Below are 114496 nucleotides of genomic sequence, written 5' to 3'. Positions count from 1 at the left end.
ATGAGCCTGCGGGTCGAACAAAGCCTCAGCCAACTGTTGCATGAAGCGTTCGTCAGCCTGCGCACGCTGGGCAAGCGTTCGGTCCTGGCCTTGCTGGGCATCGTCATCGGCAGTTCGTCGGTGGTGGCGCTGATCAATATCGGCCACAACGCCGCCACCGACGCGGCGATGATCTTCAAGGACATGGGCACCGACACCCTGATCGCCCAGTTCCCGCCCAAGGACGGCAGCAGTATCCCCATGCCTGCCCGCCTCGACCTGGAGGCCGTGCGCCAAACCGTGCCGGGGATTGCCCATATCGGCGCCCTCACGCTGTTCAGCGGGCCCATCGTGTTCCACGGTCGCACCACCAACGCCAACTTCGTCGGCAGCACGCCGGACATCAAGGACGCGATGCGCCTGGTGATGCAGCAGGGGCGCTTCCTGTCGAACTTCGATGCCAATGAAACCTACGGCGTGATCGGCGACCAGTTGGCCCAGGCGCTCGGTGCGCCAGGTGACCCGCTGCAACTGGGCGACCGTGTGCGCATCAACGACTATCTGTTCCTGATCATCGGCATCCTGCGCAACCAGCCCCGGGCGATGCTGATGCCGGTGCAGGCCAACGAGTCGCTGTTCATCCCCGCCGAAGGCATGCGCCGCATCTATGCCACACCGCAGATCGGCAACGTGATCATCCGCGCCACGCCCGGCCAGGACATGGAACGCCTTGCCAAGGACGTGGCTGGCGCCCTGAGCTCGCAGCTCTCCGACCACGATGCAGACATCCAGGTGCCCCAGCAAATGATCGACGGAATGACCCGGCAAAGCCGCACCTTTGCGTATCTGCTGCTGGCCCTGGGGGCGATTTCCCTGGTGGGCGGTGGCGTCGGGGTGATGAACGTGATGCTGATGAACGTCTCGGAGCGCCGTCGCGAGATCGGCATTCGCATGGCCCTCGGCGCACGCCAGCGCGACATCCGCAACCTGTTCCTGCTCGAAGCCGTGACCCTCACCGCCGTCGGTGCCCTGTGTGGCGCCGTGCTGGGCATGACGGCGGCCTGGTTGTACGCCTGGCTGTCGGGCTGGGAATTTGCCCTGGCGGTCGCCGCCCTGCCGCTGGGGGTGGGCAGCACGTTGCTGGTGGGGTTGTTCTTCGGCATCTACCCGGCGGTCTCCGCCTCGCGGTTGCAGCCAGTGGAGGCCCTGCGCGATGAGTAAATGGCTATGGCTGCTCGCATTCGCCAGCCTGCCCGGCATGGCCGCCGACGTGGTCATCAGACCATCGGCACCCAGCACCACTCGCAGCGGCTACGAGCGCAGCGTTTCGTTGAATGCCCAGACCACCGCCATGACCCTCGGGGATGCGGTGTACCTGGGCCTGCGCAACAACCCGGCGATCCGCAGCGCGTACCTGCAACGGGTGGCACAGAAGTTCGACCTGCGCGTGGCCGAAGATGTGTTCAACCCCAAGCTCACCCTCAACAGTTACTACCGCAGCACCCGGGGCTCCGCCGACAATACGCGCAATGCCAACGTGGCGCCCGCCACCAGCCTGCTCGGCGAGTACGGCACACGCCTGAGCATGGCCTGGACCCAGCAACTGAGCAACGCCGACCGCGCCGGTCGCTACCGCAGCGACGGCCTTGACCTGGCAATCATCCAACCGCTGCTGCGCGGTGCCGGCTGGGACGCCACCACCGCGCCGCTGCGCCTGTCGCGCCTGTCGGAACAGGCCAACCGCCTGAACCTCAAGGCCACCGTCGCGCAAACCATCAGCCAGATCATTGCCACCTACCGCGAACTGCTGCGTGCCCAGGAACAACTGAGCATCGTGCAGGATGCGCTCAAGCGTTCCGGCACCTTGCTGGAAGTGAACAAGGCGCTGATCAGTGCCGGGCGCATGGCCGAATTCGAAATCGTGCAGACCGAAGCCGATATCGCCACCCAGCAACTGGGCGTGGAAGAAGCGCAAAACCAACTGGACACCAGCCGCCTGGCGCTACTGCGTCTGCTGGCCCTGGACCTGTCCACGCCGATTCGCGCCACCGAAGCCCTGGAGGCCAGGCCCATGCAGATCGATAAGCGCCAGGCCTTCAACCTGGCGCAGACCCAGCAACCCGAATACCTCGCCGCCCTGCTCGGCAGCCAGCAGGCCGACCTCAACCTGGTGATCGCCAAGGACTCGGGTCGCTGGCAAGTGGACCTGGTGGCCGGCGCCAACCAGGTGCGCGCCAACACTGACAACGATACCGGCCGTTCCAACAACCGTACCTGGGACAGCTACGCCGGGGTGCAAGTGCAGATTCCCATCGGCGATATCAGCACGCGCCAGGCCGAAGTGCGCGCGCGAGTGAATGTGGAGGACCAGGCCATCCGCATCACCGATGCACGCCAGGAACTGGAACGCAGCGTCAACGATGTGGTGCGTGACCTCGGCACCCGCTGGCGCCAGTATGAAATTTCCCAGCGCGCCGTGGAGTTGTCGCGGCGCAAGATCGAGATCGAGCGGGAAAAACTCAGCGCCGGACGCTCCACCAACTTCCAGGTGCTGAGTTTCGAGACCGACCTGCGCAACGCCGAAAACGCGCAACTGAATGCGCTGATCGCTTATTTGAACGCCCAGACCCAGCTCGACCTGACCCTGGGCATGACGCTGGAAAGTTGGGAAATCGCCCTCAATGACTACTAATCAGAAACGCCTGCTGGGTGCTGTGTTGATCGTCCTGCTGGGCAGTGCGGGCCTGGCCTTGCGCAGCCCGGCGTCCGATCCGGGCGGTGCCAGCGAACAGTGGCTGGCCGTCAAGCCCGAAGCGCTGGAGCACCGGATCGGCCTGGTAGGCAAGATCGAGCCTGATACCACGATCACCCTCACCGCGCCCTTCGATGGCAACGTGCAAGCCAACCTGGTGGAGCAAGGTCAGCGCGTCGAGGCCGGCCAGGTGCTGTTGCGCATGGACCCGGCCACCCTGGAGGTGCAATTGCGCGAAGCGCTTTCCGCCCAGCTCAAGGCCCGGCGCACCGTGCAAGAGATGCAGGACTGGGACAGCAGCCCCGCCGTCAGCCGCGCCCGCCGCAGCCTGCGCACCGCCGAAATGACCGCCGGCAACACCCAGCGCAAACTCACCGAAAGCGAAAACCTGTTCAAGCGCGGCATCATCCCGCGCAATGAACTGGACGACCTCAGGCAACAGACCCAGCAGCAGCAACTGGATCTCGCGTCCGCCCGCAGCGAACTGCAGCAGGCCATCGACCAGGGCAAGGGCGAGTACCGCCAGATCGCCGACATGGAGCTGACCAACGCCACGGTGAAATACGACGCCCTGCACAAGCTGCTCGACGGCCAGGAGGTCAAGGCGCCGTTCTCCGGCATCGTGGTGCCGCCACCGGGCAACACCTCATCCCAGGGCGGCGGCAACAACAATGCCCCGGTGCAGGCCGGCAGCAAGGTCAGCCAGGGCCAGGTGCTGTTTGGACTGGCGAACATTGAACGACTGAAAATCACCGCCAAGGTTTCGGAGCTGGACATCAACCAGTTGCATCAGGGCCAGGCGGTGGAAGTGCTGGGCGACGGGTTTGATGGCGAGCGGCTGACCGGCTCGGTAAGCGTGGTCAGCGGCTTGGCAATTGCCAACGACAGCCAGGGCAGCGCGCAGTTTCCGGTGACCCTGTCGATCCCCAAACTCACGCCGCAGCAGTTGCAACGGGTGCGCCTGGGGATGAGTGCGCGGCTGACCATCGTGACCTACAACAATGCCCAGGCGATGGTGATTCCCAGCCAGGCAATCCAGGCGGACAACACGGTGGAGTATCGGGAGACGATGGATAAGCCGGTGGAGCGGGTGAAGGTGACCACGGGGCAATCAACCGCGCAGGGCGTCGAAGTCTTCGGCCTGAAACCCGGCCTTGTGAAGACCTCAAGATAAATGGAAAACCCTATGTGGGAGGGGCATCAGCTTTGCGGCCAGTGCCTTGGCTTGCAGCGCTACATCAGTCACCGCCGTGCTTTCCCACCACATCCCACGCAACGGCGGGCCCATGGCGAACAAGCGCTGGCTGACCTGCCCCTGTGCGTCCACCACTGCCCCCGACGCATCCGCCGCAATCCCCAACGCGAGCGGCCCAGGCTGGATCAGCCCACGCTTGAGCAACTGCCGGGGCAGCGGCCGCGCCACGCGGCGCCAGTCGTATTCAATACCGCTGGAGTTGATCAGCGCTGCGCCCGAGACCTGGGTGATGCCTTGCTCGCCGCGATAACGCAAACGAATCGTCACCCCTTCACCCGAAGGTTCCAACCCCTTGAACGACGCCGCCCGGATCCGCAACCGCCCCTCTTCGTGCAAGCGCGCCACCAACTGCGCGCTCAACGGCGGCGAGCGGTGGTGATGGCTCTCCCACCAGGGCCGTACATGCCTCACGAACTGGCGCTTCTCGCGCTCGCTGGCCTGGCTCCACAGGCGCGCGATATGCACGCGCACGGTGTCCAGCGGCGCCTGCCAGTCGATGCCCTGCTCCCGTGCAAGCGCGCATTGCCGGCGCACCTCGCGCAGCAACTGCCGAGGGCTGCGCAGGCGGTGGTCCTCCCCAAGGAAATCCCCCCAGGCCGGCGGTTGCCGCCGCACATGGGGCAGCAGGCCGTGACGCGAGAACACCTCGATCGGCCCGCGATGCCCGGCCTGTTCCAGGGACACCACGGCGTCGACCATGGTCAGCCCGGAACCGATGATCAGCACCGGCGCCTGCGGGTCGATCCGGCGCATCGCGCTCACGTCCCACGGGTCCACCGCCGCCGCGTTCAGCCCGCTGGATTCAGTCTGCGGTGTACGCGCCGCCGGGAACATGCCGGTAGCCAGTACCGCAAACGCGCCACGCAGTTGCTGGCCGTTATCGAGGGTCAGCAGGGTTGGGCCTTCATCCACTTGCAGGTCGACTACCTCACTACGCACATGCTCCACGCTGGATGCGGACTGCGCCTTCGCCTCGGCCAAACGTTGCTGGGCATACAAGCCGAATATCCCGCGTGGCGGGAACAGTTCGCTGATCGGCACGTGTTGCTGGTCGGACTCAGGCCAGCCGCCGGCACCGATGTAGTCGGTGAGCCATTGGGTCAGGTCGTCAGGGTTGTCCGGGTCGACACTCATGCGCGCCGCGTTGCCGTTCAGGGTGTGGCCCAGTTCGACGGCGCTATAGGCCTCGCCCCGGCCCAGCTCGGCACGCGGTTCGATCACCAGCACCCGGCGCGCGCCCGGCAGGCGCAGCAGTTGCACGGCCAGCATCGTGCCGCTCAGGCCGCCGCCGATGATCAGGACATCAGCGTTGCGGATGGATTCAGTCATGCGAAGTCGCCCTTACTGTTTGCCCAGGTAAATGTCATGCAGATCGCCCCGCGCCAGCAGTTCAGCGGCGCTGCCACTCAAGGCCACGCGCCCAGTATCCAATACGTAGCCGTGGGACGCATAGTTCAGCGCGACGTTGATGTTCTGCTCGGCGATCAGGAAGCTCACCTGCTGCTCACGGTTGAGCTGCGCGATGATCGCGAAAATCTCCTGCACGATCATAGGCGCCAACCCCATGGACGGCTCGTCGAGCAGTACCAAAGTAGGACGGGTCATCAACGCCCGGCCGATGGCGACCATCTGCTGCTCGCCGCCGGAGGTGAGGCCGGCGCGGGTATGGCGCTTGGTCTTGAGCCGTGGGAACCAGGCGTAGACGCGTTCCAGGTCGTGCTCCAGGTCCCGGCGACTCAGGCGTCGCACAAAGCCGCCGCTGCGCAGGTTGTCTTCCACGCTCAGTTGGCCGAACACATGGCGGCCTTCCAACACGTGCACCATGCCCTGGCGCACGCGCTGGCTGGGGTCGATGCCGGCCAGGTCGGCACCGGCGTATTCGATCACGCCGCGGCTGACCTCGGCCCGCTCGGCACGTACCAGCCCGGAGATGGCCTTGAGCGTGGTGCTCTTGCCGGCGCCATTGGCACCGAGCAAGGCCACAATGGCGCCCTTGGGCACGCTCAGCGACACTCCGGCCACCGCGAGGATCGCGCCGTCGTAGATCACTTCGATATCGTTGACCGTCAGCAGCGACGACTGCGCGGCATCGGTGGCGGGCTGGCGCATGATTTATTCGTCCCCGGTACAGGTGCGTGGCGTCAGGCCTTTTTCCTTGGCGAACGCTGCCGACTTTTCATCGATCAACGGGCGCAACAACCCACGGTCGGCGGCGATCCACTCACTGATCAGCGTCCAGTTGGCGCCGTCCCACTGCTGCACCCGCGCCGAGCCGCCGCCTTCGTGATCGCGGCACGACAGCTTGAGGTTCTGCATCAGGCCCAGGTAGCCCATGTCCTTCAAGCGCGCATCGTCGATGTTCAGGTGTTCCAGGCCCCAGCGGCCTTCTTCGCCGTTGAGTGGGCGCTTGCCGAACTTGGCCTGGCCGGTGCGGATTGCCTCCACCGCCACGGCGGCGTTCACCAGGCCGGAGTTGTAGTAGACGCTGCCGAAGTTCTTCAGGTCCTTGAGGTCACTGTGGCCCTTGTCGAGGATGTATTGCTTGAGACGTTTGTGGATCTCGAAATCAGCGCCGGCCGGGTATGGCGTAAGGGCCAGGTAGCCCTTGGCGGCGGCGCCTGCGGGCAATACGTCTTCACTGGAGCTGGCCCAGATGTCGCCGATGATGTGGTCCACCGGAAAGCCGAAGCGCGCGGCGGTCTTCACCGCCACCGGCGTGGACACGCCCCAGGTGCGCAGGAACACCCAGTCCGGGTTGGCCTGGCGCACCTGGCGCCATTGCGCAGACTGCTCGTTGCCGGGGTCGGCGACCGGGATCTGGATGTTTTCGAAGCCGTATTTTTCCGCCAGCAACTTGAGCGGGCCGAGGGTTTCGCGACCGTAGGCCGAGTCGTGGTAGACCGTGGCGATCTTCTTGCCCTTGAGCTTGTCGAAACCGCCTTCACGCTGTGCGATGTAGTTCACCAGCGTCGACGCTTCGCTGTAGAACGTCAGCATCACCGGGAAGTTATACGGGAACACCGTGCCGTCGGTGGCTTCGGTGCGGCCGTAGCCGAGGGTGATCAGCGGGATCTTGTCCACCTCGGCCCGCTCGCTCAGCGCATACGCCGCCGGCGCGCCATTGGGCTGGTACACCGCGACAGGCGCGCCATCCAGGCCATGCTTGAAGCGCTCGTAGCACTCGATGCCCTTCTCTGCCGTCCACTCGGTCTCGCATTCCTGCCACACCAGCTTGACGCCGTTGATGCCACCTTCGACCTCGTTGATGTAACGCAGGTAATCGATCATCCCGGCCCACACCTGCACGCCGCTGGACGCATAGGCGCCCACACGATAGGTCGCCAGGGGAATGAATTGCTGGTCCGGCGAGGCCATTGCCTGGGGGACTGCACCGGCCAAGGTTGCCAGCGCAAAGGCAGCGCCGACCAGGGAACGTTTCAAGGATGCACGCATAGGGATTCTCTTAAGGGAATGTCAGAAACGCAGCGGCCACTGCCGCACGCGGTCACGCAGGTTGTGCAACAGGCGAATCAAGCCCTCGGGTTCCTTGATCAGGAACACGATGATCAACACGCCAAAGATGATTTTCTGCAGGTTCTGCAACTGCCCCGCATCCACCGAGCCGCCGAACAACGCCTGCCCGGCATGGCTGAGGAAGATCGGCAGCAAACTGATGAACGCCGCCCCGACAAAGTTGCCGGCGATGCTGCCCATGCCGCCGATAATGATGATGAACAGGATCTGGAAGGAGCGATTGATATCAAAGCTACTGGCGCTGGCGGTGCCCAGGTAGGCGAAGGCCCACAGCGCACCGGCTATGCCCAGGTAGAACGAACTGACCGCGAACGCCAGGCGCTTGTAGCGCACCACCGGAATGCCGACCACGGCGGCGGCGGTGTCCATGTCGCGGATCGCCATCCAGTTGCGGCCGACCTGGCTGCGCACCAGGTTGATCGCGGTCCAGGTCAGCAGCAGTACCGTGACCAGGGTCAGCAGGTAGCGGCCCAGCGGTGTGTTGAGGTCATGGCCGAACAGCGCCAGCCTGGGCGCAGAAATGGTCCCCGACGAACCGTAGTTGTAGAACCAGGGAAACTTGACGAACAGCCACTCCAGGAAAAACTGCGCGGCCAGGGTGGTGACCATCAGGTAGAAGCCCTTGATCCGCGAGCTGGGCAGGCCGAACAGCAGGCCGACCAACGCACTGATGACCCCGCCGCCGAGCAGCGCCACCGGCAACCCCAGCTCCGGCAGGCGCAGCAGAAAACCGTAGGTGGCAAACGCACCGACGGCCATGAAGCCGGCCGCGCCCACCGAGGTCTGCCCGGTATAGCCGGTGAGCAGGTTCAGGCCCAGCCCGGCCAATGACAGCACCAGAAACGGGATCAGGATCGCGTTCAGCCAATAGTCATTGCCCCACAGCGGCACCCCGATAAAGGCCAGTGCCAGCAGGCCAATCAAGGCCCAGGGGATGCGCCGCTGAATCAGCAGCAACGGCGCGGTGTGTTGTGCAAGAGGGATCGACATGTTTCAGACTCGCTCGATGGCGCGCTCGCCGAACAGGCCGGCGGGGCGGATATACAGGAAGGCCAGGGCCAGAACATAGGCGAACCATGGCGTGATACCGCCGCCGATCAACGGGCCGATGTACACCTCGGCAAGGTTCTCCGCCGCGCCGACAATCAGCCCGCCGACAATCGCCCCGCCAATCGAGGTAAAGCCGCCGATGATCAACACCGGCAATGCCTTGAGCACCACCAGCGACAACGAGAACTGCACCCCCTGGCGCGCGCCCCACAGCAGCCCGGCCACCAGCCCGACGATGCCGGCCACCGCCCAGACGATCTGCCAGATGCGGTTGAGGTTGATGCCGATGGACAGCGCCGCCGTGGTGTCATCCGCCACCGCGCGCAGCGACACGCCGATGCGGGTCTTGTTGAACAGCAGCGCCAGCACCGTCACCAGCACCACCGCAGCGGCGGCAGCGATCAGGTCGAACTGGCTGAGCATCAGCGGGCCGACGAACAGCGGTACGTCGTCGATGCCCAGGTCCAGCGCCCGCACCTGGGAGCCCATCAACCCCTGGGCCAGGCCTTCGATAATGAACGACAGGCCCAGCGTGGCCATGAACAAGGTGATCTGCGAACGGTTCACCAATGGCCGCAGCACCAGGCGCTCGATCAGCAAGGCGCCGACACTCATCACAATCACCGTGAGCAGCAACGCCAGGGCAAACGGCACGCCCTGGTCATGCAGGCTGACGAACGTCAGTGCAGCAAACAGCAGCATCGCGCCCTGGGCAAAATTGAACACGCCACTGGCCTTGTAGATCAGCACGAAGCCGATGGCGACCAACGAATACATGGTGCCGGCGAGCAGGCCGCCGAGCAGGGTTTCAAAGAAAAACGTCATCAGTGCACCACTCCCAGGTAAGCCGCGATCACCTCGGGGTTGGCCTGCACTTGCGCCGGCGTGCCGTCGCCGACCTTGCGCCCGTAGTCGAGCACCACCACATGGTCGGACAGGCCCATGACCACGCCCATGTCGTGTTCGATCAACACCACGGTGGTGCCGAGGTCGCGGTTGACGTCGGCAACGAAGCGCGCCATTTCCTGTTTTTCCTCGGCGTTCATGCCGGCCATGGGCTCGTCCAGCAGCAACAAGCTCGGCCCTGCGATCAACGCCCGGCCCAGTTCCACACGTTTTTGCAGGCCGTAGGACAGGTTGCCCACCAGCACATCGCGGTGGGCTTGCAGCTCCAGGAATTCGAGAATGCCTTGGGCGCGCAACCGGAACGCTTCGGCTTCCCGGCGTGCGCGAGGCAAGCCCAGGGCCTGTTCGATAAAGCTGCTGCGCATATGCCGCGACAGGCCGGTGAGGATGTTATCGAGCACGCTCATCTTCTTGAACAGCGCGTTGTTCTGGAACGTGCGCCCAATGCCGCGGCGCGCGGCGCCCAACGGATCGATACGGTGGAAGTGCTGGTCTTCGAAGACAATCTCGCCGGCATCGAAGCGATACACGCCATTGAGCACATTGAGCAGCGAACTCTTGCCGGCACCATTCGGCCCGATCAACGCGCAGATCTCGCCGCGCAACACCTCGAAGGACAAGGCATTGATCGCCTTGACCCCCTTGAACGACAGCGAGATATCCCGCACCTGCAAAATGGCCTGGCTCATGCGATGTCCCGTTTGAATTCCGCCAGCCACACCGGTGAAGGGGCGGCTTTGACGGGTTGCCAGATGTACGCCAGGCGCTGGAAACCCAGGAGCCGGCGCACGCGGTTTTTCAGCAGGCGCCGCAGGCCGCTTTGCGGGTGGGCGATGGCCCAGTCGCATAAGCGTCGGCGCCAGGTGCCGTGGGGCGCCAGGCGGCTTTCGATCTCGTCGGCCAGGTGCTGCAAGCGTGCGGGCGACAACAGCAGGCCGGTGGGTGCGACTTCGCTGCGGTCGCGCCGCGCCGAGGCCAGGCTTTCAGGGAAGGCCAGACCGTGACCGCTGTTCAGCCATTGCTCCAGCACCACCGCCAGACCGCCCTGCCAGTGGGTGCCCTCTTCGCTCCACAACAGGGTTTCACCCGTGGGCTGCCACCAGCGTGCCAAGTGTTGCGTCGGCGCCAACGGGCCGAGCAACTGCGCAAAATCCAACAAGTTGGCCGACTGCCAGTGCCGCGCAGTCTGGCGGCACTGCACATAGGAATGGGTCGGGCGAATGCGCCACAGGTGGTGTTGCAGCGCCTCGGGCTCCAGGTCATCGGCCAGGGTCAGCACCTGCGCGCCGATGGATTGCGCCGCCAGGGCCAGCAACAGCAGGTTCGGCTCGAACGCCCCGCTGAGGGCCAGCCGCGATTGCTCGCTGACCCCCTGCTGGCGCAAGCCATCGGCCAGGCGCTCCACATCGCGCAAGGCGTCGATCCAGCGCCATGCGTACCACTGCCCCTGGCGCTTGTGGCGCAGGGCGGTGTGCAGCGGCGTGATCTGCGCCCAGTGGCGCAGTTGTTCCAGAGCCTTGGGCAGGTGGCCGAGCCATTCGGCGGGCCACTCCACGGCCAGTGGGCGTTTGAGTTCGTGCACGCTCATAGGGGTAGTGCTCCTATTGGTGTGTGTGCGTGCGGTGGTCCGCTGGCTGGATTATTTGGATCAACACCGATTTACTGTGGGAGGGGGCTTGCCCCCGATGGCGGTGTGTCAGTCACAAGTGCTTTGACTGGACTGCCGCTATCGGGGGCAAGCCCCCTCCCACATTGGTTATGTGCGCGTCAGATAAATTGCGGTAGCCGGCACCAGGGTGGTTGGAGGCCAACCTTGCGCCGTCGCCAAACAACTTCTCGCGCAACGTGCCCTGGGCATACTCGGTCTTGTACACCCCGCGCTTCTGCAACTCCGGCACCAGCAGGTCCACGGCGTCGATGAAGGTCTCGTGGGTCAGGGCGTAGGCCAGGTTGAAGCCGTCCACATCGGTCTCTTCGACCCATTCCTGCAACAGGTCCGCGACGGTTTCCGGGCCGCCGACGAACAGCGGGCCAAAGCCGCCGATACCGACCCAGTCGGCCAGCTCATTCGGGGTCCAGACCTTGTTCGGATCGGCCGTAGAGAACGCCTCTACCGCCGATTGAATGGCGTTGGTATGCACGTGCCTGAGTGGCTCATCCGGTTTGAATTGGCTGAAGTCGATGCCGGTCCAGCCGGAAATCAGCGCCATGGCGCCTTCATAGCTGACATAGGATTTGTACTCCTCGAACTTGGCTTTGGCCTTGGCATCGGTTTCGCCGACGATCACCGTCTGCAAGTTGAAGATCAGGATTTTCTTCGGATCGCGCCCGGCTTCGGCCGCACGTCGGCGGATGTCGGCCACGGTCTTTTTCAGCAGCACCTTGGACGGCGCGGCAACGAAGACGCACTCGGCCTGTTCGGCGGCGAACTGCTTGCCACGGCTCGACGCGCCCGCCTGGTAGAGCACTGGCGTGCGCTGCGGCGACGGTTCGCAGAGGTGAATGCCGGGCACCTGGAAGTGTTTGCCGACGTGGCGGATCTCGTGGATCTTGCTCGGGTCGCTGAAAATCCGCCGTTCGCGGTCACGCAACACGGCGCCCTCCTCCCAACTGCCTTCCCAGAGTTTGTAGCAGACCTCCAGGTATTCCTCGGCGTAGTCGTAGCGCGCATCGTGCTCGGTCTGGGCCTTCTGGCCGAGATTCTTGGCGCCGCTTTCCAGGTAGGAGGTGACGATGTTCCAGCCGATGCGGCCCTTGGTCAGGTGGTCCAGGGTCGAGAGACGGCGGGCGAACGGGTACGGATGTTCGAACGACAACGAAGCGGTCAGGCCGAAGCCCAGGTGTTCGGTGACCAAGGCCATCGGTGCGATCAGCGACAGCGGGTCGTTGACCGGCACTTGGGTGGCCTGGCGAATCGCCGCGTCGCCGTTGCCGTTGTACACGTCATAGATGCCCAGCACGTCGGCGATAAACAGGCCGTCGAACTTGCCGCGTTCAAGGATCCTGGCGAGGTCGGTCCAATATTCCAGGTCCTTGTACTGCCACGAACGGTCACGCGGATGCGCCCACAGGCCCGGCGACTGGTGGCCGACACAATTCATGTCGAAGGCGTTCAAGCGGATTTCACGGGACATCAAAGCACTCCGTTGAGGTGGTAATTGCCGACGATCTGGTACTTCGTACGCAGCGGGTCATCAAGGCTCGACGGCAGTGCGGTGCGTTGGCCGGTGAGTTCGAACTCGGCGTTGCTCGCGGCGATCAGCGCCTCTGCGGCGGCGATTTGCGCTTCGGTCAACGCCACCGGGCCTGGATGGGTTTCGGCGCGTTCAAACAAGGCCGCGGCCACATCGACGCGAATCTGCAAGTCGCCGAAGCGGCTGATCACGTAGGGGTCAGTGCTGTTTTCAACGTGACGGCGGGTGCTGTCCAGCAGTTGGCGCGCAAGGGTCAGTGCAGTCATGGGTGAGGTTCCTCAGTTCCAGGCGTGGCGCGCAGGTTTTACGCCGTTGAGCACATAGTTGCCGATCAGGTGGTATTTCCAGCGCGCCGGGTCGTGCAGAGTGTGGGTGCGTGCATTGCGCCAGAAGCGGTCGAGGTTGTGCTTGCCGGTGACCGAGCGGGTGCCGGCCAGTTCGAACAGTTTGCTGCTGGCGAGCAAGGCGGTTTCGGCAGAAAGGACTTTGGCTTGGGCGACCACCAGTGAGGCGTGGGCGACGCTGTCTTCGCCGGGCTCGGCGAGGGCGCGGTCCACGGCTTCCCCCGCTTTGGCGAGGATGGCTTCGGTGCCGTGCACGCGCCATTCCAGGTCGCCGATGGCGGCGATGGTGAACGGGTCCTGCCAGCCGTGATCCTGTTGGCTGTCGATCCAGGGCCGCGCCTGGCGTGCGTAGATTTTCGCCTGCTCCAACGCGCCAACGGCAATACCGGTATCGACCGCCGCCTGAATGATCTGCGAGATCGGGCCGTTGGCAGTGGGCTGGTCGAAGGCCAGGTGGGCCGGGATTACCGCGCTCAAGGGCACGCTGACGCCATCGAGGGTCACGCCGCCGCTGGCGGTGGTGCGCTGGCCGAAGCCGTCCCAGCTGTCGATCACGTTCAGGCCGGGCGCGTCGCGTTCGACAAAGGCAATAAAGGCCTGGCCGTCTTCATTGTTGCCGACGGTGGGCACCAGATGGGCGAACAGCGCGCCGGTGCAGTAGAACTTCTCGCCGTTGATTTGCGCGGTGTCGCCATGGAAGCGAATCTGCGTGTCGAAGGTGCCGGCGTTCTTGCTCTTGGCTTCGGAGAAGGCGTTGCCGAAGCGATAGCCCTGGAGGACTTTGCCGAAGTAGTACCGTTTTTGTGCCTCGGTCGCGGTTTGCAGCAGGATGTCCACCACGCCCAGGTGGTTCTGCGGAATCTGCCCCAGGGACGGATCGGCGGCGGAGATCAGCTTGATTACCTCGGCCACGGTCACATAGGACACGCCTGCGCCGCCGTACGCTTTGGGAATAGTGATGCCCCACAGGCCGCTCGCGGAGAACTCGTCGAGCTCGGCCACCGGCAGGCGCCGCTCACGGTCGCGCGCACTGGCCTCGACGGCAAAGCGTTTGGCCAGGCGCGTGGCGACCTCGATGGCTTCCGCGTCCGAGCGGATGATATGGGCAGGGTGTTGAGGGTGGGCTGACATGGGCCGACTCCAGGCTCCGAGGGGATTACCTGGGTGATTGCAGGAGTCGTGCCTGAATGTGACAGTCCATGAAACCGGCTGATTGCCTTGTAGAAAACGGAGCAACACATCACTGAAATCAGCAAACTGCCTGACAAGTGTTGCTCCAGCAACAGTCTCCTGTTGATTAAAATGTGGGACTGACGCTTATTAAAATTTTAATCCTCGATCGTATACACAGCTTCTGCCGAGTGGTTAACATTGTTGACGATATAGCTGGCGGTAGCAGTCGTTGCGGGAGAAGCAAAGAGCGCATCAAAAAGTTTAAATTCAAGCATCTGGTCGATATCAGTGACCGTCGCTTGCGAGAAGAAAATCCATTGACCATCGGTAGAAACCTGAACATAAACCACGTCCCCAACTGCAATCCCTGGATACAGCGGTATGCAGAGCCGTGCTCTGTTACCTGCAATTGCTGCACGAGAAATAACATTGTTACTTGAGGGCACAATAGAGGGGGCAGAAAGCAGGTCAGAGCGAGATACTAGAATTCCGTTCATTAATAAATCCTCACTAATTAAAGTCAAAGGTGCGCCCTGCCGTATTTGGTACGAATATCGATTTTAAAACCACTGTACAAAAACAAGGCAAGTGAAACTAAAGCGCCCTTCAAATATAAACAGGGAACTCAAAAAAGTAAGCTGTGAACTTTGACAGTTGACAAACTAAATAACGACATTCCGTACAAACTTTACTGCGACGCCCCCATCATTGCGATAGGCATGAGGCTGATGGCTGGCAAACATGAAAAACTCGCCCGTACCAATTGTCTTGTCTTCACCTGCCAACACCAGAGTCAAGCAACCCTCAAAGACAAACAGCTGCTCGCTCCAGCCTTCAAGGTCTGGGTCCGGGCAGTAGCGATCGCCAGGTTCAAGGCGCCACTCCCAGAGTTCGACTTCACGCCGCGCCGTGGCCTTGGCCAGCAACACCGCCTTGCTGCCGGGAATTTCACCGGCCCAGGCCAGCTCATTGATACGGCTATGGTCACGCACATCCGGCGCCTGGATCAGGTCGCTGAAAGCCGCGTCCAACGCTTCGGCCACGCGGTCGAGGGTGGACAGGCTGACGTTCTTTTCCCCCGCCTCGATGGCCACCAGCATGCGCCGGCTGACCCCGGATTTTTCCGAGAGCGCGGTCTGGCTGAGGTCGGCGGCATGGCGCAGGCGACGGACGTTCTGGCTGACGTGCTGCAGGACCGAAGCCCGGTGGGGATTTTCTTTGTGCACTATATTGCTCAATGGGTGGGTGTGCGCAGTATACTGCCCAGCGTGCGGCGCATTGTGCGGTCCGTGCCTTTCCCTTGCAAGACCGAGCCGCCATGACCACCCCGACCGCCTCCCCACGTTTCAACCGTTTCAGCAAAGCCGAATGCATCCTGGTGGTGATCACCATGATCTGGGGCGGCACGTTTTTGCTGGTGCAACATGCGATGACGGTCAGTGGGCCGATGTTTTTTGTCGGTTTGCGCTTTGCGGCCGCAGCGATTGTGGTGGGGTTCTTTTCCTTGCGCACGTTGCGCGACCTGACGCTGTTCGAATTGAAGGCCGGGGTGTTTATCGGTGTGGCGATCATGTTTGGCTACGGGCTGCAAACCATTGGCTTGCAGACCATCTTGAGCAGTCAATCGGCGTTTATCACCGCGTTATATGTGCCGTTCGTACCGCTGTTGCAATGGCTGGTGCTGGGCCGGCGCCCGGGGTTGATGCCGAGCATCGGTATTATGCTGGCGTTTACCGGCTTGATGCTGCTGACCGGGCCGGCGGGGGCTTCGCTGAATTTCAGTCCCGGTGAAATCGCCACGTTGATCGGTGCAGTGGCAATCGCAGCGGAGATCATCCTGATCAGCGCCTTTGCCGGGCAGGTGGACGTGCGTCGGGTGACCGTGGTGCAACTGGCCACGGCGTCGTTGCTGTCGTTCCTGATGGTGGTGCCAATGGGCGAGGCGTTGCCGGGGTTTTCGTGGTTGCTGCTGTTCAGCGCGGTGGGGCTGGGCTTGACCAGTGCGGTGATCCAGGTGGCGATGAATTGGGCGCAGCAAAGTGTTTCGCCGACCCGCGCCACGTTGATTTATGCCGGTGAGCCGGTGTGGGCCGGCGTGGTCGGTCGGATCGCCGGGGAACGCTTCCCGCCGATCGCGATGGTGGGGGCGGCGTTGATTGTGTTGGCGGTGATTGTCAGCGAGATGAAGACCAAGGGGCAGAAGGCCCTGGAATTGCGCGATGAGAGGGAACAGGAACAGCAGGGATAAGGTCCGAATACTTGCAGTGGCTGTCAGATCGCCATCGCGGGCAAGCCCGGCTCCCACAGGGGGGGCGGTGTCGCTTGCCCGAATCGGGTTACCTGAAACAATGCCAAATGGGCGATTTCGGCTTAGCTTGTAGGATCCTGCCACATCTTGCCGTTTGGTGATCGTGAAAGCGGCACGTATGATGCATCCCAAACTCCCGCAGATTAGAAGCCTATGTCCCTGATAGTTCTACTGCTTCTGCCGTTCATTGGCAGCTGTCTGGCGGCCTTGCTGCCGCACAATGCACGTAACACCGAATCCCTGCTGGCCGGCCTGGTGGCCCTGGTCGGCACTATTCAAGTCGCCCTGCTCTACCCCCAGATCGCCCACGGTGGCGTGATCCGCGAAGAATTCATGTGGTTGCCCAGCCTCGGGCTGAACTTAGTGCTGCGCATGGATGGGTTTGCCTGGCTGTTCTCGATGCTGGTGCTGGGCATCGGCACGCTGGTGTCGCTGTATGCGCGCTATTACATGTCGCCGGACGATCCGGTGCCGCGCTTCTTCGCGTTTTTCCTGGCCTTCATGGGGGCCATGCTCGGGCTGGTGATCTCCGGCAACCTGATCCAGGTCGTGTTCTTCTGGGAACTGACCAGCCTGTTCTCGTTCCTGCTGATCGGCTACTGGCACCACCGCGCCGATGCGCGCCGTGGGGCGTACATGGCGCTGATGGTCACCGGCGCCGGCGGCCTGTGCCTGCTGGCGGGCGTAATGTTGCTGGGGCATATCGTCGGCAGCTATGACCTGGACCAGGTACTGGCGGCGGGCGAGCAGATCCGCGCGCATTCGCTGTACCCGGTCATGCTGGCCCTGGTGCTGATCGGCGCCTTGAGCAAAAGCGCGCAGTTCCCCTTCCACTTCTGGCTGCCCCACGCGATGGCGGCCCCTACGCCGGTGTCGGCGTACCTGCATTCGGCAACGATGGTGAAGGCCGGCGTGTTCCTGCTGGCCCGCCTGTGGCCGTCGCTGTCCGGCAGCGAAGAATGGTTCTGGATCGTCGGCGGTGCCGGCGCCCTTACCCTCCTCCTCGGCGCTTACTGCGCCATGTTCCAGAATGATCTCAAGGGCCTGCTGGCCTACTCCACCATCAGCCACCTCGGGCTGATCACCTTGCTGCTGGGTCTCAACAGCCCGCTGGCGGCCGTCGCAGCCGTGTTCCACATCCTCAACCACGCCACGTTCAAGGCTTCGCTGTTCATGGCCGCGGGCATCATCGACCATGAAAGTGGCACGCGGGACATCCGCAAGCTCAGCGGGCTGGTGCGGTTGATCCCGTTTACCGCGACCCTGGCGATGGTGGCCAGTGCGTCCATGGCCGGCGTGCCGTTGCTCAATGGTTTCCTGTCCAAAGAGATGTTCTTCGCCGAAACCGTGTTCATCACCTCGACGGCCTGGGTGGAGTTCGCCCTGCCGTTGATCGCGACCATCGCCGGTACCTTCAGCGTGGCCTACGCCCTGCGCTTCACCGTCGACGTGTTCTTCGGCCCGACCGCGACCAACCTGCCGCACACTCCCCACGAACCGCCACGCTGGATGCGCGCACCGGTCGAGTTGCTGGTGTTCACCTGCCTGCTGGTGGGGATCTTCCCGGCCCAGGTGGTCGGCTCGATCCTCGCCGCCGCCGCGCTGCCGGTAGTGGGTGGCGTGCTGCCGGAATACAGCCTGGCGATCTGGCACGGCTGGAACGCACCAATGATCATGAGCCTGGTGGCCATGTCCGGCGGCGTGGTGCTGTACCTGCTGCTGCGCAAGCAACTCAAGCGTGGCCGCTTCAAGTACCCGCCGGTGATCAGCTACTTCAACGGCAAGCGCGGCTTCGAGCGCAGCCTGGTGGTGATGATGCGCGGCGTGCGCAGGATCGAGAAACGCATCAGCACCAAGCGCCTGCAGACCCAATTGTTCCTGCTGGTGCTGGTGGCGGTGATCGGCGGCATGATCCCGATGCTCAACAGTGGCCTCAGTTGGGGCGACCGCCCGAAGATCCCGGGCTCCATCGTGTTCGTCACCCTGTGGCTGCTGGCGATTGCCTGTGCCCTCGGCGCCGCCTGGCAAGCCAAGTACCACCGGCTGGCGGCCCTGACCATGGTCAGCGTGTGCGGCCTGATGACCTGCGTGACCTTCGTATGGTTCTCGGCGCCGGACCTGGCGCTGACCCAGTTGGTGGTCGAAGTGGTGACCACCGTGCTGATCCTGCTCGGCCTGCGCTGGCTGCCACGGCGGATCGAAGAGGTGTCGCCACTGCCCAGCTCGCTGCGCAAGGCGCGCATCCGTCGCCTGCGTGACTTCCTGTTGTCGACCGTGGTGGGCGGTGGCATGGCGTTGCTGTCCTACGCGATGCTGACGCGCCAGACGCCCAACGATATTTCTTCGTTCTACCTCAGCCGCGCCCTGCCCGAAGGCGGCGGCAGCAATGTGGTGAACGTGATGCTGGTGGACTTCCGGGGCTTCGACACCCTGGGCGAAATCACCGTACTCGGCGCCGTGGCGCTGACGGTGTACGCCCTGCTGCGGCGCTTCCGCCCGTCAAAAGAGAGCATGGAGTTGCCGCCGCAACAGCGCCAGTTGGCGCCGGACGTGGCCACCGACCTGGTCAACCCGCGCCAGGCCAGCGACACCGCCCTGGGCTTCATGATGGTGCCGGCGGTGCTGGTGCGCCTGCTGCTGCCGATTGCGCTGGTGGTGTCGTTCTACCTGTTCATGCGCGGCCACAACCAACCGGGTGGCGGGTTTGTCGCCGGGCTGGTGATGTCGGTGGCGTTCATCCTGCAATACATGGTCGCCGGTACGCAGTGGGTCGAGGCGCAGATGAGCCTGCGGCCGATGCGCTGGATGGGCTTCGGGCTGCTGTCGGCAACCCTGACCGGGCTCGGCGCGCTGATTGCCGGCTACCCGTTCCTCACCACTCACACCTGGCATTTCAGCCTGCCGCTGCTCGGCGATATCCATATCGCCAGCGCGCTGTTCTTCGACGTCGGCGTGTACGCCATGGTCGTCGGCTCGACGCTGCTGATGCTCACCGCCCTCGGTCACCAGTCCGTGCGGGCCCATAAACCGAGCAACCAGGCCAAAGTGGTTGCCGCAACGGAAGGAGCCGCCTGATGGAAGAAGTCATCGCAATTGCCATTGGAGTCCTGGCGGCTTCCGGCGTCTGGTTGATCCTGCGGCCACGGACCTTCCAGGTGGTGATGGGCCTGTGCCTGCTTTCGTACGGCGTCAACCTGTTCATTTTCAGCATGGGCAGCCTGTTTATCGGCAAGGAGCCGATCATCAAGGACGGCGTGCCGCAGGACCTGCTCAACTACACCGATCCGCTGCCCCAGGCCCTGGTGCTTACGGCCATCGTGATCAGCTTCGCCATGACCGCGTTGTTCCTGGTGGTGCTGCTCGCCTCCCGGGGCCTGACCGGCACCGACCATGTGGACGGCCGGGAGCCCAAGGAATGAATTGGGTGAATCAACTGATCGTCGCACCGATCCTGCTGCCGTTGCTGACCGCCGCGCTGATGCTGATGCTTGGCGAAAAGCGCCGCCCGCTCAAGGCGAAAATCAATCTGTTCTCCAGCGTCATCGGCCTGGGCATCGCCATCCTGCTGCTGTACTGGACGCAAAAAGGCGGCCCAGGCTCGATTGGGGTTTACCTGCCGGGCAACTGGCAGGTGCCATTCGGCATTGTGCTGGTGGTGGACCAACTCTCGGCGCTGATGCTGGTACTCACCGGGATCATCGGCGTGAGTGCGCTGCTGTTCGCCATGGCCCGTTGGGATCGTGCGGGCACCAGCTTCCACGCACTGTTCCAGATCCAGATGATGGGGTTGTACGGCGCCTTCCTCACGGCGGACCTGTTCAACCTGTTCGTGTTCTTCGAAGTGCTGCTGGCGGCCTCCTATGGCCTGATGCTGCATGGCTCCGGGCGTGCGCGGGTGTCTTCGGGGTTGCATTACATTGCGATCAACCTGTTGGCGTCTTCGCTGTTCCTGATTGGCGCGGCGATGATCTACGGTGTCACCGGCACGCTGAACTTCGCTGACCTGGCGCTGAAAATCCCGCTGGTGCCGGAGGCCGATCGCGGCCTGTTGCATGCCGGTGCGGCGATCCTGGCGACGGCGTTCCTGGCCAAGGCCGGCATGTGGCCGCTGAACTTCTGGCTGGCGCCCGCCTACTCCTCGGCCAGTGCGCCAGTGGCGGCGATGTTTGCGATCATGACCAAGGTCGGCGTGTACACCGTGCTGCGCCTGTGGACGCTGCTGTTCTCCGGCCAGGCCGGTGCTTCGGCGCTGTTTGGCGGGGATTGGCTGGTGTATGGCGGCATGGCGACCATCATTTGCGCGGCGCTGGCGATGGTGGCGGCGCAGCGCCTGGAGCGCATGGCCAGCTTAAGCATCCTGGTGTCGGCGGGGATCTTGCTGTCCGCCGTCGGTTTCGCCCAACCAAGCCTGACGGCGGGCGCGCTGTTCTATCTGGTCAGTTCCACCTTGGCCTTGAGCGCGCTGTTCCTGCTGGCTGAATTGATCGAACGGTCACGCTCGGCCAACGACCTGCCGCTGGACGAAGAGATCGATGCGTTGCCCAAGGCCATGGAATCCCTGCACCCGCGCCCTGGCGTCAACCTCGATGATGAGCAGCAAGCCGTGGTCGGCCAGGTGATTCCCTGGACCATGGCGTTCCTGGGCTTGAGCTTTATCGCCTGCGCCCTGCTGATCATAGGTATGCCGCCGCTCTCCGGGTTTATCGGCAAGCTCAGTCTGTTGAGTGCGCTGGTCAATCCGCTGGGCCTGGGTGTGAGTATTGACGAACCGATCCGGCCAGCCGCCTGGGGCTTGGTGGCGTTGTTGATTCTCTCCGGCCTGGCCTCGTTGATTGCCTTCGCACGCTTGGGCATCCAGCGCTTCTGGACCCCGGAAGAACGCCCTTCGCCGCTACTGCGTCGCTATGAATGCGTGCCGATTTTCTTCCTGCTGGGCTTGAGCATCCTGCTGACCTTCAAGGCGGAACCACTGCTGCGCTACACCCAGGCCACTGCCGTGAGCCTGAACAACCCCGAGCACTATGTGATGGCGGTGATGGCCACGCGTCCGGTGCCGAGCCCCGAAGCCCAGGCCGCCGCCCTGGAGGTGCAACCATGAAGCGATTGTTCCCTGCTCCGTGGCTGTCCCTGGCGCTGTGGGTGCTGTGGCTGGTGCTGAACCTGTCGGTCAGCCCGGGCAACCTGCTGCTGGGTGCACTGCTGGGCTTTCTTGCGCCGCTGCTGATGGCACCGTTGCGACCACTGCCGATCCGCATCCGTCGCCCCGGCGTGATCATCCGCCTGTTTTTCCTGGTGGGCCGTGACGTGATCGTCTCCAACCTGCAAGTGGCCTGGGGCGTGCTGACCTGCGGCTCCCGCCCACCGCGTTCGCGCTTCATCAGGATTCCCCTGGACCTGCGCGACCCCAACGGCCTCGCCGCGCTGTCGATGATCACCACCGTGGTGCCCGGCACCATCTGGTCGGAACTGGCGCTGGACCGCAGCATCCTGCTCTTGCACGTATTCGACCTGGACGATGAGGCGCCCTTCATCGAGCACTTCAAGACCACCTACGAACGGCCCCTGATGGAGATCTTCGAATGAGCGCGCTGCTCTCCAATGCGATCCTGTTCAGCCTGTTCCTGTTCTCCCTGGCCATGGTGCTGACGCTTATCCGCCTGTTCAAAGGCCCGTCAGCCCAGGACCGGGTACTGGCGCTGGACTACCTGTACATCCTGGCGATGTTGATGATGCTGGTGCTGGGTATCCGGTATGCCAGTGACACCTACTTTGAAGCGGCGCTGCTGATCGCGCTGTTCGGCTTCGTCGGCTCGTTTGCCCTGGCGAAATTCCTGCTGCGTGGGGAGGTGATTGAATGATGCCGTTATGGATGGAAATCGTCGTGGCCGTGCTGCTGGTGCTCAGCAGTGTATTTGCATTGATTGGCGCGATCGGGTTGCTGCGCATGAAGGACTTCTTCCAGCGCATGCACCCGCCGGCACTCGCATCGACGCTGGGAGCGTGGTGTGTGGCGTTGGCGTCGATCATTTATTTTTCGGTGCTCAAGTCCGGGCCGGTGTTGCACGGGTGGTTGATTCCGATTCTGCTGTCGATCACCGTGCCGGTGACCACGTTGCTGTTGGCGCGCACGGCGTTGTTCCGCAAGCGCATGGCTGGGGATGATGTACCCGCCGAAGTCAGCAGCCGCCGCTGAGTCCTCAGAAACAAAAAGGTCCAAATGTGGGAGGGGGCTTGCCCCCGATAGCGGTGGGTCAGCTACGGATATACTGGCTGACACACTGCCATCGGGGGCAAGCCCCCTCCCACATTTTGAACTGTGTCAGGCGAAAGATCGGATTCTGGTCGCCAGTTCAGCCAATTCGGCATCATCCGCCCGCACATGGTCATGGGACGAGATATAGCCTTCATACGCCTCGAAGAACTTGTCCACCTTCGAACTCAACGGCTTGAAGGTACTGTCGCCGCCGGTTCCATGCATGGGAAACAGCTTCGCATGCAGGTGATCCACGCCATACCCTTCCAAGATCATCCCGGTGCGCGCCACATCGGGAAACGCACGGTCGATCTGAAGCGCGGTTTTCTTCGCTGCAACGGCAAGCCCGGCCAACACCTCATCCGACTGCGCAAACGCATAGCTGCCGTAGTGCTGCTTGGGGATCACCACACTGAACCCCGGGGTGTTGGGGAAGATCGACAGGAAGGCCATGTGCTGTTCGTCTTCCCACAGGATGTGCGCCGGGGAAGTCTTTTGGACGATGCTGCAGAAAATACACGTCATTCGAGTCTCCATCAGTGGTTCTTGGTGCCCTTCAAATAGCACAACTTCCATTACAAGATAGGCGAGCCAAACCTGCGAAACCGTGGCATCCAATCACCCAGAATCTGTGCCGACGCCAGCACATGATGCGCCCGCCCAATCAACAGCCGACGCGGCACAACGCCGATATACCGTGAGTCATCGCTGTTATCGCGATTGTCCCCCAGCATGAAGTAACTGCCGGCCGGCACCACCACCGGCCCGAAACTGCGCATCGCTCGCACCGTCGGCATGAACTGCACCGTGCGCTGCCGGTTGGCCGCCAACTCGTTCAGCTTGATTCCTGGCACCGTATGGCCGGGCAGGATGGGTTCGCTGATGTCCTGCGCGTCGCTGTAGGTGGCAGGCACGCCGTTGACCCACAACACCTCATCTTTCATTTCCAGGGTGTCACCGGGAATGCCGACGATGCGCTTGATCAGACGCATGCCGTCCTTGGGCGACGAGAACGTCACCACATCACCGCGCCGGGGGTTATCGAGCTTGACCAGGGAAATGTCCGTGAGCGGCAGCTTGAGGTCGTAGGCCACCCGGTTCACCAACACTACATCGCCCTCCAGCAAGGTCGGGCGCATGGAGCCGGAGGGAATGGGATTCCAGTCCGCCAGGGAGGTACGGAAAACGCCGAAGCACAACCAGAAAATGATTGCGTAACGGTAACGGATCAACCAACTTCGCATACATCCTCGCACGGCAGACAGGGGCATCAGGGTTGTTTCCCAGACGCCCGGTTGTTACACGCGAGGATTAAATCAACATTAGCGTCCAAGCGCACAAAAAGGAGTTTTCGCCATGGATATCAAATGCTCAGTGTTTATCGCCGCCAGCGTCGACGGCTTCATCGCCCGCCCGGACGGCGATATCGACTGGTTGCACCGGCCGGAGTATGAAACCGCCGAGTTGAACGGTGTGACTTATGAAGGCTTTGTCGCCACGGTGGATGCGCTGGTGATGGGACGCAAGACCCTGGAGAAGGTGTTGTCCTTTGCGGAGTGGCCCTATGAGGGTATCCCGGTGATTGCCCTGTCTCGCCAGCAGTTGCAGATTCCGACACATCTGGAGGGCAAGATCGAGGTCATGGCGGGAGACGTGACCACACTGGTGGCAACGTTAGCCGAGCGCGGTATGAAGCACCTTTATATCGACGGTGGCCAGACGATCCAGGCGTTTCTTGAAGCGGGCCTGATCGAGGAGTTGATCATCACACGCATACCAGTGTTGCTGGGCAAAGGCGTTTGTTTGTTCAGCCAGATGGGCAGCGAGCAAGAACTTCGTCATCTCGGCACGTATGTATCGGACAATGGATTTGTGCAGAGCCGCTATCAAGTATCGCTGTCGTAGCAATTGCAAAGCCAGCGTGCAATGGAGGTGGGCGAATCGATATATGGCAGACACTCTGTTATCGCGACATAGGTATCAGCACAACTTTCAATATCGCGCGTAACTGTAGCGAGCGGGCTTGCCACAGGGCGCTCATCACCCGCCCTGCCAGCTACCACAGTCGATCGAATAAGCCGTTAAACCGATGTGCAAAAAAACGCCCCGAACCAGTCGGGGCGTTTTTCATTCAGCGTTTACCAATCAAGCCTGATCAGCCAACCGCCACGTCGTCCCACCCTTCCCGTCTTCCAACACCACGCCCATGGCGGTGAGTTGGTCGCGGAGTCGGTCGGATTCCGCCCAGTCCTTGTTGGCACGTGCAGTCAAACGCGCCTGTATCAGCGCATCCACCTCAGCCGCATCCACGCGCCCTTCGGCACCGGCTTGCAGGAAATCCTCAGGCTTCATTTGCAGAACCCCCAGCACGCTGGCCAGTTCTTTCAAGCGCGCCGCCAGACCCGCCGCCGCATCAAGATCGCTCTCACGCAAACGGTTGATCTCGCGCACCATTTCGAACAGCACCGCGCAGGCTTCCGGAGTGCCGAAGTCGTCGTTCATCACTTCGGTGAAGCGTGCGACGAAGGCTTCGCCGCCGGCCGGCGCCACGGCCGGCAGGCCTTTCAACGCGTGGTAGAACCGCTCCAGGGCGCCCTTGGCGTCCTTGAGGTTGTCTTCCGAGTAGTTGATGGCGCTGCGGTAGTGGCTCGATACCAGCAGGTAACGCACAACCTCGGGGTGGTACTTTTCCAGTACGTCGCGGATGGTGAAGAAGTTGTTCAAGGACTTGGACATCTTCTCGCCATTGATGCGGATCATGCCGCAGTGCATCCAGGCGTTGGCGTAAGTCTTGCCGGTGGCGGCTTCGCTCTGGGCGATTTCGTTTTCATGGTGCGGGAACTCGAGGTCGCTGCCGCCGCCATGAATGTCGAAAGTCTCACCCAGGCAGCAGGTGGACATCACCGAGCATTCGATGTGCCAGCCCGGACGTCCGGCGCCCCATGGCGACTCCCAGCTCGGCTCGCCGGGCTTGGTGGCTTTCCACAGCACGAAATCCAGCGGGTCTTGCTTGGCTTCGTCGACTTCGATGCGGGCGCCGATGCGCAGGTCTTCGATTTTCTTGCGCGACAGCTTGCCGTAGCCCATGAACTTGGCGACGCGGTAGTACACGTCGCCATTGCCCGGCGCGTAGGCGTAACCCTTGTCGATCAGGGTCTGGATCATCGCGTGCATGCCCGGGATGTGATCCGTGGCACGCGGTTCCATGTCCGGCTTGAGGATGTTGAGGCGGGCCTCGTCCTCGTGCATCGCGGCGATCATGCGCTCGGTCAGCGCGTCGAACGACTCGCCATTTTCGTTGGCGCGGTTGATGATCTTGTCGTCGATGTCGGTGATGTTGCGCACATAGGTCAGGTCATAGCCGCTGAAACGCAACCAGCGGGTCACCAGGTCGAAGGCCACCATACTGCGGCCGTGGCCGATGTGGCAGTAGTCGTACACGGTCATGCCGCACACGTACATGCGCACCTTGTTGCCGTCCAGCGGCTTGAAGACTTCTTTGGTCTTGCTGAGTGTGTTGTAGATCGTTAACACGACAATTCCCTTAAGACAGAATCACTGACCCCACGAATCACGCAAGGTCACGGTGCGGTTGAATACCGGGCGACCTGGTTTCGAGTCCTTGATATCCGCGCAGAAGTAACCTTCGCGCTCGAACTGGAAACGGTCTTCCGGCTGTGCTTCACCCAACGAGGGTTCGGCACGACAACCCGTAAGTACTTGCAGGGAGTCAGGGTTGATGTTGTCGAGGAAACTGGCGCTGTCTTCAGCCTTTTCAGGGTTTGGCGAGCGGAACAGGCGATCGTACAGACGCACTTCGCACTCGATGCTGGCCGCCGCCGGGACCCAGTGGATCACGCCCTTGACCTTGCGGCCTTCGGGGTTCTTGCCCAGGGTTTCCGGGTCATACGAGCAACGCAGTTCGACGATGTTGCCATCGGCGTCCTTGATTGCTTCGTCGGCACGGATCACGTAGCTGCCGCGCAGGCGCACTTCGCCGTTTGGCTCCAGGCGCTTGTAGCCTTTTGGCGGTTCTTCCATGAAGTCATCGCGGTCGATGTAGATTTCACGGGCGAACGGCAGCTTGCGCACGCCGAGTTCTTCTTTTTGCGGATGACGCGGCAGTTCAAGGTGGTCGACCTTGTCTTCCGGGTAGTTGGTGATCACGACCTTCAACGGGCGCAGCACGCACATGGCACGTGGGGCGTTGGCGTCGAGGTCCTGGCGGATGCTGAACTCGAGCATGCCGTAGTCGACCACGCCGTCGGAACGGTTGGTGCCGACCATCTCGCAGAAGTTGCGGATCGACGCCGGCGTGTAGCCGCGACGGCGGAAGCCCGAGAGCGTCGACATGCGTGGGTCGTCCCAGCCGTGTACGTGCTTTTCATCGACCAGTTGCTTGAGCTTGCGCTTGCTGGTGATGGTGTAGTTCAGGTTCAGGCGGCTGAACTCGTACTGACGCGGGTGCGCCGGCACCGGCAGGCTGTCGAGGAACCATTCGTACAGCGGGCGATGGCTTTCGAACTCCAGGGTGCAGATCGAGTGGGTAATACCTTCGATGGCGTCCGACTGGCCGTGGGTGAAGTCGTAGTTCGGGTAGATGCACCACTTGTCGCCCGTCTGGTGGTGATGGGCGTGGCGGATGCGGTACATGATCGGGTCGCGCAGGTTCATGTTCGGCGAGGCCATGTCGATCTTGGCGCGCAGTACGCGGGCGCCGTCCGGGAACTCACCGGCGCGCATGCGGGCGAACCAGTCGAGGTTCTCTTCTACCGAACGGTCGCGGAACGGGCTGTTCTTGCCCGGCTCGGTCAGGGTGCCACGGTATTCCTTGGCCTGCTCCGGGGTCAGGTCGTCGACGTAGGCCTTGCCGGCCTTGATCAGCTCGACGGCCCAATCGTGCAGTTGGTCGAAGTACTGCGAGGCATAGCGCACTTCACCGGACCATTCGAAACCCAACCACTTCACGTCGCTTTCAATGGCGTCGATGTATTCCTGGTCTTCCTTGGCCGGGTTGGTGTCGTCGAAACGCAGGTGCGTGACGCCACCGAATTCCTGGGCCAGGCCGAAGTTCACACAGATCGACTTGGCGTGACCGATGTGCAGGTAGCCGTTGGGCTCTGGCGGGAAGCGGGTGACGATCTGCGTGTGCTTGCCCGAATCCAGGTCCGCCTGGATGATCGGGCGCAGGAAATTGACCGGGACGGCAGGTCCGGCCTTGGAATTCGAGGTAGGGTCGACAGTGGGCTTGCTCATAGGATCCTTGAACAGACAAGTACGTGGCCGGGCTAGGCCGACAAAACAAAGGGCTTATCATAGCTGATGCTGTCAAGCCGCTGACAGGGTTGCGGTGCATTTAACGCACCAGTGGTAAAAAACCACCTCGAAATTCCTGCAGGTCACGCTAAACTGCGCGCCTTGGCCGCAGTTTCGCCATACCGGTCGTGGTGCCCCGGGCACCCAAACCCACGAATTCCCTGAAAAGAGTAGCCAACATGACTCAAGTCAAACTGACCACCAACCACGGTGACATCGTCATCGAGCTCAACGCCGAGAAAGCGCCGATCACCGTCGCCAACTTCATCGAGTACGTGAACGCCGGCCACTACGAAAACACCGTTTTCCACCGTGTCATCGGCAACTTCATGATCCAGGGCGGCGGTTTCGAGCCTGGCATGAAAGAAAAGAAAGACAAGCGCCCAAGCATCCAGAACGAAGCGGACAACGGCCTTTCCAACGACAAGTACACCGTCGCCATGGCCCGTACCATGGAGCCGCATTCGGCCTCCGCGCAGTTCTTCATCAACGTGGCCGACAACGCCTTCCTGAACCACAGCGGCAAGAACGTGCAGGGCTGGGGCTACGCTGTATTCGGTAAAGTCACCGAAGGCCAGGACGTCGTCGACAAGATCAAAGGCGTGCAGACCACCGGTAAAGCCGGTCACCAGGACGTTCCGGTAGAAGACGTGATCGTCGAGAAAGCCGAGATCGTTGGGTGATATTGCTGATTTCAGATTTGCATCTGATCGATACGCGCCCGGACATCACCCGGGCGTTTCTGGATCTGCTCCACGGCCGCGCCCGTGGCGCCCAGGCGTTGTACATTCTGGGGGACTTCTTCGAAGCCTGGATTGGCGACGATGGGATGACACCGTTTCAGCGCTCCATTTGCGCAGCCCTGCGCGAACTGAGCGACAGCGGCACTCCGATTTTCATCATGCACGGCAATCGCGATTTCCTGATCGGCAAGGCGTTCTGCAAAGCGGCAGGCGCCAGCTTGCTCAAGGACCCGAGTGTCGTCCAGCTCCATGGCGAGCCCGTGCTGTTGATGCACGGCGACAGCCTCTGCACCCGCGACGTCGGCTATATGAAGCTGCGGCGCATCCTGCGTAACCCGATCGTGCTGTTTATCCTGCGCCACCTTCCTTTGAGCACCCGCCATAAGCTGGCGCGCAAGCTGCGCAGTGAAAGCCGGGCGCAGACGCGCATGAAAGCCAACGACATTGTGGATGTGACGCCCGAGGAAGTGCCGCGGGTGATGCAGCAGTTCGGCGTGCGCACCCTGGTCCACGGCCACACCCACCGCCCCGCCATTCACAAGTTGCAGATTGGCGACCAGGCCGCCAAGCGCATTGTGCTGGGGGATTGGGACAAGCAGGGCTGGGCGCTGCAGGTGGATGAGCAAGGGTTTCAGTTGGCGGCGTTTGACTTCGTCAATCCGCAATTGGCGTTGCCCGGCGCCTGAACCTCAGACACCACAAATCCAATGTGAACAAAGATCCAAATGTGGGAGGGGCGGTGCGACGATTCGACTTGCCCCCGATGGCGGCGGCACACTCAACATATTTGTTGGCTGAACCACTGCTATCGGGGGCAAGCCCCCTCCCACATTGAATTGTATTTCAACCTTTACTGATCAGTGGCCTGAGGCCTCCGGCCCTGCCTTGGCGCCAAACGGCGGCTTGGCCAGCCACACCAGCAGCATCAACCCCATGAACATCCACCCCAGCAACGTGAAGTAATCCACGGTGGACATCATGTATGCCTGGCTGGTGAGGATCTGGTCCAGCTGCGTATAGGCCTTCTGCCCTGCCCCACCGAGCGCCTGCAAGGCATCGCGGGTCGCCGAGTCGTAGGTGGTCATGTTCTCGCTCATGTAGGCATGGTGCTGGTCCGCCCGACGAATCCAGATCCAGGTGGTCAGCGAGGCCGCGAAGCTGCCGCCCAGGGTGCGCAGGAACGTGGCCAGGCCCGCGCCGTCGGCAATCTGGTGCGGCGGCAGGTCGGACATCAATATGCTCAAGGTTGGCATGAAGAACAGCGCCACGCCAATCCCCATGAACAGCTGCACCAGGGCGATGTGCTGGAAGTCCACTTCATTGGTGAAACCTGCGCGCATGAAGCAGCTCAAGCCAATCGCCAGGAAGGCCAGGCCCGCCAGCAGGCGCAGGTCGAACTTGTGCGCGTACTTGCCCACGAACGGCGACATCAGCACCGGCAAAATACCGATCGGCGCCACCGCCAGCCCGGCCCAGGTCGCGGTGTAGCCCATCTGGGTCTGCAACCATTGCGGCAGGATCAGGTTGATGCCGAAGAAGCCTGCGTACCCCAGGATCAACACGATGGTGCCGATGCGGAAGTTGCGGTAGGCAAACAGCTTCAGGTTGACCACCGGGTGTTTGTCGGTGAGTTCCCAGATGATGAACACCGCCAGGGCAATCACCGAAATCGCCGCGCCCACGATAATGAAGTTGGATTCGAACCAGTCCAGGTCATTGCCCTTGTCGAGAATGATCTGCAAGGCGCCCACGCCGACGATCAAGCTCAGCAACCCGACGTAGTCCATCGGCTGATAACTGGTCTGCACCGGACGTTTCTTCAACTGCGAACGCACCACCATCACCGCAAAGATACCGATGGGCACGTTGATGAAGAAGATCCACGGCCAGCTGTAGCTGTCGGTGATCCAGCCGCCGAGGATCGGCCCGGCAATCGGCGCCACCACCGTGACCATCGCCAGCAACGCCAGGGCCATGCCGCGCCTCGCCGGCGGGTAGACGGCGATCAGCAGCGTCTGGGTCATCGGGTACAACGGCCCGGCCACCAGGCCTTGTATGACGCGAAAAGCGATCAGCTCGGGCATCGACGTGGAAATACCACACAGGAACGACGCCAGCACGAACAGCATCGTCGCCCACAAGAACAGCTTGACCTCGCCAAACCGCCGGCTCAGCCAGCCGGTGAGCGGCAAGGCAATCGCGTTGCTCACCGCAAACGAGGTGATGACCCAGGTGCCCTGCTCCGAACTCACGCCCAGGTTGCCGGAAATGGTCGGCAACGCCACGTTGGCGATGGTGGTGTCGAGCACCTGCATGAAGGTCGCCAGCGACAGGCCAATGGTGGCCATCAACAGGCTGGGTGGCGTGAAGGAGGCGTTATTGCTCATCAGCGTTGCACAGCCTTGGGCGCGGCGAGGCTGTTGTCATGGATCAACTGGGTGATCATGGCGTCGGCCTCGGCGAGTTGGCGGTCATACACGTTGGTGCTGAACGAGGCCTTCTGCGGCGCCTGTTGCGCCAGTACCGGGCCGCTCTGGTCATGCAGGTCGACCTTGACCAGGGTGCTCAAGCCCACGCGCAGCGGGTGCTTGGCCAGTTCTTCGGCATTGATGTGGATACGCACCGGCACCCGTTGCACGATCTTGATCCAGTTACCCGTGGCGTTCTGCGCCGGCAGCAGGGCAAACGCGCTGCCGGTACCGGCGCCGAGGCTGTCGATGGTGCCGCTGAATTTCACGTCGCTGCCGTAGATGTCCGACTCGATGTCCACCGGCTGGCCGATGCGCATGTCACGCAGTTGGGTTTCCTTGAAGTTGGCGTCGATCCACAGCTGGTTCAGCGGGATCACCGCCATCAATGCGGTGCCCGGTTGTACGCGCTGACCCAGTTGTACGGTGCGCTTGGCCACATAGCCGGTGACCGGTGCGATCAAGGTGCTGCGCGCATTGGTCAGGTAGGCCTGGCGCAGTTGCGCGGCGGCGGCCTGCACATCCGGGTGAGAACTGATCACCGTGTCGTCCACCAACGCATTGGTGGTTTTCAGTTGTTGCTCAAGGTTGGTCAGGGCGTTTTTGGCCGCAGTGAGGCTGTCACGGGCATGGGACAGCTCCTCCTGGGAAATCGCCCCGCCCTGGGCCAGGGTTTTACGACGATTGAAGTTGTCCTGGGCGGTCTGCACGTCGGCTTTCTGCGCATTGACCTGGGCCTTCATGCCGTCGACGTTGCTGTACAGGCCGCGCACCTGGCGCACGGTGCGGGCCAGGTTGGCCTGGGCACTTTGCAGGCCGACGGCGGCGTCGTTCGGGTCGAAGTTGATCAGCACCTGGCCCTCGTGGACCAGGTCGCCATCGTCGGCGCCGATGCTGACCACGGTGCCGGTGACCAGCGGGGTGATTTCCACCACGTTGCCGTTCACGTAGGCGTCGTCGGTGCTTTCGCTGAAGCGGCCGTACAGCTCATACCAGCCCCATACGCCGACCACGGCGAGGATGACGATCAGCGCCAGGCCGATCAGCATCACCTTGCGTTTGCGTGGGTTGTTGTCTTTGGGTTGTTCGGTTGCATTGGTGTTTTCGGCAGTGGCCATGACAAATACCTCAAATTATTCCGTGCGTGTGGCGGGGGTGGTCGCTGCCACGTTGTCGGCGCTGTAGCCGCCGCCCAGGGCCTGCATCAGTTGAATCGACAGATCGATCTGCGCGGCATTCAGGGTTGCCAACTGACGCTGGGCCTGCAGCAGTTGCTGCTCGATGCTGAGCACATCCAGGTAGTTACCGATCCCGGAGCTGTAGCGCTGCACCCCGGTGTCGTAGGACTGCTGGGCAATGTCCGCGGCATGTTGCTGGGCCTGGATCTGCCGGCCGGTGTCGCGCAGTTGCGAAAGGGTGTTGCCGATATCGCCCAGGGCTTGCACCAGGGTTTTGTTGTACTGCGCCACCGCCAGGTCGTAGTCGGCGTCGCGGGCATCGAGGTCGGCACGCAGGCGGCCGCCGTCGAAGATCGGCAGCGAGATCGTCGGCGCAATGTTGAAGAAGCGGCTGGCCGACCCGAACATCGCATCCCCCAGCAACGACTCGGCCCCGGCGCTCGCGCTCAGGTTGAGGTTGGGGTAGAAGCGCGTCTTGCTGGCATCGATATTCCGGCCCGCCGATTCGACCCGCCAGCGCGCGGCGATCAGGTCCGGGCGCCGGCCCAGCAGCTCGGCCGGCAGCACCGAGGGCACGGCCACCGCGCTGGGTTTCAGCACGTTGGGCCGGGCCAGTTCACTGCCACGGTCCGGGCCTTTGCCAAGCAATACGGCCAGGGCGATCTTGGCGCTTTGCAGCTGTTTTTCCGCGTCGATCAGTTGCGACTGGGCGCTGGCTTCCAGGCTTTCGGTCTGCTGGTACTGGTACTGGCTGTCGATGCCCGAATTCAGCCGGCGCTTGCCCAGGTCGAGCATCTGCCGGGTGCGCTTGAGGTCGTCGTTGGCCAGGTCGCGCACGATATGGGCCTGGCCCAGGTCGCTGTAGGCCTTGGCGACGTTGGCCGCCAGGGTCAGGCGCGCGGCCTGCTGGTCGACCTGGGCAGCACGCGCCTCACCCAACGCGGCTTCCCAGGCCGCACGCTGGCCGCCCCAGAGGTCGAAGGTGTAATTGAAGCTGGCGCCGATATTGCGCACCGTCGAATAGGCATCGCCCTGCCCGCGTGGGTCCTGGTCCTTGGCCAGGCGCGAGCGGGTCACACCGGCGCTGGCATCCAGGGTCGGCATGCGCGCTGCGTCGGCAGCGTAGGCGGCGGCTTCGGCCTGGTGGGCACGGGCGCTGGCCACTTGCATGTCCGGGCTGTTTTGCAGGGCTTCCTGGATCAGGCCGTCGAGTTGCGGGTCACCGAGGCTTTTCCACCAGTCAGCGGTCGGCCAGGCAGCGCTCGACAAGGTCACGCCGCTCAAGGTTTTACCGGTTTGCAATGTGCCGGCGTCGAGGCGTTTGCCTTGGGTGTCGAGGCCGCTGTAGTTGGCGCAACCGGCCATGCTCATGGCCACCAGCACCAGGCTGAGTGCTCGTGTGTTCATTGATTACCTACCCGCTGGATGACGATGGCGTCACCGGCAGCTACCAGAATTTTCTTGAGGATCCGCTCCAGGGTCTGCAGCTCGCCGGGCTCCAGTGCGCCGGCCAATTCGTTCATCGACTGGGCACCGATGTGCGGCAGCATGTCCGCCAGGCGCTGGCCGTCCTCGGTCAGCACCAGCCGCACCTGGCGCCGGTCCTGCTCGGAACGCTGGCGTGCCAGTAGGCCTTTCTGCTCCAGGCGGTCGAGCATGCGGGTCATGGAACCGCTGTCCAGGGACAGGTTGCGGCACAGCTCCGCCGGGGTATCCACGTCGAACTGGGCGATGATGATCAACACCTTGAACTGCGCGGCGGTCACGCCGTACGGCTCCATATGGGTGTCGATAATGCGGTCCTTGAGCAGCGCCGCCCGGCCCAGGAGCAGGCCGAGGTGGCAGTTGCGAAAGCTGTCAGGGGTGAAGTGGGGCATCGGAAGTCACCTTATTACTGCCTAGGCAGTGAATGTATGACAAGATGTTACTGCTTAGGCAGCGAATGTCAAATGGAATTATTAGCTTGCTTGGTAATGGGCGGATGAATGGCGGGGTTCTAAGGATTGCCTGATGGGGTGTGACGCCTTCGCTGAGTACTCTGAGTAGCCTTTTGACCAGTCGACCCCCTCCTTCCCATGACTTCCTTAAAACAGTTTGCTTGCCTCGCGGTCGTCACACTGGCGGGCGCATCAGCCGCCTCTGCGGCTAATTGCACAGCCACCGTCAACACCAATGAAACCCTTAATTTCGGCGCAAGTCTGTCCAGCGGCAGCCTGACAGTTCCCGCTGATACTCCCGACGGCACCGTGATTTACCAAGACACGGTGCAATCGGGTCAGAACAGCTGGAAATGCACAGGTTCCTCCCAATACGGCATCGTGATAAACCCTGCGTTAGGCTCGGTCACCAGCGGCTCGACCTACCCTATCGGCAAGACAGGCCTTTCGTTCCGCGTCTGGATCGACAGCCTGGATTACTATATGGCTGCACCTGCTTCCCTTAAGCCGAGCAGTTACGGCATCCCCCCAGGCTCGGTACGCCTGGAAATCGTCAAGTCAGGCCCGCTGTCTCCACAGGTCAAGGTCGCTGCCGGCAACCTGGGCAACTTGCAATCTGACGATCTGATCATCAGCAAGTACAACCTCACCAACCCCTTGGTGCTGAACGCTGCCTCCTGCCAGACCCCTTCCGTGCCCGTCGCCATGGGCGACGACTATCAGCTCTGGGAGTTTCGCGACGCAGGCGCAACCCCTCGCACCATTCGCTTCGACATCGGCTTGAACCAGTGCCAGACCGGTATCAATAAAGTGACCTATTCGCTCAAGGCCACCACGCCCATCGTCGACGCGGCAAAAGGTGTCGTCGCGCTCAACGGCGGCTCCACCGCCAAAGGCATCGGCCTGCAATTGATGGATGATGCCGGGCAACCTATTGCGTTTGATACCACCTACTCCTTCAGCGGTTTCACCACCACAGGCACCAATTTCAAGATTCCCTTGTCGGCCTCGTATTACCGCTTGCCCACCGGCAACGTCGAAGCCGGCAGCGCCAACACCGAAGTCACCTTTATCGTGAACTACCTGTAGCAAACTAAGGATCGTCTGATTTTTCCTACATACGGCCATCCCTAGAGTGACGGGATGCGATTAAAGAACTATCTCCACCAGATCAGCCCCGTCCTGTCCACGCCCCACGCCGCCCGCCGACTGTTGCGCATTTTTGCGCTGGTGCTGCTGGTGGGCATGCTGGGCGGCGTGTACAGCTTCCTGCTATTTACGTTCAACAACGAGATCTCCCAGCGGCGCAGCTACATGAGCAGCGCCATCGCCGAGGCCCATACCTTTTTCACCACCCGTGAAGCCCTGCTGGAAAGCCTCAGCCTGTCGGCTACACGCAAGGCCAAATTGAACCTGCCGGTGAACGATGAGGAAATCCGCCTGTTGCTCGGCAAAATCCCGGGTAAGCAATGGAGCATCTGGCTGACCCAGCGCATGCGCGACTTCCTGAAGGCCAAGCAGCTCAACCTGCTGTACGTCGGCACCGATGCCCAGGTGCTGCGACTGTACGATGCGGGTCCCGTGGCTGCGGACTTTCCCGCGCCCATGCTGGTGCAACTCAATGCCCTCAAGCAGCAGAAAACCCTGCAGGAACTCTGGCTGACCCACACCGACGGCGGCAACTCGCAGCTATATATCTTTATCCGCCTGGATGAACGCGACCTGGACTCCGGCTGGCTCGGCCTGGAAATGGATGACCGTGAAGTCTCCAAGGCGTTGAGCGACCACAGTGCTGGCGAGTTCACCATGTTCAACGCCCAAGGTATGCCCCTCTTCAGCAATAGCCGTAACCCGCCGCCCGGGCAAAACCTGCCGCACCTGCGCCAGCAGGACTTCTTCGGCTTTGTCGGCGACGGTTGGCTGCCCGAGCAATTGGTGTTGCGCAAACAGCTGAAGTCGTCGGACTGGCAGCTCACCTACTCCATCGACCTGCACGCGGTGCTCTGGGCGCTATGGCCGCAGATGCTCGGCGCCCTGCTTTTCTGCCTGCTGACCATCAGCCTGGTGGCCCTGTTGACCCGCCGACTGGAACACCGCTTCATCATCCCCGCCATCCACCGCATCCAGGCGCTGGTGGAAAGCGAGCTGTTCAGCCGCGATGTGATCCAGACTGCGCCCGTGGCCCTGTGCGTGCTGCGGCGCACGGACGGCGAAGTGGTGCTGGAAAACACCCTCGCCCGACAATGGCTCGGCCAGGCCGGCGCGCAGCTGGGGCCGGGCTGGATCCGTAATGCCTTCGATACGGACGCCCCCTGCCTCACCGACTACTTCAAAGCCGCCGATGGCCGCCACCTGTACCTGAGCTGCGCGCCCACCCGCTACAAGGGGGAAGACGTGTTGCTCTGCGCCTTCAGCGACATCAGTGCGCGCACCCAGATCGAAGCGGCGCTGGAACAGGCACGCCAATCCGCCGATGCCGCCAACGAAGCCAAGACACTGTTCCTGGCGACCATGAGCCACGAAATCCGCACGCCGCTGTATGGCGTGCTCGGTACCCTGGAGCTTCTCGCTCGTACTCGCCTGGATGCCCAGCAGAAAAGCTACCTGCATGCCATCGAAGGTTCCTCGGCGACGCTGCTGCAACTGATCTGCGATGTGCTCGACGTGTCAAAGATCGAAGCCGGCCAATTGGCCCTGGAGCTGAGTGAGTTTTGTGTGCCCAGCCTGGTGCAGGAAGTGGTGCAGGGTTACGCCGCCGCCGCACAGAGCAAGGGTTTGCAGCTGTATGCGTGCCTCGACCCGCAACTGCCGCTGCGCCTGATCGGCGATGCCAGCCGCTTGCGCCAGATCCTCAACAACCTGCTGAGCAATGCGGTCAAGTTCACTGACTCCGGGCGCGTAGTACTGCGGGTCAAAAAGCTCAGCCGTGAAGGCGAACGGGCGTGTCTGCAATGGCAAGTCTCGGACACCGGCAAAGGCATCGCCCAGGAAGACCAGGCACTGATCTTCGAGCCGTTCTACCAGACCGAAGGCAACCCCCATGTGATCGCCGGCACCGGCCTCGGCCTGCCCATTTGCCTGCGCCTGACCCACTTGATGAACGGCACCCTGCGCATGGTCAGCGAGCCGGGGCTTGGCAGCAGCTTTTCCCTGGCCGTGCCACTGGAGCAACCCGCTAGCATCGTGCCGTCGCTGCGGCCGCCGTTGGCGCAGGAGGTGGTGTATGTGCTCTCGCCTGTACGCGAACTGGCCGACAGCCTCTGCGGCTGGCTGCGCCGCTGGGGTGCCCGTGCGCAGGTCGGCCCGCCGTCCAGCGCCGAGCTGGCCGCACCCGCGGTACTGCTCGAACTGGTAGAGCGCAGCCTGGACACCTCCTGGCACGGCCCAAGGGTATTCGCCAGCAGCGATGGTGCCCACGAACCGCAATTCACCGGCGATGGCTGGCAGGTCAACCTCAACGACCTGAACGCGATCCACCAGGCGGTTCGCCACGCCCAGAACGGCCAGGCCGCACCGTCCCAGGCGCGTTGCGAGCGGCGCGACCTGCACCCCTTGCACCTGCATATCCTGGTGGCCGAAGACAACGCCATCAACCAGTTGATCCTGCGTGACCAGCTTGAAGAACTCGGTTGTACCGTAGAGCTGGCCGGCGATGGCGAAGAGGCCTTGTCGCGCTGGTACGAAGGCGCCTTCGACATCGTTCTCACTGACGTCAACATGCCCAAGCTCAATGGCTACGAACTGGCCGAAGCCCTGCGATGCCTTGGCTGCAACACCCCGATCATCGGCGCAACCGCCAATGCCCTGCGCGGTGAAGATGCCTTGTGCCTGGCGGCCGGCATGAATCACTGCCTGGTCAAACCCTTCACACTGCGAGCCTTGTTCACTGCCCTGGCTCCCTACGCACGAGCTACCCATGAAACCCTGTAGCATTCTGATCGTTGAAGACCATCCCTTTCAGCACCTGTATCTGCAGAACCTGTTCAGCGAGCTGGGGGATTTTGATGTGGTGTGCGCCAGGGACGGTGAAGCAGCGCTGGCCTGCCTGAAACAACGCGATTTCGACCTGGTGCTCACCGACTTGCTGATGCCCGGCATGGACGGTGTGCAATTTATCCAGGGCCTGGCCGCACAACCCTCACGCCCCGCGCTGGCGATCATGAGCGCCGCGTCACGGCGCATGCTGATGGGCGCGAGTCTGGTAGCGAGCAACCTGCAAGTGAAGGTGATCGGGTTGATTTCCAAGCCGGTGAATGCCGCGGCCCTGCGTTGCCTGATCGACCAGTTGCAGGCGCTGCGCCAGGTTGCCCCGGCCCAGACCCAGCCCGGCATCGATTGCCAAAGCCTGATGAATGCCCTGGACAACGGTGAACTGCACGCCTGGTTCCAACCCAAGAAAGCCCTGAGCAATGGTCGCATCGTCGCGGCCGAAGCCCTGGTGCGCTGGGTGCACCCCGAGCATGGCCTGTTGCTGCCCGGTGTGTTCCTGCCGGCATTGATCGCCTGCGACCTGGAAGAACGCCTGCTGTGGTGCGTGCTGAAACAAGCGATGGCCGCCCAAGCCACGTGGCGCCAACACGGCTATGACATCCCAGTGTCGATCAACCTGCCCACGCACCTGCTCAACAGCCACGACCTGCCCGACCGCATCCTCGCGTTCGTGCTGGAACACCAGGGTTTGCCCGCACGCTTGTGTTTCGAGCTGATGGAGTGCTCGGTACCCGATGACATCAGCAATTTCTACGCCGGCGCCTGCCGCTTGCGCATCAAGGGGTTCGGCTTGTCCCAGGACGATTTTGGCAAAGGCTACAGCTCGTACATGAACCTGGTGTCGGCGCCGTTCACCGAGGTGAAGATCGACCGTGCCCTGGTAGAGGGCTGCAACGCCAACGAAGAATTGGCCCAGGCCCTCACCAGCATCGTCAGCCTGGGACGTCAATTGGGCTTGATCGTGGTTGCCGAAGGCGTAGAAACCGCGCAAGAACTTGCACTGTTGCGTAAGATCGACTGCACTCAGGTCCAAGGTTTCCTGATCTCCCACGCCGTTTCTGCGGATCAGTTCCAGCAATTGCTGACCCACGACGGGCCAGCGAGCGCCTATTGACCCGGCTGCCGGGTGTGGAACAACACCGTTAGCTTGCGAGGTCACCGCGTCATGCATCCCCCCAATGCCTTCCTGGAGAAACTCACCAGCAGTTCACTGCGCCTGAACAAAGGCTTGCTGGTACTGGGCGTATTGGCGGTGCTGCTGCTGGGTATCACCTACCTGGGAGTGCAGCGCATGGTCAAGGAGCAGCATGAAACCTTGCAATTCCACTTCGCCCGACTGATGGAGAATATCCACGAGCAGGAAGCCTTCCTGCGCGATGTTTCGCGGGGCAGTATCCAGGGCGAACTCAACCTTTCTGCCCTGCTCCCACCCTTTGTGCAAAAGCCGCTGCCCGAAGAAGGGCCGAATATCTATGAAGGTCGCGGGCTGCCGTTTGCCCTGCCCTACAGCTTGAAAATCAACCCCGACAAAATCGCCGCCGCACACTACCCCAAGGTATTTGCCCTCGGCACCTACTTGTCGGCTTACTACAGCGCCTTCTGGGCCGCCTCCCACTATCAGTCGCCCCAGGTGATGTTGGTCAACGGCCCGGACAACTTCGACATCAGCGTGCCCGCCACCGGTCGGCTGCGCGATGGCGGTCAAGTGCCGGTCGGCGCGCTGGTGGACGTGCTGACCCAGTTGAACGAGCGCCTGCACGCACAGAATTCATCGTTGCCGGATCATCAGGTGCACTGGGAACCCTACGACCCCACGCCCGATGACAACGCTGCGCCCGTGCTGCTGGGCTATGTCGACATCAACCTGGCCCCGACCGCACTGACCATCGACGGCGCTAACACCTGGGTAGTGCTGGCATCGCTGCTGGACCTGGCCAAGGTCAATAACATCGAGCGCCTGATGCAATGGTCGATCTACGACAACTTCACCTTGATCACCCCCGCCGGCGTGGTATTGACCGGGGCGCTGAAGCCCGGCCAGGTGCTGAACGAAGGTGTGAACGTCACCCGTGACGGCCTGGTGTTCAAACTGACCAGCCAGGGCGGGCAGCCGTGGACCGCGATCTACGTGATCAGCCTGCAACGTTTCCTCGACTACGCGCGGTGGCCACTGCTGTGCCTGCTGGCCGTGGTGCTGGCGATGCTGGGCTGTGGCCGCGCCTTCAACCGTTGGTACACGGCGCGAGTGGTGTTGCCCGCCCACCAGGCCCACGCGAGCATCGCCGAAAGCGAGGCGTTCAGCCGCGCGGTCATCGACACCGCGCCGACCGGCCTGTGCGTGATCCGCCGCAGCGATCATCACGTGCTCCTGCAAAACCAGCGTGCCCAGCAATGGCAGGACGCCCGCGCATTATTCGACTTGCTCAAGCAGCAGCCGCGCACCACGCCTGGCCAGGCCGACCTTGAAAGTGACGGCCGCCACCTGCACGTGGCCTTCGTGCCCACCCGTTACCAAGGCCAGGACGCGTGGTTGTGCGCGGTGCACGATGTTACCCGGCATATCGAAGATGCTGCCGCTCTGGAGGAAGCGCGTCAGGCGGCCGATTCGGCGAACCTGGCCAAGAGTCGCTTCCTCGCGACCATGAGCCATGAAATCCGCACACCACTGTACGGCGTACTAGGCACTTTGGAGCTGCTCGGCCTGACCTCGCTCGCACCACGCCAGCAGGACTACCTGCAGACCATCCAGCGCTCCTCCACCTCCCTGTTCCAACTGATCAGCGACGTGCTGGATGTGTCAAAGATCGAAGCCGGGCAAATGACCCTCGAACTTCAGGACTTCTGCCCCCTGGAACTGAGCGAGGACAGCGTGCGCACCTACAGCGCCTTCGCCCGCGCCAAGGGCTTGCAGCTGTATGCCTGCATCGACGCGAACCTGCCGGACCGACTGCGCGGTGACCCGCAGCGTATCCGCCAGATCCTCAACAACCTGCTGAGCAACGCGATCAAGTTCACCGATAACGGGCGCGTGGTGCTGCGCCTGCGTGTCCTGCAAACCAGCGACGACCAGGTGAGCCTGCAATGGCAGGTCAGCGATTCCGGCGTGGGCATTTCCCAGGCGCAGCAACACCAGCTTTTCGACCCCTTCTACCAGGCCGAAGATGCCGCCAGCCAGGCCGGTGCCGGGCTGGGCCTGGCAATCTGCAAATGGCTGTGCGAGCTGATGCACGGCCAGTTGAATGTGGTGAGTGAGCCCGGGCTGGGCAGCAGCTTTACCTTGCAGCTCGCATTACAGGTCGTTCCCGGCAGCCTGGCCGATTGCCCGCCGTTCAGCCCCGGCCTGCCGCCTGTCTACGTACGCGCACAGGAACCCGAACGGGCGCAGCACCTGATCAACTGGCTCAATCGCCTGGGGCTTCCCAGCCGTGCGCTGTCAGCCGAGATGCCGGCTAACGCGCTGTTGGTGGATTTCGCCCAGGACCTGGCATGGCCCCGCACGCGCATCATCGCCTCGGCGGGCGGGCCCGACCCGGCTCAACCGTGCGGTGCCGACTGGAGCGTCGACGCCGACAATGTGCGCGCCATTGCCTGGGCGATTTACCGGGCGCAGCATGGCGCCGAAGCAAGCCCACGCCGCGTACCGTCCGCCAAGGCACAGCCACTGAACCTGCAGGTGCTGGTGGCCGAAGACAATGTAATCAACGCGGCCATTATCAAAGAACAATTGGAAGCCCTGGGTTGCCAGGTGGTCGTGGCGGCCAACGGCGAACAGGCGCTGATGCAGTGGCTGCCGGGACGCTTCGACCTGGTGCTGACCGACGTGAATATGCCGGTGATGAACGGCTACCAACTGACCGAAGCCTTGCGCCGACAGGATGCCGTGCTGCCGATCATCGGGGTGACCGCCAATGCCCTGCGCGAAGAAGGCGAGCATTGCGCCGCTGTCGGCATGAACGCGTGGATGGTCAAGCCCCTGAGCCTCGCCGCTTTGCGTACGCAGCTGGAACAACACTGCAAGATCGAAATACCGGCGGTGGTCGACATGCCGCCGTTGTCGCCCAGGATGCGTGAGCTGTTTGTCACCACGCTGCGCCAGGACGTACAGACTACCTTGACCGCGATGGACAATCGGGACGCCAATGGCGCGGCGCAGCAACTGCACAGCATGGCCGGCGCTCTGGGCGCGGTGCAGTTGGACGATATGGCTAGCGCCTTTGTCGGTTTGGAGCTACGCCTGACCGGCATGGCGGTCACACCGGCCCTGGCCTTGGAAGTACGGCAGCACCTTGCCCGCCTCACGGCATTGCTCGACACCCTTGAATAACTTCACTCTGGATAAAAAACCCATGGAAACCCTCAACGTAGTCATCGCAGACGATCACCCCATCGTGCTGGTCGGGGTGCGGGAACTGGTCGAGCGTGATGAGCGCTTTCGCGTGGTGGGCGAAGCCGTGTGCTCCAACGAACTGGTGACGTTGCTGGAAAACACCGAGGTGGATCTAGTGATCACCGACTTCAACATGCCGGCAGACTCGCCCTACGGCGATGGCCTGAAGCTGTTGGAATACCTGGTAAGGCACTTTCCCAGGGTGCGCGTGCTGGTGCTGACCATGATCTCCAACCCACTGATCCTCACGCGATTGCAGGAACTGGGTGTCCTCGCCGTGATCCAGAAAAACCAGCTGCACGTGGAGATCCAGGCTGCGCTCAAGGCCGTCGCGCGCGGCAACCCGATTCGCAGCAAGGGGCCGCGGCCGACCTCGGTGCTGGAGTCGTTCGACCTCGACCAGCGCTTCACCCGGTTGTCACCCAAGGAGCATGAGATTCTGCGGCTGTTTGTCTCCGGGCAAAGCGTCAATGAGATTGCCCGTGGATTGAACCGCAGCGCCAAAACCATCAGCACGCAAAAAGTCGCGGCCATGCGCAAGTTGGAAGTCAGCAGCGACCAGGACTTATTGGCTTATTGCATAGAGCGCAACTTGTTTAACTAACGTTCACTTCTAGGGATCGTCTGATGTTCCACTCAGGGCCTGCGCCTTATTGTGTTGTTTTAACCCCAACCATGGAAAAACAACATGAAGCAGTTCTCTCGCGCACTCTTGGCTCTGTCGGTATTTGCCGCAGTTAATGCATTCGCCGCCGGCGAACCCACCGCGCCAACCAAAGCCGGCAGTGGCACCATCAGTTTCACCGGCAGCATCAACAATGATGCCTGTTCCGTTGAAGGCATTGGCCTGAACAAAACCATCTCGATCAACATGGGCGAAGTGTCCATCAAGGACATGGGCACCGCGACCGCGCCAAAAGGTAGCGGCACTCTGAGCGCCGAGAACTTCGACATGAAGATCAGCTGCAACGCCGGCACCAAGGTGGCGATGATCTTCGAACCGACCAAAGGCGCAGGTTCGGGCATCGTTGCCGGCACCAAAGTGTTGAAGCTGATCGACGGCCTGGGCTCAGCCAAGAACGTCGGTATCGCGCTGCTTGACGCCAACGGCGCGCTGATCGACCTGAGCTCGCCAACCACCGCGAAGATCGAAAACACCCTGCAGGACAGCAACACCACGCTGAAATTCTCGGCCGCCTATGTCACGACGGCCGACATTGCATCCGTCGTAGCGGGTCGCGGCGACGCCACCCTGCCATTCACCCTGCAATACGAATAACCCCCAGCGTCGCGGGGCCTTCGGGCCCCGCACACCTCTCGAACGTAGTGGTAGCCATCATGTTGTTTCGTCATTCTCTTTCCCTCTGCGCGGGCCTGCTGGGCCTGCTTGCGGTCAGCCAGGCCACGGCCGGCATTTCGTTGAGCAGCACACGGCTGGTGTTCGATGGCCAGCACAAAGAAGCCGGTATCACAGTGCGTAACAACGGTGAAGACGTGCTGATCCAATCCTGGGTCGACACCGACACCGCTGCTACCGGCACCGTGCCGTTTGCCGTTACCCCACCGCTGGCACGGGTCACGGCCAATGAGCAACAGCTGTTGCGGGTGATTTATGCCGGCGCGGGCCTGCCTACTGACCGGGAGTCGGTGGTGTGGCTCAACGTGCAGGAAATCCCCCAGGCGTCGAAAACCCAGAACACCTTGCAGCTTGCCGTGCGCCAGCGCATCAAGGTGTTCTTTCGCCCCGCCGGCTTGAAAAACAACGCCTACCTGGCACCGACCGAGCTGCTCTGGCAGTTGGCCGAGCACGACGGCAAGCACGTGCTGCGGGTCACCAACCCGGGGATTTATCACGTGTCGATTGCCGACATTACCCTGCAAGCCGGTGCTGTCAGTGAACACCCGTTCGATTCGCTAATGATTGGGCCGGGCGAACTAAAAGAGTTCAATCTTAAACAACTTAATTCAAGCCAGCCGTCACGCTTGATATTCGGCAGCATTAATGACTATGGCGCGCAAGATCGTTATTCCGCGCAACTGGTTAACGGCGCGCCTACATCAGCCAGTTTGAACACAGAATCACCATAACGCGCCTGCCGTTCGCGCAGCCGCACTTTCACTGTATTTCTCTTCGCTCCGTTAGTTCGTATCGGAGGTGATATAGGGTTCCTGCATGTTTTTATTCAAGCGCGATGGATTGGCGCCGTTATTGATTGCCCTGGGCTTCACTTCATTGTGCCAGGCCGATGGCGACGAACAATTCAATACTTCGTTTTTGCAAGGTGCGGCAGCTGACGTCGATTTGCACACGCTGCTCGCCAGCAGCAGCGTACTACCCGGCACTTACCGGGTTGACCTGTACGGCAATGAAACCCTGGTTGGTCGGCGCGATATCGACTTTCACCGCAACCCGCAAAACGGCAAGGTCGAGGCCTGCCTGACCCTGGAGATACTGCAGCAAGTGGGCGTCGATATCGGCGCATTACAGGCCAGCGGCAAGCTCGTCGATACCGACCCGAATGCCTGCCTGGACCTGCCTGCCTTGATCGAGCATGCCAGCGTGCGCTACGACGTACCGCGCCTGCGCCTGCTGGTCAGCGTGCCTCAACGCGCCATGGAGCGTGGGCGGCGCGGCTACGTCGACCCTGCGCTGTGGGACGAAGGCGTGCCTGCGGCGTTCATCAATTACCAATTGAGCAGCAACCGCAACAGCACTGACGCCGATACCACGCTCTCGAATAACCTGGGCTTGCGCAACGGCATCAACCTGGGCGCGTGGCGCCTGCGCAACGAATCGAACTTCAACAGCAGCACCGACCGCCCCAGTACGTTCAAGAGCAACCGCACCTACCTGCAACATGACGTGACTGCCTTGAAGGGCCAGTTCAGTGCCGGGGATATTTTCTCGGACACCGACCTGTTCGACAGCGTGCGCTATCGCGGTCTCAAGCTGGCCTCCGACGACGGCATGCGCGCCGACAGCGAGCGTGGCTACGCGCCGATCATCCGTGGCATTGCGCAATCGAGCGCCACGGTGGAAATCCGCCAGAACAATTACATCCTCTACACCGCCAACGTGCCGCCGGGCCCGTTCGAGATCAGCGACATTTACCCCAGCGGCTCCAACGGCGACCTGGAAGTGACGGTCATCGAGGCTGACGGCCGTCGCCGGGTCACGGTGCAGGCATTTTCCAGCCTGCCGATCATGGTGCGCGAAGGCCAGTTGAAATACAGCCTCTCCGCCGGCCAGTACAACAGCAATGACGACGGGCAAGAAAAACCGCAATTTGTCAGCAGCACCCTGGCCTATGGCATCAGCAGCAACCTGTCGGGGATTGTCGGCGTACAAGCCACGCAGGACTTCCAGGCGTTGTCCGTGGGGGCTGGACGCAACACGTCGATCGGCGCGGTATCGCTGGACATGACCCACTCCGTCAGCCGCACCTTCGGCCAGCAGGTCACGGGTAACAGCGTGCGCGCGTTGTACGCCAAGACCTTTACCGGCACCGACACCAACTTCACCCTGGCGGCCTATCGGTATTCGACCGAGGGCTATCGCACCCTCGCCGACCACGTCGAGGAACTCAGCAATGAGGGCCAAAAACGCAACGGCAACTCCAAGACCCGCACCGACCTGACCATCAACCAGAGCCTGGGCCGCAACCAGCAGTTCGGCAGTGTGTACGTAAATGCCAGCGACCAGCGCTACTGGGGACGCGGCGGTTCGCAAAGCCTTTCGGCGGGCTACAGCAACTACTGGGGCGACGTGAGCTACAACCTCAGCGCCACGCATACCAAGGACGTGGGCAACTACGGGGCGTCGAACAACGACACGCTGATCAACCTGTCCGTATCCTTTCCGCTGGGCTCAAAGCCCCGCGCGCCGAGGGCCTTTATGTCGGCCAGCACGCAGAAAGGCAGCGACACCACGCAACTGGGCGTCAACGGCTACCTGACCGAAAACAGCGACACCTATTACTCATTGCAAGGCGGTAACAGCAGCACAGGCGGCAGCACCGGCTCGGCCAACCTCAGTACCCGCACCTCGCTGATGGACATCAGCGGCGGCTACAGCCAGGGCCGTGGGTACAGCGCGCAGAACCTCAACGTGGCGGGGTCGGTGGTGGCCCACCCTGGCGGTATCAACCTGGGCCAGACCGTGGGCGAGACCTTTGCGCTGGCGCACGTCGACGGCGTGCAGGGCGTGAAGATCGGCAGCTTTTCCGGGGCAAAGACCGGCCGTAACGGCTATGCGGTGATCCCCAATGCGCAGCCTTACCGGGTGAACTGGATCAGCCTGGACACCCGTGACCTGGGCGCTGACATTGAAATCGATAACGCCACCCAGCAGGTCGTGCCTCGTCGTGGGGCCGTGGTGGTGGCCCGCTATACCAGCAAGAGCGGGCGGCGCGTGCAATTTGCGCTGTTCGACGCGCATCACCAGCCCATCCCGTTTGGTGCGTCGCTGGAGAGTGTTGCGGGCAAGCAGATCGCGATGTCCGATCCTAGCGGCAAGGCATTGGCATTGATCGAAGAGGATGCCGGTACGCTGGTGATCAAGTGGGGTGACCAGCACTGCCAGGCGCCGTATACGCTGGGCGAGCGCAATAAGGCGCTGAACTATGAGCAGGCGGCCCTGACCTGCTTGCCATAAATCCATCAACGCCACTGATCAAATGTGGGAGGGGCTTGCCCCTTTCCACATTTTTGTCCCTGTGTGGCTTAGAAGTCACGTTTGTAGAAGATATCCAAGGAGCTGGCCACGCCGCTCGCCACTTCCAGGTACACCTTCTTGCTCAACAGGTAGCGCAAGGCAATGGTGCTGGCCGGTTCGAACACGCCTACCCCATACCGCAGGCTGAGTTTCTCGGTGATCTTGCCGCTGGCCACCACGGCGGTGTTATTGCCGCTGCCCTGGGTGTCGAGTTCGAAGTCCTGGATGCCCAGGTTCTTCGCCAGGTCCGAGGTGACCCCGGCACTGCCCATCAAGCCCAGGCCCAGCGCAGCCTGGGCCAGCATGTTGTTGTCTTCACCGGTGGTGCTCAGCGGACGCCCCAGCACCAGGTAGGACAGCGCCTGCTCCTGGCTCATGGCCGGTTCGGAGAAGATTTGCGTGGTGGGTTGTTCCGCGCTGCCACTGAGGCGGATACCGGCGACCACATCGCCCGTCTTGCGAATCGCTTCGATATCCAGGAATGGCTGGTCCAGCGGCCCGGCAAACAACAGCCGCGCACGCCGCACATCGAGCTTCTGGCCGTAGGCGCGGTAGCGGCCATCGTTGAGCCATAGCTCGCCCCGGGTGTCGAGGTTGTCGCCGATGTGCACCTGGCCCTGGACCTTCGCGGTGAGGCCGAAGCCCGAGAAGTTGAGCTTGTCTTCGCCCACTACCACGTTGATATCCATCGCCATGGCCATCGGTGGTTTGCCCTCCTCGGTCTGGCTGCCGATGATCACCGTGTCATCGGAAACCTTGACTGTCGACGGCGGCAGCTCGCGCACAGTGATGTCGCCACGTGGGATGTGCACGTTGCCGGCGATGGCCAGCTTGTCGTTCTTCAGGCTGATTTTCAGGTCGGGCGCCACTTCCAGCACGGCGTAAGGTTCGACCGTGACAGGCAACTGCGAGCCTTGCAAACTGAGGTCCACCACCAGGGCCTTGCCCCAGTCGACCTGACCCTTGAGGCTGCCCTGCCCGGCCTTGCCACTGTGCCAGGCGCCGTTGAGCTGCACGCTTTCGCCGGCAATCAGCGCCTGCACATTCAAGCCTTCCAGGCTGATGGGCAGTTCCGGCCCGGAGATCTCGCCGCCCACCAGGTTGACGTTGCCGTTGACCTGGGGCGCCAGCAGGCCGCCGGAGAGACGGCCATTGCCGTTGAGCTTGCCGGTGAGTTTCTCCACCATCGGCACAAACGGCCGCGCCACCGCGAGGTCGAGGCCGACCAGGCTGAAGTTGCCGGTGATCGGTTTGTTTTTCGGCAACGGGTTGATCTGTGCCTGTAACAGCAGTTCGCCGAGTTTGCCGCCCTGAAAGTTGAGCTGCGTGTCGATGCGCTTGGGGTTGAGGGTGGTTTCCAGTTTCAGCGTGTCATAGGGGAAATCCAGCCACTGGTCCTTGTCCTTGACGCGCAGGGTGCCGCCACTGGCGTCCACCGAGACCACGCCTTTGGGGCCGCTGTCCGGGAGGTCCAGTTGCAGGTCGGCATTGAGCTTGCCCTGCCAGGCGAAATCCTTGGGCAGGAACGCCGCCAGGCTGTCGATGGGGAATTGCTTGAGGTGGTAACGCAGCTTCGGCTCGGGCACCAGGCGCTGGTCTTCGCCGCACAGGCTGGCGGGGCCGGACACCCAGCAGTGCGCGGCAAATGTCAGCCTGCCATCAGCCATGCGCTCGATCTTGGCCGGAGCTTGCAGCTTCCAGTCCTGGCCACCGGCTTGGACGTCGCCACTGGCCAGGCGCCCGCGCCAGTTGCCTTTGTCGAGGTTGCCGTCCAATGCCAGGGCCAGCTTGACCAGAGGGCCGGCCAGGTCCAGTTGGACTTTCTGGTTCTTGATATCGCCCTGGGCGCTGGCCGTCAGGGTGCCGACCTGGGTGTCGCCGGCCTGGATACCGCTGCCCTTGAGGTCGATCTTCGCGCGTTGGGCGTTATCCAGCGTGGCGTCGAGGGTCAGGCTTTGAAGGCGATTGTCGGCGAACGCCAGTTGCTGTCCATTGAGGCCGAGCTTGCCTTGGGGCGCCTTGAGGCTGCCGGCCACGTCGAGCCGGCCATTGACCTGCCCGCGCAACTGCGGCCACAACTGGGCCAGACGCGCCAGCTTGATATCGATCTGCCCGGCCAGGCGTTGTTGCAGGCTGCCGCTGCCGTTGATGCGGTTGTCGCCCAGGCGGATATCCAGGTTGGCCAGGGTCCACTGCTCGCCCGCGCCTTCGGCCTTGGCCGCCAGCACCGCGGTTTGCCCGCGGAGGCGGCCCTTGAGGTCGAGGTCGGCGTTCAGCTTGAGCTGCTCGTTCTTGAACTCGCCCTTGCTGCGCAGCGGCCCGGCCAGGGTGCCGGGCAGTTCGGCCACCCAATATGCCGGGTTCAGCGCCGACAGGTCGAGGGCCGTGTCCCAGGCAATGCCATCGGCGAATTGCAGGTTCAGGTGGCCTTCGGCCTTGCCTTGGCCGGCGGTGAGTTTCAGCTCGGGCAGGAAGATTTGCGTGAGGTCGCCACTGAACGGCGTGACCACATTGAACTTGCCCGCCGGGCCATCAAGGTCGGCCTTGAGATTGCCCAGGTAGTTGCCGTCTTTATAGGAAATCTCGCCATTGAACGTATGCAGGGTGACTTGCGGCTCGTCGATCACCGGATAGAGGCGATGCCAAGGGAAGTCCAGCCAGTCGACCTTGGCATCGGCGCTGAAGCCTTGTTGCCAGTCCAGATTGGCGCTGAGCTTGAGGCTTTGCTTGTCACCGGCATTCAGGTCCAGGCCGGCGATCTGCGCACCCTTGGCGTCGACCTTGCCTTGCAGCAGCAAGTCCACCGGGCCTTTTTCCGCCGGCAGCACGGCTTTGCCCACCAGTTGGTAGCCACGGCTCAAATCACCTTGGGCGGTGAGGTCGAGTTGATTGAGTTGCAGGGTGTCGGGCAGCTCGGCGCTAGGCTTGAAGCCGTCGGCGGTGATGTGTAATTGCGCTGGGAGGTGTTCCACCAGGGGTTGAAGTTCTCCCGTGAGCTTGGCTGGCAAATAGCCCGTGCTGTCGGCGTCAAGCTTGAGGGTCTTGAGCAGGTCGCCCTTAACCTTGAGCGCCACCTTCCAGGGTGCATCATCTGGCGCATAGGGCAGACTGAGATTACCGCTGGCGCTCAACGGCCAGTCGCCGGTGGGTTGCAGCAGGCCGGCCAGTTCCAGCACCAGGCCATCGCGTTGCAGGTGAACCGAGTCGATCTGCATACCGGCGGAGGTCCAATGCGCCGCCAGTTGCAGGCCCTTTAGCTCTTCGCTGCCGTTGAACAGCAGGCTGCCGACGCGAACGTCGCCCAACTGGATGGCCACGGGTAGCTTCAAGTCAGGCAGTGCGATGGGGCCGCTGCTTTCTTCGGCGCTCGGTGGAAATTGCAGGCTGACCTGTTCCACGTCCAAGCGGTCGATGCACAAGGTCATGCGCAACAGGCAGGCCGGCGACCAATCCAGCTTGGGCGCCTGGAGTTCGATGCGGCTGCTGTCCTGCTGCCACAGCAGATGGTCGGCGCTCCATTGGCCGCCCAGATGCCCCTGGAAATTGTCGACACTCAAGCCCGGCACGCGTGCCAACACCCAGCGGCTGCCCGCCTGGGTACCCAGCACCGCCCACACTGCCAGCAACAACACGGCAAGGCTCGCGACCACGGCCAACCCCGCTATTTTAAAACCACGCATCACAGCTCAGGCCCCATGGAAAAGTGCAATCGAATGCCGCCCGGGTCTTCCAGGGCATGGGCCAGGTCCAGGCGGATCGGGCCGACCGGCGACACCCAGCGGATACCGACGCCAACGCCGGTTTTAAGGCTTGGCATTTCCAGGGTATTGAACGAGTTGCCCTGGTCGACGAAGGTCGCGATCCGCCATTTCTCGGCGATGGAATATTGATACTCGGCGCTCAGGGCCACCATGTAGCGGCCACCGATGCGATCGCCCCGGTCATTCTCCGGCGACAGTGTCTGGTACTCATAGCCCCGTACGCTCTGGTCGCCACCGGCAAAGAAACGCAGCGATGGCGGCACCGATTTGTAGCCGTTGGTGGCACTGCCGCCCACCTGCGCACGGGCCAGGAAGCGATGGTTGTCCCACAGCGTGGTCAGGCCTTTGACCATGGCGGTGCCGTAAAGCAGGTTGGTATCGGAGCCCAGGCCTTCCTTGGCGACTTTGGTGTCGAATTGCAGGCGGTAGCCGTTGTGCGGGTCGATGCGGTTGTCGCTGCGCAGATAGGAATAGCTGACGCCCGGCATCACCAGGTTGCTCAGGCCGGAGTCATTGCCCAGGCGATATTCTTCACGCTGATACTTGAGCGAAATCACCCGGGTCCAGCCGCTGGGCAGCTTGCTGTGCCACTCGGGACCCACGGTGAGCAATTTACTCAGGGTGTCGGTATTGGCGATTTCTTCGTTCTGATAGCCACCGGCAAAGCGCAGTTTATCGGTGAGCGGTGGGTCCAGCGGTATGTCGTACCACAGGCCGACGTTCTGCCGCGGCGCCGACAGCTCGGCTTCCCAACCATAGCTGTGGCCCTGTGGGTTGACCCAGTGGCGGGTCCAGTTGGCTTTGCCACGCGGGCCGACGTCAGTGGAAAACCCCAGGCCCAGCCCCATGGTGCGCGGCTTGCGGGTCTCCAAGCGCACGGCCACCGGGATGATGTCATTGGTCGACGCGGCAGGGGCGGCGTCCACGCGCACGCCTTCAAAAAAGCCACTGGCTTGCAGGTTCTGGTTGAGTTCGGCGATCAGTTCGGAATCGTAGGGCGTGCCGCTTTTGAACGGCACCATGCGTTGCAGCAGCTCTTCGTCAAACGGCGTGTCGCCGGCGAAGCTGACTTTGCCGAATGTGTAGCGCGGGCCGCTGTCGTAGATGAGTTCGATATCGGCGACACCGGCCTTCGGGTCTACCGCGAGTTTCTGGCTTGTGAAGCGCCCGCTGAAAAAGCCGTAGCGCGAAGCCTGGTTCTGGATCAGGCGCTTGGCGTCTTCGTAATGGCCGTGGTTGAGCACGGCGCCAGCCTTGAGGTCGTTGCTGACGGGCACGCGAAAGGTCTTGAGGTCTGCGGCGGGGCCGTCGACCCGAATGGTCACGTTGCGCAAATGCACCGGTTCGCCGGGGTCGATGGTGAGGATCAGGCGCGGGTTCTTGCCGCCCTTCACTTCACTGTCGATCTGTGGCTGATAGAAGCCAAGGGCCTGGGCGGCTTTGCGCGCCTGCTCCTCGGCGCCACGGCTGAACCGCAGCAGGGCCTCTTCATCACGATCGCCCACCCCGCCGATATAGCCTTCGATGTTGGCTTTCAACGCGTCGTTCGAAGGCTTGATCCGCACGTCCAGTTCGCTTTGCGCCAACGCGCCGCAGCTTGTGAACAGCAGAATCAAGCCGCTGGTAAATCTTCCTGGAAACTTCATAGGCGCGGATGCTACACGAGCAAGGGAGACTCTTTGAACTCGGATTTATCTGAATAATTCTGTATTAAGCCGTTGCAGCATGTAACGACTGCGGATTGGGATGGAAAAACACATGTTCCAGGATCGGGCCTACCGCCACTTCACCGATTTCCTCGTAGCCCTGACGCTTATAGAACTCCAGGTAACGTGAATTCCCAGTGTCCAGCACCACACCGGATGAATGCGGGTCTTCGGCACACCAATTGTGCACGGCTTCCAGCAACTGCTCGCCGTAATGCTTACCCTGGAACTGCGGGTGAATGCCCAGCAACGGCAGTACATGTACCGACTCACTGGGCAGGCACGCCAGCACCGCGTGATGGTAGTCGAGGTAACGCCGTGTACCGCGCACGCCGGTGCTCAGCCACATGCGCAGTTGCCAGGCCCAGCTTTCGGTGATGCCCAGGCGCCGCTGCGGTGGCGCGATCAGGGCGATGCCGATCAGCCGGTCGTTGACGAACAGGCCGATGGCCGGCAGTTTCTGAAAGAAGTGCTGCTTGACCAACTCGCGCACGGTGGCGCGCACCCGTTGTTCATAACCGGGGCGCTCGGCTTCGAAGATGTAGGCGAAGGTCGGCTCATGCCGATAGGCCTGGTACAACAGGGACCGGGCCTCGCGGGAGTAACCGCTGTTGAGCAGGCGAATTTCAGCAATTGCAGTTGTAGTGTCCGGCATACCGTCAATCTCCCTGGGCGCGGCTCAAAAGGCAGCGTTCTTATGGGTACGAACCTACACAGCACGAGTCGTTCCCAGACATTAGCAGTGCATGTGCCCTACCGCCACGCTGGCCCCCGTCCGACTTGTCCGCTAGCATCGCCCTTTTGCCAGACTGGACTGCCGACCATGAAAATCGTCTCCTTCAATATCAACGGGCTGCGCGCCCGCCCTCATCAGTTGGCGGCGCTGATTGAAAAGCACCAGCCCGACGTGATCGGTTTGCAGGAAACCAAAGTCCACGATGACCAATTCCCGCTGGCCGAAGTGCAGGCCCTTGGCTATCACGTGTACTACCATGGGCAAAAAGGCCACTACGGGGTGGCGCTGCTCTCGCGCAAGGAAGCCCTGAGCGTGCACAAAGGCTTTGCCAGTGACGAAGAGGACGCCCAGCGTCGCTTTATCTGGGGCACCTTCGCCGACGCGAACGGCCACCCGGTCACCATCATGAACGGCTACTTCCCCCAGGGCGAAAGCCGCGACCACCCGACCAAGTTCCCGGCCAAGCAGCGCTTCTACGAAGACCTGCAGCAACTGCTGGAAAGCCAGTTCAGCAACGACCAGGCGCTGGTGGTGATGGGCGACGTAAACATTTCCCCGGAAGACTGCGACATCGGCATCGGTGCCGACAACGCCAAGCGTTGGCTCAAGACCGGCAAATGCAGCTTCCTGCCGGAAGAGCGCGCATGGATGGCTCGCCTGAAAAACTGGGGCCTGGTGGACAGCTTCCGCCACCTCAACCCGGACGTGGCCGACCGCTTCAGCTGGTTCGACTACCGCAGCCGGGGCTTTGAAGACGAGCCCAAGCGTGGGCTGCGCATTGACGTGATCCTGGCCTCCAATGGCCTGCTTTCGCGGGTCAAGGATGCCGGGGTGGATTACGAGCTGCGTGGGCTGGAGAAGCCTTCGGACCATGCGCCGATCTGGCTGGAACTGAGCTGATCGCAAAAAGTGGGAGTGGGCTTGCCCCTCCCACATTCAGCCTTGCGGCGCCCCCGTCACATTTATGCAACCTGCCTGTCTTATTCTCGCGGCACTCCCTTTGGCTTGAGAAGGTGCCGGCATGAGGCTGCGCGTTCTGTTACTGCTGACCGTTTTTCCCCTCTTCGCCGTATCCGCTCCCCTGCCCCTTCCCGATCAAGGCCCGGCACTGCGTATCCAGGGCTCCAATACCATTGGCGCGGCGTTGGGTCCGGCACTGGTCAAGGGGCTGATGGAGCATCAGGGCTTGCAGGCGGTGCACAGCGAACCGGGCGAAGGCGTCAATGAACAGCGTGTGATCGGCAAGACGCGCCAAGGCAAGACCGTGACCATCGAGGTCGCGGCCCACGGATCGAGCACCGGGTTCACGGCGCTGAAAAAAGCCAGCGCCGATCTCGCCGCCTCGTCTCGCCCGATCAAGGACAGTGAACTGGTCGACCTTGAACCCCTGGGCGACCTGAAAAGCCCTGAAGCCGAACAAGTGATTGCCATCGACGGCCTGGCGATCATCCTCCACCCGCAGAACCCGTTGAACACACTGAATACCGAGCAACTGGCGCAGATTTTCAATGGTGAGGTCAGTACCTGGGAGGCGCTGGGTGGAGTGGGCGGCCCCATTCATGTGTACGCACGGGATGATCAATCCGGCACCTACGACACGTTCAAGGAACTGGTATTGCGTCTGCGTGGCAAGCCGCTTGCCTCGGGTGCCAAGCGTTTCGAGTCCAGCGAGCAGCTGTCCGACGCGGTCAGCCACGACCCTCAGGGTATCGGCTTTATCGGCCTGCCCTACGTACGCCAGGCCAAAGCCGTGGCGATTGTGGATGGCGATTCACAGCCCATGCTGGCGCTCAACAGCCTGATTGCTACCGAGGATTACCCGCTGTCACGCCGGTTGTTTTTCTACCTGCCGCCGTCCGGGCATAACCCGTGGGCCAAGGCGCTGGTGGACTTTACCCAGAGCGCCAAGGGCCAGGCGATTGTGGCCGCAAACGGGTTTATTGCGCAGCAGGTGCAGGCGATCGCCGTGCAACCGCGCCCGTCGATGCCCGATGACTATCAGGGTATCGCCCGCGACGCCCAGCGCCTGACGGTGAATTTTCGCTTTGAAGAAGGCAGCGCCAGCCTGGACAACAAGGCGCGCCAGGATCTGCAAAGGGTGGTGGCGTATCTGAAGAGCCACGACAAGCTGGATAAGCAGGTGACGCTGGTGGGCTTTGGCGATGCCAAGGATGACCCGCAGCGCGCCGCGCTACTGTCAAAGTTGCGGGCGATGGCGGTGCGTCGGGAGTTGGTGAAGAACGCCGTGGTGCTGCGCGATATCCGTGGGTTGGGTGCGCAGATGCCGGTGGCGGCGAATACGGCGGATGAAGGCCGGATCAAGAATCGGCGGGTGGAGGTGTGGGTTTACTGAGGGCTGATGGGTCTTCATTGCCTGATCCGGCCTCATCGGGGTGCCCCCTCCCACATTTTGATCTGTGAACACATCCAAGTGTGGGAGGAAGCTTGCCCCCGATGCAGGCGACGCGGTGTTACTGCCCGCTGCGCATCAGCTCTTTAGGCACGTACTTGCCAATCTCGAACTTGCCGATGGCCGCCCGGTGCACTTCGTCCGGGCCGTCGGCCAGGCGCAGGGTGCGTTGCATGGCGTACATGTAGGCCAGCGGGAAGTCGTTGGAAACGCCGGCGCCGCCGTGAATCTGGATTGCGCGGTCGATCACCTTCAAGGCCACGTTCGGCGCCACTACCTTGATCTGGGCGATTTCACTCTTCGCCACTTTGTTGCCCACGGTATCCATCATGTACGCCGCTTTCAGGGTCAGCAGGCGCGCCATGTCGATCTCCATGCGTGAGTCGGCAATCTTGTCGATATTGCCACCCAACCGGGCCAGCGGCTTGCCGAACGCGGTCCGGCTGACGGAGCGTTTGCACATCAATTCCAACGCACGCTCAGCCATACCGATGGAGCGCATGCAGTGGTGGATACGGCCTGGACCGAGGCGGCCCTGGGCGATTTCGAAACCCCGGCCTTCGCCGAGCAGGACGTTTTCATAGGGTACGCGGACGTTGTCGAACAGCACCTCGGCGTGGCCGTGAGGCGCGTCGTCGTAGCCGAACACCGGCAGCGGGCGCACGATTTTCACACCCGGGGTGTCCACTGGCACCAGGATCATCGAGTGCTGCTGGTGGCGTGGCGCATCCGGGTTGCTCAGGCCCATGAAGATCAGGATCTTGCAGCGCGGATCGCAGGCCCCGGAGGTCCACCATTTCTTGCCGTTGATCACCCATTCGTCGCCCTGGCGCTCGGCGCGGGCGGCCATGTTGGTGGCGTCCGAGGAAGCGACGTCCGGCTCGGTCATGGCGAAGGCTGAGCGGATCTCACCGCGCAGCAAGGGCTCCAACCAACGTTGCTTCTGTTCTTCGTTGGCGTAGCGCACCAGCACTTCCATATTGCCGGTGTCGGGGGCGGAACAGTTGAACGGCTCCGGGCCCAGCAGGGAGCGTCCCATGATTTCGGCCAGTGGCGCGTATTCGAGGTTGGTGAGGCCGGCGCCCAGTTCGGATTCAGGCAGGAACAGGTTCCACAGGCCTTCGGCCTTCGCCTTGGCTTTCAACTCCTCCATGATTGCGGTGGGCTGCCAGCGGTCGCCTTCGCTGACCTGGCGTTCGAACACCGGCTCGGCCGGGTAAACGTAAGCGTCCATGAACGCAGTGACGCGTTCACGCAGTTCCTGAACCTTGGGCGAATAGGCGAAATCCATGAGCAGCTCCCTTCTCTGAGAGGTTGTTTAGGTCATGCAATCGATGCTAGAACAGCGTTGATAATTTACCTAGCCTATTCTCGGCGTGTATTAACATTCATCACCGATATATGATCGACGTATGGCCACCTAACAATAAGAGCGCTGCGAAATGAATCTGAGCAAGGTCGACCTCAACCTGTTTATCGTCTTTGACGCGATCTACACCGAAGCCAACCTGACCCGCGCCGGGCAGATTGTCGGCATCACCCAGCCGGCGGTGTCCAACGCGCTGGCGCGCCTGCGTGAGACCTTCAACGACCCGCTGTTCGTGCGCACCGCCCAGGGCATGGTGCCGACGCCGATGGCACAGAACATCATCGGCCCGGTGCGCAATGCGCTGTCGTTGCTGCGGGTATCAGTGCAGGAAAGCCGCATCTTCAACCCGCAACAGGCGGCCAAGACCTACCGCATCAGCATGACCGACCTCACCGAGGCGGTGATCCTGCCGTTGCTGTTCCAGCGCCTGCGCCGCCTGGCGCCCACGGTGGTGATCGAGAGTTTCCTGTCCAAGCGCCGCGAAACCACCAAGGAACTGGCCGCCGGGCGCCTGGATTTTGCCGTGGATGCGCCGCTCAACACCGACCCCCAGGTTCGCCACGTCAAGCTGATGGAAGACCGCTACGTGTGTGCCATGCGCAAGGGGCATCCGCTGGCCGGCAAGGACAAGCTCACGCTGGATGACTATCTGGGGCTGACCCACATCCATATTTCCAGCCGGCGCAACGGTCTGGGCCATGTGGACCTGGCCCTGGGCAAGATGGGTATCCAGCGCAAGATCGCCCTGCGCTCCCAGCATTACCTGATGGCCTCGCAGGTGCTGCAGCAGACCGACATGGTCATGACCGTGCCCGAGCGCTTCGCCCGCCGCCATGAACTGCACTGGTTCAACCTGCCGGTCAACGACGTACCGCCGGTGGAAACCCATCTGTACTGGCACGAAAGCACCGACCAGGACCCGGCCAACCGCTGGATGCGCGAGCAGATGATCGAGTTGTGCCAGCAGGTCACGGCCCATGAGAAGAAGCTGGATAAACAACAGGCGTGAGGTTAGCGAGCCCCCTGTGGGAGGGGGCTTGCCCCCGATGGGTCACGCCGCGACCCTTGACGTTTACGTCAACCTGCCAGTAGCTTAACGCCAAGACCTCCTTGAGCGCCCCCATGAGCACGACTTACAGCATCTCCGACCTCGCCCGCGAGCTCGACATCACCACCCGCGCCATTCGCTTCTACGAAGAACAAGGCCTGCTGGCCCCGGAACGCCGGGGCCAGGAGCGCATCTACTCGGCGCGCGACAAGGTCAGCCTCAAACTGATCCTGCGGGGCAAGCGCATCGGTTTTTCCCTGGCCGAGTGCCGCGAGCTGATCGAACTCTACGACCCCACCAGTGGCAACCACGTGCAACTCAACAGCATGCTGGCAAAAATCGCCGAGCGCCGTGAGCAGCTGGAACAGCAACTGCTGGACATCGAACAGATGAAGCTGGAACTGGACACCGCCGAAGAGCGCTGCACCCAGGCCCTGGCCCACACCCTGCGCCAGGCCGACCACTGATCAGAAGGTAATTGCCATGTCCCTCCCCTCACACGTGCGCCTGGTGGAAGTCGGCCCGCGCGATGGTTTGCAGAACGAAGCCCAACCCATCAGCGTGGCGGACAAGGTCCATTTGGTGGACGCCCTCAGCGCTGCCGGCTTGCGCTATATCGAGGTCGGCAGTTTTGTCTCGCCCAAGTGGGTGCCGCAAATGGCCGGTTCCGCCGAGGTATTTGCGCAGATCCAACGCAAGCCCGGTGTGACTTATGGTGCGCTGGCGCCGAACCTGCGCGGGTTTGAGGACGCGCTGGCGGCTGGCGTTAAGGAAGTGGCGGTGTTTGCCGCTGCGTCCGAGGCGTTTTCCCAGCGCAATATCAATTGCTCCATCAGTGAAAGCCTGGAGCGCTTCGCGCCGATCATGGCGGCGGCCAGGCAGCATGGAGTCAGCGTGCGGGGCTATGTGTCCTGCGTGCTGGGGTGCCCATATGAAGGCGAGATCGCGCCGGAACAGGTCGCGGCGGTGGCGCGGGAGTTATATGCCATGGGCTGCTACGAGGTGTCTCTGGGCGACACCATCGGCACCGGCACGGCAGGCGCCACGCGGCGGCTGTTCGAGGTGGTCGGGGCGCAGGTGCCACGGGACAAACTGGCGGGGCACTTCCATGACACCTATGGCCAGGCCATCGCGAATATCTACGCCAGCCTGCTGGAAGGCATCACGGTGTTCGACAGCTCTATCGCGGGCCTCGGCGGATGCCCCTATGCCAAGGGCGCCAGCGGTAACGTCGCCACCGAAGACGTGTTGTACCTGCTCAACGGCCTGGGCATCGAGACCGGTATCGACCTTGAGGCATTGATTGGCGCGGGGCAGCAGATCAGCAGCGTACTGGGCCGGCCAACAGGATCGCGTGTGGCCAAGGCGCGTAACGCCGGTTGAGTAGCTTAGCCGTGACAATGTGTTACCGCACGCCTACACATCGAGTAACACGGGAACATATTTTGTCGTATTTGCCGTAGGCCAATCCCTACGCAAAAATCAACTCATTGATTTTAAAGGGTTTTAAAAAGTTGGCACGGCTTCTGCTATCTCTATCGCATAACAAGAATAAAAAGCGCCAAACCTAATAAAAATAAGACGAAACGACTCTGACATAACAAAAACAACACGGCAGAGACGCAGCTAACAGATTTTTTTGGAGAAGATGTGCTTCGCAGGGTACGGCATGCCGAAACCCGCAACCGGTCAGAGAAAAATAAAACTACCTCAGGTAGCTGCCCACTGGTTGGATCATCACGAAGAAGCAGATCAGCGCTCAAAAAAATACGTTTGCTCTTGATCCCGGATGGGGGTCGCCAAAAACAGCGGTAAAGGGTAACGGTTGCCAAAAACAACAATAGACCGCCCCTCAATAATAAAAAAAGAGCACGCAACGACAAATTAAAGGGGACCCTCGGGTCCCCTTTGTGCATTCAGGGATTTACTCCTGCCCTGCCCCCAACTCCTCCATGGAAATCTCGCGCATGCGGAATTTCTGGATCTTGCCCGTTACCGTCATCGGAAACTCCTCTACGAACTTGAAGTGCTTGGGCGTCTTGAAGTGCGCGATGCGGCCCTTGCACCAGGTTTGCAGCTCCAGTTCATTGGCGACATGGCCGGGGTGGAACTTGATCCAGGCGACGATAGCCTCACCGTAGCGCGCATCCGGAATGCCGATGACCTGCACATCCGCCACCGCCGGATGGGTAAAGAAAAACTCCTCCAGCTCACGCGGGTACACGTTCTCGCCGCCGCGAATGATCATGTCCTTGTTGCGCCCGGCGATGCATACGTAGCCGTGGGCATCCATGCTTGCCAGGTCGCCGGTGTGCATCCAGCCGGCGTCGTCGATGGCCTCGCGCGTGGCGTCGGGGTTGTTCCAATAGCCGAGCATCACGCTGTAGCCACGGGTGCACAATTCGCCGATTTCTCCACGCGCCACCGTGTTGCCGTCTGCATTGATGATCTTGCTTTCCAATTGTGGCTGGGTGCGCCCGACCGTGGTCACACGGCGCTCCAGGTCATCGTCCGCTCCGGTTTGCAGCGACACCGGGCTGGTCTCGGTCATGCCATAGGCAATCTGGACCTCGCGCATGTGCAGTTCGCTGATGACCCGGCGCATCACCTCGATGGGACACGTGGCGCCAGCCATGATGCCGGTGCGCAGCGTAGACAGGTCAAAGTCGCCCAGCTGTGGGTGATCGAGCAGGGCGATGAACATGGTGGGTACGCCGTAAAGACCGGTGGCGCGTTCTTCGGCGACGGTGGTGAGGGTCAGCAGCGGGTCGAAGCCGTCGTTCGGATAGATCATGGTGGTGCCATGGGTGATGCAGCCCAGGTTACCCATGACCATGCCGAAGCAGTGATACAGCGGCACCGGGATCACCAGGCGATCTTGCGCGGTCAGGCCCAGGCTTTCGCCGACCATGTAGCCGTTATTGAGGATGTTGTGATGACTGAGGGTGGCGCCCTTGGGGAAGCCGGTGGTGCCGGAGGTGTACTGGATATTCACGGGCTGATCGAAGTGCAGGCTGGCCTGGCGACTGTGCAACTGTTCGGGCGCAATGCCAGCGCCGAGCGCGGCCAGTTGCGACCACGGCATGAACCCTGCGGGCGGGTTGGGATCGAGACTGATGAGGCCGCGCACGTCCGGTTTCAGCTCCTGCAGCATGGCGTGGTAATCGGAGCTTTTGAATGAGCCGGCGCACACCAGCCACTGACAGCCGGACTGCTTGAGCACGTAGTCCAACTCGCTGCTGCGATAGGCCGGGTTGATGTTGACCAGGATCACCCCGAGCTTGGCGCTGGCAATCTGGCTGATGCACCACTCGACGCAATTGGGTGCCCAGATGCCCAGGCGGTCGCCCGTTTGCATGCCCAGGGCCATGAACGCCCGCGCGTGCAAATCGACAGTCTCCGCCAGTTGTCGCCAGGTGTAGCGGCGTTGTTGATGACGCACCACCAGGGCCTCGCCATCGGGGAATTGCGCAACGGTTCGGTCAAAGGCTTGGCCAATCGTCATGGCCAGCAAGGTCTTGTCCTGTGAGCCGCGGCTGTAGCTCTGGTTCGGTTGTTCCATAACGACCCCTGTTGTCTTTTTTGTAGGTTGACGTAAACGTAAACTACGATTGACAGCGCCGTAACGCAAGCTTACGTTAACGTAAAGGTGAGCGCCCTCCCCTGGCGCCCCATCCACACAACAACAATGCTCACATTAAGGTGCCTGTCCATGAGTTACCCGTCCCTGAACTTCGCCCTCGGTGAAACCATCGACATGCTGCGCGACCAGGTGCAGTCCTTTGTGGGCAAGGAAATCGCGCCCCGTGCGGCGCAGATCGACATCGACAACCTGTTCCCCGCCGACCTGTGGCGCAAGTTCGGTGACATGGGCCTGCTGGGCATCACCGTGCCAGAAGAATATGGCGGTGCCGGCCTGGGTTACCTGGCCCATGTGGTGGCCATGGAAGAGATCAGCCGCGGCTCGGCTTCGGTGGCGCTGTCCTATGGCGCACACTCCAACCTGTGTGTGAACCAGATCAACCGCAACGGCAATCACGCGCAGAAACTCCAATACCTGCCCAAGCTCATCAGTGGCGAACACGTCGGCGCCCTGGCCATGAGCGAGCCAAACGCCGGCTCCGATGTGGTCTCGATGAAGCTGCGCGCCGATAAGCGCGGCGACCATTACGTACTCAACGGCAGCAAGACCTGGATCACCAACGGCCCCGATGCCAGCACCTATGTGATCTACGCCAAGACCGACCTGGAAAAAGGCCCGCACGGCATCACCGCGTTTATCGTCGAGCGCGACTGGAAGGGCTTCAGCCGCAGCAACAAGTTCGACAAGCTGGGCATGCGCGGCTCCAACACCTGCGAGCTGTTTTTCGATGAGGTGGAAGTGCCCGAAGAAAACATCCTCGGCGCGCTCAACGGCGGCGTGAAAGTGCTGATGAGCGGCCTCGACTACGAGCGCGTGGTGCTCTCCGGCGGCCCTACCGGAATCATGCAAGCGTGCATGGACCTGATCGTGCCCTACATTCACGACCGCAAGCAGTTCGGCCAGAGCATCGGCGAATTCCAGCTGATCCAGGGCAAGGTTGCCGACATGTACACCCAGCTCAACGCCAGCCGCGCCTACCTCTATGCGGTGGCCCAGGCTTGCGAGCGTGGCGAGACCACGCGCAAGGACGCCGCCGGGGTGATCCTCTACAGTGCCGAACGCGCCACGCAAATGGCCCTGGACGCGATCCAGATCCTGGGTGGCAACGGCTACATCAACGAATTCCCGGCCGGGCGCCTGCTGCGCGACGCCAAGCTGTATGAGATCGGCGCCGGCACCAGTGAAATCCGGCGGATGCTGATCGGTCGCGAACTCTTCAACGAAACCCGCTGAAGGAGCGCACCATGGCCACCTTGCACACCCAGCTCAACCCGCGTTCGGCGGAGTTTGCCGCCAACAGCGCGGCGATGCGCCAACAGGTCGACGCCCTGCACACCCTGCTCGCCCACGTGCAGCAAGGCGGCGGCGCCAAGGCACAGGAGCGACACACCTCACGCGGCAAGTTGCTGCCGCGCGAGCGTATCAATCGTTTGCTCGACCCGGGCTCGCCGTTCCTTGAACTCAGCCAACTGGCCGCCCATCAGGTGTACGGCGAAGACGTGCCGGCCGCCGGGGTGATTGCCGGGATCGGCCGCGTGGAAGGCGTCGAATGCATGATCGTCGCCAACGACGCCACGGTCAAAGGCGGCTCCTACTACCCGCTCACCGTCAAAAAACACCTGCGCGCCCAGACCATCGCCGAACAGAACCGCCTGCCGTGCATCTACCTGGTGGACTCCGGCGGCGCCAACCTGCCGCGCCAGGACGAAGTGTTTCCGGACCGCGAGCACTTCGGGCGGATCTTCTTCAACCAGGCCAACATGAGCGCCCAGGGCATCCCGCAGATTGCGGTGGTGATGGGTTCGTGCACCGCCGGTGGCGCCTATGTGCCAGCGATGGCCGACGAAGCAATCATGGTGCGCGACCAGGCCACCATCTTCCTCGCCGGTCCACCGTTGGTGAAGGCGGCGACCGGTGAAGTGGTGAGTGCCGAAGACCTCGGCGGTGCCGATGTGCACTGCAAGATTTCCGGGGTGGCCGATCACTATGCCGACAGCGATGAGCATGCACTGGCGCTGGCCCGGCGCAGCGTGGCGAACCTCAACTGGCGCAAACAAGGCCAGTTGCTGCAACGTTCGACGGTAGCTCCGCTGTACAGCAGTGAAGAGTTGTACGGCGTGATCCCGGCCGACGCCAAGCAGCCGTTTGATGTGCGCGAAGTCATTGCACGGCTGGTGGACGGTTCGGTGTTCGATGAATTCAAGGCGCTGTTTGGCACCACCCTGGTGTGCGGCTTTGCCCACCTGCACGGCTACCCGATTGCGATCCTGGCCAACAACGGGATTCTGTTTGCCGAAGCCGCGCAAAAAGGCGCGCATTTTATCGAGCTGGCCTGTCAGCGCGGCATTCCCTTGTTGTTCCTGCAGAACATCACCGGCTTCATGGTCGGCCAGAAGTACGAAGCCGGCGGCATCGCCAAGCACGGCGCCAAGCTGGTCACCGCCGTGGCCTGCGCCAAGGTGCCGAAGTTCACGGTGATCATCGGCGGCAGCTTTGGCGCGGGTAACTACGGCATGTGTGGCCGCGCCTATGACCCGCGCTTTTTGTGGATGTGGCCGAACGCACGGATTGGCGTGATGGGCGCCGAACAGGCGGCGGGGGTGCTGGTGCAGGTCAAGCGCGAGCAGGCCGAACGCGCCGGTACAGCGTTCAGCACGGAAGAAGAAGCCGCGATCAAGCAGCCGATCCTCGACCAGTACGAAACCCAGGGCCACCCCTACTACTCCAGCGCACGCCTGTGGGACGACGGTGTGATCGACCCGTTGCAGACCCGTGACGTGCTGGCGCTGGCCTTGTCCGCGTCGCTGAATGCCCCCATCGAGCCGAGCCGCTTCGGCGTGTTCCGCATGTAAATGGAGCTGTACCCCATGAGCGATTTCAACACCCTCGAACTGATCACCGATTCCCGTGGCTTTGCCACGCTGTGGCTCAGTCGTGAAGCCAAGAACAACGCGTTCAACGCCGAGATGATCCGCGAACTGATCATCGCCCTCGATCGGGTACAAGGCGATCCGTCCCTGCGCTTCCTGGTCCTGCGCGGGCGCGGCAAGCACTTCAGCGCCGGCGCCGACCTGGCCTGGATGCAGCAGTCGGCCGAGTTGGATTACCACACCAACCTGGACGATGCCCGCGAACTCGCGGAGCTGATGTACAACCTGGCCAAATTGAAAATGCCGACCCTGGCGGTGGTGCAAGGCGCGGCCTACGGGGGCGCACTCGGCTTGATCAGTTGCTGCGACATGGCGATTGGCACCGATGATGCGCAGTTCTGCCTGTCGGAAGTGCGCATCGGCCTGGCGCCGGCGGTGATCAGCCCGTTCGTGGTGCAAGCCATCGGCGAACGCGCAGCACGGCGCTATGCCCTGACCGCCGAACGCTTTGGCGGCCAGCGCGCACGCGACATCGGCTTACTGGCGGAAAGCTATCCGATCGGCGAGCTGGACCATCAGGTCGAACAGTGGATCGCCAACCTGCTGCACAACAGCCCGGCTGCCATGCGCGCCAGCAAAGACCTGTTGCGCGAAGTGGGCAACGGTGCCCTCACCCCAGCGCTGCGCCGCTATTGCGAAAACGCCATTGCGCGCATCCGGGTCAGCGCCGAGGGCCAGGAAGGCTTGCGCGCGTTCCTGCAAAAACGTCCACCGAGCTGGCAGCCCCAGGAGCCGCGTTCATGAGTACATTGACAACCCTGCTGGTGGCCAACCGTGGCGAGATTGCCTGCCGCGTGATGCGCACCGCCAAGGCCATGGGCCTGACCACCGTGGCGGTGCACAGCGCCATCGACCGCGATGCACGGCACAGCCGTGAGGCGGATATCCGCGTCGACCTGGGCGGCAGCAAGGCTACCGACAGCTACCTGAAAATCGACAAGCTGATCGCCGCCGCCCAGTCCAGCGGCGCCCAGGCGATCCATCCGGGGTATGGTTTTTTGTCGGAGAACGCCGGGTTTGCCCGTGCAATTGAAGCCGCCGGGTTGATCTTCCTCGGGCCGCCCGCCTCCGCCATCGATGCCATGGGCAGCAAGTCGGCCGCCAAGGCGCTGATGGAAACCGCCGGTGTGCCCCTGGTGCCGGGCTATCACGGCGACGCCCAGGACCTGGACACCTTCCGCGCCGCCTGCGAGCGCATTGGCTACCCGGTACTGCTCAAGGCCACGGCCGGTGGCGGCGGCAAGGGCATGAAGGTGGTCGAGGACGTCAGCCAGTTGGCCGAGGCGCTCGCTTCGGCCCAGCGAGAAGCGCTGTCGTCTTTCGGCAATGGGCAAATGCTGGTGGAGAAATACCTGCTCAAGCCACGTCATGTGGAGATTCAGGTGTTCGCCGATCAACACGGGCATTGCCTGTACCTCAATGAGCGGGACTGCTCGATTCAGCGTCGCCATCAAAAAGTCGTCGAGGAAGCGCCAGCACCGGGGTTGAGTATTGAACAACGCAAGGCCATGGGCGAGGCGGCTGTGCGTGCGGCTCAGGCCATCGGTTATGTCGGTGCCGGCACTGTGGAGTTTTTGCTCGACGCGCGTGGCGATTTCTTCTTCATGGAGATGAACACGCGACTGCAGGTGGAGCACCCCGTCACCGAAGCGATTACCGGCCTGGATCTGGTGGCCTGGCAGATTCGTGTCGCCCAGGGCGAGGCGCTGCCGATCACCCAGGAACAGGTGCCGCTGGTCGGCCATGCGATCGAAGTGCGGCTGTATGCCGAGGACCCGACCAATGACTTCCTGCCTGCCACCGGGCACCTGGCGCTGTATCGCGAATCCGCACCCGGACCAGGGCGCCGTGTGGACAGCGGTGTCGAGCAAGGCGACAACATCTCGCCGTTCTATGACCCCATGCTCGGCAAGCTGATTGCCTGGGGCGAGGACCGTGAACAGGCGCGGTTGCGGTTGTTGGGCATGCTGGATGAGTTTGCCATCGGCGGGCTCAAGACCAACCTGGGTTTTCTGCGGCGCATTATCGGGCATCCGGCGTTTGCGGATGCGGAACTGGATACCGGATTCATTCCGCGCTATCAGGATGAGTTGTTGCCCGAGGCCGGTGAACTGGGTGATGAATTCTGGCAGGCGGCCGCCGCGGCATTCATGCAGAGCCTGCCACCATCGGATGGACCCTGGGCAGATAAACGCGGCTTTCGCGCCGGGCTGCCTGCCGAGGTGTCACTGCATTTGAGTTGCAATGGCCAGGACCGACTGGTGACGCAGGCCGCCCAGGCGCCACAGTTGCGTGGCGAACAGTTGCTGATCGAACAACAGGGCGTGCGTCGCAGCCATCTGGCGGTACGCCATGGACACACGGTGTATCTGCGTTGGGACGGCGAGATGCGCGGCGTATCGCTGTTCGATCCGATTGCTGCAGTCGAGGCCAACCAATCCCATCAGGGTGGGCTGACAGCCCCGATGAATGGGAGCATCGTACGGGTGCTGGTAGAGGTGGGCCAACCGGTGGAAGCCGGCACGCAACTGGTGGTGCTGGAAGCCATGAAAATGGAACACAGCATCCGCGCGCCCCAGGCCGGGGTGGTCAAGGCACTGTTCTGCCAGGAAGGCGAAATGGTTGCCGAAGGTTGCACTTTGGTGGAGCTTGAAACGGCTGGTTAAAATTTTGCCGTGGCCTGTACGACGACGCCCAGGAGGCGGCAATCGTCGGTCAGCAACTGCTTCGGGTAGGTGGGATTGAGCGGCACCAGGTAACGCTGGCCGCTCTCCTCCAGCAACTGGCGAAAGGTCGCCCGGGGGCTCCCGACCCACTGGGCCACCACTAATTTACCGGGCTCGGCGGCAATGGCCGGGTCCACCAGGATCATCATGCCCGCACTGATGCTCAGGCCACTGGGTGCGGTCATGGCGTCGCCGGTGACCGGCAGCCAGAAGGCTTCGCCCCGGGCATGGTAATCCGTCAGCTCGAAGCGGGCAGCGCCGTAAGGTGTACGCGGCTCACGCACTTCGCACAACCCATTCCAATCGCTGACCGGATAACGGAAATACGGGTTGTAGTTTTTCTCCGCAGGCGGCTCATCGACCCGCTCGCGAATATCCAGCGCGACTTCCAGATAGCCCAGCCCCAGCGCCGCCAGCACCCGATTCATGTCCACCAGGCTCGGCGCACGGCGCTTGTTGAGCCAATGGCCGACGCCGCCCTGGGACATGCCCAGGCGCTCAGCCAGTTCACCTTGCGTGACCTTGCGGTCTTCCATGTTGGCCTTGACCAACGCGATCCAGTTATCCATGGGCGCTGACAATACGTCACGCAGTTTCCAGGGCAATAAACAGTTTGTAGTAATCCATAAAACGACATAAATACGATACGTACTATCATCGGGCATAAGGTTTTCGACACCCACCCCAGAGTACCGCCCCCTATGACGACAAGCCCGTATCTGCTGCCTGAAATCCCCGAAGACACCGAGCTGCACGACCTGCGCAGCAGCGGCGCCGCCAAGCGCGCATTGGACTTTTACTTGAAAGAAGATATGTCGGCACAAGGCCCTGACGATGCCCTGTTTGCCATCAAGCCAGGCATCAGCCCGGAGGAAGCCCTGGTGCACGCCTCGGACCTGTTGCGCAGCGCAGCGGCCACGGCCTATGAGTCCGCGAGCAGCCATCGCGGCACTCATCGTGACCTGGCGTTTTCGGTGGTGTATTTGATCGATATGGCGAAGGCGATGGTGGAGCGGTCGTTGCAGGCGCCGGAGGCTCAAGCGAACGGATGACAGGCGCAAAGAAAAAATATTTCTATCTCACGGATAAAAACATTTGACTTGCAAATGATAATGATTATTATTGGACCCAGCTGATCGCGAGATCAGTCGATAGACCAAGGGACCTTAGGTCGGACTCTTGGAATATCTCCTCATCAGGCTAATCACGGTTTTTGACCCGGCTCTTTGGCCGGGTCTTTTTTTTGCCAGTTTCCCTGGCATGGCTTCAGGCTAATGAAGACTGTGTGTTGCTTGATGGCGCGCATGGTAGCAAAAGACTATCACCAAAAGAAAGCCAGTCTACCGCTCTGGCCCCCATCTTTTCGAAATAGCGCTTGAGAATCAATCTCATAGATCCTAAGCTGCTGCGGCGTCAAGGAAGACGCCCCCTCCCCTTCGCAACAATTTTGCGTCCAGTCTTTACCAGACTCCTGTGTAAGATAGCCGCCACAACACTCATATTCAGGCAACCAGACTATGACCGTGGCCTTGACCTCCATCAGGATCAGCACCGACTTCGACAGTGGCAATATCCAGGTACTGGATGCCCACGACGCCTATCAGTTACTGCTGGCAATCAAACCCGACACGCGCAGCCAACATTACCAATGGTTCCATTTCAAGGCCGAAGGCATGCACGTGGGCCATACCCACACCTTTCGCCTGAGCAACGCGGGTAAATCGTCCTACCCACACGCATGGAGTGGCTACAACGCCGTGGCCTCCTATGACCACATCAATTGGTTCCGGGTGCCTTCGCGCTTCGACGGGGAAATCCTGCATATCAGTTTGGAAACCCGCGAGAAGCACGCCTGGTTCGCCTATTTCGAACCCTATAGCCGCGAACGCCACGACTGGCTGATCGAGCAGGCCCTGAGTCGCGCCAATACCTGCTTGCTGGCCACCGGCAAAAGTGCCGAAGGCCGTGACATCCAGCTACTGCGTCGCGGCAAGGGCGGCGAAGGTCGGCGCAAGATCTGGATCATCGCCCAACAGCATCCCGGTGAGCACATGGCCGAATGGTTCATGGAGGGCATCATCGAACGCCTGCAACAGGACGGTGACGCCGAGCTGAAAAAACTGCTGAAGGTCGCCGACCTGTACCTGGTGCCAAACATGAACCCGGACGGAGCCTTCCACGGTCACCTGCGCACCAACGCCATGGGCCAGGACCTCAATCGTGCCTGGCAGAGCGCCAGCCAGGAGAGCAGCCCGGAAGTGTTGTTCGTCCAGCAACAAATGGAAAAGTACGGCGTCGACCTGTTTCTCGATATCCATGGCGACGAGGAAATCCCCTACGTCTTCACCGCTGGCTGCGAAGGCAACCCCGGCTACACCCCACGCATCGAGGCATTGGAAAAACACTTTCGCAGCCACTTGAGCGCCCTGACCCGCGACTTCCAGACCACCCACGGCTACACCCGCGACCTGCCGGGCGAAGCCAACATGACCCTGGCGTGCAACGCGGTCGGCCAGAAATACGACTGCCTGTCGCTGACCCTGGAAATGCCCTTCAAGGACAACGACGACGCGCCCAACCCGAGTACCGGCTGGTCAGGCGAGCGCTCCAGGCAATTGGGCAAGGACGTGCTGAGCACGGTGGCCGATATCGTCACCGCGCTGCGCTGACGCCCTCTCCCGCCGGCATCACTCCTTGGTGCCGGTCATGCTCTGCAACACGCCATCGCGGCGGATCAGCCCATGGAACAACGCCGCCGCCAGGTGCAACAGCACCGTCAGGAACAGCAGGTAGGCCAGATAACCATGGGCCTTGCGCAGCACCGCGAACAATGGCGCGTTCGCGCCCACCAGCGCCGGCAACTGCACCGAACTGCTGAGCATCACCGGATCGCCTGCCGCCGAAATCATCGCCCAGCCCAGCAGCGGCAATACCAGCATCAAGGCATACAGCACCACATGGGACACCTTGGCCGCCAACACTTGCCACAACGGCAGGTCGACGGGCAGCGGCGGTTGGCGCGTGGAGAACCGTACCGCCAGGCGCACGATCACCAGCGCCAGAATGGCGATCCCCAGCGGCTTGTGCAGGTGGATCAACCACTCATGCCGTTCCGACACTGAAGCCGCCAGGCCCGCGCCGATAAACAGCATGGCGATGATCATCAGCGCCATCAGCCAGTGCAGCAGGCGCGCCAGCGGGGCAAAAAACCGTGGTTGGGCATTCATGGCTTCGACTCCTGAGGGGCGCTGTGCAACGGGCCGACTTCACCGGCGCGGCGCAGGTAGGAACTGGCATACGCCGCCGAGCGTGCCGCCAGCAACGGGTCATTGGACGCTTCGATGCCACTGGGCAGAATCAGCGGGTCGAAATTGATGTCGCGGCAATCACCGTCCGCTTGCGGCTGGCTGCTTTGCAACACCAGGGTGCCGGCATTAATGACTTTATGCTCGCCAGTCCAGGCCTTGCTCGCATCGTCCACTGGGTCACCCGGGTTGGCCAGGGTCATGTTCAACTGCCAGCGCAGCGGCCCGGCGGCCAAGCGTTGCACCAGGTCTTGTTCCAGGTAATCACTTCCGGCTGGCGCGGTATCGCCCGGCGCATCCTGACTCTGCGGCACCACGCCCCAACGCACGGCCTGGCGCTTGCCATCGGCGCCCACCAGGTAAAACGCGTTGATACCGTTGTAGGTTTCGGTCGCATAGCTGGCCGAAGGCTTGGCAGTCTTGACCCACGCCAGGAACGGCGCGGTCTCGGGGTGGGCGGCGAAAAACGCCGGCATGCTCGCCGGGTTCGGCTTGCCAGTGGCGGGCTCAGGTGCGCCGGCCTGGAGCAACTGATAGAACGCCTCGGGCGTGCCCACCGGGAACACTGGCATGCTGTTCATACCGGTGCGCCATTGCTGGCCGTTGGCCTGGGAGAACTGCACCGCAAAACTGCGGATCGGCACACTGCTGTCGGGCGCGTAAGGGTTGCCGCTGGGCAAGGCAAAGCGGCCGATCACGGGGGTCTTGGCCTCGCTGAACACTTGGGCACTGGAATAGGTGCGAGCTTCAGGCGTGCTCTCGAAATACCCGGCGACGCAGATGCCTTTGGCATGGTTACGCCGAAAGCCCGGGTGCACGCCATTGTTGGTTTCCAGCGCGTTGACCAGGGTTTTAGGACGCAGGCGCTGTGGGTCGAGGGTGCCGTTGACGTAGGCAAAGGCCCCCGCCACAACCGCAACCACGGCACCGATACCCGCCAGGCGCGCGATCAGGCTCGCGGTGCTCAACGGGGGACGAGGCGGTGATGAGTGATCTACCATGAAGGAACTCCGGGGCCAAAGGCCTTAGGGGTGAATATAAGGTCGGAGCATTAAGACGAACGCCGATCGGCTCTATTCCCTGGCCCTGGATTTATTTTCAAGCACGGGGAATAACCCTCAACGGCGCACGTCTCTCTAATCCCAGCGTAGTGACCAGCCAGATTCCCATGCATGAACTCGACGAACAGTTACGTGAACTCATCCCCAGGCTGCGGCGCTTTGCCGTGTCCCTGACCCGTAACGCCAGCAGCGCCGACGACCTGGTGCAGTCGACCCTGGAGCGGGCGATCATCCGTTGGGCCGATAAACGTGTCGAAAGCGACTTGCGTGCCTGGTTGTTCTCGATCCTCTACCGCCAGTTCCTCGATGCCCACCGTCGCACCCGGCGCTATGCGCGCATGCTGGAATTCTTTACCGGGCGTGACGATGCGCAGCCGTCGGTCGAACGCACGGTGATCGCCCAGTCGACCCTGCAAGCCTTCGATCAGCTCAACACCGAGCAGCGCGCCCTGCTGCTGTGGGTGTCGGTCGAAGGCTTGAGCTACAAGGACGTCGCCGAGATCCTCGATGTGCCCCTCGGCACGGTGATGTCACGCTTGTCCCGTGCGCGCCAGGCCCTGCGTCAACTCAGTGATGGCGAAATTGCCAGCCCTTCCCTGCGGATACTCAAATGATCAGCCTGCCCCCCAGCGAACGCGATTTGCATGCCTACGTCGATCACCAACTGCTGGAGAGTGATCGCCGTGTACTTGAAACCTATCTGGCAGCCCACCCGGATGTCGCAGCCCAGGTCCATGCCTGGCAGCACGACGCGCAGTTGCTGCGTGCCGCGTTGGGCGGTGCCCTGCAGCAGCCGGCCAACCCGGACCTGGACCCGGCGTTGATCCGCCAGCGCATCAAACGTCAATCACGCCGCCACTTGGCTACGGCAGCCGTGCTGCTGATCGCTGTCAGCCTCGGCGGTATCGGTGGCTGGCACGCCCGTGAAGTCAGCCAGCCGGCCCAACTGCCCATGGCCGACGCGATGCAGGCGTTCCGCTTGTTTGCCCAGGACGGCATCATGCCGGCGGACTACAAGGGCCAGGGCGGCGGCACGATGCAGGCCTGGCTCGACCGCTACTTCAACCAGGCCCACCGCCTGCCTGACCTGAGCGCGTCGGGCTTCACGCCGGTCAGCGGGCGCCTGCTCACCACCGAGCAAGGCGCCGCCGCCATGGTGCTGTACGAAGACCCGCAAGGGCGGCGCATCAGCTTCTACATCCGCCCGCCAGGCCCGGAAAACGGCTTTCTGCCCCGTGGCAGCCGCAGCGCCGATGGTTTGCAGGCCCAGTACTGGTCCGGTGCCGGCTACAACTATGCGGTGGTCAGCCCGGCGGATCAGCCCACCCCGGCGATGCTGAAGTTCTAGAAGCCCACGTCGAGTACCACGTTGTCGAGGTAGGTGCCGGCGGGCGGTGTGGTTTGATCGGTGTAGATCCTGGCGTTGTAGTTGAACACCTGGCTGCCGATACCCAGGCCGTTGCCGGGGTTGACCTCGGCGCTGGAACTGTCGCGCCGCGCCGCGCCCACGCTGCCCCAGCGCGTGGTGCCGGCGCTTTTGAAGATGTCGTAGGCCAGGTAGTGGGTGCCGGAGATCATGCGCCGCCGCCCGCCCACACTGACGGCGTTCTGGCCGTCGCTCAGGCCCACGCTGTAGGCGCTGCCCTTGGTGCAGGAAATACTGATGGTCTGGCCGGTCACGGCAGTGAACCCGCTGATGACGGGCGCACTGCCAAAACTGATATTGGGCGCGGTGATCTGGCAGTCATTGGTGACGGTCATGCTCACGGTCAGGAGCTTGACTTGGGGAGTCAGGTTTTTGTCCCGCAATACGCACAAGTTGCCCACCCCCAGGCCAATGCAATAATCCCAGGTCCATGCAACGCTGAGGACTTCGGTATACACCCCGGCCGCCACATTGGTCCCGGTAATACTGCCCACGTAAAGCGGCAGGTTCTTGCTGCCCGGCCCCGTCAAAAGACCCGCGCTTGTCGCAATGCCATTGGGACCGAAATCGAACTGAAGCCCTCGTGTAATAGGGAACGTGGTGGTGTTGTTGCCATAAATCGTATAACCGATCACATCCCCCGTGGGGCCGACCATGCCGCTGGTGGTTGAGGTGATCGTGGCATAGAAGTGGTCACTGGTGCCGAGGGCGATCAGTGAAGCGGTGCAGCTCAAACCGCCATTGAGGGTCGAGCTGTTTTGCGCCGCGGTGCGTACGTTGATCGAACTCACCGAGCCAAAACTCACCGGAGCCGTCGCCACTGTCGAACACAGCGCCATTGCCTGCCCCGAGCACACCATCCCGAGGAGCCACAGCCAGCCCACGCGTCTCATTGGCACACCAACGGCCCGATCAGCGGCACGCCTTGTTCCTGCTCGTTGACCTCGAATCGCGCCTGGCACGTACGCCCTTCACCCAGCGTGACCTGCAAGGTGTTATGCGCCGAGAGGTTTTCCAGGTACACCAGGCCGTCCCAGCCGACCACTGCCTGCTGGTTGCTTTGCTCGTGCACCACCAGGCTGCCCAAGGGCAATTCCTGATGCCGGGTGTCCACCAGGGTAACGCTCGCCGCGAGCACTCGGCGCAATGGAAACTCCAGCAGGTAGCCGCTGCCACGGCGCACCGATACACGCTGCTCCACATTCGGGCTTTGCACATTGAGCGGCAGGTTCAGCGGATCGATTTCGTATTTGGCGCGGTAGTACGCGCTGCTCCATGGCACCAGGAGATACCCATTACGGTCGGTTTCGCCCACCAGCTGGTTCTCGTAGCGCACCGGGATACCGGCGAAGCCCTGGGTACTCACCACCACAAAGGCATCATTGATACGGTTGGCAGCGAAGGTATCGCCACCCATCCACACCAGCGAGCCACTGGCATCCGCCCAGCGCGTCTGGGCATCGCTGCTGCCGTACACGCCGGCCTGCAATTGCACCGACTGCAAGCGCCAGGTCAGGTCGGCCTGCCGGTACGCCGCACCATCGCCCTGAGCATAACCGAGGTTGTAGCCCACCCCACCCTCGCTGGGCACTGCGCTGCTGTAATTGAGGCGCTGGCGACTGGTGCCGTCCTTGCTGCGCTCGGTGCTCAAGGCCAGGCTGCCGTTGAGGTCGAACGGAATCACCCACTGCGCCTGCATCGCCCAATTGCTGTCGCCGATCTCGCGGTTGGCCGACAGGTAGAAACTGGTATTGCGCCATAGCGGCTTGCTCCAGCTCAGGTTGAGCAGCCGCGTGCGCGAATCGTCCGCCGCCTGCACGTCGAAATACCCCATGCCCAGGCTGCCAAAACGTTCAAGGTTGAGGCTCAGCGTCACCTGCTCGCTGCGCTTGCTGAGGCTGGCGTAAGCGGTGTCGACCAGGGTCAGGTCGGCGTACTCGTCGTGTCGTTCCACCCGCTGATAGGACAGGCTATAGCGCGTGCTGTTGTACTGATACCCCAGGCTCAGTTGCTGGCCGCTACGCCCTTCGAATCGACTTTGGCTGACGGCGGCATTGAGTACGCCGAGATTGCCCAGCCGCAGGTTACCGCCCAGGCCGCCGAGGGTCAGGTCAGTGGAGGCTTCGGCATGGCTCTCCAGGGTCAAATTGTCGGAATAACCATAACGAAAGGTACCGCTCGCCACGCCAGGGCCGTAGGCGAAGTCCTTGAGGGTGTACTCCCGGCGCAAGGTGCCGGCAGCCACTGAAAAATCCGTCAGGCCTTTTTGCAACAGCGTGCTGGTCACATAGAACGGCACGGTGGTCGACACCTGGCGACCCAGGGCGTCAGTCGTCACCACCACCGCTTCGCCCGCTCCGTTGATAAACGGCACGTTGGTCAGGGTGTACGGCCCCGGTTGCAACTGCGCGCTATCGGATTTGTAGCCATTGATAAACAGGTCCACCGACGACGGCACCGCGGCCTCACCGGCAAATTGCGGCAGGGGGTAAGTCACCAGGTCCGGACGCACCGCGAAGTCCCGCGAGAACTGCACACCGCCGAGGCGCACCGAACTGCTCCAGGGCAAGGCGCCGCTGATCACGTCACCGGCTTCGTAGGTCAGCAGCCGCTCATCATCGGAGAAGCGCCAGGTAGTGTCATAGCGCCGATAGCCGTTGTTGAACGTACTGCTGCTGACACCATCAGCCAAGGTCTGGCGGTACTGGCCGGTATTGGACAAGGTGCCCCAGTTGTCGAACAGCCGCACTTCGTTCCAGGCGGCGAGGTAGCTGCCGCCTTCGTCAGTGTCGTTGAAATACAGGTCATAGTTGAGCAAGGCGCCAAAGCTGCTCATTGCCTGGGTGCGCGGGTAAGTGTCGCGGTTGCCGATAAATTGTTCCTTCAGCCACGACGGCGGCACATCCAGCAGCAGGCGCTGGCCGTTGCTGTCGTAATCGCTGTGCAGGCCGGGGATCTTGTCCAGCGCCACGCTGCCGCTCAATTCGCCGGGCAGCTTCATGCCCACGTCCTGCAGCGCGCTGACCGGCACATAGAGTTGCCCGGCCCGTTGATCGACCGCGATAACGCGGCCGGTGTCCATCTGATTGACCACCAGCTCCAGAAACAACTGTGCATCGGCGACAGCCTCCATACTGCTCGGGGGCGGTGGCAGGTCGCCAGCCACGCCCGGAAGCGCCACCACTGCGCCGCCCAGTCCGCCCACCACCGACAGCCATAGACTGCGAGCCAGACCACGACTCACCATGGCGTTGTGTCCTTCAATGGACATCTCCATCCGTTTAAATCCCGGGGCGTTCCTGCCCCGTTACAGGCTTGTTACCGCTGCGGCGCGAGGCTTTCCAACTGGGATGCGCCGTTGACCCTGACCTGCAGCGGCTGGTCGGCCGACAGCGCTGGCGGCACCGGCCAACGCATGCTGGCGCCCGGCAACACGTAGCCCAACAGGCCATCCACCAAGGGCCGTGTCTGCCCACCCTGCTTGAATGCGGCATCGGTAAGGCGCGCATGCACGGCACCCTGGTTGCGCACTTCGATGTAGTCGCGCCCTGCTACCGTGACCTTGTGCCAGCTCAGATCCGGCTTGCCGGCGCCCTTGGGGTCACGCGGGCGCGTGCTGTCCTCCTTGTTCCACAGGCCCGCGCCGTAGGCGAACAGCGGCACCGAATAACGCATCTGAAAGCGGATCGCCGCTGCGGTGTTCTTGCCTTCCGGCGGCGTGGGCACCTGCAGGGGTGAAGGGATTTCATCGATGATGATGCGGTAGGCCAACTCTTGCCCCGGTGGTACTTCACGGGTGCGGGTCAGGCGTACCAATTGTTTCTGCCCCGGCTCGATCCGCGCTACGGGCGGGCTGCCGATCACATCACGCTGGTTCTGGTATTGCTCTTCGAAACCACTCTGGCTCCAGGCAAACACACGAATCTGCAGGCTCGCGGTTTCGGTCCCACGGTTTTCCAGCCACAGCGCGCTAGCCTGTTGATCGGCCTCCAGCACCGGGTCGATGGGCCAGATCAGCACAGAGCTGGCCGCCTGCACAAGCCCCGCCGTGCACACCGCACTCAAGGCAATGCCCGCGGCCCACAACCGCCGGGATGGTGAACGCATAACCCCACTCCTTATACCGATAGCCTTACCACGTCAGCTGCACCTGCAGCGTGTCGCTGTATGTCCCCCCAGGCTGATTGCCCGGCAATTGCACCCGCCCGTAGATCGGCAGGCTGATATTGTTCGCATCGCTGTAGGCCACGTTGACGCTCTGGTCGATCCCCAGGCCCTGACTGAACGCCGCATCCCGAAACAACTGGTAAGCCACCCGCGCGCTACCGCTATTGAGCTGCAGATTGCGCCCGGTGCTGCTGTGCTGCCCGCCGTCGACGCTCATGCTCAGCGTCACGCCCGGTGTGCATTGCAACGTCACGCCCCCCGTCAGCGCCGCCGTGACCGTGCTGGTGGCCAGGGCCGAATGACTGCCATAGGTCAGCGCACCATAATTGGAGCTGCCGCCCACGATCAGGCAGCCCGGGATGATGGTCGCGCTCACCTGGAAACTCTGGCTCGTCACCGCCGACAACGGCAGCGGTACCGCCAGCCCACAGGCCAGCAAGGCTCTGAGCCACATTGCTAGAACGTCAGTTCCACGGCCACGGTGTCGCTATAGGTGCCCGCCGGCAGCCCCGCCTTGCCCACCGCGCGACCGTAGAGGTTGACGGTTTGCGCCACGCCGGTACTGGTGGCGAGGGTGATCACACCGTCAATCGCCAGCAGCGCGGAGTGCCCACTGTCGGTGTAGAAATCGTAGGGCACGAAGTTGCCCGCACCGTCGGCCAATGCACGGCTGCCCCCGGGGGACGCGCCGTCATGTGCACCGGCGCGTACCTTGACCGCTGGCGTAGTGCCGCTGGAACACAGGATCGACAACGCGCCACCGGTGCCAGTACCGCCCAGCAACTGGGCATCGGCGTTGGTGAACAGGCTATTGGTGGTGCCGAAATTCAAGCTACCGAAGTTCAATCCGGTAGCCGCGCCCGAACCGTTGACCTGGCAACTGGCGATCAATATCAGGCTGGAGGTGATCTGCCCGGCCACCGTGGTCGCCGCGTTGAGGCTGGAGGCCGTCGCCAGGCCCAGTGCGCAAACACCTAATCGCGAAACAAGTACATGCATGGTTTTCATCCTCTTGAGTTACCAGTCCAGTGTCACCGTCAACGTGTCGGTGTAGATCCCTGCCGGTAAGGCACTGGTATTTGCCACCACGGAGCCAAACACCGGGATCGGTATCTGGGTGCCCTTGGCCACGACAAAATTGCGTTGTTGCCCGATGCTATAGGTGCTGTGCCCCTGCGGGTCGGCGGACAGTCGATAAGGAATCATCTGGCGCCCATTGCTCAGGCGCCGGGTGGTGCCATCACCGTTGGTGCCGCCGTCGATGGTCACGGTGAAGCTCGAGACCGAGGGGTTGCACGACACCGCCAGGGGCGCCTTGTCGCCAGCGGTGACGCCGGCACCCAACTGGTTGTTCCAGGTCGGGCCCTGACTGCCGAAGTCGAGCATCGCCGTGCCGCCCGTGGGGTTGACCGGCGCGCTCTCCACGCTTTTGCTCACTTCGCAACTGGCGGTGATCACCAGCCGCGCCTGGATAAACCCGCTGGCGACAGCCGCCTGCACATCCTCTGCCAGCACCAGCAGGCCGCCCATGGCCACCAGGGCCAGGCAACGGCTTACCATGTCACCGTGACCTTGAGCAGGTCGGTGTAGCGGCCGACGGCGGGGATGTCCTTGAGCGGCTCGATGCGACCATAGAGCGGCAGGTCGACGAAGCCTGTGTCCGGCACCCGGCCGCTGAGCGGCACATCTACCAGCAACGGCACGCGACGCGCCGCGTCGGCATAGATGCGATAGGGAATGGGTTTGGTCGATGGGGTGGCGCTGAGGTAGCGCACTTCGCCGGTGCCACCATGCAGGCCGCCATCGACGCGGACCTGGTACGGTGTGTCGGGGTTGCACTCCAGGCGCGGCTGGCGCTGGCTGATCAGCGCCGCACTCAGGGGCCCGGCCGGGTCATCCAGACGCGAGCCGCTGCCGAAATCCAATATGCCCAGTTGCTCGATGCCAGCGCTGCGGGTGGTGCCCACCAACTGGCAGCCCCGCTGCACGTCGATACGCACCTCCACCTGGAGCTGCGCACCGTAAGCCGTGTTGCAGAGCATTGTGCCCATGACTGCCAATACTGCTCGTCCCTTCACTGCCCCAGATCCTTGTACAGGGGTGACTGCTGTGTAGGAGGTTAGTCACTCAGCGAGAAACTGCCAGTCTGGACAGGATTACCGGCGTGAGATGCTTTTTCGAGATAGCTGGCAGCGCCCTTCTCTATTGGTCAAAACGCAGCGAGCGCCCTAAAGTGAGCGACCATCGAAATACAGAGTGACTTGCATTGGCCGCGCTTTTCCTGATCCGTCGCCTGCTCGGCCAAAAGCCCGGGCCCCTTGACGCTTCGCCCATTCCCGCGTTTTTTCAGCAAAAGGCCGAGCAACAGGGTTACACCCTGAGCACCGGTCAAACCCGCGCAATTGCCGCCCTGGCCCGCGAAACCCAACAACTGCTCGCCGGCCAGCCCGCCCGCAGCCTGTACCTCCACGGCCCCGTGGGTCGCGGCAAAAGCTGGCTGCTGGAGGGGTTCTTCCAGGCGTTGCCGATCGCCGAGAAGCAGCGCGTGCACTTCCATGATTTTTTCGCCCAACTGCATCGCGGCATGTTCACGCACCGTGCGCAGGACGATGCCCTGGCCGTGACGCTCGATGAACAGTTGGCAGGCTGCCGGGTGCTGTGTTTCGACGAATTCCACGTCCATGATATCGGCGATGCCATGCTGATCACGCGGCTGTTCAAGGCCCTCTTCGAGCGCGGTGTACTGGTGCTGGTGACGTCCAACTATGCACCGCAAGGGTTGCTGCCCAACCCCCTGTACCATGAGCGCTTCAAGCCGGTGATCGACCTGATCGCCGCGCGCATGGAGGTGCTGGAAGTCAGCTCGCCCGAGGATTTTCGCAGCCTGCCCCAGGCCCAGAGTGCGCAACGGTTTACCTGCGGTCAATACATGTGGCCGGGCACCCCGGATCAGCGCGCGGCGCTCGACCTGCCCGCTGCAGACAGCCCGCCGCGCCCCTTGGGCGTGGGCCATCGGACCTTGATGTGCCGCCGCCATGAAGGGCGCAGCATTGCCTTCACCTTCAACGACCTGTGCGAACAACTGACGGCGGTGATGGACTACCTGCTGCTGTGCCAGGACTACGACCACTGGATCATCGACGGCCTGCCTCAACTGGCGAACTGCCCGATTGCCGTGCAACAGCGCTTTATCAACCTGGTGGATGTGCTCTACGACCGCGACAAGCATCTGGTATTGATCGGCGAATTGCCGCTCGAGATTGCCCTGAGCGGCCAGGCCATCGACCTCGCCCGCACCGCCAGCCGTCTCGGACAATTGCAGCAGGCCGCCCCGCAACCCGCGTCCGACCCGCTATCATGAGCGCCTTCCACGCCTTTTTGCCGAGTGACCGCGCCGTTCATGAATACCCTCGCCCAACTCAAGGCCGGCCAATTGGCCGGCATCACGCGCCTTGACCTGTCCTGCGGGCTGACCGAGTTCCCCCGGGAAATCTTCGAGCTGGCCGACTCCCTGGAAATCCTCAACCTCAGCGGCAATGCCCTGAGCAGCCTGCCCGACGACCTGCACCGCCTGCCGCACCTGCGCGTGCTGTTCTGCTCGGACAACCGGTTCACCGAGCTGCCGGCTTGCCTCGGTCAATGCGCCAACCTGAGCATGATCGGCTTCAAGGCCAACCAGATCAGCCACGTGCCCGCCGCAGCGTTGCCGCCGCTGCTGCGCTGGCTGATCCTGACCGATAACCGCATCAGCGCGCTGCCCGAGGCATTGGGCGAACGGCCATTGCTGCAAAAACTGATGCTGGCCGGCAACCAGCTGGCGCACCTGCCGCACAGCCTGGCCAACTGCCACAACCTCGAACTGCTGCGCATCGCCGCCAACCGGTTCACGCGCCTGCCAGAGTGGCTGTTGACGCTGCCGAGCCTGACCTGGCTGGCCTACGCCGGTAACCCGGTGGAAATGGCGGTGACGCTGGCGGATGAAGACACCACACCGGAGATTCCCTGGTCCGAACTGGAACTGGCCGAAGTGCTGGGCGAAGGCGCTTCCGGGGTGATCCGCAAGGCGCTCTGGGCACCATCAGGAAAGCCCGTCGCCGTTAAGCTTTACAAGGGCAGCATCACCAGCGACGGTTCGCCGCTGCACGAAATGCAGGCCTGTATCGCCGCCGGGCTGCACCCCAACCTGATCAAGGTCGAAGGCCGCGTGGTCGGCCACCCCGATGACCAGGCCGCCCTGGTGATGGACCTGATCGACCCGAGCTACCGCAACCTCGCGGCCCTGCCGAGCCTGGCGTCGTGCACCCGGGATATCTACGCAGCGGACACCCGTTTCAGCCTTGAGGTGGCGTTGCGTATGGCCCGTGGTATCGCCTCGGTAGCGGCGCATCTGCACCGGCACGGCATCACCCATGGCGACCTGTATGGCCACAATATTCTGTGGAATGAAGCAGGTGACTGCCTGCTCGGGGACTTTGGCGCGGCGTCGTTCCATGCCACGGCGAATACCTTGGAAACCAGGGCGTTGCAGCGTATTGAAGTGCGGGCGTTCGGAATTTTGCTGGGGGAATTGTTGGAGCGGGTTGAGGAGCAGGTGAGCAGCGACTTAGTCGAGCTGCAGAAAAACTGCTGTCAGCACGAGGTACTGGCACGGCCTGGATTCGAAGAGATCGAAGCGCTCCTGGAATCAATCCAACTCCGCTGATCCGATGTGGGAGGTGGCAAGTCCCCTCCCGCATTGTGAGGGATCAGCCGGCCAGGCCGACGAACATATCCTGCACGTCATCGTGGTTGTCCAGGCCTTCGAGGAAGGCTTCGACTTCCGCCATCTGCTCATCGCTCAAACCGCTCACCGGGTTCTTCGAGAGGTAGCCGAGCTTGGCCGACAACACGGTAAAACCCTGCTCCGGCAAGGCTTTCTGCACGGCGTCGAGGTCGGTGGTCTCGGTGATGAACAGGGTGGTGCCCTCTTCTTCACCTGCTTCGAAATCCTGGGCGCCGGCTTCGATTGCGGCCATTTCCGGATCGGCGTCCGGGCTGTCCGGCGAGGCTTCGATCAGGCCGACGTGGTTGAAGTCCCAGGCCACGGAACCGGAAGCGCCGAGCTGGCCCTTGCGGAAGGCCACGCGGATTTCCGCCACGGTGCGGTTGATGTTATCGGTTACGCATTCGACGATCAGCGGCACCTGGTGCGGGGCGAACCCTTCGTAGGTCACGCGATGGTATTGCACGGTTTCGCCGAGCAGACCGGCGCCTTTCTTGATGGCGCGGTCCAGGGTTTCCTTGGGCATCGAGGCTTTTTTCGCCTGTTCCACCACCAGACGCAGGTGCGCGTTGGTTGCGGTGTCGGCGCCATTGCGGGCGGCAATGGTGATTTCTTTCACCAGCTTGCCGAAGATCTTGCCCTTGGCATTGGCTGCCGCTTCTTTATGTTTGACTTTCCACTGTGCGCCCATGACTCACTCTCTTTATGTCCATCGCGCCCAAACGTCTACTGGCCGGCGCTTTGGGGGCAGAGTTTATAGCGCAAAAACACATCGTTCCACCAAAAAACCGTCAGGGCGCCAACTCGAAAAACGCCTGGATCAGGCGCAATGCGCTGCGCCGTTCCATGCAACCGAGCAGGTGCCGGTTCACCAGGCCGTCGCCCTGGATCGGCACGGCGCGCACGCGCGGGTCGGGGCTGACCTCCATCGACGACACCACCCCAACCCCCAATTCGGCAGCCACGGCTTCGGTCACCGCCTCGCGACTGTCCAGCTCCAGCAACACCTTGGGTTGTACACCGGCAGCCAGGCAAGCACCGTCAAACGTGCGCCGGGTGATGGAGCCGGGTTCGCGCAGCACCATGATGACCTCATGCAGTTGCTCCAGGTGAACGCCCTCGGATTGCCTCGCCCACGGATGCGCCACCGGCACCAGCGCGCAGATCCGCGATTCGGCCAAAGGCTGCAGGTGCAGGCCATTGCGCGGCTCGACCTCGGTCAGCACCGCCACGTCCGCATGCTCGGACAACAGCGCCGCCAGGGTTTCCTGAGCATTGCCCAGGCGCAGGTTCACGGTGATGCCCGGGTAGCGTGCACGCAGGCTGGCGATCATCGGCATCACCAGGTGCGGACCGTCCGCCGCCACTTCCAGGCGTCCGGTGAGCAATTGGCGATTGGCCTCCAGCAGGGTCTGCGCTTCGTCCACCAGGCCGAAGATCGCCCGGGTGATGGCCGCCAGCCGCGTGCCTTCCTCGGTCAGTTCCACCCGCCTGGCGGTGCGGCGCAACAACGCGATCTGGTAGTGCTCCTCCAGGGCCTTGATATGCCCGGTCACCGCCGGCTGGCTGATGAACAGCCGCGCCGCCGCACGGGTAAAACTGCCCTCGCGGGCCACGGCATCGAATGCACGCAGTTGGAACAGGTTCATAGTTATCGGCCTCACTGATAGCTCGCATAACAACAAACAATTTGATTGATGACAAGCCAAACTGCAATTTAGGCGCTGTAGATTCAACCGATGCTTCGCGAGGATTTGTAATGACGACGCCCATCCTGCTGACCCCAGGTCCCCTGACCACCTCGAACCGCACCCGCCAGGCCATGCTGGTGGATTGGGGTTCATGGGACGAGCGCTTCAACCAGCTCACCGCCAGCGTCTGCGAACAGTTGCTGGCAATCATCGACGGCGCCGCCAGCCACCATTGCGTGCCTTTGCAAGGCAGCGGCACCTTCGCCGTCGAAGCGGCCATCGGCACCCTGGTCCCGCGCAACGGCAAGGTACTGGTGCTGATCAACGGCGCCTACGGCAAGCGCCTTGCGAAAATCTGCGAAGTACTGGGCCGCGATTTCAGCACCTTCGAAACCGCCGAGGACCAACCCACCACCGCCGCCGATGTGGGCCGCCTGCTGCACGCCGATAAGGCCATTACCCATGTCGCGCTGATCCACTGCGAAACCAGCACCGGTATTCTCAACCCATTGGCCGAGATCGCCCAGGTGGTGAAACACCACGGCAAGCGCCTGATCGTCGATGCCATGAGCTCCTTCGGCGCGTTGCCCATCGATGCCCGCACGGTGCCATTCGACGCCCTGATCGCCGCCTCCGGCAAGTGCCTGGAAGGCGTGCCGGGCATGGGTTTTGTCTTCGTCGACAAACAGGCGTTGAGCGCCGCCGAAGGCAACTGCCACTCCCTGGCAATGGACCTGTTCGACCAGCACAGCTACATGGCTAGGACCGGCCAATGGCGCTTCACCCCACCGACCCACGTGGTGGCGGCCCTGCATGAAGCGCTGCTGCAATATGCCGAGGAAGGCGGCCTGCCCGCACGTCATCAACGCTATGCCCATAACTGCAAGGCACTGCTGGACGGCATGGCCGAACTGGGCCTGCGCAGTTTCCTGCCGGCCGCCATCCAGGCGCCGATCATCGTCACCTTCCACGCGCCCCAGGACCCGCGCTACCAGTTCAGGGATTTCTACGAACGGGTCAAGGCCAGGGGGTTCATCTTGTATCCGGGCAAACTGACCCAGGTGGAAACCTTCCGCGTGGGCTGCATCGGCCATGTCGATGCCAACGACATGCACGCCGCCGTCACCGCCATCGCCGACGGCTTGCAGGCCATGGGTCTCACCCTCTCATCGATTGGAGCACACGCATGAACTACCAGAACCCCAACGCCCTGCAAGCCGTGATCCTCGATTGGGCCGGCACCGTGGTCGACTTCGGCTCCTTCGCCCCCACGCAGATCTTTGTCGAAGCCTTCGCCGAATTCGACGTGCAAGTCTCCATCGAAGAAGCCCGTGGCCCGATGGGCATGGGCAAGTGGGATCACATCCGTGCCTTGTGCGATCAGCCGCAGGTCGCCGAGCGCTACCGCAAGGCCTTCGGTCGCACGCCCACCGACGATGACGTGACGGCCATCTACCAACGCTTCATGCCGTTGCAGATCGAGAAGATCGCCGAGCACTCGGCGCTGATTCCCGGCGCCCTCGACACCCTCGCCCGGCTGCGGGTACAAGGCATCAAGATCGGTTCCTGCTCCGGCTACCCCAAGCAAGTGATGGACAAGGTGGTCGCCCTGGCCGCCACCAACGGCTATATCGCCGACCATGTGGTCGCCACCGACGAAGTGCCCAACGGTCGCCCATGGCCGGCCCAGGCCCTGGCCAACGTCATCGCCCTGGGCATTGACGATGTGGCGGCATGCGTGAAGGTCGACGACACCGTGCCGGGCATCCTCGAAGGGCGGCGCGCCGGCATGTGGACCGTGGCCCTGACCTGCTCCGGCAATGCAATGGGGTTGACCTACGAACAGTTCCGCGCCCTGGATGCCGCGACTCTGGCCAGCGAGCGCAAGCGCATCGAAGCGATGTTCGAAGGTTCACGTCCGCATTACTTGATCGACACCATCAACGACTTGCCTGCGGTGATCACTGAAATCAATCGGCGCCTGGCCCGTGGGGAAATGCCGCAGAGCGACTGATAGAGGTCAACATCACGGCACTTACCCCAGGCAATCCGCTCAAAACCGGCATACAGTTAAAGGACTCCATCGCCAAAGAATGGAGGTATGCCCTGATGAGTGAGGAACCCAGCGATGCCGTGGAAAAACTCCGATACACGCTACAGCACCATGTCGATTGCGTTGCACTGGTTGATGGTGGTGCTACTGGCGGTGGTCTACGCCTGCATTGAGTTACGCGGACAGTTTCCCAAAGGCAGCGGTGCACGAACGTTGATCGTCGAGATGCACTTCATGTTCGGCCTCACCGTGTTTGTGCTGGTGTGGCTGCGCCTGTTCGCACGCAGCCTGGGGGTAGCGCCAAAGATCGTACCGGCGCCGCCGCCGTGGCAGAGCCTGCTGGCAACCCTGATGCACTTTGCCCTGTACGCATTGATGATCGGCATGCCGATCGCCGGCTGGCTGATTGTCAGTGCCGAGGGGCATTCAGTGATGTTCTACGGCATTGAATTGCCGCCGCTGATCGCGGAAAACAAGGCGCTGGCCAAGCAGATTGAAGGCTGGCATGTGCTGTTCGGCAAGATCGGTTACTGGTTGATCGGCCTGCATGCATTGGCCGGGATCGCTCACCACTACATCCTGCGGGATAACACCGCGTTGCGGATGATGCCGGGCAAGCGCGCTAACCCTTGAAGCCGCGCCGGCCTTGGAGACCGCCGGTGTGGACGAAGACCAGACGAGTGCCGGGGGCGAAGCGTCCGGCTTCGATTTGCACCTTCAAGGCCAGTAACGCCTTGCCGGTGTAGAGCGGTTCCAGGGGCACGCCGCAGGCTTGTTGCGTGCTCTCGATGAAGTCGAGCAGCTCGGCGTCGATTTTGGCGAAGCCACCTCGGCTGGCGTCCAGCAGTTCATAGCCGCCCTGCACGATGGCCTCGACGTTCTGCGCCACACCGTGATCGTCCGGCACCGCCATGGCGCCGTACACCGGGTGCGCGCCCGCCTCTGCCAGCGCCAGGCCGGCCAGGGTGGTGCCGGTGCCTGCGGCCAGCCACCAGGCGTCGTAATCCGTCCAGCCCACGCTGTGCAACTGTACACGCACCTGCTCGACCAGCACCGCGCAACCCAGGGCGCCCGCACGGCCACCGCCGCCCTCGGGCACGGGGTGCAGGTGGGGATACTGCTCACGCCACGGCAACCAGAAACCCGGTTCATGCCGCGCGCGATAACCGCCATAACCCAGCCAATGCAACTGCATGCCAAAAGCTTTCAAGTCGAGGACGGTGGCCGTGTCTTGCGGGTGCCCGCGCAGCAGGCCGACGGTAGGGAAACCGAAGCGCTTGCCGGCGGCAGCCAAGGCATGCAGATGGTTGGAGTAAGCCCCGCCCAGGCTGATCAGGCCACGAGCGGCCTGCGCCTGCGCCAGATGCCCGGTGAGCTTGAACCACTTGTTGCCGCTGATCAGCGGGTCGATGCGATCCAGGCGCAGCACGGCCAGCTCGACACCTCTGAGCCAATCCAGATACAGCGGTTCAAGCGGTGCGTGGGGAAGCCAATCGAAGGGACCCATCGGGCGGGATCTGCATGAAAACGGGGCGGTAGTCTACCACCGCCCCGCCCCGGGTCTTACAGCTCGGCCGCGAGGCGCGAGCCCTGGTTGATGGCGCGCTTGGCGTCCAGCTCGGCCGCCACATCGGCGCCGCCGATCAGGTGCACGTTCTGGCCGGCGGCGACCAGGCCGTCCTGCAATTCGCGCAACGGGTCCTGGCCGGCGCAAATGACGATGTTGTCCACCGCCAGCACCTGGGGTTCGCCCTCGGCGCCAATGCGGATGTGCAGGCCGGCATCGTCGATCTTCAGGTACTCGACACTGTTGAGCATCTGCACCTGCTTGTTCTTCAAACCAGTACGGTGGATCCAGCCGGTGGTCTTGCCCAGGCCGTCGCCGACCTTGGAGGTCTTGCGTTGCAGCAGGAACACTTCACGCGCCGGGGCATGGGGTTGCGGCTTGATCCCGGCCACGCCACCACGGGCTTGCAATTGGGTGTCGATGCCCCATTCCTTCCAGAACGCTTCGCGGTCCAGGCTGGTGGACACGCCCTGATGCACGAGGAACTCAGACACGTCGAAACCGATACCGCCCGCGCCGATCACCGCCACGCGCTTGCCGACCGGTTTGCGCTCCAGGATCACATCCAGGTAGCTCAGCACCTTGGCGTTGTCGATCCCCGGGATCGCCGGGGTACGCGGCGCGATGCCGGTCGCCAGGATGATCTCGTCATAGCCGCCCGCCGCCAGTTGCGCCACGTCCACGCGGGTGTTGAGGCACAGCTCCACATGGGTGGTCTGCAATTTGCGCTTGAAATAGCGCAGGGTTTCGAAGAACTCCTCTTTGCCCGGCACCCGCTTGGCGATGTTGAACTGGCCGCCGATCTCGTTGGCGGAATCGAACAAGGTCACGTGGTGGCCACGCTCGGCGGCCACCGTCGCAGCGGCCAGGCCGGCAGGACCGGCGCCGACCACGGCGATCTTCTTGATCTGCTGAACGGGCAAATAGTTGAGCTCGGTTTCGTAACACGCCCGTGGGTTGACCAGGCAAGTGGTCAGCTTGCCGCCAAAGGTGTGGTCCAGGCACGCCTGGTTGCAGCCGATGCAGGTATTGATCTCATCGGCGCGGCCGGCGGCGGCCTTGTTGACGAACTCCGGGTCGGCCAGGAACGGGCGTGCCATGGAGACCATGTCGGCATCGCCTTCGGCGAGAATCTGCTCGGCGATTTCCGGGGTGTTGATACGGTTGGTGGTGATCAACGGAATCTGCACCGCCCCGCGCAGCTTGGCGGTGACTTTGCTGAACGCGCCACGCGGCACCTTGGTGGCGATGGTCGGGATGCGCGCCTCGTGCCAGCCGATACCGGTGTTGATGATCGTCGCACCGGCGCCCTCGATGGCCTTGGCCAACTGCACGATTTCTTCCCAGGTGCTGCCGCCTTCCACCAGGTCGAGCATCGACAGGCGGAAGATGATGATGAAATTCGGACCCACGGCTTCACGCACACGACGCACGATTTCCACTGCCAGGCGCATGCGGTTTTCGTAGCTGCCGCCCCAGCGGTCGGTGCGGTGGTTGGTGTGGGCCGCGAGGAACTGGTTAATGAAGTAGCCTTCGGAGCCCATGATTTCCACGCCGTCGTACTCGGCGACCTGGGCCAGCAGCGAGCAGGTGACGAAATCCTGGATCTGCTTCTCGATGCCCTCTTCGTCCAGCTCCTTGGGCTTGAACGGGTTGATCGGCGCCTGGATCGCACTCGGCGCGACCTGTTTGGGGCTGTAGGCATATCGGCCGGCGTGGAGGATCTGCATGCAGATCTTGCCACCGGCCGCGTGTACCGCCTGGGTCACGATCTTGTGTTGCTGCGCTTCTGCGTCGGTGGTCAGCTTGGCCGCGCCGGCATAAACACCGCCCTCGTCATTCGGACCGATGCCGCCGGTGACCATCAGGCCCACGCCGCCCCGGGCGCGCTCGGCAAAATAGGCAGCCATGCGTTCGAACCCGCCGGGTTTCTCTTCAAGGCCAGTGTGCATCGAACCCATCAGGGTACGGTTGCGCAAAGTGGTAAAACCCAGGTCCAACGGGGCCAGCAGATGCGGGTAGGCAGCAGCGGTCATGGTCAAGCTCCACAACGGATCATCACGGGGTGTGACGGGCTCGTGCGACCCGCCATCGGTTTATGTCCCACAGACTAAGAGGCGGTGGATGACGGCTCAATGACTGAAACTGACAAGTTATTGATCCAAATGCACAGCGCCCCTTGGCAAGCCCGCCCATGGGCCCTACCCTAGTCGGCGAACCCTGCACACGGTCTGTTGTCTGTTCCCCCATGCGTAAACTTCTTGCTCTTACCGTCTCCCTGGCGCTGGTTGCCGCCATCGCCGCCTATCTGGTCTGGACCCAGGAACGCCCCGTGGCGCATTACCTGTCGGACCTGCGGATCACCCTCGCCGTCAACGAAGGACTGCCTGCCGACCGTGGCAACCTGCTGGGCATCCAGCCGGAACTGTTCCCTGCCGACTACCAGAGCCTGGAACGCCTGCACCTGAAGCTCGCGGCGTACTTGCAAAAAGCCCGGGACCAGGGGCTGATCAATGACAAGACCATCGTGGTGCTGCCCGAACATATCGGCACCTGGCTGATGCTCACCGGCGAAAAAAACGAGGTGTACCAGGCGCTCCATGTGAAAGATGCGATGAACTGGCTGTCGGTCAGCAACCCGCTGCTGTTCGCCCGCGCCTGGATCAGCGCCACCGGCGACAACCGCACCGACGACGCCTACCTGCGTATGAAAGCCTCGGGCATGGCACGGGACTATCAGCTGTTGTTCGGCGGCCTGGCCAAGGAGTTCGGCGTTACGTTGGTGGCCGGCTCCATCACCCTGCCGAACCCGAGCGTGAGCCAGGGTCAACTGCAGGTCGGCCATGGCGCCTTGTATAACGCCAGCGTGGTGTTTGCCGCCGACGGCCTGCCGATCGGCGATCCGCAGCGCCAGCTCTACCCGATCTACGATGAGCGCGGCTTCATCAAGCCTGGCGATGAAAACATGGTCAGCGTGGTCGACACTCCGGCCGGGCGCCTGGGGGTGCTGGTCGGCAGCGACAGCTGGTACCCGGACAACTACCGCAAGCTCAACGAACAAGGCGCGCAATTGATCGCGGTGCCAGCCTTTGTGCTGGGTCGCGATACCTGGGACCGTCCGTGGCGCGGCTTCAAAAGCGTGTCCACCCCGACCGAAATCAGCCTCAAGCCCGAAGAACTCAGTGAAGGCGAAGCCTGGCGCCGTCTTACGCTGATCAGCCAGCAACCGATCAGCCAGGCCAGCGCCGGCATGAGCGTGTTCCTGCGCGGGCAGTTCTGGGACCTGGGCACCGCCGGGCACAGTTTTCTCAGCAGCAACGGGCAAATCAGCGCCGATGGCGAGGCCCGTGGCGCGCGCTTGTTGAATATCTGGCTGTGAAACCGGTACGGCTGGGGGACCTGTCGGTGGGCTTCGTGCACAGCCTGGCCGATGCCATCAGCAGCCACGGCCTGGACCCGCAGCCGCTGCTACTGCAATACGGACTCGACTCGGCGCGCCTCGCCGAAGCCGGTGCACGCTTGTCGATCCCGCGTTACATGCGCCTGGGCCACGCCGCCATCCAGCTCACCGGCGACCCGGGCCTGGGCCTGCGCATGGGCCAGCTCAGCCGCTTGAGCCAGGCGGGGCTCGCCGGCGTCACCGCCGACCAGGCACCCAACGTGCGGGAGGCGGCGCGCGCATTAACGCGTTTCGAGGCGCTGTACGGCTCCAACTATCGCGGGCAGTCGAGCTTCGTCGAGGATGCCGAGGGCGCCTGGTTGCGCTTCTACTCCATCAGCCCCTACAACGCCTACAACCGCTTCGTGGTGGACTCGATCATCGCCGGCTGGCTGCATCAGTTGTCGAGCCTGGCCCGGCAACCGGTGCAGGCGCAGCGTATAGACATCGAGTTCGAGGCGCCGGAGTACCGCGAACGCTACGACGCGCTGGGAGACGTTCACTTCGGTGCCGACGCCAATCAACTGCGCCTCAGCCAGCACACCCTGGCCCTGCGCAACCCGCAGCACTGCCCCAGCACCTGGAACCTGTTGTTGCAGCTGTGTGAGCGAGAGTTGGAGCAACTGACCCGCACCCGCAGCCTGCGCGAGCGCATTACCCGTTTGCTCGGGCCGATGCTCAATGGCGGCCGGGAACCCGACCTGGAAGAAGTGGCGGCACGCTTGAAGCTGCCGACCTGGACGCTGCGCCGCAAACTGGCCGATGAAGGCACTCAGTTTCGCGCGATTCTCAACGACACCCGCCGTGACCTGGCCATGACCTACATCCGCGACACGGAACTGGCGTTCGGCGAGATCGCCTACTTGCTCGGTTTTGCCTCGGCCCAGGCATTTCAACGGGCCTTCAGGCGGTGGAACAACCAGACCCCAGGGGAATTTCGCCGCAGTCAGCGGCATTCCGCCTGAAGTCTTTATTACAGCTCTGTTGCATCGTCTGCCGGTTCCAGCGGGTCCAACTCAATCGCGTGGTATTCAAGCAGTTCTTCCTGGTAATCGTCCATGGCGGACTCCTTCTTGCGTTAACAGGGGTTGCAAATAAATGACCTGCATCACCAGCCTAAAGTGCCGTGATGACGAAAAAATGTCGACGTCATGACGTTCCTGCACTCAAGGATTAAACGTAGCAGCGCTGCAGGGATTTAGCACCCGAGGGATGAGGCACTATTGCAATCATTGCAATTGCAATCACATGCGAATTTCCATTAGGGTATGGGCACTCGTCGCCAGGTGACCCTCTCCATGACCGCCGCTACCGCACACGCCGCGCAGCTCTGTATCGACGCCTTGAGCACTGCCACTCCCGCCAGCCGGTCACCGTTGCACACCGTGATCAGCATGGCCAGCACCCTCGAATCCAGCCGCCAGGCCTGGGTGATCCACGGCCAGTCGCACTCCCGACGCGTGGGTAACTGGCCCGCCTGGTTCGCCCGCAACGCCGTGGAAAAACCCTTGCTGTACCTGCACAGCGCGCACTCGGCGGCACAGTTGAGCGCGCTATCGAAGGTTACCCGGCAGCGCGGCATCCTGTGCAACGACATTGAAAACCAGCCCTCCCGCTGGCCCAAAGGTGCGCAGCCGTCCTTGCCGTTGTGGCTGGCCACTCATCCGCGCTGTACCCCGTATGACCCGGCCTCGGGGGAAGAAGCCCGCGCGATTGTGCTGGCGGCGTTGCGAAGCCTGTATGTCGAGGGCAAGCCCGGTTTCTATTACCTCGCGTTGCACGATCAGGACAGTGCAGCGCCGTTGAGTGAGCAGGACCGGGAGGCCGCGCTCAAGGGCATGTATCCACTCCAGCGCAACAGCCCCTTCGATGTGCGATTGCTCGGCGCAGGCCGCGCGCTTGACGAGGTGGTGCACGCCAGGCGCTTGCTCAAACAGCACTGGAACATCAGCGCGCAGCTATGGAGCTGCCCCAGCTACACACGACTGGCCCGCGAGGCAGCGACCGCTGAACGCTGGAATCGCCTGCACCCCAGGCTGCCCAAGCGCGGTTGCCATTTGCGTGATTGCCTGGCGGGAAGCGCTGCGCCGGTGATTGCGGTGACCGGGTATCCGCAGGCGATTGTCGATCAGTTGGGGGCGCACGTGGATGCACGCTTTGTGGCGCTGGGCGCGGGGTCGGTACAGGCGGCGGCGCCGAGTCGATACTGGATCGTGGTATCGGCGCTCAGGGCATTGGCGGATGAAGGGCGGATCGACACACGGCAAGTGCAGGACGCGATGAAGCGCTATGCAGTGGAATGCGAGTGACGGCAAGGCAGCGCCGCAGGGTTTCAGATTTTGCGGCGACTGCGGGTCTGCACGCCCGCCTCCATCGCCAGGCCGGCGGTGCGCTCCAACGCGTCGGCGAAGCCCTGGCGCTGCTCGGGCTCAATCTGCGACAGAAACAACTCATCCACCGTGCTTTCGTAGATCTTCCACATTTTTTTACGCAGCACCCGACCGGCCTCGGTGATCGAGGCAAACGCCGCGCGGCCATCGCCGTCGGAGCGGGAACGTACCACCAGACCGTCCTTTTCCAGGCGGTCGACCAGCCGCGTGAGGTTGTAGCGTTCGATGGCCAGCACGTCGGCCAATTCATGCATGCGGCGGGTGCCGTCGGGGCCGCTTTCCAGACCCCATAGCGCGTCGTACCAGGCGTACGGCGGCAGGTCCGCCTCAGCCAGGCGACGCTCGATTTCACGGATGACCGTCCTGTGGGCCCTGACAAAACGGAACCATACATCCGGCTCTTTCGACGACATGCAACACCATCCGGGGAATTTCAAGAAGGTTGCAATAGTAGCTCATCCCGCGCTAGATTCGGCCATGTAGTTGCAATTGCAATTACATTTGCCGGCACTCCCACAAGGAGCCCGCCACTTCAAACCTGCCTACCCTGGAGCCTCACATGACCCCGAACAACGCTGTCAGACGCGACGACGACCCACAGGAAACCCGCGAGTGGCTGGAGTCCATCGAATCGGTGTTGTCCACTGAAGGCCGGCCCCGCGCGCACTACCTGATCGATCAGTTGCTGGATTTCGACGTGGCGCGGCATGGCGACTTCTACGGGCGGGTGACCACGCCGTACGTCAATACCCTCCCGGTGGACCGTCAGTTGCCCTACCCCGGCAACCTGGCCATCGAACGCCGTATCAATGCGTTTATCCGCTGGAATGCCATGGCAATGGTGTTGCGTGCAGGCAAGCACTCAGGGGTGGGTGGGCATATCGCAACCTACGCGTCAGCCGCCGTGCTCTACGACGTAGGCTTCGACCACTTCTTTCGTGGCCGTACCGAGCACTTTGACGGCGACCTGGTGTACATCCAGGGCCACTCCTCCCCCGGCATTTATGGCCGCGCCTACCTGGAAGGCCGCATCAGCGAAGCGCAACTCGACAACTTTCGCCGTGAGGCCGGTGGCGAGGGTATTTCGTCCTACCCGCACCCACGGCTGATGCCGGACTTCTGGCAATTCCCCACCGTGTCCATGGGCCTTGGCCCGATCACTGCCGCTTACCAGGCGCGCTTCATGCGCTACTTGGAACTGCGCGACCTCAAACCCCACCAGGGGCGCAAGGTCTGGGCCTTCCTCGGTGATGGCGAAATGGACCAGCCGGAATCCCTGGCCGCCATTTCCCTGGCCGGGCGCGAGAAACTCGACAACCTGATCTTTGTGGTCAATTGCAACCTGCAACGCCTGGACGGCCCGGTGCGCGGCAATGCCAAGGTGATCCAGGAGTTCGAAAGCCTGTATCGCGCCGCCGGTTGGAACGTGATCAAAGTGATCTGGGGCGGTGGTTGGGACGCCCTGCTGGACAAAGACCACAGCGGCCTGCTGCGCCAACGCATGATGGAATGCGTGGACGGCGACTATCAGAACTACAAGTCGCAGAACGGCGCTTATGTGCGCGAACATTTCTTCGGCAAATACCCGGAGTTGCTGGCATTGGTTGCGGACATGTCCGACGACGAAATCTGGAAGCTCTCACGGGGCGGGCATGACCCGGACAAGGTCTACAACGCCTATGCCGCCGCTGTGCGCCATAGCGGCCAGCCTACGGTGATCCTGGCGAAAACCGTCAAGGGTTTCGGCATGGGTGAAGCCGGCGAAGGCCAGAACATCAACCATCAATTGAAGAAGATGGGCGCAGACGCGGTAAGAGCCTTCCGCGATCGTTTTGGCCTGGAAGTCGCTGACGAGCAACTCGCCGACATTCCCTACCTCAAGCCCGCCGCCGACAGCGAAGAAGCCCGTTACTTCGCGGCGCGCCGCCAGGCCCTGGGCGGCTATGTACCGGCACGCCACAGTGCGGTCGAACCCTTGCAGATCCCCGAACTCGCCGCCTTTGCCACCCAGCTCAAGGACACCGGCGAACGGGCGATCTCCACCACCATGGCCTTTGTGCGCATCCTCGGCACCCTGCTCAAGGACCCGCACCTGGGCAAACTGATCGTGCCTATCGTGCCGGACGAGTCGCGCACCTTTGGCATGGAAAGCCTGTTCCGTCAGATTGGCATCCACTCCGCCGTAGGCCAGCTCTACACCCCGCAGGACGCAGGGCAACTGAGCTACTACAAGGAAAGCAAGGACGGACAGATCCTGCAGGAAGGCCTGAATGAATCCGGCGCCATTTCCTCGTGGATCGCGGCCAGTACGTCGTACAGCAACCACGGCTTGATGACGGTGCCGTTCTATATCTTCTACTCGATGTTCGGCTTCCAGCGGGTCGGCGACCTGGCCTGGGCCGCCGGCGATGCACGGGCACGCGGTTTTTTGCTGGGGGCCACGGCCGGCCGCACCACGCTGATGGGCGAAGGCTTGCAGCATGACGATGGACACAGCCATATCCTGTCGTCGGTGATTCCGTGCTGCGTGTCCTACGACCCGACATTTGCCTACGAGCTGGCGGTGATCATTCGCGAAGGCATGCGGCGGATGTACGTGGAACAGGAGGACATCTACTACTACATCACCCTGCTCAACGAGAATTACCCGCACCCGGCGATGCCCGAAGGGGTGGAAGACGGGATTCTGAAGGGCATGTACCCGCTCAAGACCAGCGAGCAGGCCCAGGTGCAACTGATGGGCAGTGGCTCAATCCTGCGCGAAGTGATCGCGGCGGCCGAGCTGCTTGAGCAGGACTTCGGCGTGCACAGCACTGTGTGGAGCGCCACCAGCCTCACCGAATTGCGCCGCGACGGGCATGCAGCCGAACGCAGGAACCTGCTGCACCCGCAGAGCGAGCCACGGGTAAGTTATGTGGAGCAATGCCTGGCCGGGCAGAACGGGCCGGTGGTGGTGGCGACGGACTACATGAAGCTGTTCGCCGATCAGATCCGCCCCTTTGTCCAGGGCCGACGCTTTGTGGCCCTGGGCACGGACGGCTTCGGGCAATCGGATACCCGTGAAACCCTGCGCGCGTTCTTCGAAGTGGACCGGTATTTCATCGCGCTGGCAGCCTTGAAGGCGTTGGCGGATGACGGCGTTATCGGTCGTGAAAAAGTCAGTGAAGCCATCAGCCGCTACGGGATCAACGTCGACAAGGTCAACCCCGTGGCGGTCTGAATTACTGCGCCGGTGTCGGCAGGGGCGGAATCGCTTCTGTCGGTGCCGGCAGGTCCGGGTTACTGGTAGCCGGCGCGGGTTCCGCCTGCGGCGCAATCGGCGCGGCCTCGGCAGGCGGCGTGACGGGCTGGGAAACGGCAGGCTCCTCCTTCGGCGGCTCGGTTTTCTCTGCTGCCGGTGCGGTTTTAGGTTCCGGCACACCCAGCTCGGCTTTCGGCTGCTCCGGGATATGCGCGGCCTTCTTCACTTCCTGAGGCAAGAACACGTCCACCAGCGCAAAATAGCGCTCGTAGAATTTCGGTGCCGAAACGGTCTCGCTCGCCACCTTCACCATCGAGTCATCGGTGGAACCGATCGGCATCGACACCGAACCCAGCACGCCCACGCCCAGGCTCGCGGAGTTGTTGACCTTCTTCAGCGCGTAACGGTCCTGCAAGGCGTTGGCGAACATGGTCGAGTGATTGGTACCTTTGCCATCGTCGGCACACACCACGTTGAAGCTGATCTGCAGGTGGGTCTCGCCGGTCTGCTGGAAGCTCTTGTTACCCACCACCAGTTTCGGATCGCTGCTGGTAATGATATAGCCCTGGCTCAGCAAGGCACGTCGCGCCGCTTCGCACGCCGCCACATCGGTGACCGGGTAATCGCGGGAAAACGTACCGGAGTCGTCGAAATTCTCATGTTCATAAATGGCGGTCTTGGGTGACGAGCAGCCCGCGGCGCCCGCCAGCACCAGCGCCAGCCCGAGGCTACGCAAGTGAAATGATGTCGACATTGAAAATCCTGAGGAAAACGGTCCGGGCGGTATTGTGCAACAGAACGAGGCCTTGGCGCGCGCATTCCTGTCGGTAAAACGTCACAGCCTTACCTTGCCCCGCCTGTAGGAAAAAGACCTGCACACATATGATCAATAAACACGCGCAATTTGACCGAAGCATGGCGACTTGATGGCCATAACATCCAGAAACTGCCTCGGTGTTCCAAAAATTCATCCAGCACCCTTTGCAGGCGCCCCTGCTGCACGGCCTGTTCGACCATGTAGTCCGGCAGGCAGGCGATCCCCAACCCGTCGAGCACCACATGCTTGAGGGACTCGATGGTGGTACTGACCAACGGAGTGCGCAGGACCGGCTCCGACGCGCCGGGGGCGTGGCGTTCGGCGGGTTGCCTGCGTTGCTGCAAACCGCACTGGCCAAATCGGCAGGTGAGTCGGCGGACGCCGCGCAATCGATGCTGGTGACCGTGTGGAACCTGGGCATCGCTGGCGGCGGCCTCGCGGGCGGGGTGCTGCTCCAGGGCTGGGGCGTCGCCGCATTTCCCTGGGCGGTGGTGTTGCTGATGCTGTGGGCATTGGCCGGGGCGTCGAGAGGCGCCCGCAGTTGAAGAATCAATAAGACCCTACCTGGCTGAGCGCCACGGCCGAAAGATACAGACCGGCACCAAACACGCCATGGGACAGCACACTGCGCAGGCGATTTCTCCAAGGTGTTGGTGTGCGAGACGCCGCCACACCCGCGCCCATCGCGGGCTGCATCACAAAGTAAGGGATCACCACCGTCAGCGTGCCCACCATCAACGCAGGCAACCATTGGGGATCATGCAGCCATTGCACGCCGTAGATACTCACCAACAGCGCCGCAAAGGCGATACCCACGGCATAGTGAATCGCCCAGCCCAGCGCCAATTCGCCGCGTACCGGCGAGGCCTTGCCGATACTGGCATGGGCAAGCGTGCCGTGACGCAGGTGGCCGGCCCAGCGGCCCACCATCGAGTAATCGAGCGTTGTAATGCCCAAGCCTTTGAGAATCATCGACCACACATCCATCACGACAGTCGCCCCGATCCCGATCAATACCAGCCTTACACCTTCTTCCATCGACAACATGACCTGCCCTCCGATTGATGAGACCCTCGTTCACAGGCAGGATAGAAGTTGAAGTCAACTTCAAGTCAAAGGAGTCATCATGGATATCTCGGAAGTGGCCCGGCGTACGGGACTGCCCTCCTCCACCGTGCGGTTTTACGAGAAGGCCGGGTTGATCACCGCGACCAGTGCCCCAGGGGAACGGCGCCACTTCAGGCCCGCCGTGCTCGATCAATTGGCGCTGATCGCCCTCGGACAAGCCGGCGGCCTGTCGCTGGATGAAATCCGCAGCATGCTGCCCTTGGAGGGCGCATTGCAGGTGGACAGACAGCTGTTGCTGGACAAGGCCGACAGCATCGACGCGACCATCAAGCGCCTGAAAGCGATGAGTCAGGGCTTGCGGCATGCGGCAGACTGCCCGGCACCTGACCATGGGCAATGCCCGAATTTTCAGCGCTTGCTCAAGGTCGCGGCAGGCACGCTGAAAAGGAGCAGAACGGCGCGTACCCCACCGGGCAGTCCACTCCAGCGACCATAAAAAAGCCCCCGGTCTTTTCAGGCCGGGGGCTTTTGAGTCAAACCGACATCAGAACTTCTTGATGTCAGCCTTGGTTTCCAACTGCTTGCGGTAGGCCGCGAAGTCCTGCTGACCGACACGGGAGGCGAGGAAGCGGCGGTATTGCGCCTTTTCTTCGTCCGTTGGCGCAGCGGCCTCGTTGACGCCGTTCAGGCGCACGATGACCAGGCTACCATCCGCCAGGGTCACGGTGGTGAAGGTCGGCTTGTCCTTGGCCGCAGGCTTGGGCATGCGGAACAGGGCTTGCAGCACGGCAGGGTCGATCGCTTCCTGGCTACGGGTTGCGGCTTCAGTGACCTTCCAGGCCTGGCCGTCGACCGGCTGGTTCAGCGGGGTCTTGCCATCACGCAGGCTGGCGATCAGCTCGTCAGCGTGAGTCTTGGCAGCCGCGCTGGCGCGTTCCTTGGCCATCTGGGTGCGGATCGCCGCTGCAACGCTTTCCAGCGGCAGTTGCGAAGGCTTCAGGTGCTCTTTGGCACGCAGCACGATGATGGTTTCCGGGTCCAGCTCGATAGCACTGCTGTTGGCACCCTCATCCAGCACTTCCGGGCTGAACGCAGCGGTGACCACGGCACGGTTGGCCGCAACACCTTCGCCTCCTTCACGGCCAAACGGCGCGGAGGTGTGTACAGTCAGTTTCAGGTCGGACGCCGGCTGGGCCAGATCGGAGGCTTCGAATGCCGCATCTTCCAATTGCTTGGTCGCTTCGACATAACGCTGCTCGACCTGCTGGGTCTTGAGCTCTTTGGTCAGCTTGTCTTTCAGGCTGGCAAAGGTCGGCACTTGCGGTGCTTCAACGCCGAGCAGCTTGATCAGGTGCCAACCGAAGCTGCTGCGCACCGGCGCCGAGACCTGGTCCTTGTTCAACGCGTACAAGGCGGTTTCGAAGTCCGGGTCGTAGACACCAGGCCCGGCAAAGCCCAGGTCACCGCCGTTGCTGGCCGAACCTGGATCCTGGGAGAACTCCTTGGCCAGGGCTTCGAACTTCTCACCCTTGGCCAGGCGTGCCTGGATTTCTTCGATCTTGGCCTTGGCTTGCGCGTCGGTGGTCTTGTCGTTGACTTCAATCAGAATGTGCGCGGCACGACGCTGCTCAGCGAGGTTGGCGATTTCTTTCTGATAGGCAGCCTGCAACTCATCGTCCTTCACGGTGACCTGGTCGAAGAAGGAAGACTTCTTCAGTTCCAGATAGTCGATGACCACTTGATCAGGGGTCATGAACTCTTTGGCGTGCTGGTCGTAGTAAGCCTTGACCTCGTCGTCGGTGAGTTTCACCGCGGCAGGGTTGGCCTTGATGTTGACGGTGGCGAAATCGCGGGTCTGCTTTTCCAGGCGGGCGAATGCCAGGACTTCCGCGTCGGTCACAAAACCGCTGCCGGCGATGCCTGCGCGAACCTGGCCGATCAGCATTTCCTGGGTCAGCATCTGACGGAACTGCATACGGGTGTAGCCCAGTTGGCGAATGACCTGGTCAAAGCGGTCAGGACTGAACTTGCCGTCCACCTGGAATTCCGGCGTCTGCAGGATCACCTGGTCCAGTGCAGCTTCGGAGAAGCCAAACTTGGAGTCGGCGGCGCCTTGCAGCAGCAGCTTGCGATCGATCAGGCCCTTGAGTGCCGCGTCGCGCAGGAGTTTTTCGTCCAGCAGCGAAGCATCGAAATCCTTGCCCAGCTGTTGCATCAGCTGGCGGCGTTGCATGTCGACGGCCTGGCTCAGTTCGGTCTGGGTGATTTCTTCACCGTTGACCTTGGCCACGTCCTGCTTGTTGTTACCCGAAGCCTGGAAAATGGCCTCGATACCGGTGAACGCCATCAACGCGACGATGATCCCGATAATGGTCTTGGCAATCCAGCCTTGTGAATTGTCCCTGATATTTTGCAGCATGCGTCCCCCAGAAACGGTTGAACTTCAAGAATAGGCAACCGTGGAGCGTGGGTAGAGTACGGATATAAGAAAGGCGCATCCAAGGATGCGCCTTCTCGCAACTGGCGGAGCGGACGGGGGTTTTCGTTCCCCCCGGCTTGGCGACCCGATGAATACCTGGGTCTGCTGGCCGCTCCGCTGCCAGGTCGAACCTGCGTCCGACCCGGGTAGGTAAAGGCTTGGTCGAAGCTTAGTTAACGGCTTCTTTCAGGGCTTTACCGGCTTTGAAACCTGGTTTCTTGGCAGCAGCGATTTGCAGTGCTTTGCCAGTCTGTGGGTTACGGCCAGTGCGAGCTGGGCGGTCAGTCACAGAGAAAGTACCGAAGCCTACCAGTACCACGGAGTCGCCGGCCTTCAGAGCGCCAGTGACGGATTCGATTACTGCATCCAGCGCACGGCCAGCAGCAGCTTTCGGGATATCAGCGGATGCAGCGATAGCATCAATCAGTTCCGACTTGTTCACTCTAAGTCCCCTTATATATCTATTGAGTATGATTCTAAGTTTTTTGGTGAAAGCAAAAACCAGTGCTGAATGGCCTACAGACACTTAAGAGCCGCTTTATAACAAGGGCTCTAAAAAGCTGTCAAGGAAGCCCCCGGGCTTTAACACATTAATGCGTGCTAATTCTTTCCTTGGAATCAGACTCGCGTTTTTCGTCCTTAGCAACTATCTCCGGAGCCACATCCGGCAAGGGCTCCGGCGCGTATTGCAGCGCAATTTGCAGGACCTCGTCAATCCATTTAACCGGTTTAATCTGAAGATCCTGCTTGATATTGTCAGGAATTTCCTTCAAGTCGCGAACATTCTCTTCAGGAATGATCACGGTCTTGATACCGCCCCGGTGTGCAGCCAGCAATTTCTCTTTCAGACCACCGATAGCCAATACCTGGCCACGCAGGGTGATTTCACCGGTCATGGCGACATCGGCGCGTACCGGAATGCCGGTCAATGCCGAAACCAGGGCCGTGCACATGCCTACGCCAGCGCTAGGACCGTCCTTGGGGGTCGCCCCTTCCGGCATATGGATATGCGTGTCGTGCTTCTCGTGGAAGTCCAGGGGGATCCCCAGGCTCCTGGCGCGGCTGCGCACCACGGTCTGCGCGGCAGTGATGGACTCGACCATCACGTCACCGAGCGATCCGGTCTTGATCAACTGGCCTTTGCCTGGAATCACTGCGGCTTCGATGGTCAGCAACTCGCCGCCCACCTGGGTCCACGCCAGTCCAGTCACCTGGCCGACCTGATCCTGTTGCTCGGCCAGGCCGTAGCGGAATTTGCGCACGCCCAGGAAGTGCTCCAGGGAGTCGGCCGTGACCTTCACCGAGAAGCGTTTTTCCAGCGCGTGCTCTTTGACCGCCTTGCGGCAGATCTTCGCAATCTGGCGCTCAAGGCCCCGTACACCGGCCTCGCGGGTGTAGTAGCGCACGATGTCGCGGATCGCCTCGACCTCGAATTCGATCTCGCCTTTCTTCAAGCCATTGGCCGACGTCTGCTTGGGCGCGAGGTATTTGACGGCGATGTTGATCTTTTCGTCTTCGGTGTAACCCGGCAGACGAATCACCTCCATCCGGTCCAGCAACGCTGGCGGGATGTTCATGGAGTTGGAGGTGCACAGGAACATCACATCGGAGAGGTCGTAGTCGACTTCCAGGTAATGGTCGTTGAAATTGTGGTTCTGCTCGGGGTCAAGCACTTCCAGCAACGCCGATGCCGGATCGCCACGCATGTCGCTACCCATTTTGTCGATTTCATCGAGCAGGAACAGCGGGTTGCGCACACCCACCTTTGTCATCTTTTGAATCAATCTTCCTGGCATCGAACCGATGTACGTGCGGCGATGACCACGGATTTCCGCTTCATCCCGTACACCACCAAGGGCCATGCGCACGAACTTACGGTTGGTAGCGTTGGCAATCGACTCGGCCAGGGAGGTTTTACCCACACCCGGCGGACCAACCAGGCACAACACCGGGCCACGGATTTTCTTCACGCGTTTTTGCACAGCGAGGTATTCGAGGATGCGTTCCTTGACTTCTTCCAGGCCATAGTGATCGGCGTCGAGAATGTCTTCGGCACGAGCGAGGTCCAGGCGTACCTTGGTCTGAGCCTTCCACGGCACCTGCACCAGCCAGTCGATGTAGGACCGCACCACGGTGGCTTCGGCCGACATCGGCGACATCTGCTTGAGCTTGTTCAGCTCGGCGGTGGCTTTGGTCAGGGCGTCTTTCGGCAGGCCGGCGGCATCGATGCGCTTTTTCAGCTCTTCGATTTCGTTGTGGCCTTCCTCGCTGTCGCCGAGTTCCTTCTGAATGGCCTTCATCTGCTCATTCAAGTAGTACTCGCGCTGACTGCGCTCCATTTGCTTCTTCACGCGACCACGAATGCGCTTCTCAACCTGCAACAGGTCGATTTCGGCATCCAGCAGTGCCAATACATGTTCTACACGTGCCGGCAAGTCGATGATTTCGAGGATGTCCTGCTTCTGCTCGATCTTCAGCGCCATGTGCGCGGCCATGGTGTCGACCAGGCGGCTCGGCTCATCGATGCTGTTGAGGGAGGACAGGACTTCAGCCGGGACCTTCTTGCCCAACTGCACATACTGCTCGAACTGCGAGAGCAGGCTGCGTACAAACACTTCGGACTCGCGCTCAGGGGCCTCGACTTCGTCGATCAGCGCCACTTCGGCGCGCAGGTGGCCGTCCACTTCCATGAAGCGTTCCACCGCACCACGCTGCTCGCCTTCCACCAGCACCTTGACGGTGCCATCGGGTAGCTTGAGCAGTTGCAGCACGGTGGCAATGGTACCGACGCGATACAGGGCATCTTCGCCTGGATCATCATCGGCAGGATTTCTCTGGGCCAACAGCAGGATCTGCTTGTCGCCCGTCATCGCGGCCTCGAGGGCTTCGATAGACTTCTCGCGCCCCACGAACAGCGGGATAACCATGTGCGGATAGACGACGACATCACGCAACGGCAGGAGAGGCAATTCGATGGTTGTCTTCATGATTTCGCCTCTATGACAATTGAAAAGTAAGCTTGAAACCAAGATGGGGTCTGCATGCAAAAAAAACAAGCTTATTGCCAGCAGTTAACGCAGTAAACGCTCCGGCGTAAAAACGCCGTAAAAACAAAGGGGCCCCTGGAGGCCCCTTGCTTATACAAACACTGCGAAACGCTTACGCGTCTGGCGCAGCCTTGGCAGTCGGCTCACTGTTTTCGTAGATATACAGTGGCTTGGACTTGCCTTCTATAACGCTTTCATCGATCACCACTTTACTCACCTCGGACTGCGAGGGGATTTCGTACATGGTGTCGAGCAACACGCCTTCGAGAATCGAACGCAGGCCACGTGCACCGGTCTTGCGCTCCAGTGCCCGCTTGGCCACTGATTTGAGTGCGTCGGTACGGAACTCGAGGTCTACACCTTCCATCTCGAACAACTTGGCGTATTGCTTGGTCAGGGCGTTCTTCGGCTCGGTGAGGATCTGAATCAAAGCCGCCTCATCCAACTCGTCCAACGTGGCCAGGACCGGCAGACGACCAACGAATTCAGGGATCAGACCGAACTTGACCAGATCGTCAGGTTCGACTTCACGCAGGGACTCGCCCACCTTCTTGCCTTCTTCCTTGCTGCGCACTTCTGCACTGAAGCCAATGCCACCACGGGTGGAACGCTGCTGGATCACTTTTTCCAGGCCGGAGAACGCACCGCCACAGATGAACAGGATGTTGCGTGTATCAACCTGAAGGAATTCCTGCTGCGGGTGCTTGCGGCCGCCTTGTGGCGGTACGGAAGCGACCGTGCCTTCGATCAGTTTCAACAGTGCCTGCTGCACGCCTTCACCGGAAACGTCCCGGGTAATCGACGGGTTGTCCGACTTGCGCGAGATCTTGTCGATTTCGTCGATGTAGACAATACCCATCTGGGCCTTCTCTACGTCGTAGTCGCACTTCTGCAGCAGTTTCTGAATGATGTTCTCGACATCTTCACCCACGTAGCCAGCCTCGGTAAGGGTGGTGGCGTCGGCGATGGTGAACGGAACGTTCAGCAGGCGAGCGAGGGTTTCTGCAAGCAGGGTTTTACCCGAGCCTGTAGGACCGATCAGCAAGATATTGCTCTTGCCGAGTTCAACTTCGTCGCCTTTCTTGTCACGCTGGTTCAAGCGCTTGTAGTGGTTGTATACCGCTACGGCCAGAACCTTCTTTGCACGCTCTTGACCAATCACATACTGGTCAAGGATGCCGCTGATTTCTTTAGGCGAAGGCAATTTATGCGCGCTGCTCTCGGCCTGGGCTTCCTGCACCTCCTCACGGATGATGTCATTGCACAGGTCGACGCATTCGTCGCAGATAAACACCGAGGGGCCGGCAATCAATTTGCGTACTTCATGCTGGCTTTTGCCACAGAAGGAGCAATAGAGCAGCTTGCCGTTGTCCTCGCCGTTGCGGGTGTCAGTCATTCGTTCGATCCAAATCCGATAGGCTTGCAACACAAGATGAAGGCTTATGCGGGCTTTTTCAAGCCCGCCAGTGGTCGGACATGCCGACCAGCCCTATTTTGAGCGGCTTATATTAAGCGGGGCGCTTTTCGATCACTGCGTCGATCAGGCCATATGCCTGCGCCGCTTCGGCACTCATGAAGTTGTCGCGGTTGGTATCGCGCTCGATTTCTTCCAGGGTGCGCCCGCTGTGCTTGGCCATCAGCGTGTTGAGGCGCTCGCGGATAAACAGAATTTCCTTGGCGTGGATTTCGATGTCCGACGCCTGGCCCTGGAAACCGCCCAGTGGCTGGTGAATCATCACGCGCGAGTTGGGCAGGCAGAAGCGCTTGCCCTCGGCACCGGCAGTCAGCAGGAACGCGCCCATGCTGCAGGCCTGGCCGATGCAGGTGGTCGACACGTTCGGCTTGATGAACTGCATGGTGTCGTAGATCGACATGCCCGCCGTTACCGAACCGCCTGGGGAGTTGATGTAGAGATGGATGTCCTTGTCCGGGTTTTCCGCTTCAAGGAACAGCAGCTGCGCACAGATCAGGTTGGCCATGTAGTCCTCTACGGGGCCCACCAGAAAGATCACTCGCTCCTTGAGCAGGCGCGAGTAGATGTCGTAGGCGCGTTCGCCACGAGCGGACTGCTCGACAACCATCGGGACCAGGCCGCCAGCGGCCTGGATATCAGAGTTCTGCTGAATATAGGAATTACGGAACATGCTCTGCAGTTACTCCCAAATAGTCATGTCTTGAAAACGCATAAGCCAGCGCGAGGCTGGCTTATGGTTGAATTTCCAACGAGTTGGACAATCAGTCGGCTTGTGCTGCTTCCGCCGGTTTGACTGCTTCTTCGTAAGAGACCGCTTTATCGGTCACCTTAGCCTTCTGCAGAACAGTATCCACAACTTGTTCTTCCAGCACAACCGAACGCACTTCGTTCAGTTGCTGATCGTTCTTGTAGTACCAAGCCACGACCTGCTCAGGCTCCTGGTAGGCCGAAGCCATTTCCTGGATCATTTCGCGAACGCGGTCTTCGTCCGGCTTGAGGTCGAACTGCTTGACCACTTCAGCCACGATCAGGCCCAGCACGACGCGACGCTTGGCTTGCTCTTCGAACAGCTCGGCCGGCAGCTGGTCAGGCTTGATGTTGCCACCAAACTGCTGAACAGCTTGAACGCGCAGGCGATCCACTTCGTTGGACAGCAGGGCCTTGGGCACTTCGATCGGGTTGGCAGCCAGCAGACCGTCCATGACCTGGTTCTTGACCTTGGACTTGATGGCCTGGCGCAGCTCGCGCTCCATGTTCTTGCGAACTTCGGCGCGGAAACCTTCGATACCGGTTTCCTTGATACCGAATTGCGCGAAGAATTCTTCGTTCAGCTCTGGCAGCTTAGGCTCGGAAACGCTGTTGACGGTCACGGTGAACTCGGCGGCTTTGCCAGCCAGGTCCAGGTTCTGGTAGTCAGCAGGGAAGGTCAGGTTCAGAACGCGTTCTTCGCCGGCTTTGGCGCCAACCAGGCCGTCTTCGAAACCCGGGATCATGCGGTTGGAACCCAGCACCAGCTGAGTGCCCTTGGCGGAGCCGCCAGCGAACACTTCGCCGTCAACCTTGCCAACGAAATCGATGTTCAGCTGGTCTTCGTTCTGGGCAGCACGCTCAGCCACTTCGAAACGGGTGTTCTGCTTGCGCAGGATTTCCAGCATGTTGTCCAGGTCCGAGTCAGCCACTTCGGCGCTCAGGCGCTCGATGGCGATACCGTCGAAACCGGCCACTTCAAACTCAGGGAACACTTCGAATACGGCAACGTATTCCAGGTCCTTGCCTGCTTCCAGGGACTTAGGCTCGATCGACGGCGAACCCGCCGGGTTCAGCTTGTGTTCAACGACCGCTTCGTAGAAAGAAGCCTGGATCACGTCGCCCACAGCTTCCTGGCGCGCATCGGCACCAAAACGGCGCTTGATTTCGCTCATTGGCACTTTGCCTGGACGGAAACCAGCGATCTTGGCCTTCTGGGCAGTCTGCTGCAGACGCTTGTTGACCGCAGTCTCGAGACGCTCAGCCGGCACGGTGATGCTCAGGCGACGCTCGATAGCAGTAGTATTTTCAACAGAAACTTGCATGGATATTCCTCGTTGCACAGACGTTAGCCGGCCATTTCCGACCCCAATCAAGGGCATGCATTCTAGTGGGTCAAACTCAAGAAGTCACCCTACTGCAAATACGCCCGAAAACAGCCGGCAATTTATCGGTACGAAGGCACTGATGCACCTCGCCCCGGTGACAAATACAGCCCATCACGCCAGGGCTCTGCGCCGCCCCTTCTATATATAGAAGAAGTCGTCATCCATCTCCCTGACGGCCAACCCTTCAAACAGGGCTGACAGGCAGCGCAGCATCATCGAGATACATAAATACGACGAAACGCCCTGCCGTTGCGGCCCACTACGTGCTGCCGCCGAATAGTCGAACCGCTGAAACCAAAAAAGGCGCCAGACTGTTAAATCTGGCGCCTTTCGAATATGGGGTGGACGAAGGGGATCGAACCCTCGACAACGGGAGTCACAATCCCGTGCTCTACCAACTGAGCTACGCCCACCATATTGCGTTAACAAAGAAACCAAACCACTTCTTTGTCTAGCCCTACCCCGTTTCTCAACAAGGCCAGGCTTTATTTGGTGCGGATGAAGAGACTCGAACTCTTACGCCTCGCGGCGCTGGAACCTAAATCCAGTGTGTCTACCAATTCCACCACATCCGCGCTTGAAGCTCTTAAAGCAAAGGCGCCAGACGATTAATCTGGCGCCTTTCAAAATATGGGGTGGACGAAGGGGATCGAACCCTCGACAACGGGAGTCACAATCCCGTGCTCTACCAACTGAGCTACGCCCACCATCTGACGCTACTTGTGCCAAAGCTGCCTAATGGCGCACCCGGCAGGACTCGAACCTGCGACCATCCGCTTAGAAGGCGGATGCTCTATCCAGCTGAGCTACGGGCGCCTTATTAATCTGTACTCTTGGAGGATTACAAACTAAGTGCTTCCAGCCTTGCAGAACAACACGCTATTCTGCTCGACCTTCTTAACCAGTGCTAGGCTGTGCCCGACAAGTGCGACGAATAGTATAGACGCCCTCGAAACCCGTCAAATCTTTTTTGAAAAAAATTCATTTTATTTAAGGGGTTAGGGCAATTTGCAGACCAAGCGCCTTTGCCCTCACGCCTTGGCATGCGAGAATGCGCGCACTTTTCTTCCCCCTCTCGATGGTTAATCACGCGTAATGACTGCACAACTTATCGACGGCAAATCAATCGCCGCCAGCCTGCGCCAGCAGATCGCCAAACGAGTCACCGAGCGCAGCCAGCAAGGCCTGCGCACGCCTGGCCTCGCGGTGATCCTGGTCGGCAGCGATCCTGCCTCTCAGGTTTATGTCTCGCACAAGCGTAAAGACTGTGAAGAGGTCGGCTTTATTTCCAAGGCCTACGACTTGCCTTCCGAGACCACCCAGCAGGCCCTTACCGACCTGATCGACGGCCTCAACGACGACCCGAAGATCGATGGCATCCTGCTTCAACTGCCATTGCCCGAGCACCTGGACGCCTCCAAATTGCTGGAGCGCATTCGTCCGGACAAAGACGTCGACGGTTTCCACCCTTATAACGTCGGCCGCCTGGCCCAGCGTATCCCGCTGCTGCGCCCGTGCACGCCGAAGGGCATCATGACCCTGCTGGAAAGCACCGGTGTCGACCTGTACGGCCTCGACGCCGTGGTTGTTGGCGCGTCCAACATCGTCGGTCGTCCGATGGCCATGGAACTGCTGCTGGCCGGCTGCACCGTGACCGTTACCCACCGCTTCACCAAGGACCTCGCCGGCCACGTCGGCCGCGCCGACCTGGTGGTGGTTGCCGCCGGCAAGCCGGGCCTGGTCAAGGGTGAGTGGATCAAGGAAGGCGCCATCGTCATCGACGTGGGCATCAACCGCCAGGAAGACGGCAAGCTGGTCGGCGACGTGGTGTACGACACCGCCCTGCCCCGCGCCGGCTGGATCACCCCGGTACCCGGCGGTGTCGGCCCGATGACGCGCGCCTGCCTGCTGGAAAACACCCTGTACGCCGCAGAGACCCTGCACGCTTAATAACCGGGTGTACTGAAAAAGCCCTGCCTTATCGCAGGGCTTTTTATTGCCCGTAATAAATCCTGTTTTTTCTTAGTTTTTAAGCACTTTCGTCTGGTTCCAGAAGAACATTCGACAGTTTCTGATCCATACTCCTAAAATGTAACGGCATTTATCCAAAAATCGTTCCCGAACGGTATTTCCTTACTTTTTAGCGAGTTCATCCGCGTGAAAATTCGTCTCTCTATCGTCAGCCTATTTTTTGCGTTTACAGGCACTTTCGCTCACGCCGCCGAAACCACCCAGGCCCCGCGTGATACCTCCAAACTGCAAATCGCCTCCGGCAGCGCCATGCTGGTGGACCTGCAGACCAACAAGGTCATCTATTCCAGCAACCCCGACGTGGTGGTGCCGATCGCCTCGGTGAGCAAGTTGATGACCGGCCTGGTGGTGCTGGAAGCCAAGCAGAACATGGATGAATACATCGATATCAACATCAAGGACACGCCGGAAATGAAAGGCGTGTTTTCCCGGGTGAAAATCGGCAGCGAGATGCCACGCAAAGAAATGCTGCTGATCGCCTTGATGTCCTCGGAGAACCGCGCCGCCGCCAGCCTGGCGCACCACTATCCAGGCGGTTACCCGGCGTTTATTGCCGCGATGAACGCCAAGGCCAAGGCGCTGGGCATGACCAGCACTCACTATGTGGAACCCACCGGCCTGTCGATCCACAACGTGTCCACCGCCCGTGACCTGAGCAAACTGCTCGCCGCCGCGCGTCACTACCCCTTGCTGAGCCAATTGAGCACCACCAAGGAAAAGACCGTGTCGTTCCGCAAGCCCAACTACACCCTGGGCTTCTCCAACACCGACCACCTGATCAACCGCGCCAATTGGGACATCAAGCTGACCAAGACCGGCTTCACCAACCAGGCCGGCCACTGCCTGGTGCTGGTGACCAGCATGGGCAACCGCCCGGTGTCATTGGTGATCCTGGACGCTTTCGGCAAATTCACCCACTTTGCCGATGCCAGCCGTATCCGCAAATGGGTTGAAACCGGCAAGAGCGGGTCGGTGCCGGATGTGGCGTTGCGCTACAAGGCCGACAAGAACCTGAAAAATCGGCCGAATGCTGCAGAAGCGCGTCGATAACCGACCATAAAAAACGGCGCTTGATAGCGCCGTTTTTTATTTGCGTTCCGCCAACACCTTCAGCGCCTGCGCCGCCGCCCGCTCCTGCCCGGCCTGGGCCGTTGCGTTAGCCGCATCCCGCCAGCGCTGCGCGTCGACATTGGCTGGCAACTGGCTCGGGCGCTGGGTGAGGATTGCCCAGTTTCCGGCGCTTTTCCATTTTGACTCGAAGTCGCCGAAGCTCATCAACAGGCGCCGATCCATGCCTGAGCGCAGCAGCACCGTGCTTTTCTGCTGATTGAACCCCACCACTACCACGTAGTGCGCGTCGGACCACAGCCCGCCACCAATCCGGGCCATCACCGGATAACCCGCCGCGACCTGTGCCAGCACCGCCGTCAGCTTCGCATCCAGCGGGTACACCATCAGCCCATACTCACGCGCCAGTACCTGCATGTTGCGCTCAAGGTCCGCTTCACCGCCCGGCAGATGCAATGGCTTATCCAGCAACCCCGGTGTCATGACAATGCCTTGTTGCGACAGCATGCTGGCTAACGATGTAGGACCGCTCTGATAAGCCTCGCTGCGAAAGGTCGGCACGCCATTGAGTTCGACTCGCTCCGGCAGGCCCGCCAGCCTCGACGGTGCGGAGGAACAGGCCGCGAGGCCCAGGGCACAAGCAATTAACAAGGATGTTTTCAGGTTCGACCGTAACCGCAATTTTCTACTCTCTTGATCGACTGCCGGTAAGGGCCCTGATCATAGCCCAATCGCGATTGTGCAGGGGGCGTGGATATAGCAAAGAAGTTGGTCGCACTCGACCATTGGTCAATAGCAGGCAACCGCCAGGTAGCTAGACTGTCCATTGAGAAGACTGTGTGTGCCCCCTGCGGGGCGAAAGGAGGCCCGAATGAGCCTTGCAACGACGATTTTCCTGTTGATCTGCGGTTGGCTGGCGGTAGCCGGCGCCATGCTGTGGGGGGTGTTGCGCATTACCCGCCGGCACCATCACCCCCACGTCAAACCGACGGCACCCGCCAAGCCTCACAAGGCCGCGGTGCATCACGCCTAGCCCGGCATGCAATTGAAGTCCTGAGTGGCCGCAACTTCCTTGCCGTGCCCGTCCATCAAGGACGCACGCACGGTAGTACCCAGGCTGGATTCGACCAGGGTGTAGTGCTCACCCGCCTTGAAATGCTTGTACTCGACACGCCCCTGGCAGTCTTGCTGATTATCGTCGCCGGGTTCTTCCTCGAACAGCGTCACATCCAGGCGATGATCGCCTGGTGGCACTTCAAAAAAGCGCCCGTCATCCACGCGCTTGCCATCTACCCGCTCGGCCATCAGGTCATTCGGCGCTTCTTCTTTCAGACCGATCCACGCTTCGCTCGGGTCAGCCTTGGGGATCGGGCCGGCACATGCCGACAACAACAGCACAGCACCAAGGGCAGGAATCAACAATAAAGGTTTGAGTGACATGGCAGGGCTCCAAAGAAAGACAATGTGTCCGATGGGTTGCAAGCTTGAGGAGCTGCCCTTTGTAGAACAAATGAATACATATGAAACGATCTTCAGCCCTAACCTAAATGTTCCTTCACCTGGCTGAAAGGTGCGTGTTAGGTGGGTCGCGTGAGACTGCCGGGGTTTGCAATCCTGCTCCTTCCGGAGGTTTCACGCATGCTCGGGCTGGTAAAGACCGCACTGCAAAAGCCATACACCTTTATCGTGTTGGCCATCTTCATCTGCATCATCGGGCCAATGGCGGCCCTGCGTACCCCTACTGATGTTTTCCCGGATATCGGCATCCCCGTGGTCGCCGTGGTCTGGCAGTACAACGGCCTGTCGCCGGACGCCATGGCCGGCCGGGTGATCTACACCTACGAACGCTCCCTGAGCACCACCGTCAACGACATCGAACATATCGAATCGCAATCGCTGCCCGGCATGGGCATCGTCAAGATCTTCTTCCAGCCCGGCGTGGATATCCGCACCGCCAATGCCCAAGTGACGGCGGTTTCACAAACCGTACTCAAGCAAATGCCACCGGGCATCACGCCGCCGCTGATCCTCAACTACAGCGCCTCCACGGTGCCGATCCTGCAAATGGCGTTCTCCAGCCCCAGCCTCTCGGAAGCCAAGATCCGCGACCTGGTGCAGAACAACATTCGCTTGCCGCTCAGTTCCCTGCCCGGCCTGGCCATGCCGACACCGATGGGTGGCAAGCAACGCCAGATCACCCTCGACCTCGACCCGCAGGCGCTGGCTGCCAAAGGCCTGTCGGCGCAGGACGTGGGTAACGCCCTGGCACTGCAGAACCAGATCATCCCGGTGGGCACCGCCAAACTCGGCCCCGACGAATACACGATCCTGCTCAACAACAGCCCCAAGGCCATCGATGAACTCAACGACCTGCCGATCAAGACCGTCGACGGTGCGCTGATCACGATTGGCCAGGTGGCGCACGTGCGTGACGGCTCGCCACCGCAGACCAATATTGTGCGCGTCGACGGCCACCGCGCCGTGCTGATGCCGGCGCTGAAAAACGGCAGCATTTCCACCCTGTCGATCATCGACGGCATCCGCCAGATGTTGCCGCGCATCAACGAAACCCTGCCGCCATCGCTGAAGACCTCGCTGCTCGGCGACGCATCGGTGTTCGTCAAGCAATCGGTGGGCAGCGTGGCCCAGGAAGGCATCATTGCCGCGCTGCTGACCAGTGCGATGATCCTGCTGTTCCTCGGCAGCTGGCGCTCGACGCTGATCATCGCCGCGTCAATTCCCTTGGCCGTGCTCTCGGCCATCGCGTTACTGGCGGCCAGCGGGCAAACCCTCAACGTGATGACGTTGGGTGGGCTGGCGCTGGCCGTGGGCATCCTGGTGGACGACGCCACGGTGACCATCGAAAACATCAACTGGCATCTGGAGCAAGGCAAGGCGGTGAAGACCGCGATCCTCGACGGTGCCGCGCAAATTGTCGGCCCAGCGTTCGTCTCGCTGCTGTGCATCTGCATCGTGTTCGTGCCGATGTTCCTGCTGCAAGGCATCGCCGGTTACCTGTTCCGGCCGATGGCCCTGGCGGTGATCTTTGCCATGGCCAGTTCGTTCATCCTCTCGCGGACGCTGGTGCCGACCCTGGCGATGTTCCTGCTCAAGCCACACACGCCGGAGCCAGGCGCTGGGCATCACCCGGAAGATGAATTCATCAACCACCACGAGGGTGAACAGCACCCGAAACCGCGCAATCGCGTGCTGCAATCGGTGCTGAATTTCCAGCAGGGCTTCGAGCGTCACTTCTCGAACATCCGCGACACCTACCACGGCTTGCTGACCTTGGCGCTGGGCAATCGCAAGCGTTTTATCGTCGGCTTCCTGGCCTGTGTGCTGGCGTCGTTCCTGCTGCTGCCGAGCCTGGGCCAGGATTTTTTCCCGGCTACCGACGCAGGCGCCCTGGCCCTGCACGTACGCTTGCCACTGGGCACGCGTATCGAAGAAAGCGCCGCGGCC

General features: G+C 61.9%; 99 protein-coding genes, 4 tRNA genes and 2 pseudogenes (2 of these 105 cut by a window edge). 50 read left to right on the top strand and 55 right to left on the bottom strand.

Annotation, left to right across the window (positions count from 1 at the left end; translation table 11 throughout):
• Window positions 1–4 carry the 3' portion of an ABC transporter ATP-binding protein gene (locus tag K5K89_RS12665; RefSeq protein WP_071491946.1) on the top strand. 704 nt of this gene lie to the left of the window's left edge, so only the last 4 of its 708 coding nucleotides appear in the window; its start codon lies off the left edge, out of view; it ends in the stop codon at window positions 2–4.
• Entirely contained in the window at window positions 1–1200 is a 1200-nt protein-coding gene (locus tag K5K89_RS12660; RefSeq protein WP_222541537.1) for an ABC transporter permease, read from the top strand. The genes K5K89_RS12665 and K5K89_RS12660 overlap by 4 nt, the downstream gene beginning before the upstream one ends.
• Window positions 1193–2671 (top strand): TolC family protein, encoded by a 1479-nt coding sequence (locus tag K5K89_RS12655; RefSeq protein WP_071491948.1) that lies wholly within the window; start codon window positions 1193–1195, stop codon window positions 2669–2671. The genes K5K89_RS12660 and K5K89_RS12655 overlap by 8 nt, the downstream gene beginning before the upstream one ends.
• Entirely contained in the window at window positions 2661–3905 is a 1245-nt protein-coding gene (locus K5K89_RS12650) for an efflux RND transporter periplasmic adaptor subunit (protein WP_222541536.1), read from the top strand. The genes K5K89_RS12655 and K5K89_RS12650 overlap by 11 nt, the downstream gene beginning before the upstream one ends.
• On the opposite strand, the gene K5K89_RS12645 is transcribed toward K5K89_RS12650, so the two are convergent.
• From K5K89_RS12645 to K5K89_RS12590, 12 genes are all read right to left on the bottom strand, one after another.
• The gene (locus K5K89_RS12645) at window positions 3897–5315 is read right to left on the bottom strand and encodes an FAD/NAD(P)-binding protein (protein WP_222541535.1); all 1419 of its coding nucleotides are present in this window, start codon (window positions 5313–5315) and stop codon (window positions 3897–3899) included. The two genes, K5K89_RS12650 and K5K89_RS12645, sit on opposite strands and share 9 nt — an antisense overlap.
• A gap of 12 nt (window positions 5316–5327) precedes the next feature.
• Window positions 5328–6095, bottom strand: coding sequence for an ABC transporter ATP-binding protein (locus K5K89_RS12640; RefSeq protein ID WP_222541534.1), 768 nt, complete (start codon window positions 6093–6095; stop codon window positions 5328–5330).
• Between the two features lie 3 nt (window positions 6096–6098).
• A complete protein-coding gene (locus K5K89_RS12635) occupies window positions 6099–7439 on the bottom strand; it encodes an ABC transporter substrate-binding protein (protein WP_222541533.1) in 1341 nt (446 codons plus the stop codon).
• A 21-nt stretch (window positions 7440–7460) separates the two neighbouring features.
• Window positions 7461–8510 (bottom strand): branched-chain amino acid ABC transporter permease, encoded by a 1050-nt coding sequence (locus tag K5K89_RS12630; protein ID WP_222541532.1) that lies wholly within the window; start codon window positions 8508–8510, stop codon window positions 7461–7463.
• A gap of 3 nt (window positions 8511–8513) precedes the next feature.
• Window positions 8514–9395, bottom strand: coding sequence for a branched-chain amino acid ABC transporter permease (locus K5K89_RS12625; RefSeq protein WP_058423839.1), 882 nt, complete (start codon window positions 9393–9395; stop codon window positions 8514–8516).
• On the bottom strand, window positions 9395–10165 hold the full coding sequence (locus K5K89_RS12620) for an ABC transporter ATP-binding protein (RefSeq protein WP_071491954.1): 771 nt from the start codon (window positions 10163–10165) through the stop codon (window positions 9395–9397). Before K5K89_RS12620 ends, K5K89_RS12625 begins: the two co-directional genes overlap by 1 nt.
• Complete coding sequence (locus K5K89_RS12615; RefSeq protein ID WP_071491955.1) at window positions 10162–11064, bottom strand: AMP-binding protein; 903 nt, start codon at window positions 11062–11064, stop codon at window positions 10162–10164. Before K5K89_RS12615 ends, K5K89_RS12620 begins: the two co-directional genes overlap by 4 nt.
• A 112-nt stretch (window positions 11065–11176) precedes the next feature.
• The gene (locus tag K5K89_RS12610) at window positions 11177–12610 is read right to left on the bottom strand and encodes an LLM class flavin-dependent oxidoreductase (protein ID WP_071491956.1); all 1434 of its coding nucleotides are present in this window, start codon (window positions 12608–12610) and stop codon (window positions 11177–11179) included.
• The gene (locus tag K5K89_RS12605) at window positions 12610–12936 is read right to left on the bottom strand and encodes an acyl-CoA dehydrogenase (RefSeq protein ID WP_071491957.1); all 327 of its coding nucleotides are present in this window, start codon (window positions 12934–12936) and stop codon (window positions 12610–12612) included. The genes K5K89_RS12610 and K5K89_RS12605 overlap by 1 nt, the downstream gene beginning before the upstream one ends.
• Before the next feature lie 12 nt (window positions 12937–12948).
• Complete coding sequence (locus K5K89_RS12600; protein ID WP_222541531.1) at window positions 12949–14145, bottom strand: SfnB family sulfur acquisition oxidoreductase; 1197 nt, start codon at window positions 14143–14145, stop codon at window positions 12949–12951.
• A gap of 197 nt (window positions 14146–14342) precedes the next feature.
• The gene (locus K5K89_RS12595) at window positions 14343–14684 is read right to left on the bottom strand and encodes a hypothetical protein (protein ID WP_222541530.1); all 342 of its coding nucleotides are present in this window, start codon (window positions 14682–14684) and stop codon (window positions 14343–14345) included.
• A 165-nt stretch (window positions 14685–14849) separates the two neighbouring features.
• Complete coding sequence (locus K5K89_RS12590; protein WP_222541529.1) at window positions 14850–15413, bottom strand: helix-turn-helix domain-containing protein; 564 nt, start codon at window positions 15411–15413, stop codon at window positions 14850–14852.
• Between the two features lie 92 nt (window positions 15414–15505).
• Between K5K89_RS12590 and K5K89_RS12585 the strand changes: the two genes are divergently transcribed.
• The 7 genes from K5K89_RS12585 (at window position 15506) to K5K89_RS12555 (ending at window position 22688) form a co-directional block, all read left to right on the top strand.
• On the top strand, window positions 15506–16435 hold the full coding sequence (locus tag K5K89_RS12585) for a DMT family transporter (RefSeq protein ID WP_093123976.1): 930 nt from the start codon (window positions 15506–15508) through the stop codon (window positions 16433–16435).
• 213 nt (window positions 16436–16648) lie between these two features.
• Window positions 16649–19570, top strand: a complete 2922-nt coding sequence (locus tag K5K89_RS12580) for a monovalent cation/H+ antiporter subunit A (protein ID WP_222541528.1) — start codon at window positions 16649–16651, stop codon at window positions 19568–19570.
• Window positions 19570–19914, top strand: coding sequence for a Na+/H+ antiporter subunit C (locus K5K89_RS12575; RefSeq protein ID WP_003192163.1), 345 nt, complete (start codon window positions 19570–19572; stop codon window positions 19912–19914). Before K5K89_RS12580 ends, K5K89_RS12575 begins: the two co-directional genes overlap by 1 nt.
• On the top strand, window positions 19911–21593 hold the full coding sequence (locus K5K89_RS12570) for a monovalent cation/H+ antiporter subunit D (RefSeq protein WP_071491962.1): 1683 nt from the start codon (window positions 19911–19913) through the stop codon (window positions 21591–21593). The genes K5K89_RS12575 and K5K89_RS12570 overlap by 4 nt, the downstream gene beginning before the upstream one ends.
• Entirely contained in the window at window positions 21590–22078 is a 489-nt protein-coding gene (locus K5K89_RS12565) for a Na+/H+ antiporter subunit E (RefSeq protein WP_071493444.1), read from the top strand. The genes K5K89_RS12570 and K5K89_RS12565 overlap by 4 nt, the downstream gene beginning before the upstream one ends.
• Window positions 22075–22353, top strand: a complete 279-nt coding sequence (locus tag K5K89_RS12560; RefSeq protein WP_005789171.1) for a K+/H+ antiporter subunit F — start codon at window positions 22075–22077, stop codon at window positions 22351–22353. The genes K5K89_RS12565 and K5K89_RS12560 overlap by 4 nt, the downstream gene beginning before the upstream one ends.
• Window positions 22350–22688, top strand: coding sequence for a Na+/H+ antiporter subunit G (locus tag K5K89_RS12555; protein ID WP_028616866.1), 339 nt, complete (start codon window positions 22350–22352; stop codon window positions 22686–22688). Before K5K89_RS12560 ends, K5K89_RS12555 begins: the two co-directional genes overlap by 4 nt.
• 126 nt (window positions 22689–22814) lie before the next feature.
• On the opposite strand, the gene K5K89_RS12550 is transcribed toward K5K89_RS12555, so the two are convergent.
• Together K5K89_RS12550 and lepB are read right to left on the bottom strand one after the other, a co-directional pair.
• Window positions 22815–23273 (bottom strand): HIT family protein, encoded by a 459-nt coding sequence (locus K5K89_RS12550; protein ID WP_222541527.1) that lies wholly within the window; start codon window positions 23271–23273, stop codon window positions 22815–22817.
• A 50-nt stretch (window positions 23274–23323) separates the two neighbouring features.
• A complete protein-coding gene (gene lepB, locus K5K89_RS12545) occupies window positions 23324–23992 on the bottom strand; it encodes a signal peptidase I (protein WP_222541526.1) in 669 nt (222 codons plus the stop codon).
• Window positions 23993–24104: 112 nt separating this feature from the next.
• On the opposite strand from lepB, the gene K5K89_RS12540 reads away from it, so the two are divergent.
• Window positions 24105–24653, top strand: a complete 549-nt coding sequence (locus K5K89_RS12540) for a dihydrofolate reductase family protein (RefSeq protein WP_092244903.1) — start codon at window positions 24105–24107, stop codon at window positions 24651–24653.
• A 240-nt stretch (window positions 24654–24893) separates the two neighbouring features.
• Here the strand turns inward: K5K89_RS12540 and cysS are convergent, their stop codons facing one another.
• Window positions 24894–26282, bottom strand: coding sequence for a cysteine--tRNA ligase (gene cysS, locus K5K89_RS12535; RefSeq protein WP_222541525.1), 1389 nt, complete (start codon window positions 26280–26282; stop codon window positions 24894–24896).
• 21 nt (window positions 26283–26303) lie between these two features.
• Entirely contained in the window at window positions 26304–28004 is a 1701-nt protein-coding gene (locus K5K89_RS12530) for a glutamine--tRNA ligase/YqeY domain fusion protein (RefSeq protein WP_222541524.1), read from the bottom strand.
• A gap of 239 nt (window positions 28005–28243) precedes the next feature.
• Here K5K89_RS12530 and K5K89_RS12525 point away from each other — a divergent pair, with 239 nt between their 5' ends.
• Both K5K89_RS12525 and lpxH read left to right on the top strand, forming a co-directional pair.
• On the top strand, window positions 28244–28747 hold the full coding sequence (locus tag K5K89_RS12525; RefSeq protein WP_010209496.1) for a peptidylprolyl isomerase: 504 nt from the start codon (window positions 28244–28246) through the stop codon (window positions 28745–28747).
• The gene (gene lpxH / locus K5K89_RS12520) at window positions 28744–29493 is read left to right on the top strand and encodes a UDP-2,3-diacylglucosamine diphosphatase (protein ID WP_222541523.1); all 750 of its coding nucleotides are present in this window, start codon (window positions 28744–28746) and stop codon (window positions 29491–29493) included. Before K5K89_RS12525 ends, lpxH begins: the two co-directional genes overlap by 4 nt.
• A 171-nt stretch (window positions 29494–29664) precedes the next feature.
• Here the strand turns inward: lpxH and K5K89_RS12515 are convergent, their stop codons facing one another.
• Genes K5K89_RS12515 through K5K89_RS12500 form a run of 4 tightly spaced genes read right to left on the bottom strand, consistent with a single transcriptional unit; the run spans window position 29665 to window position 34330 of the window.
• Complete coding sequence (locus K5K89_RS12515) at window positions 29665–31194, bottom strand: DHA2 family efflux MFS transporter permease subunit (RefSeq protein ID WP_058423856.1); 1530 nt, start codon at window positions 31192–31194, stop codon at window positions 29665–29667.
• On the bottom strand, window positions 31194–32393 hold the full coding sequence (locus K5K89_RS12510) for an efflux RND transporter periplasmic adaptor subunit (RefSeq protein ID WP_071491975.1): 1200 nt from the start codon (window positions 32391–32393) through the stop codon (window positions 31194–31196). Before K5K89_RS12510 ends, K5K89_RS12515 begins: the two co-directional genes overlap by 1 nt.
• 15 nt (window positions 32394–32408) lie before the next feature.
• On the bottom strand, window positions 32409–33860 hold the full coding sequence (locus K5K89_RS12505) for an efflux transporter outer membrane subunit (RefSeq protein WP_071491976.1): 1452 nt from the start codon (window positions 33858–33860) through the stop codon (window positions 32409–32411).
• On the bottom strand, window positions 33857–34330 hold the full coding sequence (locus K5K89_RS12500) for a MarR family winged helix-turn-helix transcriptional regulator (RefSeq protein ID WP_071491977.1): 474 nt from the start codon (window positions 34328–34330) through the stop codon (window positions 33857–33859). Before K5K89_RS12500 ends, K5K89_RS12505 begins: the two co-directional genes overlap by 4 nt.
• Window positions 34331–34528: 198 nt before the next feature.
• Between K5K89_RS12500 and K5K89_RS12495 the strand changes: the two genes are divergently transcribed.
• The 8 genes from K5K89_RS12495 to K5K89_RS12460 all read left to right on the top strand — a co-directional run bounded on the left by K5K89_RS12495 (window position 34529) and on the right by K5K89_RS12460 (window position 47421).
• Window positions 34529–35479: a fimbrial protein gene (locus tag K5K89_RS12495; RefSeq protein WP_222541522.1), complete on the top strand. Its 951-nt coding sequence runs from the start codon at window positions 34529–34531 to the stop codon at window positions 35477–35479.
• Window positions 35480–35533: 54 nt separating this feature from the next.
• The gene (locus K5K89_RS12490) at window positions 35534–38320 is read left to right on the top strand and encodes an ATP-binding protein (RefSeq protein ID WP_222541521.1); all 2787 of its coding nucleotides are present in this window, start codon (window positions 35534–35536) and stop codon (window positions 38318–38320) included.
• Window positions 38307–39494, top strand: a complete 1188-nt coding sequence (locus K5K89_RS12485; RefSeq protein ID WP_071491980.1) for an EAL domain-containing protein — start codon at window positions 38307–38309, stop codon at window positions 39492–39494. Before K5K89_RS12490 ends, K5K89_RS12485 begins: the two co-directional genes overlap by 14 nt.
• 51 nt (window positions 39495–39545) lie before the next feature.
• Window positions 39546–42704 carry a hybrid sensor histidine kinase/response regulator gene (locus K5K89_RS12480; protein ID WP_222541520.1) on the top strand — a complete coding sequence of 1053 codons (3159 nt, stop codon included), beginning with the start codon at window positions 39546–39548 and terminating at the stop codon, window positions 42702–42704.
• A gap of 22 nt (window positions 42705–42726) precedes the next feature.
• Complete coding sequence (locus K5K89_RS12475) at window positions 42727–43371, top strand: response regulator (protein ID WP_071491982.1); 645 nt, start codon at window positions 42727–42729, stop codon at window positions 43369–43371.
• A gap of 84 nt (window positions 43372–43455) precedes the next feature.
• Complete coding sequence (locus K5K89_RS12470) at window positions 43456–44046, top strand: fimbrial protein (RefSeq protein ID WP_071491983.1); 591 nt, start codon at window positions 43456–43458, stop codon at window positions 44044–44046.
• 59 nt (window positions 44047–44105) lie between these two features.
• Window positions 44106–44855, top strand: a complete 750-nt coding sequence (locus K5K89_RS12465; RefSeq protein WP_071491984.1) for a molecular chaperone — start codon at window positions 44106–44108, stop codon at window positions 44853–44855.
• Window positions 44856–44940: 85 nt separating this feature from the next.
• Window positions 44941–47421 carry a fimbria/pilus outer membrane usher protein gene (locus tag K5K89_RS12460; protein WP_222541519.1) on the top strand — a complete coding sequence of 827 codons (2481 nt, stop codon included), beginning with the start codon at window positions 44941–44943 and terminating at the stop codon, window positions 47419–47421.
• Between the two features lie 68 nt (window positions 47422–47489).
• Here the strand turns inward: K5K89_RS12460 and K5K89_RS12455 are convergent, their stop codons facing one another.
• The 3 genes from K5K89_RS12455 to K5K89_RS12445 all read right to left on the bottom strand — a co-directional run bounded on the left by K5K89_RS12455 (window position 47490) and on the right by K5K89_RS12445 (window position 53603).
• Window positions 47490–51161, bottom strand: coding sequence for a translocation/assembly module TamB domain-containing protein (locus K5K89_RS12455; RefSeq protein WP_222541518.1), 3672 nt, complete (start codon window positions 51159–51161; stop codon window positions 47490–47492).
• A complete protein-coding gene (locus K5K89_RS12450) occupies window positions 51161–52888 on the bottom strand; it encodes an autotransporter assembly complex protein TamA (RefSeq protein WP_222541517.1) in 1728 nt (575 codons plus the stop codon). The genes K5K89_RS12455 and K5K89_RS12450 overlap by 1 nt, the downstream gene beginning before the upstream one ends.
• 64 nt (window positions 52889–52952) lie before the next feature.
• Entirely contained in the window at window positions 52953–53603 is a 651-nt protein-coding gene (locus K5K89_RS12445) for a GNAT family N-acetyltransferase (RefSeq protein ID WP_071491988.1), read from the bottom strand.
• A gap of 168 nt (window positions 53604–53771) precedes the next feature.
• On the opposite strand from K5K89_RS12445, the gene xthA reads away from it, so the two are divergent.
• Both xthA and K5K89_RS12435 read left to right on the top strand, forming a co-directional pair.
• On the top strand, window positions 53772–54584 hold the full coding sequence (gene xthA, locus K5K89_RS12440) for an exodeoxyribonuclease III (RefSeq protein WP_071491989.1): 813 nt from the start codon (window positions 53772–53774) through the stop codon (window positions 54582–54584).
• A 121-nt stretch (window positions 54585–54705) separates the two neighbouring features.
• Window positions 54706–56037: a substrate-binding domain-containing protein gene (locus tag K5K89_RS12435; protein WP_222541516.1), complete on the top strand. Its 1332-nt coding sequence runs from the start codon at window positions 54706–54708 to the stop codon at window positions 56035–56037.
• Window positions 56038–56155: 118 nt separating this feature from the next.
• Here the strand turns inward: K5K89_RS12435 and K5K89_RS12430 are convergent, their stop codons facing one another.
• Window positions 56156–57385, bottom strand: coding sequence for an acyl-CoA dehydrogenase (locus K5K89_RS12430; protein ID WP_028616890.1), 1230 nt, complete (start codon window positions 57383–57385; stop codon window positions 56156–56158).
• Window positions 57386–57536: 151 nt separating this feature from the next.
• Between K5K89_RS12430 and K5K89_RS12425 the strand changes: the two genes are divergently transcribed.
• From K5K89_RS12425 to K5K89_RS12415, 3 genes are all read left to right on the top strand, one after another.
• Window positions 57537–58472 (top strand): LysR family transcriptional regulator, encoded by a 936-nt coding sequence (locus K5K89_RS12425; protein WP_222541515.1) that lies wholly within the window; start codon window positions 57537–57539, stop codon window positions 58470–58472.
• Between the two features lie 113 nt (window positions 58473–58585).
• A complete protein-coding gene (locus K5K89_RS12420) occupies window positions 58586–58978 on the top strand; it encodes a MerR family transcriptional regulator (RefSeq protein ID WP_071491993.1) in 393 nt (130 codons plus the stop codon).
• A gap of 16 nt (window positions 58979–58994) precedes the next feature.
• Window positions 58995–59894, top strand: coding sequence for a hydroxymethylglutaryl-CoA lyase (locus K5K89_RS12415; protein WP_071491994.1), 900 nt, complete (start codon window positions 58995–58997; stop codon window positions 59892–59894).
• 541 nt (window positions 59895–60435) lie between these two features.
• Here the strand turns inward: K5K89_RS12415 and K5K89_RS12410 are convergent.
• Window positions 60436–62073, bottom strand: coding sequence for an AMP-binding protein (locus K5K89_RS12410; RefSeq protein ID WP_222541514.1), 1638 nt, complete (start codon window positions 62071–62073; stop codon window positions 60436–60438).
• Between the two features lie 150 nt (window positions 62074–62223).
• Here K5K89_RS12410 and K5K89_RS12405 point away from each other — a divergent pair, with 150 nt between their 5' ends.
• The 4 genes from K5K89_RS12405 to K5K89_RS12390 are packed head-to-tail and all read left to right on the top strand — an operon-like array spanning window position 62224 to window position 67750.
• Window positions 62224–63387 (top strand): isovaleryl-CoA dehydrogenase, encoded by a 1164-nt coding sequence (locus tag K5K89_RS12405; RefSeq protein ID WP_071491996.1) that lies wholly within the window; start codon window positions 62224–62226, stop codon window positions 63385–63387.
• A gap of 11 nt (window positions 63388–63398) precedes the next feature.
• Entirely contained in the window at window positions 63399–65006 is a 1608-nt protein-coding gene (locus tag K5K89_RS12400; RefSeq protein WP_222541513.1) for a carboxyl transferase domain-containing protein, read from the top strand.
• Between the two features lie 15 nt (window positions 65007–65021).
• Entirely contained in the window at window positions 65022–65828 is an 807-nt protein-coding gene (locus K5K89_RS12395) for a gamma-carboxygeranoyl-CoA hydratase (RefSeq protein ID WP_222541512.1), read from the top strand.
• Complete coding sequence (locus K5K89_RS12390; protein ID WP_222541511.1) at window positions 65825–67750, top strand: acetyl/propionyl/methylcrotonyl-CoA carboxylase subunit alpha; 1926 nt, start codon at window positions 65825–65827, stop codon at window positions 67748–67750. Before K5K89_RS12395 ends, K5K89_RS12390 begins: the two co-directional genes overlap by 4 nt.
• Here the strand turns inward: K5K89_RS12390 and K5K89_RS12385 are convergent.
• Window positions 67747–68379, bottom strand: a complete 633-nt coding sequence (locus K5K89_RS12385) for a LexA family protein (protein WP_071492000.1) — start codon at window positions 68377–68379, stop codon at window positions 67747–67749. The two genes, K5K89_RS12390 and K5K89_RS12385, sit on opposite strands and share 4 nt — an antisense overlap.
• Before the next feature lie 132 nt (window positions 68380–68511).
• Here K5K89_RS12385 and K5K89_RS12380 point away from each other — a divergent pair, with 132 nt between their 5' ends.
• Both K5K89_RS12380 and K5K89_RS12375 read left to right on the top strand, forming a co-directional pair.
• Window positions 68512–68862, top strand: coding sequence for a DUF6124 family protein (locus K5K89_RS12380; RefSeq protein WP_071492001.1), 351 nt, complete (start codon window positions 68512–68514; stop codon window positions 68860–68862).
• A gap of 465 nt (window positions 68863–69327) precedes the next feature.
• Window positions 69328–70479: a M14-type cytosolic carboxypeptidase gene (locus K5K89_RS12375; RefSeq protein ID WP_222541510.1), complete on the top strand. Its 1152-nt coding sequence runs from the start codon at window positions 69328–69330 to the stop codon at window positions 70477–70479.
• A gap of 18 nt (window positions 70480–70497) precedes the next feature.
• On the opposite strand, the gene K5K89_RS12370 is transcribed toward K5K89_RS12375, so the two are convergent.
• Window positions 70498–71037 carry a cytochrome b gene (locus K5K89_RS12370; RefSeq protein WP_071492003.1) on the bottom strand — a complete coding sequence of 180 codons (540 nt, stop codon included), beginning with the start codon at window positions 71035–71037 and terminating at the stop codon, window positions 70498–70500.
• Window positions 71034–72116, bottom strand: coding sequence for a catalase family peroxidase (locus K5K89_RS12365; protein ID WP_222541509.1), 1083 nt, complete (start codon window positions 72114–72116; stop codon window positions 71034–71036). Before K5K89_RS12365 ends, K5K89_RS12370 begins: the two co-directional genes overlap by 4 nt.
• Before the next feature lie 167 nt (window positions 72117–72283).
• Here K5K89_RS12365 and K5K89_RS12360 point away from each other — a divergent pair, with 167 nt between their 5' ends.
• Together K5K89_RS12360 and K5K89_RS12355 are read left to right on the top strand one after the other, a co-directional pair.
• Window positions 72284–72790, top strand: a complete 507-nt coding sequence (locus K5K89_RS12360) for a sigma-70 family RNA polymerase sigma factor (RefSeq protein WP_071492005.1) — start codon at window positions 72284–72286, stop codon at window positions 72788–72790.
• On the top strand, window positions 72787–73524 hold the full coding sequence (locus K5K89_RS12355) for an anti-sigma factor family protein (RefSeq protein ID WP_222541508.1): 738 nt from the start codon (window positions 72787–72789) through the stop codon (window positions 73522–73524). The genes K5K89_RS12360 and K5K89_RS12355 overlap by 4 nt, the downstream gene beginning before the upstream one ends.
• On the opposite strand, the gene K5K89_RS12350 is transcribed toward K5K89_RS12355, so the two are convergent.
• From K5K89_RS12350 to K5K89_RS12320, 7 genes are all read right to left on the bottom strand, one after another.
• A complete protein-coding gene (locus K5K89_RS12350; RefSeq protein WP_222541507.1) occupies window positions 73521–74495 on the bottom strand; it encodes a spore coat protein U domain-containing protein in 975 nt (324 codons plus the stop codon). The two genes, K5K89_RS12355 and K5K89_RS12350, sit on opposite strands and share 4 nt — an antisense overlap.
• Window positions 74492–76849, bottom strand: coding sequence for a fimbria/pilus outer membrane usher protein (locus tag K5K89_RS12345; RefSeq protein WP_222541703.1), 2358 nt, complete (start codon window positions 76847–76849; stop codon window positions 74492–74494). Before K5K89_RS12345 ends, K5K89_RS12350 begins: the two co-directional genes overlap by 4 nt.
• Before the next feature lie 71 nt (window positions 76850–76920).
• Window positions 76921–77709, bottom strand: coding sequence for a molecular chaperone (locus K5K89_RS12340; protein ID WP_222541506.1), 789 nt, complete (start codon window positions 77707–77709; stop codon window positions 76921–76923).
• A 25-nt stretch (window positions 77710–77734) separates the two neighbouring features.
• Complete coding sequence (locus tag K5K89_RS12335) at window positions 77735–78223, bottom strand: spore coat U domain-containing protein (protein ID WP_222541505.1); 489 nt, start codon at window positions 78221–78223, stop codon at window positions 77735–77737.
• A gap of 2 nt (window positions 78224–78225) precedes the next feature.
• Entirely contained in the window at window positions 78226–78768 is a 543-nt protein-coding gene (locus K5K89_RS12330; protein ID WP_222541504.1) for a spore coat U domain-containing protein, read from the bottom strand.
• An 18-nt stretch (window positions 78769–78786) separates the two neighbouring features.
• On the bottom strand, window positions 78787–79329 hold the full coding sequence (locus K5K89_RS12325) for a spore coat U domain-containing protein (RefSeq protein ID WP_222541503.1): 543 nt from the start codon (window positions 79327–79329) through the stop codon (window positions 78787–78789).
• Window positions 79323–79811 carry a spore coat U domain-containing protein gene (locus K5K89_RS12320; protein ID WP_222541702.1) on the bottom strand — a complete coding sequence of 163 codons (489 nt, stop codon included), beginning with the start codon at window positions 79809–79811 and terminating at the stop codon, window positions 79323–79325. The genes K5K89_RS12325 and K5K89_RS12320 overlap by 7 nt, the downstream gene beginning before the upstream one ends.
• A 224-nt stretch (window positions 79812–80035) precedes the next feature.
• Between K5K89_RS12320 and zapE the strand changes: the two genes are divergently transcribed.
• The gene (gene zapE, locus K5K89_RS12315; RefSeq protein ID WP_222541502.1) at window positions 80036–81130 is read left to right on the top strand and encodes a cell division protein ZapE; all 1095 of its coding nucleotides are present in this window, start codon (window positions 80036–80038) and stop codon (window positions 81128–81130) included.
• Window positions 81131–81169: 39 nt separating this feature from the next.
• Window positions 81170–82471: a protein kinase gene (locus tag K5K89_RS12310; RefSeq protein WP_222541501.1), complete on the top strand. Its 1302-nt coding sequence runs from the start codon at window positions 81170–81172 to the stop codon at window positions 82469–82471.
• Between the two features lie 43 nt (window positions 82472–82514).
• On the opposite strand, the gene K5K89_RS12305 is transcribed toward K5K89_RS12310, so the two are convergent.
• Window positions 82515–83222, bottom strand: coding sequence for a YebC/PmpR family DNA-binding transcriptional regulator (locus tag K5K89_RS12305; RefSeq protein ID WP_058423896.1), 708 nt, complete (start codon window positions 83220–83222; stop codon window positions 82515–82517).
• Between the two features lie 100 nt (window positions 83223–83322).
• Entirely contained in the window at window positions 83323–84180 is an 858-nt protein-coding gene (locus K5K89_RS12300) for a LysR substrate-binding domain-containing protein (protein WP_071492013.1), read from the bottom strand.
• 110 nt (window positions 84181–84290) lie between these two features.
• Between K5K89_RS12300 and K5K89_RS12295 the strand changes: the two genes are divergently transcribed.
• From K5K89_RS12295 to K5K89_RS12285, 3 genes are all read left to right on the top strand, one after another.
• Window positions 84291–85412: a 2-aminoethylphosphonate--pyruvate transaminase gene (locus K5K89_RS12295; RefSeq protein ID WP_222541500.1), complete on the top strand. Its 1122-nt coding sequence runs from the start codon at window positions 84291–84293 to the stop codon at window positions 85410–85412.
• A complete protein-coding gene (gene phnX / locus K5K89_RS12290) occupies window positions 85409–86236 on the top strand; it encodes a phosphonoacetaldehyde hydrolase (protein ID WP_222541499.1) in 828 nt (275 codons plus the stop codon). Before K5K89_RS12295 ends, phnX begins: the two co-directional genes overlap by 4 nt.
• A 114-nt stretch (window positions 86237–86350) precedes the next feature.
• Window positions 86351–86908 carry a cytochrome b gene (locus K5K89_RS12285; RefSeq protein ID WP_071492016.1) on the top strand — a complete coding sequence of 186 codons (558 nt, stop codon included), beginning with the start codon at window positions 86351–86353 and terminating at the stop codon, window positions 86906–86908.
• Here K5K89_RS12285 and K5K89_RS12280 read toward each other — a convergent pair.
• Together K5K89_RS12280 and K5K89_RS12275 are read right to left on the bottom strand one after the other, a co-directional pair.
• A complete protein-coding gene (locus K5K89_RS12280) occupies window positions 86898–87782 on the bottom strand; it encodes a 1-aminocyclopropane-1-carboxylate deaminase/D-cysteine desulfhydrase (protein ID WP_071492017.1) in 885 nt (294 codons plus the stop codon). The two genes, K5K89_RS12285 and K5K89_RS12280, sit on opposite strands and share 11 nt — an antisense overlap.
• 56 nt (window positions 87783–87838) lie before the next feature.
• Window positions 87839–89878 carry an NADPH-dependent 2,4-dienoyl-CoA reductase gene (locus K5K89_RS12275; protein ID WP_222541498.1) on the bottom strand — a complete coding sequence of 680 codons (2040 nt, stop codon included), beginning with the start codon at window positions 89876–89878 and terminating at the stop codon, window positions 87839–87841.
• A gap of 212 nt (window positions 89879–90090) precedes the next feature.
• On the opposite strand from K5K89_RS12275, the gene K5K89_RS12270 reads away from it, so the two are divergent.
• The 3 genes from K5K89_RS12270 (at window position 90091) to K5K89_RS12260 (ending at window position 93590) form a co-directional block, all read left to right on the top strand.
• Entirely contained in the window at window positions 90091–91221 is a 1131-nt protein-coding gene (locus K5K89_RS12270) for a carbon-nitrogen hydrolase family protein (RefSeq protein ID WP_092244796.1), read from the top strand.
• Window positions 91218–92246, top strand: coding sequence for an AraC family transcriptional regulator (locus K5K89_RS12265; RefSeq protein WP_071492020.1), 1029 nt, complete (start codon window positions 91218–91220; stop codon window positions 92244–92246). Before K5K89_RS12270 ends, K5K89_RS12265 begins: the two co-directional genes overlap by 4 nt.
• A gap of 333 nt (window positions 92247–92579) precedes the next feature.
• On the top strand, window positions 92580–93590 hold the full coding sequence (locus K5K89_RS12260; RefSeq protein ID WP_222541497.1) for a transketolase-like TK C-terminal-containing protein: 1011 nt from the start codon (window positions 92580–92582) through the stop codon (window positions 93588–93590).
• Window positions 93591–93613: 23 nt separating this feature from the next.
• Here K5K89_RS12260 and K5K89_RS12255 read toward each other — a convergent pair whose 3' ends face one another.
• Window positions 93614–94084, bottom strand: coding sequence for a MarR family winged helix-turn-helix transcriptional regulator (locus tag K5K89_RS12255; RefSeq protein ID WP_071492022.1), 471 nt, complete (start codon window positions 94082–94084; stop codon window positions 93614–93616).
• Between the two features lie 146 nt (window positions 94085–94230).
• Between K5K89_RS12255 and aceE the strand changes: the two genes are divergently transcribed.
• The gene (gene aceE, locus K5K89_RS12250) at window positions 94231–96891 is read left to right on the top strand and encodes a pyruvate dehydrogenase (acetyl-transferring), homodimeric type (protein ID WP_222541496.1); all 2661 of its coding nucleotides are present in this window, start codon (window positions 94231–94233) and stop codon (window positions 96889–96891) included.
• A 1-nt stretch (window position 96892) separates the two neighbouring features.
• Here the strand turns inward: aceE and K5K89_RS12245 are convergent, their stop codons facing one another.
• Both K5K89_RS12245 and K5K89_RS12240 read right to left on the bottom strand, forming a co-directional pair.
• Complete coding sequence (locus K5K89_RS12245; protein ID WP_071492024.1) at window positions 96893–97666, bottom strand: DUF2242 domain-containing protein; 774 nt, start codon at window positions 97664–97666, stop codon at window positions 96893–96895.
• 89 nt (window positions 97667–97755) lie between these two features.
• Window positions 97756–98046 (bottom strand): annotated as a pseudogene (locus K5K89_RS12240) (LysR substrate-binding domain-containing protein); the annotation flags it as partial.
• On the opposite strand from K5K89_RS12240, the pseudogene K5K89_RS12235 reads away from it, so the two are divergent.
• Window positions 98038–98274: pseudogene (locus tag K5K89_RS12235) on the top strand (MFS transporter); the annotation flags it as partial. The pseudogenes K5K89_RS12240 and K5K89_RS12235 sit on opposite strands and share 9 nt — an antisense overlap.
• Window positions 98275–98278: 4 nt before the next feature.
• Here K5K89_RS12235 and K5K89_RS12230 read toward each other — a convergent pair.
• Window positions 98279–98776 carry a DUF2938 domain-containing protein gene (locus tag K5K89_RS12230; protein WP_222541495.1) on the bottom strand — a complete coding sequence of 166 codons (498 nt, stop codon included), beginning with the start codon at window positions 98774–98776 and terminating at the stop codon, window positions 98279–98281.
• Between the two features lie 79 nt (window positions 98777–98855).
• On the opposite strand from K5K89_RS12230, the gene K5K89_RS12225 reads away from it, so the two are divergent.
• On the top strand, window positions 98856–99293 hold the full coding sequence (locus K5K89_RS12225; RefSeq protein WP_222541494.1) for a helix-turn-helix domain-containing protein: 438 nt from the start codon (window positions 98856–98858) through the stop codon (window positions 99291–99293).
• Between the two features lie 48 nt (window positions 99294–99341).
• Here the strand turns inward: K5K89_RS12225 and K5K89_RS12220 are convergent, their stop codons facing one another.
• The 10 genes from K5K89_RS12220 to K5K89_RS12175 form a co-directional block, all read right to left on the bottom strand.
• Window positions 99342–101216, bottom strand: coding sequence for a SurA N-terminal domain-containing protein (locus K5K89_RS12220; protein ID WP_093124165.1), 1875 nt, complete (start codon window positions 101214–101216; stop codon window positions 99342–99344).
• Window positions 101217–101445: 229 nt separating this feature from the next.
• Window positions 101446–101718: an HU family DNA-binding protein gene (locus tag K5K89_RS12215; RefSeq protein ID WP_003174819.1), complete on the bottom strand. Its 273-nt coding sequence runs from the start codon at window positions 101716–101718 to the stop codon at window positions 101446–101448.
• A gap of 148 nt (window positions 101719–101866) precedes the next feature.
• On the bottom strand, window positions 101867–104263 hold the full coding sequence (lon, locus tag K5K89_RS12210; RefSeq protein WP_071492029.1) for an endopeptidase La: 2397 nt from the start codon (window positions 104261–104263) through the stop codon (window positions 101867–101869).
• A 172-nt stretch (window positions 104264–104435) separates the two neighbouring features.
• Window positions 104436–105719, bottom strand: coding sequence for an ATP-dependent Clp protease ATP-binding subunit ClpX (gene clpX / locus K5K89_RS12205; RefSeq protein WP_003238279.1), 1284 nt, complete (start codon window positions 105717–105719; stop codon window positions 104436–104438).
• Between the two features lie 112 nt (window positions 105720–105831).
• A complete protein-coding gene (gene clpP, locus K5K89_RS12200; RefSeq protein WP_222541493.1) occupies window positions 105832–106467 on the bottom strand; it encodes an ATP-dependent Clp endopeptidase proteolytic subunit ClpP in 636 nt (211 codons plus the stop codon).
• Between the two features lie 91 nt (window positions 106468–106558).
• Window positions 106559–107869 (bottom strand): trigger factor, encoded by a 1311-nt coding sequence (gene tig, locus K5K89_RS12195; RefSeq protein WP_071492031.1) that lies wholly within the window; start codon window positions 107867–107869, stop codon window positions 106559–106561.
• 400 nt (window positions 107870–108269) lie between these two features.
• Window positions 108270–108345 (bottom strand) — tRNA-His (locus K5K89_RS12190).
• 77 nt (window positions 108346–108422) lie between these two features.
• A tRNA-Leu gene (locus K5K89_RS12185) sits at window positions 108423–108507 on the bottom strand.
• A 56-nt stretch (window positions 108508–108563) separates the two neighbouring features.
• A tRNA-His gene (locus tag K5K89_RS12180) sits at window positions 108564–108639 on the bottom strand.
• 32 nt (window positions 108640–108671) lie between these two features.
• Window positions 108672–108748 (bottom strand) — tRNA-Arg (locus tag K5K89_RS12175).
• A 279-nt stretch (window positions 108749–109027) separates the two neighbouring features.
• On the opposite strand from K5K89_RS12175, the gene folD reads away from it, so the two are divergent.
• On the top strand, window positions 109028–109882 hold the full coding sequence (folD, locus tag K5K89_RS12170; protein ID WP_058426811.1) for a bifunctional methylenetetrahydrofolate dehydrogenase/methenyltetrahydrofolate cyclohydrolase FolD: 855 nt from the start codon (window positions 109028–109030) through the stop codon (window positions 109880–109882).
• 207 nt (window positions 109883–110089) lie between these two features.
• Complete coding sequence (pbpG, locus tag K5K89_RS12165; protein WP_222541492.1) at window positions 110090–111013, top strand: D-alanyl-D-alanine endopeptidase; 924 nt, start codon at window positions 110090–110092, stop codon at window positions 111011–111013.
• 36 nt (window positions 111014–111049) lie between these two features.
• On the opposite strand, the gene K5K89_RS12160 is transcribed toward pbpG, so the two are convergent.
• Window positions 111050–111712, bottom strand: coding sequence for a C39 family peptidase (locus tag K5K89_RS12160; protein WP_092244761.1), 663 nt, complete (start codon window positions 111710–111712; stop codon window positions 111050–111052).
• Window positions 111713–111902: 190 nt separating this feature from the next.
• On the opposite strand from K5K89_RS12160, the gene K5K89_RS12155 reads away from it, so the two are divergent.
• Entirely contained in the window at window positions 111903–112064 is a 162-nt protein-coding gene (locus K5K89_RS12155) for a hypothetical protein (protein WP_165447913.1), read from the top strand.
• Here the strand turns inward: K5K89_RS12155 and K5K89_RS12150 are convergent.
• The gene (locus K5K89_RS12150; protein ID WP_058426814.1) at window positions 112061–112471 is read right to left on the bottom strand and encodes a hypothetical protein; all 411 of its coding nucleotides are present in this window, start codon (window positions 112469–112471) and stop codon (window positions 112061–112063) included. The two genes, K5K89_RS12155 and K5K89_RS12150, sit on opposite strands and share 4 nt — an antisense overlap.
• 198 nt (window positions 112472–112669) lie before the next feature.
• Between K5K89_RS12150 and K5K89_RS12145 the strand changes: the two genes are divergently transcribed.
• Window positions 112670–114496: the 5' portion of an efflux RND transporter permease subunit gene (locus K5K89_RS12145; RefSeq protein ID WP_058426815.1), read on the top strand. 1395 nt of this gene lie beyond the right edge of the window; the window shows 1827 of its 3222 coding nt (coding positions 1–1827); its start codon is at window positions 112670–112672; the stop codon falls past the right edge of the window.

Source organism: Pseudomonas sp. DR208, assembly GCF_019823005.1.
GTDB classification, from domain to species: domain Bacteria; phylum Pseudomonadota; class Gammaproteobacteria; order Pseudomonadales; family Pseudomonadaceae; genus Aquipseudomonas; species Aquipseudomonas extremorientalis.
The sequence above is the reverse complement of the archived record's forward strand: the minus strand, read 5'-3'. Positions and strand labels throughout refer to the sequence as shown.

What these genes read in the sequence shown, in the direction of transcription:
- K5K89_RS12540 (WP_092244903.1), top strand. Translation starts at nt 24,105, where the DNA reads ATGGATATCAAATGCTCAGTGTTTATCGCCGCCAGCGTCGACGGCTTC.
- K5K89_RS12395 (WP_222541512.1), top strand. Translation starts at nt 65,022, where the DNA reads ATGAGCGATTTCAACACCCTCGAACTGATCACCGATTCCCGTGGCTTT.
- K5K89_RS12650 (WP_222541536.1), top strand. Translation starts at nt 2,661, where the DNA reads ATGACTACTAATCAGAAACGCCTGCTGGGTGCTGTGTTGATCGTCCTG.
- K5K89_RS12550 (WP_222541527.1), bottom strand. Translation starts at nt 23,273, where the DNA reads ATGACGTGTATTTTCTGCAGCATCGTCCAAAAGACTTCCCCGGCGCAC.
- K5K89_RS12445 (WP_071491988.1), bottom strand. Translation starts at nt 53,603, where the DNA reads ATGCCGGACACTACAACTGCAATTGCTGAAATTCGCCTGCTCAACAGC.
- K5K89_RS12655 (WP_071491948.1), top strand. Translation starts at nt 1,193, where the DNA reads ATGAGTAAATGGCTATGGCTGCTCGCATTCGCCAGCCTGCCCGGCATG.
- K5K89_RS12575 (WP_003192163.1), top strand. Translation starts at nt 19,570, where the DNA reads ATGGAAGAAGTCATCGCAATTGCCATTGGAGTCCTGGCGGCTTCCGGC.
- K5K89_RS12285 (WP_071492016.1), top strand. Translation starts at nt 86,351, where the DNA reads ATGCCGTGGAAAAACTCCGATACACGCTACAGCACCATGTCGATTGCG.
- K5K89_RS12405 (WP_071491996.1), top strand. Translation starts at nt 62,224, where the DNA reads ATGAGTTACCCGTCCCTGAACTTCGCCCTCGGTGAAACCATCGACATG.
- K5K89_RS12225 (WP_222541494.1), top strand. Translation starts at nt 98,856, where the DNA reads ATGGATATCTCGGAAGTGGCCCGGCGTACGGGACTGCCCTCCTCCACC.
- K5K89_RS12505 (WP_071491976.1), bottom strand. Translation starts at nt 33,860, where the DNA reads ATGAACACACGAGCACTCAGCCTGGTGCTGGTGGCCATGAGCATGGCC.
- K5K89_RS12515 (WP_058423856.1), bottom strand. Translation starts at nt 31,194, where the DNA reads ATGAGCAATAACGCCTCCTTCACGCCACCCAGCCTGTTGATGGCCACC.
- K5K89_RS12390 (WP_222541511.1), top strand. Translation starts at nt 65,825, where the DNA reads ATGAGTACATTGACAACCCTGCTGGTGGCCAACCGTGGCGAGATTGCC.
- K5K89_RS12525 (WP_010209496.1), top strand. Translation starts at nt 28,244, where the DNA reads ATGACTCAAGTCAAACTGACCACCAACCACGGTGACATCGTCATCGAG.
- K5K89_RS12230 (WP_222541495.1), bottom strand. Translation starts at nt 98,776, where the DNA reads ATGTTGTCGATGGAAGAAGGTGTAAGGCTGGTATTGATCGGGATCGGG.
- K5K89_RS12150 (WP_058426814.1), bottom strand. Translation starts at nt 112,471, where the DNA reads ATGTCACTCAAACCTTTATTGTTGATTCCTGCCCTTGGTGCTGTGCTG.
- K5K89_RS12375 (WP_222541510.1), top strand. Translation starts at nt 69,328, where the DNA reads ATGACCGTGGCCTTGACCTCCATCAGGATCAGCACCGACTTCGACAGT.
- K5K89_RS12645 (WP_222541535.1), bottom strand. Translation starts at nt 5,315, where the DNA reads ATGACTGAATCCATCCGCAACGCTGATGTCCTGATCATCGGCGGCGGC.
- K5K89_RS12155 (WP_165447913.1), top strand. Translation starts at nt 111,903, where the DNA reads ATGAGCCTTGCAACGACGATTTTCCTGTTGATCTGCGGTTGGCTGGCG.
- K5K89_RS12595 (WP_222541530.1), bottom strand. Translation starts at nt 14,684, where the DNA reads ATGAACGGAATTCTAGTATCTCGCTCTGACCTGCTTTCTGCCCCCTCT.
- K5K89_RS12635 (WP_222541533.1), bottom strand. Translation starts at nt 7,439, where the DNA reads ATGCGTGCATCCTTGAAACGTTCCCTGGTCGGCGCTGCCTTTGCGCTG.
- phnX (WP_222541499.1), top strand. Translation starts at nt 85,409, where the DNA reads ATGAACTACCAGAACCCCAACGCCCTGCAAGCCGTGATCCTCGATTGG.
- K5K89_RS12570 (WP_071491962.1), top strand. Translation starts at nt 19,911, where the DNA reads ATGAATTGGGTGAATCAACTGATCGTCGCACCGATCCTGCTGCCGTTG.
- K5K89_RS12585 (WP_093123976.1), top strand. Translation starts at nt 15,506, where the DNA reads ATGACCACCCCGACCGCCTCCCCACGTTTCAACCGTTTCAGCAAAGCC.
- K5K89_RS12480 (WP_222541520.1), top strand. Translation starts at nt 39,546, where the DNA reads ATGCATCCCCCCAATGCCTTCCTGGAGAAACTCACCAGCAGTTCACTG.
- K5K89_RS12625 (WP_058423839.1), bottom strand. Translation starts at nt 9,395, where the DNA reads ATGACGTTTTTCTTTGAAACCCTGCTCGGCGGCCTGCTCGCCGGCACC.
- K5K89_RS12450 (WP_222541517.1), bottom strand. Translation starts at nt 52,888, where the DNA reads ATGAAGTTTCCAGGAAGATTTACCAGCGGCTTGATTCTGCTGTTCACA.
- K5K89_RS12530 (WP_222541524.1), bottom strand. Translation starts at nt 28,004, where the DNA reads ATGAGCAAGCCCACTGTCGACCCTACCTCGAATTCCAAGGCCGGACCT.
- K5K89_RS12325 (WP_222541503.1), bottom strand. Translation starts at nt 79,329, where the DNA reads ATGGTAAGCCGTTGCCTGGCCCTGGTGGCCATGGGCGGCCTGCTGGTG.
- K5K89_RS12280 (WP_071492017.1), bottom strand. Translation starts at nt 87,782, where the DNA reads ATGGGTCCCTTCGATTGGCTTCCCCACGCACCGCTTGAACCGCTGTAT.
- K5K89_RS12410 (WP_222541514.1), bottom strand. Translation starts at nt 62,073, where the DNA reads ATGGAACAACCGAACCAGAGCTACAGCCGCGGCTCACAGGACAAGACC.
- K5K89_RS12495 (WP_222541522.1), top strand. Translation starts at nt 34,529, where the DNA reads ATGACTTCCTTAAAACAGTTTGCTTGCCTCGCGGTCGTCACACTGGCG.
- K5K89_RS12220 (WP_093124165.1), bottom strand. Translation starts at nt 101,216, where the DNA reads ATGCTGCAAAATATCAGGGACAATTCACAAGGCTGGATTGCCAAGACC.
- K5K89_RS12295 (WP_222541500.1), top strand. Translation starts at nt 84,291, where the DNA reads ATGACGACGCCCATCCTGCTGACCCCAGGTCCCCTGACCACCTCGAAC.
- K5K89_RS12370 (WP_071492003.1), bottom strand. Translation starts at nt 71,037, where the DNA reads ATGAATGCCCAACCACGGTTTTTTGCCCCGCTGGCGCGCCTGCTGCAC.
- K5K89_RS12260 (WP_222541497.1), top strand. Translation starts at nt 92,580, where the DNA reads ATGACCGCCGCTACCGCACACGCCGCGCAGCTCTGTATCGACGCCTTG.
- K5K89_RS12415 (WP_071491994.1), top strand. Translation starts at nt 58,995, where the DNA reads ATGTCCCTCCCCTCACACGTGCGCCTGGTGGAAGTCGGCCCGCGCGAT.
- K5K89_RS12310 (WP_222541501.1), top strand. Translation starts at nt 81,170, where the DNA reads ATGAATACCCTCGCCCAACTCAAGGCCGGCCAATTGGCCGGCATCACG.
- K5K89_RS12245 (WP_071492024.1), bottom strand. Translation starts at nt 97,666, where the DNA reads ATGTCGACATCATTTCACTTGCGTAGCCTCGGGCTGGCGCTGGTGCTG.
- K5K89_RS12610 (WP_071491956.1), bottom strand. Translation starts at nt 12,610, where the DNA reads ATGTCCCGTGAAATCCGCTTGAACGCCTTCGACATGAATTGTGTCGGC.
- K5K89_RS12460 (WP_222541519.1), top strand. Translation starts at nt 44,941, where the DNA reads ATGTTTTTATTCAAGCGCGATGGATTGGCGCCGTTATTGATTGCCCTG.
- K5K89_RS12305 (WP_058423896.1), bottom strand. Translation starts at nt 83,222, where the DNA reads ATGGGCGCACAGTGGAAAGTCAAACATAAAGAAGCGGCAGCCAATGCC.
- K5K89_RS12605 (WP_071491957.1), bottom strand. Translation starts at nt 12,936, where the DNA reads ATGACTGCACTGACCCTTGCGCGCCAACTGCTGGACAGCACCCGCCGT.
- K5K89_RS12630 (WP_222541532.1), bottom strand. Translation starts at nt 8,510, where the DNA reads ATGTCGATCCCTCTTGCACAACACACCGCGCCGTTGCTGCTGATTCAG.
- K5K89_RS12360 (WP_071492005.1), top strand. Translation starts at nt 72,284, where the DNA reads ATGCATGAACTCGACGAACAGTTACGTGAACTCATCCCCAGGCTGCGG.
- K5K89_RS12320 (WP_222541702.1), bottom strand. Translation starts at nt 79,811, where the DNA reads ATGCTCTGCAACACGGCTTACGGTGCGCAGCTCCAGGTGGAGGTGCGT.
- K5K89_RS12340 (WP_222541506.1), bottom strand. Translation starts at nt 77,709, where the DNA reads ATGCGTTCACCATCCCGGCGGTTGTGGGCCGCGGGCATTGCCTTGAGT.
- K5K89_RS12485 (WP_071491980.1), top strand. Translation starts at nt 38,307, where the DNA reads ATGAAACCCTGTAGCATTCTGATCGTTGAAGACCATCCCTTTCAGCAC.
- clpP (WP_222541493.1), bottom strand. Translation starts at nt 106,467, where the DNA reads ATGTTCCGTAATTCCTATATTCAGCAGAACTCTGATATCCAGGCCGCT.
- K5K89_RS12255 (WP_071492022.1), bottom strand. Translation starts at nt 94,084, where the DNA reads ATGTCGTCGAAAGAGCCGGATGTATGGTTCCGTTTTGTCAGGGCCCAC.
- clpX (WP_003238279.1), bottom strand. Translation starts at nt 105,719, where the DNA reads ATGACTGACACCCGCAACGGCGAGGACAACGGCAAGCTGCTCTATTGC.
- K5K89_RS12435 (WP_222541516.1), top strand. Translation starts at nt 54,706, where the DNA reads ATGAGGCTGCGCGTTCTGTTACTGCTGACCGTTTTTCCCCTCTTCGCC.
- K5K89_RS12385 (WP_071492000.1), bottom strand. Translation starts at nt 68,379, where the DNA reads ATGGATAACTGGATCGCGTTGGTCAAGGCCAACATGGAAGACCGCAAG.
- K5K89_RS12560 (WP_005789171.1), top strand. Translation starts at nt 22,075, where the DNA reads ATGAGCGCGCTGCTCTCCAATGCGATCCTGTTCAGCCTGTTCCTGTTC.
- K5K89_RS12475 (WP_071491982.1), top strand. Translation starts at nt 42,727, where the DNA reads ATGGAAACCCTCAACGTAGTCATCGCAGACGATCACCCCATCGTGCTG.
- K5K89_RS12275 (WP_222541498.1), bottom strand. Translation starts at nt 89,878, where the DNA reads ATGACCGCTGCTGCCTACCCGCATCTGCTGGCCCCGTTGGACCTGGGT.
- K5K89_RS12555 (WP_028616866.1), top strand. Translation starts at nt 22,350, where the DNA reads ATGATGCCGTTATGGATGGAAATCGTCGTGGCCGTGCTGCTGGTGCTC.
- K5K89_RS12640 (WP_222541534.1), bottom strand. Translation starts at nt 6,095, where the DNA reads ATGCGCCAGCCCGCCACCGATGCCGCGCAGTCGTCGCTGCTGACGGTC.
- K5K89_RS12510 (WP_071491975.1), bottom strand. Translation starts at nt 32,393, where the DNA reads ATGGCCACTGCCGAAAACACCAATGCAACCGAACAACCCAAAGACAAC.
- K5K89_RS12580 (WP_222541528.1), top strand. Translation starts at nt 16,649, where the DNA reads ATGTCCCTGATAGTTCTACTGCTTCTGCCGTTCATTGGCAGCTGTCTG.
- K5K89_RS12300 (WP_071492013.1), bottom strand. Translation starts at nt 84,180, where the DNA reads ATGAACCTGTTCCAACTGCGTGCATTCGATGCCGTGGCCCGCGAGGGC.
- K5K89_RS12345 (WP_222541703.1), bottom strand. Translation starts at nt 76,849, where the DNA reads ATGGTGAGTCGTGGTCTGGCTCGCAGTCTATGGCTGTCGGTGGTGGGC.
- K5K89_RS12620 (WP_071491954.1), bottom strand. Translation starts at nt 10,165, where the DNA reads ATGAGCCAGGCCATTTTGCAGGTGCGGGATATCTCGCTGTCGTTCAAG.
- K5K89_RS12615 (WP_071491955.1), bottom strand. Translation starts at nt 11,064, where the DNA reads ATGAGCGTGCACGAACTCAAACGCCCACTGGCCGTGGAGTGGCCCGCC.
- K5K89_RS12500 (WP_071491977.1), bottom strand. Translation starts at nt 34,330, where the DNA reads ATGCCCCACTTCACCCCTGACAGCTTTCGCAACTGCCACCTCGGCCTG.
- xthA (WP_071491989.1), top strand. Translation starts at nt 53,772, where the DNA reads ATGAAAATCGTCTCCTTCAATATCAACGGGCTGCGCGCCCGCCCTCAT.
- K5K89_RS12420 (WP_071491993.1), top strand. Translation starts at nt 58,586, where the DNA reads ATGAGCACGACTTACAGCATCTCCGACCTCGCCCGCGAGCTCGACATC.
- lepB (WP_222541526.1), bottom strand. Translation starts at nt 23,992, where the DNA reads ATGCGAAGTTGGTTGATCCGTTACCGTTACGCAATCATTTTCTGGTTG.
- K5K89_RS12465 (WP_071491984.1), top strand. Translation starts at nt 44,106, where the DNA reads ATGTTGTTTCGTCATTCTCTTTCCCTCTGCGCGGGCCTGCTGGGCCTG.
- K5K89_RS12270 (WP_092244796.1), top strand. Translation starts at nt 90,091, where the DNA reads ATGCGTAAACTTCTTGCTCTTACCGTCTCCCTGGCGCTGGTTGCCGCC.
- K5K89_RS12660 (WP_222541537.1), top strand. Translation starts at nt 1, where the DNA reads ATGAGCCTGCGGGTCGAACAAAGCCTCAGCCAACTGTTGCATGAAGCG.
- K5K89_RS12430 (WP_028616890.1), bottom strand. Translation starts at nt 57,385, where the DNA reads ATGGATTTCGCCTATTCGCCCAAGGTTCAGGAACTGCGTGAACGCGTC.
- K5K89_RS12455 (WP_222541518.1), bottom strand. Translation starts at nt 51,161, where the DNA reads ATGCGTGGTTTTAAAATAGCGGGGTTGGCCGTGGTCGCGAGCCTTGCC.
- K5K89_RS12350 (WP_222541507.1), bottom strand. Translation starts at nt 74,495, where the DNA reads ATGAGACGCGTGGGCTGGCTGTGGCTCCTCGGGATGGTGTGCTCGGGG.
- tig (WP_071492031.1), bottom strand. Translation starts at nt 107,869, where the DNA reads ATGCAAGTTTCTGTTGAAAATACTACTGCTATCGAGCGTCGCCTGAGC.
- K5K89_RS12565 (WP_071493444.1), top strand. Translation starts at nt 21,590, where the DNA reads ATGAAGCGATTGTTCCCTGCTCCGTGGCTGTCCCTGGCGCTGTGGGTG.
- K5K89_RS12470 (WP_071491983.1), top strand. Translation starts at nt 43,456, where the DNA reads ATGAAGCAGTTCTCTCGCGCACTCTTGGCTCTGTCGGTATTTGCCGCA.
- lon (WP_071492029.1), bottom strand. Translation starts at nt 104,263, where the DNA reads ATGAAGACAACCATCGAATTGCCTCTCCTGCCGTTGCGTGATGTCGTC.
- K5K89_RS12425 (WP_222541515.1), top strand. Translation starts at nt 57,537, where the DNA reads ATGAATCTGAGCAAGGTCGACCTCAACCTGTTTATCGTCTTTGACGCG.
- K5K89_RS12600 (WP_222541531.1), bottom strand. Translation starts at nt 14,145, where the DNA reads ATGTCAGCCCACCCTCAACACCCTGCCCATATCATCCGCTCGGACGCG.
- K5K89_RS12365 (WP_222541509.1), bottom strand. Translation starts at nt 72,116, where the DNA reads ATGGTAGATCACTCATCACCGCCTCGTCCCCCGTTGAGCACCGCGAGC.
- K5K89_RS12400 (WP_222541513.1), top strand. Translation starts at nt 63,399, where the DNA reads ATGGCCACCTTGCACACCCAGCTCAACCCGCGTTCGGCGGAGTTTGCC.
- K5K89_RS12380 (WP_071492001.1), top strand. Translation starts at nt 68,512, where the DNA reads ATGACGACAAGCCCGTATCTGCTGCCTGAAATCCCCGAAGACACCGAG.
- aceE (WP_222541496.1), top strand. Translation starts at nt 94,231, where the DNA reads ATGACCCCGAACAACGCTGTCAGACGCGACGACGACCCACAGGAAACC.
- K5K89_RS12355 (WP_222541508.1), top strand. Translation starts at nt 72,787, where the DNA reads ATGATCAGCCTGCCCCCCAGCGAACGCGATTTGCATGCCTACGTCGAT.
- K5K89_RS12490 (WP_222541521.1), top strand. Translation starts at nt 35,534, where the DNA reads ATGCGATTAAAGAACTATCTCCACCAGATCAGCCCCGTCCTGTCCACG.
- K5K89_RS12330 (WP_222541504.1), bottom strand. Translation starts at nt 78,768, where the DNA reads ATGCATGTACTTGTTTCGCGATTAGGTGTTTGCGCACTGGGCCTGGCG.
- K5K89_RS12335 (WP_222541505.1), bottom strand. Translation starts at nt 78,223, where the DNA reads ATGTGGCTCAGAGCCTTGCTGGCCTGTGGGCTGGCGGTACCGCTGCCG.
- folD (WP_058426811.1), top strand. Translation starts at nt 109,028, where the DNA reads ATGACTGCACAACTTATCGACGGCAAATCAATCGCCGCCAGCCTGCGC.